Annotated in this window: 99 protein-coding genes, 4 tRNA genes, 1 rRNA gene and 1 riboswitch (1 of these 105 running past the window's edge); of the genes, 63 read left to right on the top strand and 41 right to left on the bottom strand. The window is 33.0% G+C overall.

Annotated elements, in window-relative coordinates; genetic code table 11:
* Together ACFO3N_RS21540 and ACFO3N_RS21535 are read right to left on the bottom strand one after the other, a co-directional pair.
* A 16S ribosomal RNA gene (locus ACFO3N_RS21540) occupies window positions 1-109 on the bottom strand; the annotation flags it as partial.
* A gap of 311 nt (window positions 110-420) precedes the next feature.
* A complete protein-coding gene (locus tag ACFO3N_RS21535; RefSeq protein WP_379800937.1) occupies window positions 421-609 on the bottom strand; it encodes a hypothetical protein in 189 nt (62 codons plus the stop codon).
* A gap of 669 nt (window positions 610-1,278) precedes the next feature.
* Between ACFO3N_RS21535 and thrS the strand changes: the two genes are divergently transcribed.
* The 12 genes from thrS to ACFO3N_RS21475 all read left to right on the top strand — a co-directional run bounded on the left by thrS (window position 1,279) and on the right by ACFO3N_RS21475 (window position 13,086).
* Window positions 1,279-3,225, top strand: a complete 1,947-nt coding sequence (gene thrS / locus ACFO3N_RS21530) for a threonine--tRNA ligase (protein WP_379800936.1) — start codon at window positions 1,279-1,281, stop codon at window positions 3,223-3,225.
* A 16-nt stretch (window positions 3,226-3,241) separates the two neighbouring features.
* Window positions 3,242-3,796, top strand: a complete 555-nt coding sequence (infC, locus tag ACFO3N_RS21525) for a translation initiation factor IF-3 (RefSeq protein ID WP_095931668.1) — start codon at window positions 3,242-3,244, stop codon at window positions 3,794-3,796.
* A gap of 99 nt (window positions 3,797-3,895) precedes the next feature.
* Window positions 3,896-4,093 (top strand): 50S ribosomal protein L35, encoded by a 198-nt coding sequence (gene rpmI / locus ACFO3N_RS21520; RefSeq protein WP_022827375.1) that lies wholly within the window; start codon window positions 3,896-3,898, stop codon window positions 4,091-4,093.
* 101 nt (window positions 4,094-4,194) lie between these two features.
* Window positions 4,195-4,539 carry a 50S ribosomal protein L20 gene (gene rplT, locus ACFO3N_RS21515; protein ID WP_007810721.1) on the top strand — a complete coding sequence of 115 codons (345 nt, stop codon included), beginning with the start codon at window positions 4,195-4,197 and terminating at the stop codon, window positions 4,537-4,539.
* Window positions 4,540-4,679: 140 nt separating this feature from the next.
* Window positions 4,680-5,252: a Crp/Fnr family transcriptional regulator gene (locus ACFO3N_RS21510; RefSeq protein WP_379800935.1), complete on the top strand. Its 573-nt coding sequence runs from the start codon at window positions 4,680-4,682 to the stop codon at window positions 5,250-5,252.
* A gap of 79 nt (window positions 5,253-5,331) precedes the next feature.
* The gene (locus ACFO3N_RS21505; RefSeq protein ID WP_095931670.1) at window positions 5,332-5,766 is read left to right on the top strand and encodes a carboxymuconolactone decarboxylase family protein; all 435 of its coding nucleotides are present in this window, start codon (window positions 5,332-5,334) and stop codon (window positions 5,764-5,766) included.
* A gap of 167 nt (window positions 5,767-5,933) precedes the next feature.
* Entirely contained in the window at window positions 5,934-7,658 is a 1,725-nt protein-coding gene (locus ACFO3N_RS21500) for a tetratricopeptide repeat-containing sensor histidine kinase (RefSeq protein WP_379800934.1), read from the top strand.
* A complete protein-coding gene (locus tag ACFO3N_RS21495) occupies window positions 7,658-9,442 on the top strand; it encodes an ATP-binding protein (RefSeq protein WP_379800933.1) in 1,785 nt (594 codons plus the stop codon). The genes ACFO3N_RS21500 and ACFO3N_RS21495 overlap by 1 nt, the downstream gene beginning before the upstream one ends.
* Window positions 9,443-9,469: 27 nt before the next feature.
* Window positions 9,470-11,224: an ATP-binding protein gene (locus ACFO3N_RS21490; protein WP_379800932.1), complete on the top strand. Its 1,755-nt coding sequence runs from the start codon at window positions 9,470-9,472 to the stop codon at window positions 11,222-11,224.
* An 8-nt stretch (window positions 11,225-11,232) separates the two neighbouring features.
* Window positions 11,233-11,901 carry a DNA-binding transcriptional response regulator gene (locus ACFO3N_RS21485; RefSeq protein ID WP_379800931.1) on the top strand — a complete coding sequence of 223 codons (669 nt, stop codon included), beginning with the start codon at window positions 11,233-11,235 and terminating at the stop codon, window positions 11,899-11,901.
* 145 nt (window positions 11,902-12,046) lie between these two features.
* Window positions 12,047-12,214 (top strand): hypothetical protein, encoded by a 168-nt coding sequence (locus tag ACFO3N_RS21480; protein ID WP_172426959.1) that lies wholly within the window; start codon window positions 12,047-12,049, stop codon window positions 12,212-12,214.
* A 68-nt stretch (window positions 12,215-12,282) separates the two neighbouring features.
* Window positions 12,283-13,086: an endonuclease/exonuclease/phosphatase family protein gene (locus ACFO3N_RS21475; protein WP_379800930.1), complete on the top strand. Its 804-nt coding sequence runs from the start codon at window positions 12,283-12,285 to the stop codon at window positions 13,084-13,086.
* A 1-nt stretch (window position 13,087) separates the two neighbouring features.
* On the opposite strand, the gene ACFO3N_RS21470 is transcribed toward ACFO3N_RS21475, so the two are convergent.
* From ACFO3N_RS21470 to tgt, 10 genes are all read right to left on the bottom strand, one after another.
* The gene (locus ACFO3N_RS21470) at window positions 13,088-14,347 is read right to left on the bottom strand and encodes an asparagine synthetase B (protein WP_250837190.1); all 1,260 of its coding nucleotides are present in this window, start codon (window positions 14,345-14,347) and stop codon (window positions 13,088-13,090) included.
* 350 nt (window positions 14,348-14,697) lie between these two features.
* The gene (locus ACFO3N_RS21465) at window positions 14,698-15,363 is read right to left on the bottom strand and encodes a response regulator transcription factor (RefSeq protein WP_095931678.1); all 666 of its coding nucleotides are present in this window, start codon (window positions 15,361-15,363) and stop codon (window positions 14,698-14,700) included.
* 117 nt (window positions 15,364-15,480) lie between these two features.
* Window positions 15,481-16,272: a sensor histidine kinase gene (locus ACFO3N_RS21460; RefSeq protein WP_379800929.1), complete on the bottom strand. Its 792-nt coding sequence runs from the start codon at window positions 16,270-16,272 to the stop codon at window positions 15,481-15,483.
* A 22-nt stretch (window positions 16,273-16,294) separates the two neighbouring features.
* Window positions 16,295-16,927 (bottom strand): hypothetical protein, encoded by a 633-nt coding sequence (locus tag ACFO3N_RS21455; protein ID WP_320493262.1) that lies wholly within the window; start codon window positions 16,925-16,927, stop codon window positions 16,295-16,297.
* Between the two features lie 19 nt (window positions 16,928-16,946).
* Entirely contained in the window at window positions 16,947-17,300 is a 354-nt protein-coding gene (locus ACFO3N_RS21450) for a hypothetical protein (protein WP_379800928.1), read from the bottom strand.
* 135 nt (window positions 17,301-17,435) lie between these two features.
* A complete protein-coding gene (gene dnaB, locus ACFO3N_RS21445; RefSeq protein WP_248727994.1) occupies window positions 17,436-18,980 on the bottom strand; it encodes a replicative DNA helicase in 1,545 nt (514 codons plus the stop codon).
* A gap of 140 nt (window positions 18,981-19,120) precedes the next feature.
* Window positions 19,121-20,074, bottom strand: coding sequence for an acetyl-CoA carboxylase carboxyltransferase subunit alpha (locus tag ACFO3N_RS21440; RefSeq protein ID WP_095931683.1), 954 nt, complete (start codon window positions 20,072-20,074; stop codon window positions 19,121-19,123).
* Window positions 20,075-20,186: 112 nt separating this feature from the next.
* Window positions 20,187-21,077 carry a DMT family transporter gene (locus ACFO3N_RS21435; RefSeq protein WP_095931684.1) on the bottom strand — a complete coding sequence of 297 codons (891 nt, stop codon included), beginning with the start codon at window positions 21,075-21,077 and terminating at the stop codon, window positions 20,187-20,189.
* Window positions 21,064-22,152 (bottom strand): LptF/LptG family permease, encoded by a 1,089-nt coding sequence (locus ACFO3N_RS21430; protein ID WP_379800927.1) that lies wholly within the window; start codon window positions 22,150-22,152, stop codon window positions 21,064-21,066. The genes ACFO3N_RS21435 and ACFO3N_RS21430 overlap by 14 nt, the downstream gene beginning before the upstream one ends.
* A gap of 98 nt (window positions 22,153-22,250) precedes the next feature.
* Complete coding sequence (gene tgt, locus ACFO3N_RS21425) at window positions 22,251-23,381, bottom strand: tRNA guanosine(34) transglycosylase Tgt (RefSeq protein WP_095931686.1); 1,131 nt, start codon at window positions 23,379-23,381, stop codon at window positions 22,251-22,253.
* 375 nt (window positions 23,382-23,756) lie between these two features.
* Between tgt and ACFO3N_RS21420 the strand changes: the two genes are divergently transcribed.
* The 3 genes from ACFO3N_RS21420 to ACFO3N_RS21410 all read left to right on the top strand — a co-directional run bounded on the left by ACFO3N_RS21420 (window position 23,757) and on the right by ACFO3N_RS21410 (window position 26,155).
* Complete coding sequence (locus tag ACFO3N_RS21420; protein WP_379800926.1) at window positions 23,757-24,059, top strand: hypothetical protein; 303 nt, start codon at window positions 23,757-23,759, stop codon at window positions 24,057-24,059.
* Between the two features lie 231 nt (window positions 24,060-24,290).
* A complete protein-coding gene (locus tag ACFO3N_RS21415; protein ID WP_095931688.1) occupies window positions 24,291-25,139 on the top strand; it encodes a transketolase in 849 nt (282 codons plus the stop codon).
* A 62-nt stretch (window positions 25,140-25,201) separates the two neighbouring features.
* A complete protein-coding gene (locus ACFO3N_RS21410) occupies window positions 25,202-26,155 on the top strand; it encodes a transketolase family protein (RefSeq protein WP_248728000.1) in 954 nt (317 codons plus the stop codon).
* Window positions 26,156-26,232: 77 nt separating this feature from the next.
* Here ACFO3N_RS21410 and ACFO3N_RS21405 read toward each other — a convergent pair whose 3' ends face one another.
* Both ACFO3N_RS21405 and ACFO3N_RS21400 read right to left on the bottom strand, forming a co-directional pair.
* Complete coding sequence (locus tag ACFO3N_RS21405; protein ID WP_379800925.1) at window positions 26,233-27,183, bottom strand: hypothetical protein; 951 nt, start codon at window positions 27,181-27,183, stop codon at window positions 26,233-26,235.
* Window positions 27,184-27,374: 191 nt separating this feature from the next.
* Window positions 27,375-28,568, bottom strand: a complete 1,194-nt coding sequence (locus ACFO3N_RS21400; protein ID WP_379800924.1) for an FKBP-type peptidyl-prolyl cis-trans isomerase — start codon at window positions 28,566-28,568, stop codon at window positions 27,375-27,377.
* A 79-nt stretch (window positions 28,569-28,647) separates the two neighbouring features.
* Between ACFO3N_RS21400 and ACFO3N_RS21395 the strand changes: the two genes are divergently transcribed.
* A complete protein-coding gene (locus tag ACFO3N_RS21395; RefSeq protein WP_248728003.1) occupies window positions 28,648-29,040 on the top strand; it encodes an RNA-binding S4 domain-containing protein in 393 nt (130 codons plus the stop codon).
* Between the two features lie 166 nt (window positions 29,041-29,206).
* Window positions 29,207-29,707 (top strand): phosphoribosyltransferase domain-containing protein, encoded by a 501-nt coding sequence (locus tag ACFO3N_RS21390; RefSeq protein WP_379800923.1) that lies wholly within the window; start codon window positions 29,207-29,209, stop codon window positions 29,705-29,707.
* Here ACFO3N_RS21390 and ACFO3N_RS21385 read toward each other — a convergent pair.
* On the bottom strand, window positions 29,699-30,217 hold the full coding sequence (locus ACFO3N_RS21385) for a shikimate kinase (protein ID WP_379800922.1): 519 nt from the start codon (window positions 30,215-30,217) through the stop codon (window positions 29,699-29,701). The two genes, ACFO3N_RS21390 and ACFO3N_RS21385, sit on opposite strands and share 9 nt — an antisense overlap.
* 126 nt (window positions 30,218-30,343) lie before the next feature.
* On the opposite strand from ACFO3N_RS21385, the gene ACFO3N_RS21380 reads away from it, so the two are divergent.
* The 13 genes from ACFO3N_RS21380 to ACFO3N_RS21320 all read left to right on the top strand — a co-directional run bounded on the left by ACFO3N_RS21380 (window position 30,344) and on the right by ACFO3N_RS21320 (window position 39,836).
* Window positions 30,344-30,416 (top strand) — tRNA-Lys (locus ACFO3N_RS21380).
* Window positions 30,417-30,456: 40 nt separating this feature from the next.
* Window positions 30,457-30,529: transfer RNA gene (locus ACFO3N_RS21375), tRNA-Lys, on the top strand.
* Window positions 30,530-30,573: 44 nt separating this feature from the next.
* Window positions 30,574-30,656: transfer RNA gene (locus ACFO3N_RS21370), tRNA-Leu, on the top strand.
* 132 nt (window positions 30,657-30,788) lie between these two features.
* Window positions 30,789-31,943: a DUF6438 domain-containing protein gene (locus tag ACFO3N_RS21365; protein ID WP_379800921.1), complete on the top strand. Its 1,155-nt coding sequence runs from the start codon at window positions 30,789-30,791 to the stop codon at window positions 31,941-31,943.
* 161 nt (window positions 31,944-32,104) lie between these two features.
* Window positions 32,105-32,177: transfer RNA gene (locus tag ACFO3N_RS21360), tRNA-Lys, on the top strand.
* A gap of 124 nt (window positions 32,178-32,301) precedes the next feature.
* The gene (locus ACFO3N_RS21355) at window positions 32,302-32,874 is read left to right on the top strand and encodes a hypothetical protein (protein WP_379800920.1); all 573 of its coding nucleotides are present in this window, start codon (window positions 32,302-32,304) and stop codon (window positions 32,872-32,874) included.
* A gap of 278 nt (window positions 32,875-33,152) precedes the next feature.
* The gene (locus ACFO3N_RS21350) at window positions 33,153-33,653 is read left to right on the top strand and encodes a tetratricopeptide repeat protein (protein ID WP_379800919.1); all 501 of its coding nucleotides are present in this window, start codon (window positions 33,153-33,155) and stop codon (window positions 33,651-33,653) included.
* 218 nt (window positions 33,654-33,871) lie between these two features.
* Entirely contained in the window at window positions 33,872-34,771 is a 900-nt protein-coding gene (locus tag ACFO3N_RS21345; RefSeq protein WP_095929553.1) for a MerR family transcriptional regulator, read from the top strand.
* Window positions 34,772-34,810: 39 nt separating this feature from the next.
* A complete protein-coding gene (locus ACFO3N_RS21340; RefSeq protein WP_379800918.1) occupies window positions 34,811-36,277 on the top strand; it encodes a phytoene desaturase family protein in 1,467 nt (488 codons plus the stop codon).
* Window positions 36,278-36,281: 4 nt separating this feature from the next.
* Window positions 36,282-37,121 (top strand): phytoene/squalene synthase family protein, encoded by an 840-nt coding sequence (locus ACFO3N_RS21335; protein WP_095929551.1) that lies wholly within the window; start codon window positions 36,282-36,284, stop codon window positions 37,119-37,121.
* Window positions 37,122-37,372: 251 nt separating this feature from the next.
* Window positions 37,373-37,813 (top strand): sterol desaturase family protein, encoded by a 441-nt coding sequence (locus tag ACFO3N_RS21330; RefSeq protein ID WP_379800917.1) that lies wholly within the window; start codon window positions 37,373-37,375, stop codon window positions 37,811-37,813.
* Window positions 37,814-37,876: 63 nt separating this feature from the next.
* A complete protein-coding gene (locus ACFO3N_RS21325) occupies window positions 37,877-38,365 on the top strand; it encodes an SRPBCC family protein (protein ID WP_379800916.1) in 489 nt (162 codons plus the stop codon).
* Window positions 38,366-38,540: 175 nt separating this feature from the next.
* The gene (locus ACFO3N_RS21320; RefSeq protein ID WP_379800915.1) at window positions 38,541-39,836 is read left to right on the top strand and encodes a cryptochrome/photolyase family protein; all 1,296 of its coding nucleotides are present in this window, start codon (window positions 38,541-38,543) and stop codon (window positions 39,834-39,836) included.
* A gap of 293 nt (window positions 39,837-40,129) precedes the next feature.
* On the opposite strand, the gene ACFO3N_RS21315 is transcribed toward ACFO3N_RS21320, so the two are convergent.
* Window positions 40,130-41,434: an ABC1 kinase family protein gene (locus ACFO3N_RS21315; RefSeq protein WP_379800914.1), complete on the bottom strand. Its 1,305-nt coding sequence runs from the start codon at window positions 41,432-41,434 to the stop codon at window positions 40,130-40,132.
* Window positions 41,434-42,093, bottom strand: coding sequence for a TetR family transcriptional regulator C-terminal domain-containing protein (locus ACFO3N_RS21310; RefSeq protein WP_379800913.1), 660 nt, complete (start codon window positions 42,091-42,093; stop codon window positions 41,434-41,436). The genes ACFO3N_RS21315 and ACFO3N_RS21310 overlap by 1 nt, the downstream gene beginning before the upstream one ends.
* Before the next feature lie 98 nt (window positions 42,094-42,191).
* Between ACFO3N_RS21310 and ACFO3N_RS21305 the strand changes: the two genes are divergently transcribed.
* Complete coding sequence (locus ACFO3N_RS21305) at window positions 42,192-43,103, top strand: TIGR01777 family oxidoreductase (protein ID WP_379800912.1); 912 nt, start codon at window positions 42,192-42,194, stop codon at window positions 43,101-43,103.
* A gap of 3 nt (window positions 43,104-43,106) precedes the next feature.
* Here the strand turns inward: ACFO3N_RS21305 and ACFO3N_RS21300 are convergent, their stop codons facing one another.
* The 5 genes from ACFO3N_RS21300 to ACFO3N_RS21280 all read right to left on the bottom strand — a co-directional run bounded on the left by ACFO3N_RS21300 (window position 43,107) and on the right by ACFO3N_RS21280 (window position 46,856).
* Window positions 43,107-43,673, bottom strand: coding sequence for a YceI family protein (locus ACFO3N_RS21300; RefSeq protein ID WP_248728016.1), 567 nt, complete (start codon window positions 43,671-43,673; stop codon window positions 43,107-43,109).
* Between the two features lie 234 nt (window positions 43,674-43,907).
* Window positions 43,908-44,360: a hypothetical protein gene (locus tag ACFO3N_RS21295; RefSeq protein WP_379800911.1), complete on the bottom strand. Its 453-nt coding sequence runs from the start codon at window positions 44,358-44,360 to the stop codon at window positions 43,908-43,910.
* 24 nt (window positions 44,361-44,384) lie between these two features.
* On the bottom strand, window positions 44,385-44,780 hold the full coding sequence (locus tag ACFO3N_RS21290) for a VOC family protein (protein ID WP_379800910.1): 396 nt from the start codon (window positions 44,778-44,780) through the stop codon (window positions 44,385-44,387).
* A gap of 42 nt (window positions 44,781-44,822) precedes the next feature.
* Window positions 44,823-45,371 carry an acyl-CoA thioesterase gene (locus ACFO3N_RS21285; RefSeq protein ID WP_095929541.1) on the bottom strand — a complete coding sequence of 183 codons (549 nt, stop codon included), beginning with the start codon at window positions 45,369-45,371 and terminating at the stop codon, window positions 44,823-44,825.
* A gap of 108 nt (window positions 45,372-45,479) precedes the next feature.
* A complete protein-coding gene (locus ACFO3N_RS21280; protein WP_379800909.1) occupies window positions 45,480-46,856 on the bottom strand; it encodes a DNA recombination protein RmuC in 1,377 nt (458 codons plus the stop codon).
* 183 nt (window positions 46,857-47,039) lie between these two features.
* Between ACFO3N_RS21280 and ACFO3N_RS21275 the strand changes: the two genes are divergently transcribed.
* The 5 genes from ACFO3N_RS21275 to ACFO3N_RS21255 all read left to right on the top strand — a co-directional run bounded on the left by ACFO3N_RS21275 (window position 47,040) and on the right by ACFO3N_RS21255 (window position 51,141).
* Complete coding sequence (locus ACFO3N_RS21275; RefSeq protein WP_379800908.1) at window positions 47,040-47,915, top strand: protease complex subunit PrcB family protein; 876 nt, start codon at window positions 47,040-47,042, stop codon at window positions 47,913-47,915.
* Window positions 47,916-47,922: 7 nt separating this feature from the next.
* The gene (locus tag ACFO3N_RS21270) at window positions 47,923-48,324 is read left to right on the top strand and encodes a hypothetical protein (RefSeq protein WP_379800907.1); all 402 of its coding nucleotides are present in this window, start codon (window positions 47,923-47,925) and stop codon (window positions 48,322-48,324) included.
* A gap of 87 nt (window positions 48,325-48,411) precedes the next feature.
* Window positions 48,412-48,927 carry an RNA polymerase sigma factor gene (locus ACFO3N_RS21265; protein ID WP_235831011.1) on the top strand — a complete coding sequence of 172 codons (516 nt, stop codon included), beginning with the start codon at window positions 48,412-48,414 and terminating at the stop codon, window positions 48,925-48,927.
* On the top strand, window positions 48,924-50,588 hold the full coding sequence (locus tag ACFO3N_RS21260) for a hypothetical protein (RefSeq protein WP_379800906.1): 1,665 nt from the start codon (window positions 48,924-48,926) through the stop codon (window positions 50,586-50,588). Before ACFO3N_RS21265 ends, ACFO3N_RS21260 begins: the two co-directional genes overlap by 4 nt.
* A 43-nt stretch (window positions 50,589-50,631) precedes the next feature.
* Entirely contained in the window at window positions 50,632-51,141 is a 510-nt protein-coding gene (locus tag ACFO3N_RS21255) for a MepB family protein (protein ID WP_379800905.1), read from the top strand.
* Window positions 51,142-51,189: 48 nt separating this feature from the next.
* Here ACFO3N_RS21255 and ACFO3N_RS21250 read toward each other — a convergent pair whose 3' ends face one another.
* From ACFO3N_RS21250 to ACFO3N_RS21240, 3 genes are all read right to left on the bottom strand, one after another.
* Window positions 51,190-54,636 carry a T9SS type A sorting domain-containing protein gene (locus tag ACFO3N_RS21250; protein WP_379800904.1) on the bottom strand — a complete coding sequence of 1,149 codons (3,447 nt, stop codon included), beginning with the start codon at window positions 54,634-54,636 and terminating at the stop codon, window positions 51,190-51,192.
* Window positions 54,637-54,946: 310 nt separating this feature from the next.
* Entirely contained in the window at window positions 54,947-55,699 is a 753-nt protein-coding gene (locus ACFO3N_RS21245) for an SDR family NAD(P)-dependent oxidoreductase (RefSeq protein ID WP_379800903.1), read from the bottom strand.
* A 155-nt stretch (window positions 55,700-55,854) separates the two neighbouring features.
* Complete coding sequence (locus ACFO3N_RS21240; protein ID WP_095929532.1) at window positions 55,855-56,229, bottom strand: hypothetical protein; 375 nt, start codon at window positions 56,227-56,229, stop codon at window positions 55,855-55,857.
* Between the two features lie 145 nt (window positions 56,230-56,374).
* Between ACFO3N_RS21240 and ACFO3N_RS21235 the strand changes: the two genes are divergently transcribed.
* From ACFO3N_RS21235 to ACFO3N_RS21225, 3 genes are read left to right on the top strand one after another with little or no spacing between them, the layout of a single operon-like run.
* Window positions 56,375-56,581 (top strand): hypothetical protein, encoded by a 207-nt coding sequence (locus ACFO3N_RS21235; RefSeq protein WP_379800902.1) that lies wholly within the window; start codon window positions 56,375-56,377, stop codon window positions 56,579-56,581.
* A 46-nt stretch (window positions 56,582-56,627) separates the two neighbouring features.
* Window positions 56,628-57,200 carry a pseudouridine synthase gene (locus tag ACFO3N_RS21230; protein WP_379800901.1) on the top strand — a complete coding sequence of 191 codons (573 nt, stop codon included), beginning with the start codon at window positions 56,628-56,630 and terminating at the stop codon, window positions 57,198-57,200.
* Window positions 57,201-57,253: 53 nt separating this feature from the next.
* Window positions 57,254-57,709, top strand: a complete 456-nt coding sequence (locus ACFO3N_RS21225; RefSeq protein ID WP_379800900.1) for a tRNA (cytidine(34)-2'-O)-methyltransferase — start codon at window positions 57,254-57,256, stop codon at window positions 57,707-57,709.
* 108 nt (window positions 57,710-57,817) lie between these two features.
* On the opposite strand, the gene ACFO3N_RS21220 is transcribed toward ACFO3N_RS21225, so the two are convergent.
* The 4 genes from ACFO3N_RS21220 to ACFO3N_RS21205 all read right to left on the bottom strand — a co-directional run bounded on the left by ACFO3N_RS21220 (window position 57,818) and on the right by ACFO3N_RS21205 (window position 61,399).
* Window positions 57,818-58,594, bottom strand: coding sequence for an ABC transporter ATP-binding protein (locus ACFO3N_RS21220; RefSeq protein WP_379800899.1), 777 nt, complete (start codon window positions 58,592-58,594; stop codon window positions 57,818-57,820).
* A gap of 97 nt (window positions 58,595-58,691) precedes the next feature.
* A complete protein-coding gene (locus ACFO3N_RS21215) occupies window positions 58,692-59,105 on the bottom strand; it encodes a GxxExxY protein (RefSeq protein WP_379800898.1) in 414 nt (137 codons plus the stop codon).
* Between the two features lie 124 nt (window positions 59,106-59,229).
* Window positions 59,230-60,255 (bottom strand): FecCD family ABC transporter permease, encoded by a 1,026-nt coding sequence (locus tag ACFO3N_RS21210; RefSeq protein WP_379800897.1) that lies wholly within the window; start codon window positions 60,253-60,255, stop codon window positions 59,230-59,232.
* A gap of 1 nt (window position 60,256) precedes the next feature.
* The gene (locus ACFO3N_RS21205; protein ID WP_379800896.1) at window positions 60,257-61,399 is read right to left on the bottom strand and encodes an ABC transporter substrate-binding protein; all 1,143 of its coding nucleotides are present in this window, start codon (window positions 61,397-61,399) and stop codon (window positions 60,257-60,259) included.
* A gap of 94 nt (window positions 61,400-61,493) precedes the next feature.
* Between ACFO3N_RS21205 and ACFO3N_RS21200 the strand changes: the two genes are divergently transcribed.
* The 7 genes from ACFO3N_RS21200 (at window position 61,494) to ACFO3N_RS21170 (ending at window position 69,026) form a co-directional block, all read left to right on the top strand.
* Entirely contained in the window at window positions 61,494-61,856 is a 363-nt protein-coding gene (locus ACFO3N_RS21200; RefSeq protein WP_379800895.1) for a DUF5522 domain-containing protein, read from the top strand.
* A gap of 122 nt (window positions 61,857-61,978) precedes the next feature.
* On the top strand, window positions 61,979-62,488 hold the full coding sequence (gene cobU, locus ACFO3N_RS21195) for a bifunctional adenosylcobinamide kinase/adenosylcobinamide-phosphate guanylyltransferase (RefSeq protein WP_379800894.1): 510 nt from the start codon (window positions 61,979-61,981) through the stop codon (window positions 62,486-62,488).
* 157 nt (window positions 62,489-62,645) lie between these two features.
* Window positions 62,646-64,325 carry a nicotinate-nucleotide--dimethylbenzimidazole phosphoribosyltransferase gene (gene cobT, locus ACFO3N_RS21190; protein WP_379800893.1) on the top strand — a complete coding sequence of 560 codons (1,680 nt, stop codon included), beginning with the start codon at window positions 62,646-62,648 and terminating at the stop codon, window positions 64,323-64,325.
* 179 nt (window positions 64,326-64,504) lie between these two features.
* Window positions 64,505-65,290, top strand: a complete 786-nt coding sequence (locus ACFO3N_RS21185) for an adenosylcobinamide-GDP ribazoletransferase (protein ID WP_379800892.1) — start codon at window positions 64,505-64,507, stop codon at window positions 65,288-65,290.
* On the top strand, window positions 65,275-65,808 hold the full coding sequence (gene cobC / locus ACFO3N_RS21180) for an alpha-ribazole phosphatase (RefSeq protein WP_379800891.1): 534 nt from the start codon (window positions 65,275-65,277) through the stop codon (window positions 65,806-65,808). The genes ACFO3N_RS21185 and cobC overlap by 16 nt, the downstream gene beginning before the upstream one ends.
* A 65-nt stretch (window positions 65,809-65,873) precedes the next feature.
* Window positions 65,874-66,081, top strand: a riboswitch (cobalamin riboswitch).
* 28 nt (window positions 66,082-66,109) lie between these two features.
* Window positions 66,110-67,963, top strand: a complete 1,854-nt coding sequence (locus tag ACFO3N_RS21175) for a TonB-dependent receptor plug domain-containing protein (protein WP_379800890.1) — start codon at window positions 66,110-66,112, stop codon at window positions 67,961-67,963.
* Between the two features lie 4 nt (window positions 67,964-67,967).
* Window positions 67,968-69,026, top strand: coding sequence for a DUF5074 domain-containing protein (locus ACFO3N_RS21170; protein WP_379800889.1), 1,059 nt, complete (start codon window positions 67,968-67,970; stop codon window positions 69,024-69,026).
* An 82-nt stretch (window positions 69,027-69,108) separates the two neighbouring features.
* Here the strand turns inward: ACFO3N_RS21170 and ACFO3N_RS21165 are convergent, their stop codons facing one another.
* Window positions 69,109-70,569: a S41 family peptidase gene (locus ACFO3N_RS21165; protein WP_379800888.1), complete on the bottom strand. Its 1,461-nt coding sequence runs from the start codon at window positions 70,567-70,569 to the stop codon at window positions 69,109-69,111.
* A gap of 170 nt (window positions 70,570-70,739) precedes the next feature.
* Between ACFO3N_RS21165 and ACFO3N_RS21160 the strand changes: the two genes are divergently transcribed.
* The 6 genes from ACFO3N_RS21160 (at window position 70,740) to ACFO3N_RS21135 (ending at window position 73,852) form a co-directional block, all read left to right on the top strand.
* Window positions 70,740-71,249, top strand: a complete 510-nt coding sequence (locus ACFO3N_RS21160) for an RNA polymerase sigma factor (RefSeq protein ID WP_379800887.1) — start codon at window positions 70,740-70,742, stop codon at window positions 71,247-71,249.
* Window positions 71,236-71,697 carry a hypothetical protein gene (locus ACFO3N_RS21155; protein WP_379800886.1) on the top strand — a complete coding sequence of 154 codons (462 nt, stop codon included), beginning with the start codon at window positions 71,236-71,238 and terminating at the stop codon, window positions 71,695-71,697. The genes ACFO3N_RS21160 and ACFO3N_RS21155 overlap by 14 nt, the downstream gene beginning before the upstream one ends.
* Window positions 71,698-71,715: 18 nt before the next feature.
* Complete coding sequence (locus tag ACFO3N_RS21150; protein ID WP_250837240.1) at window positions 71,716-72,291, top strand: DUF4252 domain-containing protein; 576 nt, start codon at window positions 71,716-71,718, stop codon at window positions 72,289-72,291.
* Between the two features lie 2 nt (window positions 72,292-72,293).
* A complete protein-coding gene (locus ACFO3N_RS21145; RefSeq protein WP_379800885.1) occupies window positions 72,294-72,833 on the top strand; it encodes a DUF4252 domain-containing protein in 540 nt (179 codons plus the stop codon).
* Window positions 72,834-73,019: 186 nt separating this feature from the next.
* Window positions 73,020-73,418 (top strand): inner membrane protein YiaA, encoded by a 399-nt coding sequence (yiaA, locus tag ACFO3N_RS21140; protein WP_379800884.1) that lies wholly within the window; start codon window positions 73,020-73,022, stop codon window positions 73,416-73,418.
* Between the two features lie 89 nt (window positions 73,419-73,507).
* Window positions 73,508-73,852, top strand: coding sequence for a hypothetical protein (locus tag ACFO3N_RS21135; RefSeq protein ID WP_379800883.1), 345 nt, complete (start codon window positions 73,508-73,510; stop codon window positions 73,850-73,852).
* Between the two features lie 248 nt (window positions 73,853-74,100).
* On the opposite strand, the gene carB is transcribed toward ACFO3N_RS21135, so the two are convergent.
* Window positions 74,101-76,956 carry a carbamoyl-phosphate synthase large subunit gene (gene carB, locus ACFO3N_RS21130; protein ID WP_250837244.1) on the bottom strand — a complete coding sequence of 952 codons (2,856 nt, stop codon included), beginning with the start codon at window positions 76,954-76,956 and terminating at the stop codon, window positions 74,101-74,103.
* 145 nt (window positions 76,957-77,101) lie between these two features.
* Window positions 77,102-77,263: a 50S ribosomal protein L34 gene (gene rpmH / locus ACFO3N_RS21125; protein WP_008464848.1), complete on the bottom strand. Its 162-nt coding sequence runs from the start codon at window positions 77,261-77,263 to the stop codon at window positions 77,102-77,104.
* Between the two features lie 169 nt (window positions 77,264-77,432).
* On the opposite strand from rpmH, the gene ACFO3N_RS21120 reads away from it, so the two are divergent.
* Window positions 77,433-77,948 carry a DUF2892 domain-containing protein gene (locus tag ACFO3N_RS21120; RefSeq protein WP_379800882.1) on the top strand — a complete coding sequence of 172 codons (516 nt, stop codon included), beginning with the start codon at window positions 77,433-77,435 and terminating at the stop codon, window positions 77,946-77,948.
* Between the two features lie 495 nt (window positions 77,949-78,443).
* On the opposite strand, the gene ACFO3N_RS21115 is transcribed toward ACFO3N_RS21120, so the two are convergent.
* Entirely contained in the window at window positions 78,444-79,100 is a 657-nt protein-coding gene (locus ACFO3N_RS21115) for an alpha/beta hydrolase family protein (protein ID WP_379800881.1), read from the bottom strand.
* A gap of 291 nt (window positions 79,101-79,391) precedes the next feature.
* On the opposite strand from ACFO3N_RS21115, the gene ACFO3N_RS21110 reads away from it, so the two are divergent.
* On the top strand, window positions 79,392-79,694 hold the full coding sequence (locus ACFO3N_RS21110) for a GNAT family N-acetyltransferase (RefSeq protein ID WP_250837246.1): 303 nt from the start codon (window positions 79,392-79,394) through the stop codon (window positions 79,692-79,694).
* Here ACFO3N_RS21110 and ACFO3N_RS21105 read toward each other — a convergent pair.
* The 3 genes from ACFO3N_RS21105 to ACFO3N_RS21095 all read right to left on the bottom strand — a co-directional run bounded on the left by ACFO3N_RS21105 (window position 79,691) and on the right by ACFO3N_RS21095 (window position 84,164).
* Window positions 79,691-81,121: an anion permease gene (locus ACFO3N_RS21105; protein ID WP_379800880.1), complete on the bottom strand. Its 1,431-nt coding sequence runs from the start codon at window positions 81,119-81,121 to the stop codon at window positions 79,691-79,693. The genes ACFO3N_RS21110 and ACFO3N_RS21105 overlap by 4 nt on opposite strands.
* A gap of 20 nt (window positions 81,122-81,141) precedes the next feature.
* Window positions 81,142-82,296 carry a porin gene (locus ACFO3N_RS21100; protein ID WP_379800879.1) on the bottom strand — a complete coding sequence of 385 codons (1,155 nt, stop codon included), beginning with the start codon at window positions 82,294-82,296 and terminating at the stop codon, window positions 81,142-81,144.
* Between the two features lie 233 nt (window positions 82,297-82,529).
* On the bottom strand, window positions 82,530-84,164 hold the full coding sequence (locus ACFO3N_RS21095; RefSeq protein ID WP_379800878.1) for an ABC-F family ATP-binding cassette domain-containing protein: 1,635 nt from the start codon (window positions 84,162-84,164) through the stop codon (window positions 82,530-82,532).
* Window positions 84,165-84,411: 247 nt separating this feature from the next.
* Here ACFO3N_RS21095 and ACFO3N_RS21090 point away from each other — a divergent pair, with 247 nt between their 5' ends.
* Entirely contained in the window at window positions 84,412-84,855 is a 444-nt protein-coding gene (locus tag ACFO3N_RS21090) for a PepSY-like domain-containing protein (protein ID WP_379800877.1), read from the top strand.
* A gap of 138 nt (window positions 84,856-84,993) precedes the next feature.
* On the opposite strand, the gene ACFO3N_RS21085 is transcribed toward ACFO3N_RS21090, so the two are convergent.
* Entirely contained in the window at window positions 84,994-86,169 is a 1,176-nt protein-coding gene (locus ACFO3N_RS21085) for a GlmU family protein (protein ID WP_379800876.1), read from the bottom strand.
* A gap of 160 nt (window positions 86,170-86,329) precedes the next feature.
* On the bottom strand, window positions 86,330-86,584 hold the full coding sequence (locus tag ACFO3N_RS21080) for a type B 50S ribosomal protein L31 (RefSeq protein ID WP_007804523.1): 255 nt from the start codon (window positions 86,582-86,584) through the stop codon (window positions 86,330-86,332).
* A gap of 251 nt (window positions 86,585-86,835) precedes the next feature.
* On the opposite strand from ACFO3N_RS21080, the gene ACFO3N_RS21075 reads away from it, so the two are divergent.
* The 5 genes from ACFO3N_RS21075 (at window position 86,836) to ACFO3N_RS21055 (ending at window position 93,086) form a co-directional block, all read left to right on the top strand.
* The gene (locus ACFO3N_RS21075) at window positions 86,836-87,366 is read left to right on the top strand and encodes a DUF4199 domain-containing protein (RefSeq protein ID WP_202006066.1); all 531 of its coding nucleotides are present in this window, start codon (window positions 86,836-86,838) and stop codon (window positions 87,364-87,366) included.
* A gap of 8 nt (window positions 87,367-87,374) precedes the next feature.
* Window positions 87,375-88,331: a glycosyltransferase family 2 protein gene (locus tag ACFO3N_RS21070; RefSeq protein WP_379800875.1), complete on the top strand. Its 957-nt coding sequence runs from the start codon at window positions 87,375-87,377 to the stop codon at window positions 88,329-88,331.
* A 126-nt stretch (window positions 88,332-88,457) separates the two neighbouring features.
* The gene (locus ACFO3N_RS21065) at window positions 88,458-90,185 is read left to right on the top strand and encodes a phospho-sugar mutase (protein ID WP_379800874.1); all 1,728 of its coding nucleotides are present in this window, start codon (window positions 88,458-88,460) and stop codon (window positions 90,183-90,185) included.
* 242 nt (window positions 90,186-90,427) lie between these two features.
* Window positions 90,428-92,257 carry an ABC transporter ATP-binding protein gene (locus tag ACFO3N_RS21060; protein ID WP_379800873.1) on the top strand — a complete coding sequence of 610 codons (1,830 nt, stop codon included), beginning with the start codon at window positions 90,428-90,430 and terminating at the stop codon, window positions 92,255-92,257.
* A gap of 127 nt (window positions 92,258-92,384) precedes the next feature.
* Entirely contained in the window at window positions 92,385-93,086 is a 702-nt protein-coding gene (locus tag ACFO3N_RS21055; protein WP_379800872.1) for a hypothetical protein, read from the top strand.
* 470 nt (window positions 93,087-93,556) lie between these two features.
* Here ACFO3N_RS21055 and ACFO3N_RS21050 read toward each other — a convergent pair whose 3' ends face one another.
* The 3 genes from ACFO3N_RS21050 to ACFO3N_RS21040 form a co-directional block, all read right to left on the bottom strand.
* The gene (locus ACFO3N_RS21050) at window positions 93,557-94,276 is read right to left on the bottom strand and encodes a CREC-EF hand family protein (protein WP_379800871.1); all 720 of its coding nucleotides are present in this window, start codon (window positions 94,274-94,276) and stop codon (window positions 93,557-93,559) included.
* Between the two features lie 88 nt (window positions 94,277-94,364).
* Window positions 94,365-96,830, bottom strand: coding sequence for a TonB-dependent receptor plug domain-containing protein (locus tag ACFO3N_RS21045; RefSeq protein WP_379800870.1), 2,466 nt, complete (start codon window positions 96,828-96,830; stop codon window positions 94,365-94,367).
* Between the two features lie 12 nt (window positions 96,831-96,842).
* Entirely contained in the window at window positions 96,843-98,525 is a 1,683-nt protein-coding gene (locus ACFO3N_RS21040; protein WP_379800868.1) for a M23 family metallopeptidase, read from the bottom strand.
* Window positions 98,526-98,705: 180 nt separating this feature from the next.
* On the opposite strand from ACFO3N_RS21040, the gene ACFO3N_RS21035 reads away from it, so the two are divergent.
* The 3 genes from ACFO3N_RS21035 to rny all read left to right on the top strand — a co-directional run.
* Window positions 98,706-98,996, top strand: coding sequence for a hypothetical protein (locus ACFO3N_RS21035; protein WP_379800866.1), 291 nt, complete (start codon window positions 98,706-98,708; stop codon window positions 98,994-98,996).
* A gap of 4 nt (window positions 98,997-99,000) precedes the next feature.
* Window positions 99,001-99,294 (top strand): cell division protein ZapA, encoded by a 294-nt coding sequence (locus tag ACFO3N_RS21030; protein ID WP_250837260.1) that lies wholly within the window; start codon window positions 99,001-99,003, stop codon window positions 99,292-99,294.
* A 209-nt stretch (window positions 99,295-99,503) separates the two neighbouring features.
* On the top strand, window positions 99,504-100,600 hold the 5' portion of the coding sequence (gene rny / locus ACFO3N_RS21025; protein ID WP_091497308.1) for a ribonuclease Y. Its footprint extends 463 nt past the window's final position; the window shows 1,097 of its 1,560 coding nt (coding positions 1-1,097); its start codon is at window positions 99,504-99,506; its stop codon lies off the right edge, out of view.

Genomic DNA, 100,600 nt, shown 5'->3' with positions numbered 1-100,600 from the left:
TACGCACCCGTGCGCCGGTCTCAAGGCCCGAAAGCCTCTACCCCTCGACTTGCATGTGTTAAGCCTGCCGCTAGCGTTCATCCTGAGCCAGGATCAAACTCTTCATCGTATATTTTAATATTATATAGTCGATGCTCTTCCTATCGGTTCTTTTCGAATCTTCCGATTCTACTGCTCTTATTCTTTTTGTTCTGAAATCTCTTTCAGAACGGCTGTCAATTCAATATGTCTACGAACGTGTCTTCTTTTGTTTTAGCCTGTATCTCAAAGCGGGTGCAAAACTAAAACTTCTTTTTGTTTCCTGCAAGAAAAATTTAAAGTTTTTTTTTGAGATTTTTTCAATCCCGTTTTCTCCAATTTTCCTCCCAGTCTCCCAATGAACTTTCCGTGTTTTGCGGGGTGCAAATGTAGAAAGCATTTTCAAATCTCGCAAGCTTTTTCGAATCTTTTTTTTTGAAAATTTCTTTTCGCCTGATTCTCTTTTCCTGCCAGTATTTCGATGAACGCCTTCGCTGTTGCGGGTGCAAAAGTAGAACCTTTATTTACATTTCCAACACTTTCTTTTACATTTTTCCCATCTTTTTTTGCTTTATTTCTTAACTCACTCATAACAGCCTGTTTACATTTTAAACTTTTCTGAATAATTGTGAGGTTTTTCTGCACACCTTCATTGTTTTGGCATTTTCCGCCCGTTTCGGCATTCCCTTTTTATGGAGTTTTCAGCCTTTAAGCCCCTTTTTTGAAGAGATTCCATATTTTCAAAAGGCGCTCTCTTCCCTTTTTTATCCCGAAAAGGCGCTGCGCCGCCAAGTTTTTCCTTCTCTTACTTCCAAAACCAGCCGTTTTCCCCTTTAAGCCGCCTCTGGAAAATGGTGCCCTAGCCCCGATAGAAGCGGAAATCCTTTTTATGGCGGGGTTCGCCATGAAAAGATTGAAGCGGATAGCGGGAAATAGCTCCTAAAAAAGCAATGCCTATTTTTTTTTAAAATCCCAAATTCCAAATGGCGCCGCTAAAAGGGCTTCGACTTCGCTCAGCATGACAACCTAGATTTTCCTCTTATTATATGCATAAAAAAAACAAACCCGTCTCGTTTGGAAAACTGTCAGATTTGCGATGACTTTAAAAAAGGCTTCGACTTCGCTCAACCGGACAGCGTATACTTTCTCCTTATATATAGCATAACAAAAACTATACTTATATATAATGAGTAAACTTGTACTTATATATTGTATGTATTTTTGTAATCATGTATATTTGCATTCACAAAATTATAAACAATGATCAAGATTACTTTACCCGATGGGTCAATTAGAGAGTTCGCTCAAGGCGTAACTCCAATGGAGGTCGCTAAAAACATTAGCGAAGGTTTTGCTAGAAACGTGATTTCTGCATCTTTTAATGGTACAACTATTGAAACCGAAACTCCATTAACGACCGACGGTAATCTTATTTTATATACTTGGAATGATTCGGAAGGAAAAAAAGCTTTCTGGCATTCGACTTCGCACGTAATGGCGCAAGCTCTTGAGGAATTGTACCCTGGAATTAAATTAACTCTTGGGCCTGCAATTGCTAATGGTTTCTATTATGATGTGGATTTTGAAGATCAGAAAATTTCTGAAGCTGATTTCAAAAAGATTGAAGATCGTATTCTTGAAATTGCAAGAGGAAAGTTCGATTTTAAAATGCGTCCAGTAACTAAAGCGGAAGCGTTGGAAATGTATAAAGACAATGTTTACAAGACTGAATTGATTTCAAATCTTGAAGACGGGACTATTACATTCTGCGACCACTCTACTTTTACTGATTTATGCCGCGGTGGACATATTCCAAATACTGGAATTATCAAAGCTGTGAAAATCATGAGTGTCGCTGGTGCTTACTGGAGAGGTGATGAGAAAAACAAACAGTTAACTCGTGTTTATGGAACTTCTTTCCCTAAACAAAAAGATTTAACTGAGTATCTTGAACTTCTTGAGGAAGCAAAACGTCGTGATCACCGTAAACTTGGAAAAGAGCTTGAATTATTTGCTTTTTCTCAGAAAGTTGGTCAGGGTTTACCTTTATGGTTGCCTAAAGGGGCTGCTTTAAGAGAACGTTTGGAGCAATTTTTAAAGAAAGCACAAAAGAAAGCTGGATACGAGCAAGTTGTTAGTCCGCATATTGGTCAAAAGGAACTTTATGTTACTTCTGGTCACTATGCCAAATATGGAGCTGATAGTTTTCAGCCAATTCACACACCAGCTGAAGGAGAAGAGTTTTTATTGAAACCAATGAACTGTCCTCACCACTGTGAGATTTACAATGTAAGACCTTGGTCTTATAAAGATTTACCTAAACGCTACGCTGAATTTGGTACTGTATATAGATATGAGCAATCTGGGGAATTACATGGTTTAACTCGTGTTAGAGGGTTTACTCAAGATGATGCGCATATTTTTTGTACTCCAGAGCAATTAGATGAAGAGTTCAAAAAAGTAATTGACCTTGTATTGTATGTATTTGGTTCATTAGGTTTTGAAAACTTTACTGCCCAAATTTCATTAAGAGATCAAGAAGATAGAGAAAAGTACATTGGTACTGATGAGAACTGGGAAAAGGCAGAGAATGCGATTATCAATGCAGCAAAAGACAAAGGTCTTAATACTGTTGTAGAATATGGTGAAGCTGCTTTTTATGGTCCGAAACTAGATTTCATGGTAAAAGATGCTTTGGGAAGACAATGGCAATTAGGAACAATTCAGGTAGATTACAACTTACCTGAACGTTTTGAATTGACTTACAAAGGTGCTGATAATGAATTACATCGCCCTGTCATGATTCACAGAGCTCCTTTTGGATCTATGGAACGTTTTATAGCAATTTTACTAGAGCACACAGCAGGAAATTTCCCACTTTGGCTAATGCCTGAACAAGCTATTATCTTGTCTTTGAGCGAGAAATACGAAAATTATGCTAAAAAAGTTTTAGATTTGCTAGAAAATCACGAAATTCGCGCCCTAATTGACAACCGAAATGAAACTATCGGTAAGAAAATTAGAGATGCAGAGATGCAGAAAATTCCATTTATGCTTATCGTTGGTGAGGAAGAAGAGAAAAACGGAACGATTTCTATTCGTCGTCACGGACAAGAAGGGAAAGGTAATATCACAGTTTCTATCGAAGAATTTGCTTCGATTGTAGACGAAGAAATAAAAAAGACATTAAAAGTATTTACAGTTTAACTTAAATTAGAAAGTCATAGCAATAAAAAGTAACAGAGGTTTTCAACCTCGAGTAGAGAAAAAAGATGCGCACAGAATAAACAATCTTATTCGTGTTCCTGAAGTACGTCTTGTAGGTGAAAACATTGAACCAGGGGTTTTTAAAATTGCCGATGCGTTACGTTTAGCCGACCAATTTGAATTGGATTTGGTTGAAATTTCGCCAAACGCTGAACCACCGGTTTGTAAAATCATGGACTACAAGAAATTTGTTTACGAACAAAAGAAAAGAGATAAGGCATTAAAAGCTAAATCTTCTCAGGTTGTTGTAAAGGAAATACGATTTGGTCCTCAAACTGACGAGCATGATTATGAATTTAAAAGAAAGAACGCGGAGAAATTCTTAAAAGAAGGAGCTAAATTAAAAGCTTTTGTTTTCTTCAAAGGTCGTTCTATCATTTATAAAGATCAAGGTCAAATTCTATTATTACGTCTTGCTCAAGATTTAGAGGAACATGGTAAAGTTGAAGCTATGCCTGTTTTGGAAGGAAAGAGAATGATTATGTTCATTGCTCCGAAGAAAAAGAAATAGTGTTCAGTTTTCAGTCTCAGTGTTCAGTCAAAGAACTTGAAACTTTAAACCTGAAACAAAAATATAAGTAAGTAAGAATAAATTAAAACACTAGGAAAAATGCCTAAAATGAAAACAAAATCTAGCGCTAAGAAACGTTTTAAAGTTACTGGCTCTGGAAAGATTAAAAGAAAGCATGCTTTTAAAAGTCACATCTTGACTAAAAAATCTAAAAAACGTAAATTAGCTTTGACTCACTCAGCGCTAGTTCACAAAACAGATATGAAAAGCATCAAACAACAATTAAGAATTATCTAATAATTCTTTAGGTTAAAAAAATTATTTATATAACCTTGGAGTATGGCTTTAAGTTCCTTTGATTCAATTCAGGACGCCTGCTACAAAAACACATTAAAATTATGCCAAGATCGGTAAATTCAGTTGCTAAAAGAGCAAGAAGAAAAAAAATAATGAAGCAAGCCAAAGGTTTCTTTGGAAGACGTAAAAACGTTTGGACAGTTGCTAAGAATGCAGTAGAGAAAGCAATGTGCTACGCTTACCGCGATAGAAAACAAAACAAAAGAAATTTCCGTGCTTTATGGATTCAACGTATCAACGCTGGAGCTAGATTAGAAGGAATGTCTTATTCTCAATTCATGGGGAAAGTTAAAGCTAACGGAATCGAATTGAACCGTAAAGTTCTTGCAGATTTAGCTATGAACCACCCAGAAGCTTTCAAAGCTATTCTTAATAAAGTAAAATAAACGTTTTATAAACTCAATTTAAGATTACTTACTTATTATAAAAAAACCATTCGTTTATTCGAATGGTTTTTTGTTTTTAAGGAAATTCTAATTAAGAAACCAAATAATAAATTACTTTTACTTAAGTAACTTTCAAAGTAATGCAAAATTCACTTATCCTTCATATTCAAAAATTCATTTCTCTTGAAGCTTCAGATATTGATAAATTAGAATCATGTCTAGAGCTTTCGAAAATAAAAAAGAAAGAGCAGATTTTAAAAGAAGGCCAAATTTGCAATACTATGTACTTTATTACTAAAGGCTGTATTCGGCAATATATTATCAACTCTAAAGGAGCGGAACAAACTTTGCAATTTGGCATCGAAAACTGGTGGATTACGGATTATTTAAGCTACCATAATCATATTCCTTCAAGCTTTTATTTACAGGCTGTAGAGAATTCAGAAGTTATTGCCATTGACAAAACAATTTTAGAATCACTGTTAATTGAAATACCAAATCTTGAAAGGTATTTTAGAATAGTGATGCAAAAAAGTTTTGGCGCTATGCAAATGCGTATCAAGTATTTGTTTACAATGTCGGCAGAAGAAAGATATCATCACTTTAATGACCATTTCCCAGAATTTGTTCAACGGGTTCCTCAGTATATGCTTGCCTCCTATTTAGATTTCTCTGCAGAATTTATGAGTAAAATACGAGCTGGAAAAGTCTGATTGGAATTTCTTGAAGTAGTTCAAGATTTTAAAAGCATACATTGCTGACCTTTGTAATGAACTTTTAAAACATATAAAAATGAAACCAAGAATTGTTATTCCGAATGTTGCTCCAGAAGCTTATCAAGCATTAATGAACTTAGAGAAATATATTTCTACAACTTCATTAACTCCTGTTCATAAAGAATTAATCAAAATCCGAGCTTCTCAAATTAATGGTTGTGCATTTTGTATTAATATGCATACTGCTGATGCTAGAAAGCATGGCATTTCTGAACAAAGAATTTACTTAATTAGTGCTTGGCGCGAAGCTGATTTTTACACCGAAGAAGAAAAAGCAATTTTAGCTTTAACAGAACAAGTAACCTTAATTGGCAATCACGTTTCTGATGAAGTTTACGAAAATGCAGCTAAATTATTTGATGAAAAATACCTTGCAGAAATACTTTTGGCTATCATCACAATTAACTCTTGGAATAGATTAGCAATTACTACCGGAATGCGTGCGTCATAATTTATAAAGAGAATATTTACAAGCAATTAGAACTTAAAAGCCCTTATCGATAAAGGGCTTTTTGTATTTATTTAGAAATCAGAATACAAAAAAGCGTAAATTGAAAATATTTTAAAATACCGTATTTATACTCTTTCATGATTTCTAGATTTTTTTATTTTTGGCGCATGATACCACCTAGAATACAAATAATTACTTTTTTAACAACTACTTTATTACTGCTTTTTTCTTGTGAAAAGCAAAATACAGATAACTCAAAAAAAACAAAAAGAGAGATCGAAATTCATAAGCTCATAAGCAAAGCAGACCAATTTTACAAAAATCACAACAACACTGACAGCGCATTTTTTTATTACAATAAAGCTAGAGCAGTTTGCGATCTTAAAGAAGATCTTAATAATTATGTTTCCTGCATGTATTACATGGCCGAAATTCAACAGGACCATGAGGATTTTGTGGGAAGCATTAAAACATCAATGGAAACAATTCCGTTTTTAAACCGAATAAAAAATCAAGATTACGTATGGAATATCTATAGTGTTTTAGGAAGAAATTATTATTATACTTATGACTATCCAACTGCTATATACTATTATTCTAAAGCTTTTACTTTAAATACAAGTAGAATTAACAAACTTGAAGCTAGAAATAATATCGCAGTTATTTACCTAAAGCAACAAAAGTTTGAAAAAGCATTGCCCATTTTTCTTTCGATAAGTAATGAGAAAATTGTACAGCAAAGTCCTGAAAACTACTCTAAAATATTAGATTATATAGGTTATTGCTATTATAAACTTAAGGATCCAAAAGCATTGTCTTTTTTTGAAACGAGTTTAAAAATAAAGTCAAAAGCAAATTATACCGATGGTTTGGGCAGAACTTACTACAATCTTGCCGAATACTATCAAAACGACAAAGCTGATTTAGCAATGAAATATGCGCAATTAAGCTACAAAAATCACACCTTATCGGGCAACACCGATGACCGCTTAGTTGCTTTAAAGTTTATTATAGAAAACAGTTCTGATATTGATTCAAAAAAATATGCACTTATTTATACAAAAGTGATCGATAGTATTTATGAAGTAAGGCAAAAAGCTAAAAATCAATTTGCAAAAATCAAATACGACTCTAAAAAAGAAAAAGAGGAAAACTTGAAATTAAGAGCACAGAAAATTAAAAATGAGCTCCAAATAGCAAAGCAGGAAAGCAGAAATATTGTTTCATATGTCATAATTATATTGGCCTCATGTCTGATTGTTTTTCTATATTTTTTTCTTACTGTACGAGCTAATCGCCAAAAAATTGAAGCAACTTATCAAAGCGAAATCAGAATTTCAAAAAAATTACATGATGAGCTGGCTAACGATATTTACCATACAATGGCATTTGCCGAAAACAGAAATCTTTCTTCTGAAGAAAACAGAAATCATTTATTAAAAAGTCTTGACAATATTTATTCTCGAACAAGAAATATTTCGAAGGATAATACTCCTGTTATTAGCAATCAAAATTATATAGTCTCCCTGAAAGAGATGATCTCAGGATTTGACACGCCAAATATTAATCTATTAATAAATGGTTTGAATACTATTTCTTGGGATAAAATTGATAAAAATAAAAAAACATCAATTTACCGAACTATACAAGAATTACTTGTAAACATGAAAAAACATAGTGATGCAACTCTAGCAGCGTTAACCTTTAAAGAATTGGAGAATACTATAATAATCAATTATACCGATAACGGAAAAGGAATTGATACAAACAAAATGGTTTTAAAAAATGGTTTGCATAATATTGAGAACCGAATTCATGCTGCCAAAGGTCATATTGAAATTCATTCAGATCTGGGAAAGGGTTTCAAAGTTTTAATTAAACTTCCAGTATAATGATTAAAGACCTATTTTTCTTTATTCAAAAAAAGCATCTTGTTTTTTATTTGCTAATCTTCGCGCTAATTTTAGCACTATTTTTTTCTATACGGTCTTCTGAAATAAATAAACACCGAGTAAATTATAAGAAAACGGATCATTCAGCTGAAATAAAACAAATGATGCAAAAAGCAAATGCTTTTTGGGATTTAGAAAAAAACGACAGTGCTCTTTTTTATTTCAACAAAACACAATTATTATGCGTTCCAAAAGCTGACTATGCAGATGATTACGTAGGTGCATTAAACAGTATGGTAGAAATCTTTCAGCAATATGGCAATTATTCTGAAGCAGAAACTACCCTTATAAAAGCATTCCCTTATTTAGAAAAAACTACCAATGTAAAGTATCCCGTTAATGCTTATACCTTTATGGCCTATAACTATTTGTATATGTATGACTATGAAAAGGCGCTATATTATCATAGAAAAGCATTAAAAAAGGCAATCTCAACTTTTAGAAAAGCACGGATATTATCAGAAATTGCATTTGCATATATGCACCAGGAAAAATATCAAGAGGCAATAGATCTATTAGAACCAATTTCTAGATACAGAATTGAAGATAAAATCACGCCTTCAAATACAAATATTCAACGTGCAGCTATATTGTATAATTTAGGACTTTGCTATTTACGACTCGGAGGTCATAAAGAAGATTCATTCAAATGCTTTAAAGAAAGTTTAGAATTGACTCTTACACTTAACGACGATTATGAACTAATCGGCAATTACTATGCTTTTTATTTATATTACTCGAAATACAATAATCCAGAGCTAAAAAAAATTAATGCTGAGAAAGCTTACTATTACTCAAAAAAAACAAAATCAGCAACAAATGAAATTAATATGTTAGCTCATCTACTCGAAGCGGATAATGCTGGAAATTCAAAAAAACATTGGAAAGTTTATAGTAAAAAAATTGACAGTCTCCTTATTAGCAGGAAAAAAGCAAAAAATCAATTTGCTGATATTATATATACTTCTAAGAAAGACAAAGAAGAAAATTTAGAACTTAAAAATCAAAAAGCAGAAAATGAATTAGAGCTTCAAAGGCAAAAAAATAGAAGTTTTATTTCATACATAGTGATTTCTATCAGTACTTTCGCTTTGTTTTTTATTACTTATTATATTACTCATAAAGGACGAAAGGAAAAAAACGATGCTGTTTTTGAAAGCGAAATACGTATATCAGACAAATTGCATAATGAACTAACAACAGATATCTATGATACATTAGTTTTTGCAAAAACTCACAAATTAGAAAATCTCGAAAACAAGGAAAAATTTCTTTATAACCTGACCAATATTTATTCAAAAACAAGAAATATTTCAAGAGAAAATAGTGCAATCATAGTTAATGAAGATTACGAAAAAGTCCTAAAAGAAATGATTTCAGGATATACAACTTCTAATTTAAATATTATTATAAATGGTTTAAACTCATTATCCTGGTCTAAAATTGATCGTGTAAAAAAAATAACTATTTTCCGTGTTGTTCAGGAAATTTTTGATCAGGCAAAAATTATCAGTGACGCTTCGCTGGCAAGTATCACATTTAAGAAGAATGAGAGAACTATAGTAATTACCTATGCTGACAACTCTACCAAAATTCAGGATGATGTTAATTTAAACAAGAGATTTGCTACTATCGAAAATCGCCTTAAACCAGCACGAGGAACCTTTAATGTCGCTTTGAATCCAAATCAGGGATTTAAGGTTTTTGTAAAACTTCCAATATAAATAATGCTTTAACCATAAGCTCCTCAAATGAAAATATCTGCTTTTGTTCCAATTTTAGTTTCCGTTATTTTTCTGCTGGTCATTCCGACTTCTTGCGAAAAAGAAATTCCGGCAATTATAAAAAGAACTGACAACACCGCCGAAATAAAAAGGCTGACCTTAATAGCTGACCATGATTTTGACCAAAATGAATATTTGAAGGCCTACAAAAATTACCTAACCATAATTCACCTTTCAGACCCTGAAAAAAACAGAATAGATTATGTTGACGCATTAATTTCTATAGCGCTAATTCAGCTATATGAAGGCAATTATCTGGAAAGTGAAGCTACCGCTACTAAAGTATTACCGCAACTTAAATACCTAAAAAAACCAAGGTTTGCTTGGGAAACTTACAAAATTATTTCAGAAAATTATTCTGCAACAAACGATTATGACAATGCGCTTATATATGCTAAAAAAGCATACAATCTACATGCAAGTCCGAGAAGAAAAGCAAATGCATTAGCTAATATTGCATTAGTTTACATGTATCAGGGCGATTATAAAAAAGCGATTAAAATCTATACACAACTAACCACTGCTGGTTATTATGGTAATAAGAAAAAAACAAATTCTTTAAAAGATTATGAAGCATTAGACTATGCTGTAATGAGGAACAATATAGGTATTTCTTATGCCAATTTAAATGACTCTAGAGCGCTACCCTACTACCAAGAAGCTCTTAAAATTAGACTTAAATTAAATGATAGACAGAACTTACCAGATAGTTATTCAAATCTTTCTGATTATTACTTAAGTTCAAATCCTGCTTTGGCAAAAAAATATGCCAAAACAGCTTATAAACATGCGTGCGTTGTAAATACCTATAAGCAAAAAAAGTATGCTCTGGAAACTTTAATAAGAACCAGTACAGGAAACGATATAAAAAAATATTCTAAGATTTATATCAATTTTAGAGACAGTATTAATAAAATTCGTTTAACACAAAAAAATCAATTTGCCAATATAAAATATAATTTCACCAAGGATAAAGAAGAAAACTTAGAGCTTAAAATTCAAAGAGCAGAGCATAAATTGGAAATACAAAGACAAAAGAACAGGAGTTTTATCTCTTATATTGCATTATCAATAACCATTTTCATATTCGTTTTTCTAGTTTTTTACCTGACTTTAAAAGGCAAAAGAGAGAAAAATGATGCTGTTTTTAAAAACGAAATTCGAATTTCTGATAAATTAGAAAACGACCTTGAAAAAGATATTGATGAAACTTTATCTTTTGCCAGAAATAACAACCTTGAAAACGTCAGTAATAAAGAACAATTTCTTAATTACCTAAGCCGCATTTACTCAAAAATGCGCAGTATTTCTAGAGAAAATAGCACTATACAAACCAATGAAAATTATTCAAATGGCCTAAAGGAAATGATTTCGGAATACTCCACTTCAAATTTGAATATCATAATAAATGGTTTAAACACTTTTTCGTGGTCGAAAATTGATCGTGTAAAAAAAATTATTGTTTACCGCGTTATTCAGGAAATTTTTGATTCAATGAAAACCCTGAACAATGCTTCGCTAGTAAGTCTAACCTTCAAAAAAGAAGAGAAAAATATCATCATAATGTACGCTGACAACGGCACAAATATTACCCTAAAAAAGACTATTTTAGAAAAAAGACTACAAAATGTGGAAAACCGTATTAAAACAATAAAAGGAACTCTTAATTTTGACCCATATTCAGAAAATGGTTTTAAAGTAAATTTCAAATTTCCAATATAAGAAAATATATGTTTAAAAAAGTTTTAGTTGCCGAAGATCTAGACAGTATCAGCATTGCAGTTGTTCAAGTACTTGAAGAATTACAAGTTCCCGTAATTCATCACGTGAAATATTGCGACGAAGGATTACTTAAAGTAAAAAAGGCATTGGCTGAAAAAGAACCTTACGATTTAATGATTACAGATTTATCCTTTAAATCTGATCATAGAAAAGTAACTTTAAATAGTGGCGATGAACTTGTTGAAGCTGTAAATAAAGTGCAGCCAGAACTAAAAAAAATAGTTTTTTCTATAGAAGATAAAAGCTATAGAATTAAAACTCTTTTTAATGAACTTGGCATTAATGCTTATGTAACAAAAGGAAGAAATAGTATTTCTGAATTAAGAAATGCTATAGAAAGCACATTTAATAACGAAGAAAAAGTTCTTTCTTCTGATTTGTCTTTTAATTTTAATGATAAAGCTTTAATTGAAATTGAATCTTACGATATCTCAATTTTAAAACTTTTATCTCAGGGATATATTTTAGAAAGTATTTCTAGAGAGTTCAAAGATTCATCTATAACTCCTAACGGAACAAGTAGTATAGAAAAAAGAATCAATAAGTTGAAGATTTATTTTAAAGCTAATAATAATGTGCATTTAATTGCGATTGCAAAAGATTTTGGGCTAGTATAATTTTTTATACACTTTACGGTTTCCCGTAAGGATAACACTTTTTATACTCCTAAATTTGTGATGACCTATTAACCTACCAATGAAACCAAAAAGTAAAGCGAGTATTATATTCTCTAGACTTAATACTACACAAAATAGAATCCTTATGAAAACAATGCTACTTTGCCTCTTTTTATCAATAAGCTTTGCAGTTATTTCTGAAAAAACTGGATGGCTAGAAATTGATTGGAAAATAATATTTATTCCAGCATTATTAGTTTTACAAATTATAATTATCGGGACCGCTCTAAAAAATCGATATAAAAAACATTAATTAATTTTAAGAAAGGCTTAATTATTGCTGGAAGAGAAGACTTGTATCTTAGTTCCATTAAATTTTTCATGAAAAAAACGCTCAGCCTCGTCTTATTATTATTTGTATTTATATCTTTTGCACAAACCAAAGCGGTATCATGGAATATCGAAAACTTTGGAAAATCAAAATCTGATTCTCATTTAAATTATATCGCCAAAATAATTTCTAATTATGATATAATCGCAATTCAAGAAGTTGTTGCTGGAAATGGAGGTGCTCAAACTGTTGCAAAACTTGCCGCAGTGCTTAATCAAAAAGGAAATAAATGGGATTACAGCATAAGTGATCCAACTTCTGGGAGCAGTTACAAAACGGAACGCTATGCTTTTATTTGGAAAACTAATAAAGCCAAATTGAAGACTAAGCCTTGGCTAGAAAGAAAATATAGCGTAGAAATTGACCGCGAACCCTATTTTGCCACGTTTGAAATTAATAAAAAGACAATCACTCTCGTTAATTTTCATGCTATAACGCAAAAAAAACAACCCGAAACCGAAATCAAATACTTCAAGTTTCTACCAAACGAATATCCTGATTTAAATCTCGTTTTCTTAGGCGATTTTAACTGCCCAGAAAAGCACACTGTTTTTAATCCGTTGAAAAAAAATGGGTATGCTTCTGTATTAAAAAATCAAAAAACTACTCTGAAACAGCAATGCAAAAACAATATTTGTCTTGCATCTGAATTTGACAACATCTTTTATAAAACATCGAATCTACAGGTTAGTAATTCTGGAATTATTAAATTCTACGAAGATTTTGATTCTTTACAAAATGCAAGAAAAATTTCCGATCATATTCCGATCTGGTTTGAGTTTTCTCTCAACTAATCTAGGTTTTAAGTTTCTTTTTTCTAGCAGCTGGAAATAGAACATTATTCAAAATTAATCTATATCCAGGCGAATTAGGGTGCAAATCTAAAACCGTTGGCGGATCTCCAACCTGATGTTGAAAATCTTCTGGATCATGTCCTCCAAAAAAAGTAAACATTCCCTTGCCTTTTTCTCCATGAATATATCTTGACTCGCCATTTAATTCGCATGTTCCCATAATCAAGATATTCGATTTTATTAAAGACGTATCAAAAGAAGTGGTCTGTCCCATAAAACCTTTTACTAATTGTGTATGGTTTTGACACAACATACTTGGAATCGGGTCCCATTTTGCAGAAAATTCCATTAACGTAAAATAATCCTTATCCATCACAATGCGTCTTTTTGTCGTCATGTCGATATCTGAAAACTCATAAACTTCTGGTCTTCTTTCTAAAGTAAAGTTTTTGAAGGCAAAAGAATTATTATAATTTAATTTTGACTGATAATTAGATTCGCTAGGATCCCCATCAAACATAGCTTCGCAAATATCCACCCCATCTGCTGCCAGGGCAATATCAAAACTATCTGTTGCAGAACACATCGCAAACATAAAACCGCCACCAATTACAAAATCTCTAATTTTTTTTGCAACGGCTCCTTTTTCCTGCGACACCTTTGCATATCCTAATTTTGTCGCCAAAGCTTCAGCATCTCTTTTTTGATCAATATACCAAGGTGTATTTTTGTAGGCAGCATAAAACTTCCCATATTGTCCGGTAAAATCTTCGTGGTGCAAATGAAGCCAATCGTACATTAATAACTGATCGCTTAAAACTTCTTCATCATAAATGGGAGTAAAAGGAATTTCGGCATAAGTTAAAACCAAAGTTACGGCATCATCCCAAGGTTGTTTTCCTTTTGGAGTATAAACAGCAATTTTAGGTGCTTTCTCTAAAATCACCGATTCCATATTTTGAGAAGGGCTCGAAATTTCGTTTAAAATAGAAGCCTGTTCACTATCTGAAATCACTTCAAAACTAACTCCTCTTATTTTACATTCTTTTCTAATTTCATCAGCATCAGGAAGTAAGAAAGAACCTCCACGATAATTTAAAAGCCAGCTTGCTTTATAATCCCTACTCAAACACCAGTAAGTAATTCCGTATGCTTTTAAATGATTTTGCTGCGTCGTTTCGTCCATCGGAAGTAAGATAAACGAAGCCTTTGCATTAAATGACATTAATAGTATAAAAAGGTAGAATAAACTTTTATTCATCAGAAAATTATTTTAGTAAAGATATAAAAGCCATCAGCAAAAAAGGAATACTTAGAATCTTTTCTTACTTATAAAGAATGTTAAATAAAAAGCTTGAAGGAAACTTGATTTATAAACCATAAAAAACAGGTAAAAACACCTGTAATTAGGAAGAATATTCTCTATACATTTGCTATCCCAGGTTCATAAAACTAATCGCTGTAAAAAAAATAACCAACTATGAAGTTTAATGAAAGTAATAACCAGCAAAAGGGTCTGAATATAATTCAGAAAATAGGACTATGCGTTCTAGTCATAACAATCATATTATATTATGTGCTGTCAATTCAGTTTTTGACCGCATAATTTTTCTAGATTGTTAAAACTGCCAATTCATTCTGAATAGCATAAACAACTAAGCCAGCTATATTTCGCGATTCTGTTTTAAGTAATAAATTATTTCTGTGTCCTTCTATAGTTCTTGGACTTAAAAAAAGATGTTCTGCAATTTCTGCTGTAGTTTTCTGCTGGCAAATTAATTGCAGAATTTCTATTTCGCGCGGCGAAAGGAAATTAGTTTCTAAACCGCCTCTTGCATTTTTAGGCGAAACTATGGTTTCTTGAATTGTTTTTAAAACATTTTCGTTGTAATAGAATCCTTTTTTTGCTACTTCGTTGATGGTATGAATTAAATCTTTTGGAGTTGTATTTTTTATTAAGTAAGCTACTGCTCCAACTTGAATCATATTGGCAACAAATGATTTGGTATCGTAGCTAGTCAATGCAATAATTTTAATATCGGGAAACGTTTTTCTAATAATTTTTGTGGCTTCGACTCCGTTTAAGACCGGCATCTTTAAGTCCATTATTATTATATCGGGCGTTATTTCTCTTTCGTTCAGTTGCGTAATAAGCTCGTCACCATTTGAGGCTTCAAAGAGAATATCTATATTTTCTTCTCTCTGTAGTAAAAAAGAAATTCCTTTTCTAAACAAAATTTCATCATCGACTAGAGCAATTTTAATAGAAGCATTCATCGTATTTTGGTTTTGGTCGTTTAATTTGGTTTGTCGAAATTACAAAATATGAATTAGAAAAAATCTAAATACCTTTATTTTATTGACCAAAAACCTTAATAAAACACATAATTTGCCTTAAAAAGTAAAATTTACAACAATACCTTTATTAATTTCAGAGTTAATTTCGATTGTTCCCTGCAAAAATGATATTCGGCTATCGATATTTTTCATACCTAAACCTTTTTGATTTTCGGCATTTGAACAATTAAAGCCCACGCCGTTATCTATATAATCACAAGTATTTATTCCGTCTTTATTGGCAAAAGAAATCCATATCTCTGACGCTTTTCCGTGACGAATCGAATTATTCATTAATTCCTGCAGAATCCTAAAAACATGCAAATGTCTGTCTATGTCCTTCTCATCAAAATCAATTTCATTTTTATAATACGTTTTTACTGATTTGCTCGATTCAAATTCTTCGCACAATTCTTCAATACCTGCACTTAAACCAAATTTTTCAAAAACTGGAGGTAACAAATTATGCGCAATTTTCCTAGAATTGTCTAATGCCTTTGTGGTCAAAGCAATTATGTTTTCTGTAATTTCTGCAGTTTCTGCTTCTGTAAGGTTTGGCGCTGTAAGCAAATGACTGTTTAAGGAGACAATATTTAATTTCGAACTAATATCATCATGAAGATCTTGCGCAATTCTTTTACGCTCTTCCTCTTGCGTTACAATAATAGCATGCAGCTGTTCTTTTTGATATCGAAGTATTAAATCTATTTTTTCTAATTCTTTTTGAATAATTTTCTTTCTAGAAAAATAAAAGAATATAATTAATGCAACTGCAACAATTATAAAAAACAGCGAGATATACAATATAATAGCTACTAGTTCTTTTTCAGGGATTGAATTGGGGTTCATAATCTATTTTTAATAATACAAATTAGTTTTCTAAAGACTTTTTAGAAAAACTTACCTTCCATTCATATAATATAACTAATTGATAAACTAAAAATAAAAAAGCATTTAGTTTCCATGAAAAATATTTAACCTCCAAACTTAATGTTAAGGTTAAATTTCCAATTAAATACAAAACAGTAGATCCTAACATAAAAAAGATAACCGCTATTGTTACATAATAATAAACCTTCTTTTCGGTAAGCATATTGTAGAAATGTAGTAAGCCAAAAATGACACAAAACAAAGAGGTTAATGTAATAGCAAATAAATTAAATTTTAAAAACTCATTTGGATTTGTTAGAAATTGGATGCAAAAAATTAATATTCCAACTGACAAAATACTTTTTATAAATATTTTTTGGCTCAAAATTTTTATCAACGAATTATAAAAAAGACCTAATAAAACCATTTGGCCTATAATAAAAACATTAACTAAAAATAAATTATTATAATGCAAATGATACAATAATTCCATTGACATCTGCATTAAAAATGCAAATGCTAAATAAATAACAAAAAAACCATTAGCTTTTTCCTTGCGGAAAAAGCTAATGGAATATAATACTAGATTAATTAATAAAATCAAATAACCTGAATAAATTAAAAAATCGTCCATTCTTAAAAAAGATCTTTAATTAATACGGTGGGCTTGGTCTTGTACCATCGTATACAATGTCATCAGCAGCTCCTTCGCCACCTTCTACTCCATCTCCTTTACCGTAAACATTAATCCATTTTTTAGTTTTCTCATCGTATTTGGCTCCTACAAAAAGTAATGTTTTTTCATTTTGATCATTTATTCCCAAATAAGCCCAAACAGCTTCTGTATCAAGTTCTAGCACTTTCTTCAAACTTTCTCTAGGTATTAAGAAAGCTTTTACTTTGTTTTTTGAGTCTTCGACTGATCTATCGTCGTCATATCTCTTTTCCCACTTGTCTGCAGTTGCTACAGGAATCTGAATAGGTCCTGGAAAGGTTTCTTCATTCATAATTTAAATTTGTTATTGGTTAATAATTTATAAAAAACTAATAGTTTGTAATTGGTTTAGCTAAACTACTGATTTTTATTAGACGATTAACATAAAAACATAAAAAAAGCCTTAATAATAAGGCTTTTTTAACTTTTAAAATGGAACATCGCTGTCGTCATCATCATCATTTAAATTACTTCCGAAAGCTTCGTTAGCAGATGGTAAATTTTTTGTTAGGAAAGGATTATCATCATGATTCATTTTAGAAGGCAAATCATCATAACCTCCAGTAAACTCTTCAAGGTTATCAAACTTACCTAAATGTCCTAAGAATTTAAGACGAATATTTTCAAGACCACCGTTACGGTGTTTGGCTATAATAAACTCTGCCTGACCTTGTGTCGAAGATGCTTCATCATCATCCCATTCTTCGATTTTATAATATTCAGGACGATAAATAAACGATACGATATCGGCATCCTGCTCGATCGCTCCAGATTCACGAAGATCCGAAAGAAGCGGACGTTTACTAGATCCACGGGTCTCAACGGCACGCGATAACTGAGAAAGTGCAATTACAGGAACGTTCAACTCTTTTGCCAAAGCCTTTAAGTTTCGGGAAATTGTCGAGATCTCCTGCTCACGGTTTCCTCCTCCTTTTCCGCTTCCCCCTGCAGTCATCAGCTGCAAGTAGTCAATAATAATTAACTTGATTCCGTGCTGTGAAGCCAAACGACGGCATTTTGCACGTAAATCGAATATCGAAAGCGACGGTGTATCATCAATAAATAATGGCGCTTTTTCTAAGTTTTTCACTTTAGTACTTAGCTGTTCCCATTCGTGCTTTTCTAATTTACCTGTTCTTAGTTTTTCTGAAGACAATCCTGTTTCAGAAGAAATAAGCCTTGTAATTAACTGAACCGATGCCATCTCCAGAGAGAAAATCGCTACTGCATGTCCGAACTGAATACTTACGTTTCTCGCCATCGAAAGGACGAAAGCCGTTTTACCCATCCCGGGACGAGCCGCAATAATAATTAAATCGGAAGGTTGCCATCCAGAAGTTACTTCATCTAGTTTCTCAAATCCTGTTGCCACACCACTCAAACCTTCTTTACCAGCGATTTCTTCAATACGTTTTTTCGCTTGAAGAACCAAACTCTGAGCAGTTTCAGAACTACGCTTGATATTTCCTTGTGTTACCTCATATAATTTAGATTCGGCTTTATCCAGCAAATCGAATACGTCTGTAGTTTCATCATACGATTCTTCGATAATTTCAGATGAAATACGAATTAAACTTCTTTGAATAAATTTTTGAAGAATAATACGCGAGTGAAATTCGATGTGGGCAGAAGAAGCAATTTTTTGCGTAAGCTGAATCAGGTAAAAATCACCTCCAGCCAAATCTAACTTTCCATTTTTCTTTAACTGTGTCGAAACCGTTAAAATATCAATTGGCTGCGTTTCGGTAAAAAGCTGTAAAATCGCTTCAAAAATATGTTTGTGCGCGTCTTTGTAAAAAGCATCTGGCTGTAAAATATCAATTACATCATCTACCCCTTTTTTATCAATCATCATCGCACCCAAAACAGCCTCTTCTAAGTCTATAACTTGAGGAGGAAGCTTACCTTTTTCTAGATTGATAATTGTGGTTTTGTCGACCTTAACAGGGTTTACATTTTTGAAATTTTCCATATAGCGAAAGTAGCAAAATTTAAAAAAAATCTGCTATCGAGTTATAACTAATAATTGTTTATAAATAATATTGATTTGTTCATAACCAAAAAAAAATCCGAAACCGCAGGGCTTCGGATTTTTAATCGTTAAATATGAATTTACTCTTTATACTCGCCCATATTACTGTATTTATCCATTCTCTGGGCAATTAGATCGGCTGTTGATAAGTCTTTCAATTCGTTATATCCTTTTGTAATATATTCCGCCACTGTTTTAAAAGTAGTTTCTCTGTCATAATGTGCTCCGCCTAGTGGTTCTGGAATTACATCATCAACCAGTTTTTGTTTTTTCATATCAGAAGAAGTCAATTTTAATGCTTCTGCTGCACGCTCCTTATACTCCCAGCTTTTCCATAAAATAGAAGAGCAAGATTCTGGAGAAATTACAGAATACCAAGTGTTTTCTAACATATAAACACGGTCTCCAACACCAATTCCTAACGCTCCACCTGAAGCACCTTCACCAACAATAATAGTGATGATTGGCACTTGCAAACGAACCATTTCAAAAATATTTCTAGCGATAGCTTCTCCTTGTCCTCTCTCTTCAGCTTCAAGTCCTGGATATGCACCTGGAGTATCTACCAAAGTAAGAACTGGAATTCCGAATTTCTCCGCCATTTTCATCAAACGCAAAGCTTTACGGTACCCTTCTGGATTAGCCATACCGAAATTACGGTACTGACGTGTTTTTGTATTGTAACCTTTTTGCTGTCCAACAATCATAAACGACTGACCGTTTATTTTTCCAAGACCACCAACCATTGCTTTATCATCTTTAAAGCCTCTGTCTCCATGAAGTTCTAAGAAAGTATCTCCACAGATTGCTCTAATGTAGTCTAAAGTATAAGGTCTATTTGGGTGTCTTGACAATTGTACCCTCTGCCAAGCCGTAAGGTTTTTATATATTTCTTTTTTAGTCTCTACTAATTTTTTGTTGATTTCCTTGCACGTCGGCGTTACGTCAACGTCAGATTCTTTTCCAATAATAACGCACTTTTCTAACTGTTCTTCAAGTTCTTTAATTGGAAGCTCAAAATCTAAATATTCCATGGATTTTTGAATTTTGTTTGTAAATCGAACCGCAAATATAAAAATATTATATCATTGGCGAAGTTAATTGTTATTTAAAGTATAAAAATGCAATTTAAAAATAAGTAAACTATTACAAGTTTTCTTTCTTGTTCTGATAATGTTTGAAAACACCGTTTAGAATAACTGTTATGATAATTATGACTGCTCCGATGTAAAATTCGACACTCATTTTTTCTTTTCCTCCCAAGATAAAATAAGCCAAAACTATCCCGTAAACTGGCTCTAAATTAGTCGTTAACATTACCGTATAAGGCGTTAATCGCTGCATTACTTTTACCGAAGCGGTAAAGGCATAAGCCGTACAAATTGAGGCCAAAATCAATAATAAAACCCAATTATTTAAAGACATTTCGAAAAAATCTGCTGTAAATTTCCCTTGAAATAAAAAATAAATGGTGATGAAGAAAACGCCCGCTCCAAATTCATAAAATGTAATTACTGAAGGTTCGTGATCTGAAATTAATTTTCCATTCATTAAGGTAAATAAAACCCCTAAAATGATGGCTGCCAAAGCATAATAAACTCCCGTAAGATATTTTATTTCAACTTGAAGGATCAATCCTAAACCAGCTATAATTATTAATCCAAAGAAAACCTCATACCAAAGCACCTTTCTTCCGTAAAATAAGGGTTCTAATAAAGAGGCAAAAAAAGCTCCCAAAGAAAATATCGAAAGCGTAATAGAAACGTTGGATACGTGAATTGCTTTAAAAAAGAAAATCCAGTGCAATGCGATCAATAATCCAACAAAAATCAACTTAAAAAATTCTTTTATCGGAACTTGAAAAGATTGTTTTTTAAATGCAATAAATCCGCCAAGAAAAATCATGGCAATCAACATTCTGTACCAAACCAGATTATCGGCATCAATTGTAATTAAAGCGCCTAGAATAGCTGTAAAACCCCAGATAAAAACAATTAAGTGTAGATTTAAATAACTTTTTAAATTATCGTTTCGCATTACGTAATAAGTAAACTGCTAAAATTCCGAAAACAATATTCGGAAACCAAACAGCTAATAAAGGTGAGAATGTAGATTTTTCGGCAAGTGTACCAAATATTTTATCAAAGAATACAAATGAAAACGCGATTGCAATTCCAATAGCAAGGTTCATTCCCATTCCGCCACGGCGCTTCATAGAAGAAACCGAAACCGCAATAATCGTCAAAATAAATGCTGAAACCGGAATACTGTATTTTTTATAAAGAACAACCAAATAGGTATTGATGTTTCCTGAACCTCTTTTTCTTTCTTTTTCAATAAAATCGATCAGTTTACCTAGAGTTAGCGTTTCGGCAATATAAACTACTGGAGTTAAATCTGCCAATTCAAATTTGAAGGCAACATTTTTTTCTGGAGATTTTTCAATTACGTCATTTAGTTCTCCTACGGTTCTTTTAGTATAATCGTATAAAACGTAAATCTTCTTTTTAGGATCCCATTTTATGCGGCTTGCAGTGATTTTATATGTCATCTTCTCTTTTTCAAAATGTTCTAAAGAAAAGTTGAAAGCAGTTTTTGATTCTTCGTTAAAACTGTTTACAAAAATAAAATCATGATCATTAATTTGTCTGAAAACATTGGTGTTTTCACCACGCATAAGTTCCTTTCCATTCCCTTTCAGATAGGTGTATCTAAAATTGTTATAGCCTTCACTCGCAGCAGGAACAATAAAAAATCCCATTAGCAAAACAAAAATCGAAACAATAGTTGCACCTATAATATAAGGACGCAAGAAACGTGTAAATGAAATTCCAGAACTTAAAATCGCAATAATTTCTGTATTGTTGGCCAACTTTGAAGTAAACCAAATTACCGATAAAAACAAGAATATCGGAAACAGCGAATTAATAAAATAAATTGTAAAATTGTAATAATAGAAGGCAATATCTCCAAACGGAATCTTGTTTTCAAGCATTTTATTTACCTTTTCAGAAACATCAATTACGATCCCGATTGGTGCAAATAAAAGAAGCATCACAGAAAATGTCCCGAGGTACCTTTTTAAGATGTATTTATCTATTATTGAAAGCATATAGTTTTATTGTTTCAAGTTTTTTTAGTTTCAGGTTTCAAGTTGTAGGATTTCGTCCTATAAAGAACCTGAAACCTGAAACTTGAAACTTTAAATTCTTAAAGACGCTGACTCATATTTTTAACCATCATTTCTTTCCATGGTCTAAAATCTCCGGCTAAGATATGTTTTCTTGCCTCACGAACCAACCACATATAGAAACCAAGATTATGAATGGTAGCGATTTGCTTTCCTAAATATTCGTTGGCCGCAAACAAGTGACGTAAATAGGCTTTTGTATATTCTGTATCTACAAAAGTATGCCCCATTTCATCAATTGGAGAAAAATCTGCTTCCCACTTTTTATTTTTGATATTGATTGTTCCGTTTGCTGTAAACAACATACCATTTCTGGCATTACGAGTTGGCATAACACAATCGAACATATCAATTCCTAACGCAATATTTTCTAAAATATTAATTGGAGTTCCAACCCCCATTAAATAACGAGGTTTATCTTCAGGAAGAATTTCGCAAACTACTTCAGTCATGGCATACATTTCTTCAGCTGGCTCTCCAACAGAAAGTCCGCCAATTGCATTTCCTTGCTGTCCTGCATTAGCTATATATTCTGCCGACTGGCGACGTAAATCCTTATAAGTACTTCCTTGAACAATCGGGAAAAAAGTTTGTTCGTAACCGTATTTATAAGGTACTTTTTCCAAATGATTGATACATCTGTCCAACCAACGATGTGTCATATGCATAGAACGCTGTGCATAACGGTAATCGCAAGGATAAGGCGTACATTCATCAAAAGCCATAATGATATCGGCACCAATGGTACGCTGAATTTCCATTACATTTTCTGGCGTAAAAAAGTGATAAGAACCGTCAATGTGCGACTTAAATTTTACCCCTTCTTCTTTAATTTTTCTATTTGAAGAAAGAGAATATACTTGATATCCTCCAGAATCAGTCAAAATATTACGATCCCAGTTCATGAATTTATGAAGTCCTCCGGCTTTCTCTAAAATTTCTGTCTGCGGACGCAGATACAAATGATAGGTATTTCCAAGAATAATATCCGGATTAATATCGTCTTTCAATTCACGCTGATGCACTCCTTTTACAGAAGCAACAGTACCAACTGGCATAAAAATAGGAGTTTCTATAACTCCGTGATCTGTAGTAATACTACCCGCTCTTGCTTTAGACTGCGGATCTTTTTGTAATAAATCAAACTTCATCTGTTTCTTTTTTCAGAGCGCAAAGATAGTTTAATTTCAGGGAAATATTATGAATTAGAAAAATTGTCAATTAGAAATTTAGCTAATATTTTCTTAATTTCAGATTCTTTTTTTAAGATTTGAACTTATCCTCATTTGGGCGTTCCCTAACGGTCGGGCTATCCGCTATATCTTTTGCTCAAGAACATATCATTTTAATTAAGACGAGACATTATCGCAAAAGGATGCCGCTTCTATCCCTAACGCAGACGGCTCTAAAAGAAATTTCATCGGTAAAATCGGAATGTAAAAACTGCAACAATCCTATTACTAAAGTATAACAAACTCATTTCTTTCTTTTTGTAATTTTAATATTCAACTAAAATTTTAGAAATCATGATAAACTCAGAAGATAAATTAGACGAAATCAAGGATGAACAAATTGAGAAAAACCTTGAAAACATGGATTACCCAGCAACCGAAGATATTTATAATCAAGAAGAAAGATTAGAAGATATCGATCCTCAAGATATTTCTGGAGAAAGAATAATTAACAATGACAATCACGAATGGAAACAAAACAGTGATAAAATCGGAAACGATTTGGATGTTCCAGGAGCTGAGTTAGACGACCAACAGGAAGACATTGGCTCTGAAGACGAAGAAAACAATTACTACAGCGAAGGCGACACAGAGTAAATCATAAAAAAATAAAATCTTGTTAAAAGCAAGATTTTTTTTATGCCACTAATTAAAATTGTAAAAAACACACTTGTAAAAAGTTAGAAAGCAAAACTGGCGTGATATTTTTTTACATAATGTAAAAAAAACAGTAAAATTTAACAATTGCTGTAAAACTAAAGCAAAAAATCATTTGCCTGCCCACAAAATAACGTTTACTTTTGCTTCAGTTTAACTTTTACATATAAAATGAAGCCTAACACACAACAATTAAGCGATTTAACGATCCAAGTAAGAAGAGATATTCTTAGAATGGTACATGCTGTAAACTCTGGACACCCAGGTGGTTCATTAGGTTGTACTGAATTTTTGGTAACATTATATCAAAACATAATGGACCGCAAAGAAGGTTTTGATATGGACGGAATTGGAGAAGATTTATTTTTCCTTTCAAACGGACACATTTCACCTGTCTTTTATAGCGTTCTAGCACGCAGCGGTTATTTTCCAGTTTCAGAATTAGCAACTTTCAGATTATTAGATTCTCGCTTACAAGGACACCCAACAACTCACGAAGGTTTACCTGGAGTTCGTATTGCATCTGGTTCATTAGGACAAGGTTTATCTGTAGCTTTGGGAGCAGCTCAAGCTAAAAAATTAAACAAAGACAATCATATCGTATATAGTTTACACGGAGACGGAGAATTGCAAGAAGGTCAGAACTGGGAAGCGATTATGTACGCTTCTGCTAAAAAAGTAGACAACATTATTGCAACAATCGACCTTAATGGTAAACAAATTGACGGAACAACTGATGAAGTTCTGCCAATGGGAAGTATTCGCGCTAAATTTGAAGCTTTTGACTGGGATGTTTTAGAAATCAAAGAAGGAAACAGCATTGATGCTATCATCGCTGGTTTAACTGATGCTAAATCAAGAACAGGAAAAGGAAAACCAGTTTGCATTTTATTACATACAGAAATGGGTAATGGTGTAGATTTCATGATGCACACTCATGCTTGGCATGGTAAAGCACCAAACAATGATCAATTGGCTAGTGCTTTAGCTCAAAACATTTCAACTTTAGCGGATTATTAAAAAGTGCTCAGTCTAAGCAGACAGTTTTCAGCTTAGAAACTTAGCATCTCAAAAAATAAAAAATGAAAAAATACGAAAATACAGGAAGTAAAGATACTCGTTCTGGTTTTGGAGCGGGAATGACTGAATTAGGTCAAAAAAATGAAAATGTTGTTGCATTATGTGCTGACTTAATTGGATCATTAAAATTTGATGATTTCAAGAAAAATCACCCAGAGCGTTTTTTCCAAATCGGAATCGCTGAAGCGAACATGATTGGAATCGCTGCAGGTTTAACAATTGGCGGAAAAATTCCTTTTACTGGAACTTTCGCAAACTTTTCTACAGGTAGAGTTTACGATCAAATCCGTCAATCTGTTGCTTATTCAGATAAAAATGTAAAAATCTGTGCTTCTCACGCTGGTTTAACTTTAGGAGAAGATGGAGCAACGCACCAAATCTTAGAAGATATTGGTTTAATGAAAATGTTGCCTGGAATGACTGTAATCAATACTTGCGATTACAACCAAACTAAAGCTGCAACTTTAGCATTAGCAGATCACCATGGTCCAGCTTATTTACGTTTCGGACGTCCAGTTGTACCTAACTTTACTCCTGCTGACGAGCCTTTCGTAATTGGAAAAGCAATTTTATTAAACGAAGGAACAGATGTTACAATCATTGCTACTGGACACTTAGTTTGGGAAGCTCTTATTGCTGCTGAAGCTCTTGAAGCAAAAGGAATTTCTGCTGAAGTAATTAACATCCATACTATCAAGCCTCTTGATGAAGAAGCTATTTTAAAATCTGTTGCTAAAACAAAATGTGTAGTTACTGCTGAAGAGCACAATTACCTTGGAGGTCTTGGAGAAAGTGTTTCTGGCGTATTAGCTTTAAACAATCCAACTCCACAAGAATTTGTAGCTGTTAAAGATAGTTTTGGAGAATCTGGAACTCCAGAGCAGTTAATGGAAAAATACAAATTAAACAATCAAGCAATTGTTGAAGCTGTAGAAAGAGTTATCAAAAGAAAATAATTATTAGATTTTCTTGAACATAAAAAAACCTCGGAATTTGTATTCCGAGGTTTTTTATATACTAAAATATTCCGTTTTTAGTACCAAGAAAGTTGAACTTCATGGTATGGCCCATTTCCAACATAAATTTTAAATGGTCCAGAGACATTAAAATTAGTATACCAAGCCGTTGGTGCAGTTGGCGCAGGAAGATTTGCAGGATTCCATGTCGCAATCAATGATGTCTGAGTAGCCGAAGTTGCCATCTGAAATAATGAAAATTTCCACAATACTGAATTAGAACCACTTAGACTGTAAGTGTCAATTACCCTACTATTTGAAGCTTCTTTCCATGTGCATCTCCAAGTAGAGCATGATCTATATTGCAATGTAGACCTTAAATACATTTTACTAGATTGAATTACATTGTTCAAAACAATTGTTTCATTATAAAGATCTAAAACAAGTCTAATTCTGCTTCCTGGAACATTAAAATTTTCCTCTCCAGAAACAAAGGTCTTTATCCTATTTTCATTTGGAATAACATCTCTACCTGTTGAATTTTTCACAGGAGAAGATACGCTTAACAAACTGCCATAAACTTCCAATTTTTCTTTTTCAGCAACAAGTTGTTCAGGAGTTTTGTTAATCTGATTTTTGGAAAGCAAATAAAAAGTACGCTCATTTAACCATAAAACGTTCCCATTAATTTTTACTTTTGATTCTGAATTTAAAATTGACTTTAATGCATCTGAATAGATAATTCTTGATTCAGACAAAACATCTCCTTCTATACTTGCAGAATCATCTGAAGTATTTAATAATGAAACCAACTTTTTTGAAGAAACCCAATTTTTAAGCCCGTCAGAATCTAAGCTAGCGAGATCTGAATATTCTTTAACAAAAAGTTCTTCATTTTTAAATGATAACATTTTACCATCTAAAACTGAAGCTGAATCTCCTACAGCCGAAACTTCTTGATTGACCTGATCTTCGCTACTACATGACAAAGCAGTAAGCACTAAAAACAATGCAATAATTTTTTTCATTTTTGTAAAATTTTAATATTATTCTTTCAAATCTATAACAATAAGAAATAAAATCCTTACGTGATTCCGTAAAAAGAAATAAAACCTTACAATAAAAACATAACAAGCTAAAGATCAATACTTAACACCCAAACATAAACAAAAAAGCCTCGAAATTAATATTTCGAGGCTTTTTATTTAAATACTATATTTTAGTTCTTTTGATAAGGATACGTTTTATCCAAATGAATTCTTAATCGTCCTGGCGTTGTATAATCCTCCTCAACAAACTTACGAGGATTTGTTATTGACTCTGGCTTCGTAGGATCAGTAAGCTCTCCTGTTGGCCTTCTAGGAATAGCCCACAACTCGCTTTCATCTACATTTGGAGTAGCAGGATTATCCAAAATAGGATCGTAAGGATAATATTTGCTTAATCCTGAAAAAGGAGCATCTGTAGGTTTTGTAAGTTCAAATCTTGTCGTATAACCATCTCCATCATCATCATGATCTAGAAAATCTGGAATACCATCACCATCTGTATCATCTGGGTTAGCAGGTGGATTAGGATATGTGGTTGTGTCTCTATAATCGCGAACAAAACCATCACCGTTAATATCCTCCTGATAATCAAATACACCATCTGGATTTTCTAATAAAACACCATTAGAATAACCATTATTTTCATGATCCATTCTTCTGATATCATAAAGCTTAAAGCTAAAGATTAAAGGTGCATACGCTGGAATGGTACTTGAAGAAGGTGGCGCAGCATAGTATCCTAATCCTGAAGGTATGAATAAAACACCCGCACCAAAATCTTGGTAATTTGGGGTTCCATCGTCATTATAAGTCGTTGTTCCTGTTTTAAACAGAGGAAAGATTTCACTCCATCCTTTTATAACATTACCTACATACATATCAATAATACTCTTTGGATATATAACCTGATCAAAGAAAGTAGTTGTTAAATGTTCTGGCTCTGTATCTGTCTTTTCCACACGTTTTAAATATTCTCCTCTATAAGCAGTAAAAACACCATCCGTATTCATTGGAGCAACGCCACTACCTTCTCTTAAAACCAAATAATACATTTTATAAGTTATGCCATGTATGTATGGAATTTCTCTTGAAACCAGCTTTGGATAAGTAGCACTATTTAAGTAAGACATTATTGAGGGTTGTGAAGCTGCATCGGTTATGGGCGCAATTGTTACATCCATATTGGCTGTCACAGTAATATAATTTGTCTTTAAATACTCTTCAATATCTGCATTATCAGTATTAAATTGCTCTTGATAATCCCTTAAAGGAACAACTTCTGTTTTATCATCGTCATTTTTATTACAAGAAACGATGGCAAGACCAGCAAGTAACAAAACAAAATAATATTTAAATTTATTCATTATTATCATTTTTTTAGGTGCGCAAGATACAATATTGATTTATTTTTGTAAAGAATTTAACTTGGATTTTAGAAAAATTATGAGAATAGATAAATACTTGTGGTGCGTTCGATATTACAAGACTAGAAACATGGTAACCGAAGCTTGCAAAAAGAATCAGATCACTGTAAATGGGCAAGTTGCAAAACCTTCAAAAGAAGTTTTTCCCACAGACCGAATTACATTTAGAAAAGATCAAATTACACAAATTATAACGGTTTTAGACATTCCGCAAAATCGAGTTGGAGCTAAGTTGGTAGATATTTATCAAAAAAACGAAACGCCTCCAGAAGCTTTTGCACATTTAGAGCTATTAAAATTATCTAAAGAACATTCTAGAAGAACTGGAGCAGGACGTCCGACCAAAAAAGACCGAAGAGACATTGACGATTACGGAGACGATATTTATGATGAAGAGGAAGAAATAGAATAAATCTTCAAATTTCAATCTTGAAATTCCAAATTCCAAAAAAAAGCAATCAAATTCCAGATCCTAAAAATAAACTTATCTCAAAAGTTGGAATTTGGAATTTAAAAAATTGAAAATTGGATTATCTATATTGGATTTTAAATTAATTATCTTAGCAAAAAAATACACTATGAGCAGCAATATAATCTTGACCAATCAAGAAATCGAACATAAAATAAAACGTATCGCTTATCAAATTTACGAGACTTTTGTAGACGAAGAAGAAGTTGTAATTGCCGGAATTGCTTCTAACGGATTTCTTTTTGCCGAAAAAATCGCTACGGCGCTTAGCAATATTTCAACCTTAAAAGTTTCAATCTGCGAAGTCAAAATAAACAAACAAAATCCACAACAAGCCATACAAACTTCATTAACGCCTGAAGAATACAAAAACAAAGGCTTAGTTCTAGTTGATGATGTCTTGAACTCTGGAACTACATTAATCTATGCTGTTCGTCATTTCTTAGACGTTCCGCTTAAAAAATTCAAAACAGCAGTACTTGTTGACCGAAATCATAAAAAATATCCTGTAAAGGCAGATTTCAAAGGTATTTCACTTTCAACTTCTTTATTAGAGCATGTTCAAGTTGTTTTCAATTCAGAAAACGGCGACTATGCTTCTTTAAGCTAATATATCTAAAATATCCTGAACCGTTTCTTCGACAGATTTATCATCAACCGAAACTTTATGTTTTGCCTGATTGTAGTAAAAACTTCTGTCGAATAAATGTTTCGCGATAAACTCTTTCATTTCTTCTTCATTCATATTGGCAATCAAAGGGCGTTTGCTTTTATTGTGCACCAATCTATTATATAAGGTATCAATTGATGCTTTTAAATATACAGACACTACATCGTCTCCTTTTAATAATTCATGATTATTGGCATAACATGGAGTTCCTCCTCCAAGACCAATAATAGTATTTTCTGAAGATTGCAGCAATTCGACAAACATTTCATGCTCTAATTTTCGAAAATACACTTCTCCATGCTTCTCAAAAATCTCATTTATGGATAAATTTACTCTTTCTTCAATACATTTATCTAAATCTAAGAACGGAATATTTGTAATTTTTGACAAATTTTGGGCAATTGTAGACTTTCCGCAGCCCATATAACCTAACAACACAATTTTTTTCATATTAATAAAACCTTATAAACTAAGCATTTGAGAATTTTTCCAAAAAAAAGACAAATTTATGATAAAATAGCTTGGAAACTTCAAAAAAAACTCCTTATATTTGCACCCGCATTCAAGAAATTAAATGACTCGATAGCTCAGTCGGTAGAGCACATCACTTTTAATGATGGGGTCCTGGGTTCGAGCCCCAGTCGGGTCACAAATTTTGTGATTAACAAATTAAATTTCTTGAAAGCAATGACTCGATAGCTCAGTCGGTAGAGCACATCACTTTTAATGATGGGGTCCTGGGTTCGAGCCCCAGTCGGGTCACAAAAGGTCGGGTAATTTATTTTACTCGACCTTTTTTCTTTTTAGGCCATGTGGAGAAACGGTAGACTCGCCATCTTGAGGGGGTGGTGCTCGCAAGGGCGTGAGGGTTCAAATCCCTCCATGGTCACTTAAAGCGGAAATCTTTATTAGTTAAAGATTTCCGCTTTTTTATTTCAAAACCTCTCCTTAGTTTTATCATTAAAACTATCTCAAAAATCGATTATATTTACATTAACATAACCCCAATCAAAGTAAATATATGAAGCTAACACACCTATTACCTGCCATATTATTTTTCATTCTATATTCTTGCCAAAAGAATAATGACAAAAAACTAGAAAAAGAGCTACTTGGAGAATGGATCTACATCAAAACAGATGACCTGCGAAAACCGCAAACAAATAACAACCCCAATATTCCGCCACCACCGCCTCCTCCTCCATTTGGCTCACCTAAAAGGGGATATATCTTTTTAGAAAATAATATAGCCGAAAATAAATCTGGTTATTTTAAAAGAATTGACGCTGTAGAAAGAGAAAATAGAAAGACATTCTTTTTAGGAACTAGAACGAAATATAAAATCGAAAATGATAGTATAAAAATTTTCAACCTAGGAAGTAAAACTTGGGAAAATCAAAAATTACACTCGATAATTGGAGACACATTAACAACAGAAATTGGCGATAGCATATTTGCAAAATATGCAAGGACACAATACAAAATCAATCCAACTGAGAATTATGATCAGATTATAGTTTCTTCTTCGGGTTGCTATGGCTCTTGCCCTATTTCAAACATCAGCATTGACAACAATGGCAATATCATCTATTACGGCCAAGAGTACAATACACAAAATGGACTTTTCAAATCTAAAATAACCAAAGAACAATATCAAGAAATTCAAACCAATTTTAAAAAAGCTGACATACTAAATCTCGAAGATAATTATGAAGGAAATTGGACAGACGACGAGACTGTTACTATAACATTTATAAAAAACAACAAAATCATAAAGACGATCCGTGATTACGGAATACAATCACCCACCGCCTTAGTTTGGGCATATACACCTGTTCGATATTTATACCAACATATAAAGCTGACTTCATTAAAAAAAGAAAAACTTTTATTTCCAATATGGAGAATCAGTTTCAGAAAAGGGAATCAGATTTGTGATCTAACAAAATCTGAAAGCTATTATTTATTTACAGAAATCCTTAAAGGCAAAGAAACAAACGATACTTTTGAACACAAATACTACATTGAATTCTGGAATGATCAAGACAAAAAAGAAATAATTGATACAGATGGAAGATATTTCAAATCTAAAGACAAAACTATTGACATTGGATATAACTTCTTGATTTCAAACAATTTCATTGCAAAATTCAGACTAAAAGACAAATACGATTAAAATCTATCTTCTTTTTTTATTTTATTTAAGAAGCATCTCTTTATTTCACTACAAAACAAACACTTACCTCTATAATGAAAATTTATTTCAAAATTCATTAAAAAAAAGGCTTGATAAGCTAAATAAAGTACTTATATTTGCACCCTCATTGAAGAAATGAAGACTCGATAGCTCAGTCGGTAGAGCACATCACTTTTAATGATGGGGTCCTGGGTTCGAGCCCCAGTCGGGTCACAAAAGGTCAAGTAATTATTTTACTTGGCCTTTTTTGTTTTAGAATTATTCCACTTAGAATTTATATCTACATAATCAATGATAAAATAAACTACATTAGCTTAATTGCATTAATTAAGCATCTATGAAAACCAAAGCATTACTTATTTCTACATTTTGCCTTCTTTTTTTCTCCTGCCAAGAAAAGACAAAAAGCTACAAAAAAAAAGCAACCAACATTATTACTGACAAAAACAATTCTCAATCAAACAAGGAAAAGGCAACTCTAGAAAGAGACACAATAACTATTGAATATCTTAATAAATATAATCCGTACGATTACGAAACCAAATTAAGCAATGGATACAGTTTAGAATTTAAATATTTTCAGGAAGATAAAAACAACCCCATTGAAATGTGTTTAAATTTAAAAAAAGGAGACAAAACTATCGACACATTAAACATTATGGGATATGGCTCGCCTCATAAAAATCTAGGATACATTGGCGCAGACTACAATAAATATTTCGTTTTTGTAAATTCATTTGGAAGCGGAAATCCACATGATTTCAAACTAATCGAAAAACAGAATGGCAAAATAATAAAATCAGGATTTATTGTAGACAGTTTTAAAAATCCAGAGCTTCTTTTGTATGCGAAAGGCTACGATTCTTTAATGCTATATGATCTAGAAAAGAAGAAAGACAATTTTATATAGAATCTAAATCAATCAAAAGTAATTGACTGCATGGTTAGTGAACTAAATCAGGTTGTAAAAATAAAAAAAGCCACTAAAAATTACGTTTTTATAGAAATTGAAAATCATGAAAACAAAGTAGTCAGTAAGAAATACTATCGCTAAACACCTTTTAATACAGGAAATATCAAAGCACCTTTTTTTCTAACCAATATTTAAAAAAAGAAATTTTCTCACAAGATAAAAACTTTCTTAAATTCGTTGGGAAATAATTAAATCACTAATCCCAAATTAGTTTTATGAAAAACCTACTATTAACATCACTTATTATGATGTCTTGCTCAATCTGGGCACAATCTGCAACAGGCTATTTTGACAAAGCCATGAAAAAAGCTGAAGCTGGAAACACAAAAGGCGCCATCGCCGATTACACCAAAGCTATCAGCATGAATTCTAAATTTGTTGAAGCTTATCAGAACCGTGGTGTCGCAAAATTCAAACTAAACGATTTAAAAGGCGCTCAAGCTGATTTTAGCAAGACAATCGAGTTAGACGACATGAATGCAGACGCTTTTACCGGCAGAGCCAATGTCAATTACAAACTGCAGAATTACGAAGGAACAATTGAAGATTGCACCGCTTCTCTAGGTTTAAACCCGAAAGATTATGTTGCCTACAATTTAAGAGGATTGGCCTATAACAAAATTGGCGATAAGAAAAATTGCTGTAAGGATTTTACAAAAGCAATTGAGTTAGGAAGCCAAAGCGCCGCAAAAAACAGAGCCACTTTCTGCAAATAATACTTAAAGTAAAAAAAATAAGAACAGCCTGTCAAGATTTTAATCTGATAGGCTGTTTTGTTTTTTATCAAAGTAATATATTTCTTAAGAAATAAATACCTGATTTTAGGTAAAAAATATATTATGAATACGTAAACCTCTAATTCTCTATCTTTTTAATTTAGTTTTAATGTCGAATCTAAGATTTTATTTTACATTTGTTGACTTAATCGCGAAAAATGATAAACAATATTAAAACTGTTTTCAGCATTAAAGATCTTGAGAACTTATCTGGAATAAAAGCGCATACCATACGCATCTGGGAAAAGAGATACAATATCCTTGAACCTATGCGAACTGACACCAATATTAGATTTTACAATCTTCATAACCTGCAGAAACTTTTAAACATCACGTTACTGCATGAATACGGGTATAAGATTTCTAAAATTGCAACCTATCCTGAAGAAAAAATACCACAACTGGTACGCGAAATCATTTCGAAGAAAAATTCTCAAAACTACGCCATCACTTCTTTTAAAATGGCGATGATGAACTTTGATCAAGAATTATTCTTCAATACATTCGATTGGCTTATTACCGAAAAAACATTTAAAGAAGTTTTTAAAGAACATTTTTTACCTCTTTTAAAAGAGTTAGGATTATTATGGCAGTCTGAAACAATTACTCCTGCAAATGAACATTTCATGAGTCATTTAATCAAGCAGAAAATATTGATTTACACAGAAAGCCTTCAAATTAGAAAACCAATCAAAACCGATCGAATTTTTGTTTTATCACTTCCGTTAAACGAAATTCACCAAATAGGATTGTTATACCTGCAATACGAAATTCTCGATAAAGGCTACAAAACCATTTATCTGGGAGAAAGTATGCCAATTGAAAACTTACAGGATTTAACCAAACATTTTGAGAACATTACGTTTATTTCCTTTATGACTGTTCAGCCAGACCGAAGCGTAATTAATCAATATGTAAAATCTATGGGGCAGAAATTATTGCAGAAAAACAACGAAATCTGGCTTATGGGTAAAATGGTGGAATACATTGATGAGAAAGTCCTAACAGACAGAATTCGAGTTTTTGATTCGATGGAAGAAACTATTAACATGCTTTAATTTATTTTTGTTTAAGTTTTTCTTATATTTGTTAAACAAATGAGAAAAACTATCCAAATAATAGGCTCAGGCTTCTCTTCTTTGGCAGCCGCATGTTACCTTGCACAACAGGGAAACAAAGTTACTGTCTACGAGAAAAACAGCACAATTGGCGGTCGCGCCAGACAATTTAAAGAAGACGGTTTTACTTTTGACATGGGACCAAGCTGGTATTGGATGCCAGATGTTTTTGAACGCTTTTTTCAAGACTTCAATAAAAAACCTTCTGATTACTATGAACTGATAAAATTAAATCCGGCCTATCGTGTTTATTTCGGAATGGATGATTTCATCAGCATTTACGATAATCTAGAAGAGATCAAATATACTTTTGAGACGATCGAAAAAGGAAGCGGTCAAAAACTGCAAAGCTTTATTGACCAAGCCAAAAGCAATTATGACATTGCAATCAAAGATTTGGTTTATCGTCCTGGAGTTTCTCCTCTTGAATTAATTACCAAAGAAACGGCATTAAAGCTCAATCAGTTTTTTAAAAACGTAAGCACTGATATTCGGAAAAATTTCAAGAATGAAAGATTAATTCAAATTCTCGAATTTCCAGTTTTATTTCTTGGAGCAAAACCAACTAAAACGCCTTCTTTTTATAATTTTATGAATTATGCCGATTTCGGTTTAGGGACTTGGCATCCTAAAACTGGAATGTTTGATGTCATTAGAGGAATCGAAAAATTGGCATTAGAACTTGGCGTAACCATTAAAACCAATTCGCCAATTGATAAAATAATTGTCGAAAATAAAATAGCTAAAGGAATTGTAATTAATGGCGAAATCCTTAAGGCTGATATTGTTTTGAGTGGTGCCGATTATCATCATTCGGAAATTTTACTCGAAAAAGAACACAGAATGTATTCTGAAAAATATTGGGAAAGCAGAGTTTTTGCTCCCTCTTCTCTCCTATTTTTTGTTGGCTTCAATAAAAAAATAGAAAACATTTCGCATCACGCTTTATTTTTTGATGTCGATTTCAACCAGCATGCTGCAGATATTTACGATAATCCAAAATGGCCCGATGCCCCTTTATTCTACGCCAACTTCCCATCCAAAACAGATGTGACCGCGGCGCCAAACGGAATGGAATCTGGATTTTTCTTAATTCCGTTAGCGCCCGGAATCGAAGATAACGAAGCGTTACGAGAAGAATATTTCGAAAAGATAATCGCTCGTTTTGAAGAACTTACGCAACAAAAAATAAAAAATAATATTATCTTTAAGAGATCATTTTGTAAAAATGACTTTGTAAGCGATTATAACGCCTACAAAGGAAATGCTTATGGAATGGCCAATACGCTCTTGCAAACCGCTTTTTTAAGACCAAAATTAAAAAGCAAAAAAGTCAAGAATTTATATTTTACAGGACAATTAACCGTTCCTGGGCCAGGTGTTCCGCCTGCTTTAATTTCAGGAAAACTCGCAGCTGAATTAATTCAAAAATCTTTTAGATCTTAAAAAAATGAAATCACTATTCGACGCCGTTTCTTTCAAATGCAGCAAACTGGTAACCAAAAATTACAGTACTTCATTTTCGCTAGCCGTAAAAATGCTTTCGCCAAGCATTCGAGATGCCATTTACAGTATTTACGGATTTGTTCGTTTTGCTGACGAAATCGTGGATTCATTTCACGATTATGAAAAAGAATATCTTATTGAAGATTTCGAAAAAGAATATTACAAAGCAATGCAATTGGGCATTAGTTTAAATCCGATTTTGAATTCATTTCAACAGACTGTAAAAGAATACAACATTAGCGATGATCTCGTTCAGGCTTTTCTAAAAAGCATGAAAATGGATCTTATAAAATCAAATTACCAAACACAAACCGAATACATAGATTACATTTACGGTTCTGCAGATGTTGTCGGATTAATGTGTTTGAAAGTTTTTGTATCTGGAAAAGAGCATAAATACGAACAGCTGAAAAACGAAGCTATGCGTTTAGGTTCTGCTTTTCAGAAAGTAAATTTCTTGAGAGATTTAAAAGACGATAATACGATCTTGAATCGCACTTATTTTCCTGGCGTAAATCTGAATAATTTCAACGAAGATTCGAAAAATCAAATCATCAAAGAAATCGAAGAAGATTTTAGAATTGCCTATCAAGGAATTGTAAAATTACCAATAGAAGCCAAATTTGGGGTTTATACCGCTTATGTTTATTATAAAAAACTACTTCAAAAGCTAAAACACACGCCTTACTATGAGATTGGAAATTCGAGAATTCGTGTTTCTAATTATACCAAAGCGGGGCTTTTGGCGCAGTCTTTTGTAACTTATAAATTGAAGCTGGTATAATTTCCTTCAACTTTGTAATTACGATTAAACAAACAGTTTGTCTTTCTGAGCGAAGTCGAAGAACCGCGAGAATCTCGCCAAAGATTAGATTATCGTTGCAGAGCTACTTGCGTTCCTTCGACTTCGCTCAGGATGACAAAAATGACAAAATCAGCAATTTTTAAAAACTTTTTTTTGAGTCAATATTTTATAATCCAAAGCTAAACTCAAAACCAATAAAACGATAATTTTAAAACCTCAACATTTATAAAATGATTTCTTTTTTAATCTTTTTAGGCGTTTTTCTTTTCATGGAATGTGTTACGTGGCTCACGCATAAATACATAATGCATGGGTTTATGTGGTATTTTCATGCGGATCATCATCAGCCGAAATACGAAAACACCTTTGAGCGCAACGATATTTTCTTCGTCATTTTTGCTACGCCAAGTATTATTCTATTCTACTTTGGCGTTCAAGGCGGATTTAATTATTTGTTTTTCATTGCCTGCGGAATTACACTTTACGGCATTTGCTATTTTCTAATTCACGATGTCTTGATTCATCAGCGTTTTAAATGGTTTAAAAACACCAAAAACAAATACCTCATCGGATTACGAAAAGCCCATAAAATTCACCATAAACACCTCAACAAGGAAAAAGGAGAATGTTTCGGAATGTTGTTCGTACCATTCAAATATTATAAAATGTAACATTATTTTGGGGTTCACTTTCCACTTTTGTGTATGCCCTTGTTACAAGAAAATTTTGTGATTATGAAATTATATAAGATAGTTACCGTACAGCATATAAATGCAAGTGTAGAAGATTGCTGGGATTTTTTCTCAAGTCCGAAAAACCTGCAGACCATTACTCTCGATAATATGAATTTTCAAATTCAGGATTACGATGGCAAGCGCATGTATCACGGACAAATAATTGCATACACCTTAAGACCTCTTTTCGGAATTAAAACTTCTTGGGTTACCGAAATTACTGCTTGCCAAGAAAACGAGTATTTTGTAGACATTCAGCAATTTGGACCTTATAAACTTTGGCATCACAAGCATTTCTTTGAGCCAACACCAGACGGAGGAACCAAAATGACCGACATTGTTCATTATGCTCTTCCATTCGGAATCTTAGGCCGAATCATGAATAGCTTAGTCGTAAAAAACAAACTGAAAAGTATTTTCGATTACAGATTTAATAAAATCGAAGAATTATTCAATTCAAAATCACAGTCCCAAAATGATAAAAATTAATGCTAAACAAAAAGCATTTAAATAATAAAGTCGCAGATTTTTGAATCTCGCAAAGACGCTAAGTCGCAAAGTTTTGTTTACAGAAACTTAAAAAAGAATTGCTTTGCGACTTAGCGTCTTTGCGAGCTATTCGACACCAAACAAAACTTTAAAATTACTTTAGTAAGACAAAACAATGACAAAACAAAAAGTTACTTTATTCTGGTTTAGACGTGATTTGCGTTTAGAAGACAATACCGGATTATTTCATGCTTTACAATCCAATTTTCCTGTTGTACCTCTTTTTATTTTCGATGATGATATTTTAGAACATCTTCCAAAAAATGACGCGAGAGTAACTTTCATTTACGACTCATTAGAAAAAATAAACTCAGAATTAAACTCATTTGACTCTTCCATTTTAATCAAAAAAGGAAAAACAAATGCCGTTTGGAAATCGCTTGTCGAAGAATTTGACATTCAAAATGTTTTCTTTAATAAAGACTACGAACCATTTGCCATTAAACGTGACAGTTTAATTTCATCTTTATTAAAAGAAAATAATATTGAAACGATATCTTTTAAAGATCATGTAATTTTTGAAGAAAAAGAAATAACCAAAGCAGACGGACTTCCTTATACCGTTTACACGCCTTATAAAAACAAATGGCTGGAGAAATACAATCTTTCTGGATCTGCTCCAGAATATGATTCGACGCCGCATCAATCGAATTTTTCGAAAAATAAATTCAAGTTTCCAGATTTAGCAGAAATAGGTTTTGAGAGAAGTTCTATAAATGTTCTTCCGCACAACTTAACGCAAATTGCCCATTATAAAGAAACTAGAGATTTTCCAGCTCTGGACAGCACTTCTTATCTTTCGCCACATTTACGCTTCGGAACTGTAAGCATTCGAAAATTAGTAAACTGGGCCAACCGAAAAAATCAGACTTTTTTGAGTGAATTAATCTGGAGAGAATTCTTTATTCAGATTCTATTTAGTTTTCCAAATTGCGTTAATCATAATTTTAAATCCAATTACGACGGAATTCAATGGCGAAATAACGAAGAGGATTTCAAACGCTGGTGTTCTGGAACAACAGGATATCCGATGGTCGATGCTGGAATGCGACAATTAAACGAAACAGGTTATATGCACAATCGCGTACGTATGGTTGTAGCCAGTTTTCTTTGCAAACATTTACTGATTAACTGGCAGTGGGGCGAAGCGTATTTTGCAGAAAAACTTTTAGATTTTGAATTGGCTTCAAACGTAGGAAACTGGCAATGGGCAGCAGGAACAGGCTGTGATGCTGCTCCTTATTTCAGAGTTTTTAATCCCGAAATTCAACAAAAGAAATTTGACGAAAAAGGAGAATATATTAGAAAATGGATTCCCGAGTTTGATTTTGGTTACGCAGAACCTATGGTTGATCATGCTTTTGCAAGAGATCGAGCGATTGCGACTTACAAGGCAGGGATTTTGAAGTAGTTTTTTTGTTTCAGGTTTCAGGTTTCAAGTTTATACTGGATGCTTAATTTTGTTTCACGCAGATTTTGCAGATTAGGCAGATTTATACTCATTTTTGTCATCCTGAGGAACGAAGGATCACACTAGAAACTCCGCACAGAATGTCGCCAAACTTTGTCGATTTACGAGTGTGATCCTTCGTTCCTCAGGATGACAACTAAATAAAAAAACTTTGTCAAAGTTTTAAACTTTGACAAAGTTCTATAGATAAAGTTCAGCCAACTTGAAACCTGAAACTTGAAACAATAATAAACTTAATACTTCAAATAGTCATTTACCACAATTTTAGCTTTTAAATCAAACATTAAATTGTATAAACCAAAGAAAGTACGATTCATGTAAATAAAGTGCTTAGAACCACGATTTCCGTTCATTTTTTTCAGGTTTGTATCTTCTGAGAAACGTTTTCCTAATTCGGCAATTGCATTAAAGAATTTTTCATCGGAAAAATCGAAAGTTTCGTTTTGAAAAGGTTTTGTAAAAAGCGACAATAAATCATGAAACATTTCGGTGAAATATTCCACTTCTGCGGGAGTGTCATCTTTGCGCAGAATTTCTAATTCGAATAATTTCTCATTAAAAAGCTTCTGGTCTGTAATCACATTTTTATTGATCAATTCGAAATAGGGCGTATAAAAATCTTCTGGAATTTGTTTCATACAACCAAAATCTAAAGCGATCAATTGGTTTTGATCGTTAACCAAAAAATTCCCTGGATGCGGATCTGCATGCACTTTTCGCAAAACATGAATCTGATACATGTAAAAATCCCAAAGTGCCTGTCCTAACTTATTGCCCGCTTCTTGATCTTTATTTATGGCTGTAAATTCAGAAAGATGAATTCCCGTCATCCAATCCATTGTAATAATTTTCTCTGATGAAAATTCTGGATAATAATTCGGAAAAGTAATATTTTCGATTTTACTGCAAGCCTCAACAACTTCCTGACTTTGTTGTAATTCTAACAAATAGTTGGTTTCTTCAATTAGTTTGTCTTCAACTTCTTTAAAGTATTTATCAGAATCTTTTCCTTGAAGATTAAACATTCTAATCGCAATTGGTTTTACCAAAGCCAAATCTGACGAAATACTATTGGCAACTCCAGGATATTGAATTTTAACCGCCAGTTTTTTATCGTTTTTCTTTGCCAAATGCACTTGGCCAATACTTGCCGCATTTACAGAATTCGGATTGAACTCATCGAAAATTTCGTAAGGTGTTTTTCCAAAATTGCTTTTGAACGTTTTTAAAACCAAAGGAGCAGAAAGTGGCGGAACAGAAAACTGCGATAAAGAAAATTTCTCTACATAAGCTTGAGGCAGAAAGTTCTTATCCATACTCAGCATCTGAGCTACTTTTAAGGCGCTACCTTTTAAGCTTTTTAGTCCGTCATAAATATCTTCGGCATTGTTCTCATTTAGCTTATCACGGGTTAAATCTGGGTTTACCATTTTTTCAGCATAATGCATTACATAGTTTACACCAATCTTAGCACCAGTCTGAACCAATTTTCCCGCTCGTTCAATTTTAGAAGTTGGGATATAATCAATTGTTTTCATTATCTGCTGTGTACTTTTTCTTTAAACAAAAATTTTCCAAAATCAATCAGATGATTCATTGGCGCGACATTCATTAACTCAAATGAAGCGTTAACAGACTTTTCAATAAAAATATCCGTTTTCTCAAAAGCAGGAGATTCATCTTCCATCCAGAATTTAATGGTCATCATTAATTGCAACCAAGAAGATTCTTGAATGGCTTTTTCTTGAAATTTCTGAAATCTTTCTTGTTCTAATCTGTAATCATCTGTTAAAATCTCAGCAACATAGTCTTTGAAACTATTTCGAAGTGTTGTTAACTGAACTAAATTTTTGATTGGGTTTCGATCTATTTTAAGGGATTGCAAAACATAACTTCTGTTGGCTGTCAGAATTTCGAAGAAAGTAAAATAAAAACTCAGCATTTTATTCTTCATATCATATCCCTGATATTCTTCATTCTTGTGAAGAAGATTAACTGTGTTTTCAAAAAACAATCGAAATATTTCTTTTTCTAAACCTTCTAATGTTCCGAAGAAAGTATAAAACTCAGCTTCAGTAAAATCATTTTCTTTGGCAAAATGATAAACCGATTTTGGTTTTTGACCTTTTTCTAAAACCTCTTCCATATATTTTGAAACGATATCATCTTTGGTAATTACCTTTTTTTTAGTCGCCATTTTATTAAAATTTAGAATTTGCCATAAAGGTAAACATTGTTTAAGTACCTTTACTAATCCTTAAACACGATACACTGTTAAATATATTATAAACTATTATGGCTCAAAATGTTCTATTAACAGGCGGAACTGGTTTCGTCGGGAAATATTTGACAGATGTTCTGATCGAAGCAGGTTTTTCCGTATCCATTTTGAGTCGTTCTGATAGAGAAAGTACTCCAAGAGTGACCTATTATAAATGGGATCTAAAGAAAAATTACATTGACAAAAATGCGGTTCTAAATGCCGATTACATTATTCATCTTGCTGGCGAAGGAATTGTAGAAAAAAGGTGGACTAAAAGACGCAAAAAAGCCATTATAGAAAGTCGCGTAAGACCGGTTGAAATGATCTATTCTATTTTGGAAATGAACAATAAAAAGCTGGAAGCGTTTATTTCTGCTTCAGGAATCGGAATTTATGGCGCCATTACTAGTCATAAAATCTGTACTGAAAATACCCCTCCAGCCGATGATTTCTTGGGTATTACTTGTCAGAAATGGGAAAATGCCGCCGATAAAATTGGTTCTTTAAATATTCGAACAGTCAAAATTCGAACTGGAATTGTTTTTGGAAAAAACGAAGGTTTCTTAAAAAAAATGGTTGCCACATTTAAATCTGGCTTTGGTGCTGTTTTGGGTTCTGGCAAGCAATATCTTCCTTGGATTCATATTGAAGATTTGTGCCAGATTTATTTAAAAAGCATTGAAGACACCAAACTCGAAGGTGCCTACAATGCATGTGTAACCGACAATACTACAAATTCTAGATTTTCTAAAACTATGGCCAAACTTTACGATTACAGTATCTGGATTCCTAAAGTTCCGGCATTTGTATTAAAAATTCTACTGGGACAAATGAGTGAGGCCATCTTAACAGGACAGCGTGTTTCTTCAGAAAAAATTCAGAAAACAGGTTTTGAGTTTCAATTTACAGATTTAGAAAAGACGCTTATTAATTGTATCAAGTAATTCTTATTTCAAAGTCAGCATGGTCTCATCACTACGAATAATACCCGTTAGTTCTGTATTGGCTGTTTTTGCAATTTTCGATGCTATAGGAGTTGGAATATTAATATTAAAATCGGAAACTGCGATTGGAAAATCTGAAATTATCTGAATTCCCTCTGGAACTCTTTTAATCAAAGCATTTACAATAATCTCCTTCGATTTTCCGCGTAGATTAAGTTTTCCTTTTATTTGATATTCTTTTTCTACCTCATTAATATCTTTCAAATCAAATTTTTCAATCTTGCCTTTAAACACCGCTTTAGGATAACGATTGCTTTGCATGTAATTTTCATTGAAATGCTCTTGCATTAAATCCAATTTGAAACGAAAATCTTTGATGATAACAGTACAAATAAAAGTACTTGTTTTAGGTTCTAAAAGTATAGCAACTTGTCTATTTACAGCTCTCACTTCTTCAAACAAAGGAACAGACGCCTCAAAGTTTATTGTTCCCGTATTAGTGAAAAATTTGTCTTGGGCAATGACTGAAAAGGCCGTAAAAAATAAAAATAATAAAGTAGTTGTTTTCATAATCGTCTGCATTTAAACAATTATGTCATTCAATTTATCTGGACTAAGAGAAAATAAAAAAATCAGATTCTTAATAATCTAAAAAATCGAACGGCAATACTCAGTGAAAAAATTCCGTAACCCAATAATTATACTTAAAGTTACGGAATTTATGCATGCAAAGTTTTGGTACTTATGCTAAATATTTGTGAATGTTTTTTGTTCTGAAATGAGAATCCTCAAAGGGCAAAATGTTTATACTCTTCCTTTTATTAAAGCAAAAATCACATTTGCAAAAAACAGAAGTTGAGATCCTAATAATGCACAAATCAAAATCAAGATTCCAGATTCTATTCTTTGATTAAAATTCGTGTCATTTATAACTGACAATATATCTCCAGGAACAATTTCTCTAAAAAATTTAGGCAAAATAAAAACTATAGACAAACCAATTAGGCTTATTAAAACGTGAGAAACTGTCATCCAATTTATTAAAACAAAATTTAGTTTCAGGATACCAAAATAACCCAAAGCCAATATTCCATAGAAAAAAGAAACAAGAATCATTAAGTGTTTCCAAGAGATTACAAAATAAGTAGCATGAATATTGAGAACAATAGTTTCATTCCCTTTATAAAAGCCATATAGCAGAAGAACTACTATTAATCCTAAAAACACAAAATAAGGTTTGTTCTTAATGTAATTCATTTTTTAAAAAAAGGACTTTTAAATTTAACCTTTTACTTCTGTACAGATCTCGATTAAAAATCCATTTAAATCTCTTGCGTACGCTACAACTTGTCCCCATGGTTTTTCTACAGGTTCTGAAACCATAACTGCTCCAAAAGAAGTTGCTTTTTGTAAAACTTCTGGTACATTCTCTACTATAAAACCAATTTCTATTGCAAAAGGTTTGTCTTCTAAACTACTTTCGATAAAACCATCAGGTAAATTCTTTGAAGCTAGTTTTTTTGAAGCGAATGAAAGTGTTGTTTCTCCTGTAATTAATTCGCCATAATCACCATCTGGCGAGACAAATTTTCTCGAAAAACCAAATGCATTTTCATAAAATGCAATAGATTCTTCGACATTTTCAACGTATAAAATTGTATATCCAAACTTGACCATATTTTCTAGTATTTAATGTATAACTCATAAATATAAGAAAATTTAGCTGATTTCTAATAGAACATTATATTTTTCTAGGCTTGCTAGATCTTCGATAGAATTTATATTGGCTAATTTTTCGTGTTCTTCAACTTCTTTTCGAACTTCAATATGTTTTATTGCTTTTCTAAAACGACGTACTTCTTGCAAATTAGACAGAATCAATCCTGGAACCTGAACGCTTTTTCCTTCTTTATCTTTGGCAACCATTGTAAAATAAGACGAATTACAATGTTTAATAACGCCTGTCTGAATATTTTCTGCTTCTACACGAATTCCTACTACCATAGAACTTCTTCCGACATAATTTACAGAAGCCTTCATGGTAACCAATTCTCCCACTTCAATTGGCTTAAGAAAGTTTACGGTATCTACTGAAGCGGTTACACAATAATTCCCGCTAAATTTTGATGCCGATGCAAAAGCAATTTGATCTAATAATTGCAAAATATAACCCCCGTGAATTTTTCCGCTAAAATTAGTATGCGAAGGCAACATTAATTCTGATATACTAACTTTTGATGATGAAACGGGCTTAAAATCTGTACTCATGTTTTTGTTTTTGGTATTTTTTGATTAGTTGTATTCTATATTCTATATTCTATATTCTTTTCTCTTGCTTCTTACCTCTTCCCTCTTTCCTCTTTCCTGTTTCCTAATTCAATAATTCAATAATTCATTTTCATCTGAATTGATCGCTCTTGCAATAATATTTTCTGGAAGCGCTTTTTTTGCCTTTGCTCCCATCTTCTTTAATCTTTCTACGCTCGAAATTAAGTTTCCTTTTCCGTCAACCAATTTATTCATGGCGCTTTCGTATTCTGTTTTGGTATCTTTAATTTTATTTCCAATTCGGACTAAATCAGAAACAAAACCTTCAAATTTATCATACAAAGCTCCCGCTTGTCTTGCAATCTCTAAGGCGTTTTCCTGCTGTTTTTGATTGGTCCACATGCTGTCAATTGTTCTTAAGGTTGCCAAAAGTGTACTTGGCGTTACAATTACAATATTTCGGTCAAAAGCTTTTGTGTATAAAGAAGGATCTTCGTTTAAAGCAATTGCAAAAGCAGGTTCCATCGGAATGAAAAGCAATACAAAATCTGGACTTTCCATTTGGTACAAATCGTGATAGTTTTTACTTCCCAATTGGTCAACATGTCTTTTTATAGAGATAACGTGTTCTTTAAGAAATTCTATTTTTAAAAGTTCCGATTCTTCGTTAACCCATTTTTCGTAAGCAGAAAGCGAAACTTTAGAATCCACAATCATTTTTTTACCATCTGGAAGATTAATGACAACATCTGGCAAAACGCGATTTCCTTCTGCATTGGTAAAAGTCTGCTGCACTTCGTATTCCCTTCCCTTTTCTAATCCTGATTTTTCTAAAACACGTTCTAGAACCAATTCGCCCCAATTTCCCTGCATTTTGCTATCGCCTTTTAATGCTTTGGTAAGGTTTAGAGTTTCCTTGCTCATTTGCGCGTTCATTTCGCTCAAACCAATAATCTGCTGACGAAGCGCTGCATGATAGTCGATACTTTCTTTATGAGTCTGTTCTACTTTTTGCTCAAAAACCAGAATCTTATCCTGCAAAGGCGTCAAGATATTTTTCATGTTCACGGTGTTTTGTTCTGTAAACTTTGCAGATTTTTCTTCTAGAATTTTGTTGGCAAGGTTTTCAAATTCTTTGGTGAATTTTTCCTGAAGTTCATTGATTTCACTTTTCTGCTCTTTATGGCGTTCCCATAAATTTTCAAAATCTACTTCTTTTTTAGAAAGCTGAATGGCCAAACTATCTTTTTCTGTTCGAATGTTTTCTTTCTCAACAATACTCAGCTGCAATTGTTTCTGCAAATTATTTTTTTCGTTTTCAAACTGCTCTTTCTGCATTTGCAATTGACCATTTATAGTATTTAATCTTTCCTCAGAAATAGCTTTTTCTGACTGAAATTTTGATGCAGAAAGCATCCTGCCTACGTATATGCCTACAAATAGCACAACAACAAATCCTAATAAAAACGGTATATAATCGGTCATAACTAAGTCTATTTTACGTAAAAGTACGCAATAATACGTAGTGCTTAGTTTTTAAAATAGAAATTTCACTAATTCATTCCCAATCCAAACTAAACCAACATTTTATTTAAAAAAAAATTTCACCTCAACGCAACCTTTTTTTGAAACCCTTATCTACTAAGATATAAACCTATTAAAATAATTATGAAAAAATTAATGCTTGGCTTATTTGTAGCCTTCGGATTCAGCGCCTGTTCTCTCAATGACGGAAATAACTATGTAGATTGCGGTCCAAATACAGTTGTAAATTTTACTGGTTTTCCTTTCTCTTGTAATTATACTGAAAAAACATTGCAAAATAATCCAGCAGCAATTGTTGTAGGATCTCAAGAAAAAATGAATGAATATTTTACAAAACATGCAAACAGCTGTCCAGTTGCAAGTGATCCTAATATTGATTTTACAAAAGAATATTTAGTTGGAATTTTTGCTGGTGCTAAACCAACAAGTGGTTACGAAATTGTAATTAGCTCTATTGTAGAAAACAATTGTGAAATCGTGGTGAACTATTACGAAAGAACTCCTGCTGTAGGCGAAAACGTAGCTCAAGCTCCTACATATCCAACTGATTTTGTTTTGATTCCAAAAACATCAAAAGGAATGATCTTCAATAAAACAACAGAAAATGCAGATAATATTATTATTGGAAGCTTCAATAACCAATGTTTAAGCTCAGACTGTCAAAAGTTCTATCAAATTAATGATTACAACACTTTAAAGTTCTTAAATGTTGGGGCAAAACAATATGATTTTGGACAATACAGATACACTCCAACAATCAAAAGAGGCGAATATACTCTATTATTAAAAGATGTTCCTGCAGAGATTTTAGCTTTAAAAGGACAAACTAAAACATACGGTACTCCAGATGCTGCAGATCAAGGCGGAATTTATTTTGAACTTCGTCAAGGAGCAAGCGTTACTAAGGTTTATATCGACAACAACGACACATCTGACCAAAGTGCTGAAATAAAAATTTTCAAAAAAACGATTCAAGAAAAAATTACAAGCTTAAAATAATTCAATCATGAAGAAACTCTTTTTATCTTTTATTGTCTGTTTTCTTTTTACATCAATGATTTCTGTAAATGCTTCTAGAGAAGAAGCGGCAGGGTCAATAATAAATACTTGGATTTGGGAGAAATCTATAGGAGGTTCTAACAATCCTTATGTGGCAACCCCAAAATCAATTGGATTTAACAAAAAAATCATCTTTACTCAAGATGGAAGGGTTATTACTTATAAAGACAATGTGGAAATAAGAAACAGCGCTTATGTGATAGAAAAAGGAAAAGGGTATTTTGACCAGTCGGAACATGATCTAATTACGTTTGAAGGCAAAACTTATGTAATAGAAAACCTTGACAATCAAAACCTAACAATTGTAAGCAACAGTCAAGACGGTACTCGAACTATTTTTAAAAGATAGTTTTGTAAGCTATTTAAAACTATTTTTGCAAAATCAAATTTGAACCATTTCTTGAAAGACGAGTTAGAAAAATATATCAAACTGTGCATGAAAAATGACAGGGAGGGACAACTGAAAATTTATCAGTTGTTCTCTCCTGTTTTGTATGGTATCTGTTTGAAATATATGAAGAACGAAGATGACGCGAAAGATGTTTTTCAGGAGGCCTTTGTAATTGCGTTTCAGAAAATAAGCCAATATAAATTTGAAGGAAGTTTTGAAGGCTGGCTTAAACGGATTTTTATAAACAAGCTTATCGAGACTTTAAACAAAAAGAAAAAAGAGAGTTTCTTTTTGGATGTTTTTGATCCCGATACCGATTTTGTAGAAGAAGAGGAACTAGAAGCTATTCCGATAGAACAGGAAAAACTGCTGGAGTACATTCGGGATTTACCAGATCAATATCGGACGGTTTTTAACTTGTATGTATTTGAAAAAATGAAACACAGAGAAATCGCCGAACTCTTAAAAATCTCCGAAGGGACATCAAAATCAAATTTAAATCGCGCCAAACATATATTACAAAAGCGAATTTTGAGCATAAAAAATTTTAAAACAGCATGAAGAAGCAAAAAATAGAAGATATTTTTTCATCAATGGAAGACTTTTCGAGTGTTCCGCCTCCGGAGTTATGGAGTCAGATTGAAGAAAAACTAGACAAACCTAAAAAGAAGAAGAGAGTTGTTCTTTGGTGGTCGGCTGCTGCATGCTTATTATTAGGGTTGCTTCTGCCTTCAATATTACATTTTACTGCTTCGCCTGAAAATATAAAAATCAATAATGGCGGTTTAGAAAACAGCAACAATAGTGTTGTTTTGGATAAAAAAACAAACGACAATTCTAACAACAAAAATTTAGATCGAAATAAAAATCTTGGCAAAACAACAGATTCTTTAAACCACAATTCGACAAGAAAAAATCAATTCAATACAGAATCAGGAATTCCAGTTCAAGAAACTTCTGTAGCAGAAACAAATTCTAAAAACGAGACCCATAAAAAAGATTCTAAATACAGTGCGCCAACTCCTGCCAATGTTCCGAATCAATCTGTTGCTTATCAAAACTCGGGTTTATCAGAAGAAAAAGCAATTGCAAAATCTTCTAAAAAATCTATTTTAGGAAACAACAATTCGAAAGCTTCAAATAAAGGAATTGCTGAGGAAAGAATTGCCTTTGGAAAACAGAATAAATTTAATTCGACAGCAAAAAAACAGCTTTCCAATTCTATTTTTGATGAACAGCTAACAGTTAAAAACAATAAGAATCTTGCTTTCAACAGTCAAAACTATTCTGTTAACAACAGTTCTTCAGCGAATAAGAATACTTACAAATCGAATGCTTCAGTTGCAGGAAAAAATGAAAACATCCGTACAGATAAAGCTGTTATTATAAAAGACGATGTAAAGCTTAATAATAGTTTAAGCAAAGTAGATTCTGTACAGCTAGCGGAACTTCAGAATTTAGAAAAAGGAATTTTAAGTCCAGAAAAGGAAAAAGAAGAAAAAGAGAAAAAAGACAATCTTATCAATAAAAAAGAAAGATGGGCTGTTGCCGTTTTTGCTGGTGTTGCAAGTTCTGAAAACACCAAGAACGAAAAAACATTGGGTAACGTAAACGATTCTAAACAATCCAATTCTTACGGTGTAAAAACAAAATACAGCATTAACAAAAAATGGGCTGTTGGTTCTGGTTTAAAAATTAGCGAATTAGGACAAAGCGTTGCCAATGTATCTTATGTAAGCGCCAAAAACAATGCTTTTTTTGCTCCTGCCGCTACCTATGCCGACAGTAGTCCAGTTGCGTCATCAGATGCAACAAGGCAAGAATATTTTTTTATTTCAAATAGCACAAAAGAAGCTATGAAAAATGAAAATGTCCAAACAGGTAAATTGGATCAAAACTTAAGATATGTAGAAATGCCTCTTGAGGTTTCTTATTCTATTTTTAATAAAAATAAAGCCAGCATTAATTTAAATACAGGTGGTTTTGTGGGTAAATTAATTTCTAATAATGTGAATTTGGATGGGCATTCTATAGGAGAAAACATGAATGCGAATGATTATGTTTATGGTTCTACTTTGAGTAGTACGGTTCAATATCGTGTCTATAAAAAAACCAATGTTTTTGTTGAGCCTGCTATGAATTATTATATCAATCCGTTAAACAGTCAGTCTTTCAACCAATTCCAATGGGGATTAAATTTTGGTTTGAATGTTTCTTTCTAAAAAAAATACAGTAAATTTCAAGAATACTTGAGAATTGAATTTTATGAATTTTACAACAGCTTCTGCTGATTTATCATTAAGCAAAGAAATCGTTTATGATAAGACTGAATTATTAATAACTTCTGTTGAAAAAGAAAACGAAAGCAACGAATACAGCGCTTATCGTTTTCTGCTAAACAATAAAAACATTTGCTATCGCGAGGCCAAAATAACTCCAACCAAAACGGGACAGTTTGTTACTTTATGGAAACGAAATCAATCTGGAATCATTGAACCTCTTGATTATTCTGATGCTATTGATTTTGTAATTGTCAATGTACGAAAAGAGCAGCATTGGGGACAATTTGTTTTTCCGAAGAAAACCTTGTTAGAAAAAGGTATTTTTTCTACCCAAAATAAAGAAGGAATTAGAGCGACAAGAGTTTACCCGCCTTGGGATGAAACCACAAGTAAACAAGCGCAGAAAACTCAGAAATGGCAATTGGATTATTTCTTTGACTTTTCAGATCAAAATAAAATCGATTTAGAGGAATTAAGAAAAGTATTTATATAAAAAAAGGCAGTCACTAAAATGACTGCCTTTTCTGTTCTATTAAGTTCCTTATTTCTTAATGACTTTATCTTTAAAAATTACTTTATTGTTTTCTGAAACCGTATAGAAATAAACTCCAGAAACTAGATTGCCAACTGCAACAACAGCTGTATTAACTTCAGATTCATTTTTAACGCTAATTGGATTGCCAATCGCACGGCCATTAAAATCGTATAATCTAATTTTCAAATCTCTTCCTTGCGTTGTTTTGATATCAAAATTTAAAACATCTGTTGCAGGATTTGGATATGCTTTTACGAAATATTTATTTTTTCCAAAATCAGGTGTCGAAAGCACGTCTTTTTTCAATTCGAAACGAGCAATTACTGGTCCGTGATCTGAAGTTGTTGTTGTATAATTTGCGATATCATTTCTTGGATCGTAAACTGCAATTGAGTTGGCGATATAATCTTCATTCAATTCGTTTGAAATTAAGATATGATCTAAAAATCCTTGCGAACTTAAGAAACTATATGCTCCAGCCTGACTAATACCTAATGTTAAAGCATTATAATTAGTAGTATCATCTACAAATTTCTTATAAGACGAAGCTGTATTTGCATTTCCAACCCACTGTTTAACATCATCATTAAAGTCTCCTAAAAGAATCAAATTTGCATCTGGATATTCTGCATCTAATGCATCTTTTAGATAGTCAATATCATACTTACGCTGATTGTATTTTGAAATATCAGTTCCGCTGTTTGCACGTGCGTGAAGATCAATCAAGTTAATTTCTTTTTTAACTCCGCCAACATTAGCTTCAACCTGAACCAAATAAGGAAGACGTCCTGATGAGAAAAAACTATCATCGTTTTTTTCTGGAGTATCTGTTCCTGGATAACCTGGTAAAACTACCGTGTTAAAACGAACTTGATCGTACAAATCTTTAAACAATACTTTTGTACTTTTTACAGTAGTTGTTTGGGTATTGTAAATCACAACCAATTTTTGAGGTGGAAAATAAGGATCTAAAGCTTGGAATGAGTAAGACCAAGAAGTTGAAATTGTTTTATCGAATGTTTTTCCGTTAACACTAATTTTTTGAATTAAAACATCTAGTGCCGGTTCATCTGAAACTTCTTGAACTACATAAACGTCAGCATTTAATTTGTTCATTACTTTAGCCACGTTTTCTATCTGCAACGCATCATTTGTTGGTCCAAATTCTTTACCCGTTTTATCTTTAACATCAGTTCCAAAAAACTCTAAATTATAAGACACCACATCATAAGTATCTTCCTTTAGTATAGAAGATCCTGTAAGTGAACCAATTTCTTTATTAAGAGAGGTTCCTGTAATAGTTAAAACACCAGAAATAGTTGGTTCTTTTGCTGTTGGAGCAAATCTCGCATAAACTGTTTTTCCTATTAAGGCATCTGCAGAAGAAACAATAATGCTTGATGAGAATGAGATATTATCTCCTGATAATTCATAAGAAGCAGGAGCAGCAATAGTAATATCGCTATAACCTGCTGCATTAAAAACAAAAGATTGACTAGCAGAAACTGAATTCGGGCTTACATCTGCAAAATCTAAACGTGGGTTAGAATCTACATATTTCGATTCGTCAATAATAGCAAAGTCATCAAAAGACCATTCTGCAGCATTATCAAGTCCGCCAGAAGTAGTTTCGTAAACCCAAGCCAAATACGTATGATCTGTTTTATAAGCGGCTAAATTTATAAACTCAGATTTTGCATAACTTCCTGTAGTTTCCGGAAATTTACCATTTAGTGGTGTCCATATTGCGGTATTTGGATCGCTAACTCCATCATAATTCGTTGAAACCATTAATTTTAAAGATGGTCCATCATAAAATTGACGAGAATAAAAAGATAATAATGGAATTTGAGTAAAGACATCTAAACGCAATCTTGGAGAAATTAACCAATCTTTACTAGCTCCACTGTCTGAATATCCATTCATTAAAACCGCTCCAGTTCCAGAATTAACATTACGTGATTGCGTAGTGTGAGTCCATTGGTTTATAGGTCCTGCCTCATTGTATTGTGACCATTTACTGTTTACAAAAACATTTGGATCGTCAAAATTTTGCACATAAGGATTTACTCCAAGCGCTGTTAAAGAAACTGTTTTAGTTGTACCTCCAGTTGTTTCATGAGTTATTGAACCTGTAAAGCTTCCAATTGAAGTTGGAGTAAATTTTACATAAACCGTTGGTGTCGCATTAGAATCAAAATCAGTAGGAACAAATGATAAAGATGTTGAGAATGTCGTATTATCTTTTGAAATAGTAAAACTTCCTGATGCCGTAACTACTACATTCGCAGTAAGATCAGAAGCTCCTATTTGATAGCTTTTTGTTAAAGCATCAAAATTTGGTTCAGTACCGCCTAAATTCAATACAGCAACAGATGGAGAAATCGCAGGAGGCATCACGCTCAGTGTTGTAACATCTGTTTTACTAACTGAATTTTGTAAATTATCATAAGGATCCTCAGAAATAGAGAAAACACTATAAGCAGTATTTAAATTTAATCCCGTAAAACTTTTTACATATTCCTGAGCCGGATTTGTTATATCAAAAACCCCAGATTGCAGTGCTGCGGTTCCGTTTGAATCCTGTCCTGCTTTTATTTGTGCAATTGTTGGTTCTGTACTGCCACCAGGCAATAGTACATAATATGTCTTTCCGATTTCATCTATTTTATCAATAAAATCGAAACTATCACCTAAAACATTAGTTGCCTTTGGATAGCCTGTAATATTAACTGGAGCAAAAAGATCTTTTTCAATATCTATATTATCAATTGCAAAAGATGGACGAGAACCCGCACCTGAAATTTGTCTTGAAATCCATCTAACTTGAATTTCCTCCTGATTATTACATGCTGCTGGTAAAGTTACTTTTATAGTCTGAAGATTTTGCGGTTCGGTAGTATTTCCAGTTTGCAAAACTGTATTATTAGTATAAACTGTCCCTAACAAAGATGTAAACTCTCCAGTTGTTCCAATACGATATTGCAATACCATTTCATTTATTCGGGTTGAAACTGGATTTCCAGGAAGCCCATATGGATTACGAATAGTCATTGCATCATATTTAACCCTCACATTTGTTACTCCAGAAGTTGAAAAGGCAAAACCAATAGTATAATCAACACTTCCAGTGTTTAAAAAGCCTAGTTTACCATCATAATTATAAACATTCCCCGTACCAGATGCAGCAGATGCTGGCAAATTAGATGCAACAGCTGCCAAAACTGCATTGGCTGCAGGCGCAATAGTTTTAAAATTGGCTCCTGGTTGCCCGGTAACTGTCCATCCCTGAAAACCAACAGGGTATGCTGTAGTAGTTCCGGCTACTAATTCCTCAAAATTTTGCGTGTAAGGTATTGAACGTTTATCTGGCATGTTCTGCGCACTTAGCACAAAACAATAGAAAAAAACCAAAAAAGTCATTACATGACGAAAAGAGTAATTGTTTTTCATACGTTAAAGAATAGAGTTTTTAGAGTTCAAATTTATTGTCTTTAAAATTAAGCTAATGTTACAAAACCATAAACTTAATGTTTGATCATTTATCAATATAATTCAATAAAACTTAACACAATCTTAAAGATAATAAAATAAAATCAATAAAAAACACCTAACACAAAACATTATTCAAAATAACAATCACATCAAAAACCCTCATAAACTCCCGTCTTTCCTACAAATTCAGCCTATTTTAAACAAAAAAAGCAGTAAACTTTCGCTTACTGCTTTTTTCAATTGTCTTGTTATTTACTCTAAAAAATAATTAGACAGCTGTATAACCACCATCGGCTATAATATAACTTCCTGTTGTGAAAGAAGATTTTTCAGAACTTAAAAAAGTTACCAATTCGGCAATTTCTTCTGCTGTTCCTAAACGATTCATTGCAGATTTTGCCGCAACGGCCTGCATCATTTCTTTATTTAAATTGTCTTTTAAAAGTGCTGTTTCAATATAACCTGGTCCAACAGCATTGCATCGAATATTTTTTTGCGCATATTCTACTGCTATATTCTTTGTCAACCCAACCACGGCATGTTTAGAAGCAGTGTAAGCTGGACTAAGTGGAGCCGCAACTTGCCCGTGAATTGAAGCGATGTTAACGATGCTTCCTCCTCCGTTTTTTTCCATTTGTTCCAATTGGTAGCGACAGGCATAAAAAACACCATTTAAGTTTAATCCTATTACCTTATCCCAAGCCTCAGGCTCATATTCTCCTGTTGGTTTGGCTGGTCCTCCCATTCCTGCATTATTACAAGCAATGTCTAATCGGCCATATTTAGAAACCGTCACTTCAACCATATGTTTATTATCAGCTGCGCTCGACGAATCTCCTTTTACGAAAAAAGCTTCTCCGCCCTTTTCTTTTATATTATTTACGGTTTCTTCACCGTGTTCTACATTTATATCCGATACTACTACTTTTGCTCCTTCTCGAGCGTAGGCTTCTGCAACTGCGCGTCCGATTCCTGATCCTCCGCCAGATACAAAAGCTACTTTATTTTCTAAAAGTGCCATTTTAAATATGTTTTTAAATTGATACCTCTAATTTACGAAGATCTCAACCGATACTGAAGTTTTAAAAAGAGTTTACAATAACATTAACGCGAACCGCTAATCTTATGTTATTTGATATTAAATTGACTCCAGTTTGCCTAAAATTTTGTATTGTCTTATTCCTCTTCATCCAATTTCATATTTCCACGATCTTTATGATTATCGGGATGTGAGTTTGGATATCGATTGGGCGTTATATCAGAATTGCGGTCTTTATTCTCAACCGTTTTTTTTGCCTCATCCTCTGTTTCCACTCCCCGATTTGCATTTGCATTATCAGGATTTACTTGATGAAGCGTTTCATTAATATCTTCATTTTCGTTTCGGGCTCTTTCCACAATTTTTTTATCCCCATCGGTATCGGTCACTAATTCTTTATTCAATTTGGCATCTTTTAGTTCTTTATCGTGCGAAACGTTTTTTCCTTTAGATTCATCAATATCCTTTTGCGTTCCGTTTATCTTTTTTGTTCCTAAATTATTCGTTTCCATAACAATATCATTTTTAGATTTAAATGATAATATTACGAATTCTAACTCCAAAAAAATTATGACTTATGATTGCATTTCTTTTATAATTGCCATCCGCTTTTTTATTTATTACCTTTATTGAAAGCAACTTAACAACCTTATCACTATGAATTTCTTCAAAATCAAAACCAGTTGGTCTAATGCCGAATTTATCCCAATCAAATTATGCATGGCTTCGATTTATATTATAGTCGGAAGTTATTTTCATACTTTCTTCGAAAACTATTATTCCATTTTAATAGTCCTTTTTATTGTTACCGTAATTTGGTTTGTGTACCAATGGCTGAAAAAAATGAAATCTCAAAAGCCGTAATCGGTTTTAATTTTAAGAAAGGAACTATCTTTGCAAAAAATTAAAAATGCACCAACACTTCATTCTTTTTAAACCTTACGGCTACTTAAGCCAATTTATTTATGAATTAAAAAGAAAGAAAAAGCTTTTGGGCGAATTGCATGATTTCCCCGAAGGGACAATGGCAATTGGAAGATTGGACGAAGATTCTGAAGGTTTGCTCTTATTGACAACTGATGGAATGGTAAGCGAACAAATAAGAAGCAAAAAAGTAGACAAAGAATACTACGTTCAAGTTGACGGTGTCATTACTCCCGAAGCTATCGAGCAATTGCAAAAAGGCGTCGAAATTGGTTTTGATGGCGGAAAATACAAAACAAAACCCTGCAAAGCTCTCATTGTAACTGAAATTCCTGATTTTGGTCCGAGAGCCAAAAAAATTAGAGACGAACGACATGGCCCAACTTCTTGGGCGTCCATTACAATTAATGAAGGTAAATTTCGTCAGGTTCGAAAAATGACTGCTGCAGTTGGTTTTCCAACGCTTCGTCTGGTTCGTGTTCGAATAGGAAACGTATATTTGCAAAACCTAAAAGCGGGTGAAGTTTTGGAAGTTTCCGATTTTCAATTAGATAATTAGACAATTAGATAATTCTAAAAAACTCATAACTCATAATTCATAACTCAAAAAAGATGTTAAACGTTGTTCTTGTAGAACCAGAAATACCAAATAATACTGGAAATATCGGCAGATTGTGTGTTGGTACAGAAAGCCGTCTTCATTTAATTCACCCTTTCGGATTTGTAATTAATGACAAAAACCTAAAACGTTCGGGATTGGATTATTGGGTTCATCTTGATGTTACCGAATATCAAAATGTAGAAGAATGGATTGCACAAATTCCAGATCAATCTCGTGTATTTTTAATGAGTTCGCATTCTGATAAATCCTATTTAGAAAACGAGTTTCAAGATGGTGACTGGTTGGTTTTCGGAAAAGAAAGCGTTGGTTTGAGCGCAGCATTTATGGCAAGATTCGAAAATCATTTAACGATTCCAATGTCACCGCTTATTCGCAGTTTTAATATCGCAAATTCTGTTGCTTTTGTAGTTGGTGAAGCGAAGAGGCAGATTGGACTGAAGAAATAATCTCGATTTCCTGCAAGGTTTTCAAAACCTTGTAGGTATTAATATTTTTAGTTAAGATCTAAAGTTGAGACCTACAGGTTTCGAAAACCTTGCAGGACAGCCGAAATATTAACTCACAATAAACTTCCCTTTTTCCGCATCAAAAACAATATGTTCGTCTTTGAACAAATTGCTAAAACTTCCATTCGAAATTAAATTACAAGGCTGATCCTGCACTATATTTTCCGGCGTCATGATAATCATTTCATCACTTAATTGAATGGCCAAATCGATATCATGTGTCGAAAACAGAATGCATTTTTGAGTTTCCTGAGTCAGTTTCTTTAATAATTTGAATAAAGAAACTTTATGAAGCAAGTCAAGATGTGTTGTGGGTTCATCTAGAATGATTAACGGTGTATCTTGTGCCAAAGCTCTCGCAATTAAAACTTTCTGTAATTGTCCGTCACTAATTTGGAAATGTTTTTTTGAAGCCAAATGTTCGATTTGCGTCAATTGCATTGCTTCCTGAACTTTTAGAATATCTTCGTCAGACAATTTATCAACCCAATTGGTATAAGGCTGGCGCCCCAAAGCAACTAATTCAAAAACAGAAAGATTACTTGGCGGTAGTTTTTCGGTTAAAACCAAACTAAGATTTTGTGCCAATTCTAAAGACTGATAGTCTGAAATATTTCTTTCGTTCAAATAAACATTTCCCGATAAAGGCTTCTGAATTCCGGTAATCGTTCGAAGTAAAGTTGATTTTCCAATTCCGTTTGCCCCTATCAAAGTGATTAATTTACCTGCTTCAAGATTAAGATTAAGATTCTCAGCAATAGTCGTAACTCCTTTCTTGGACTTGTATCCAATGTTTAGACTAGAAGTCGATAGAATGTTTTTCATTTTGAATTATTTTTTAAACACATAGAAACATAGATTTTCTATTTTACTGAAAGTTTATTTTAAAATTTACTTGTAAATTAACACATAGCATTTGAGCTTAGTCTTTTGGCAATATTTTAAAATATTCATTTACAAATGTCTTTTGCCCTTCTTTAAAGATGTTAAAGCAATTAAAGTTAATTAGAATACCCTTCGGTGCTTTTAAAAGCTTCATATAAGTCATTAATTGTGCTTCACATAGAGGATTCAATTCCAAGACAGCTTTCAATTCTACAACTAGGCAATTTTCAATAAACAGATCGCATTTTAAATTCGTATTTAATTCTTTATTTCTATAAACCAATGGCACATTCATTTCTGTCACAAAATTTATTTTTCGATGACTCAATTCTTCTTTCAAACATTCGTGATAAACATTTTCCAGCAATCCTCTTCCAATAGTTTTGTGGACCTCTATACATGCACCTATTACATTAAAACTTAATTCGTTTAAATATTTCTGAGTAACCATTATCTTAAGTTAAATAAGAAACAAGTTGATTTTCACAAAGTCTATGTTTATTTCAAAAAAGTGAAACGCCTTTAACCAGCTTTTAAAAACTAAGATAATACTTTATTTTTTTGTAGGTTTAAACTTAAAAATTTCTTTTTCTAACTAAAAGCCAAATGACCACCGGTGCACCAATTATAGACGTAACAGCATTTATTGGAAGTGTGACATCAAAACCTGGCATTTGCGAAACAATATCACAAAATAGCATTATTATCGAACCAAAAAATAAAGTGCTCCAAAACAAAATAGTATGATTACTAGTCTGAAAAGTCAGTTTTGCAATATGAGGAACTGCTAAACCTACAAAAGCAATTGGTCCCGCAAATGCTGTAATCGCTCCAGACAAAATACTCGTTGCAAAAATGATAACTAATCTTGCTTGCTTAAAATTCAATCCCATGCTTTTCGCATAATTTTCTCCAAGAAGCAAGGCGTTTAATGGTTTGATACTTTTGGCGCTTAAAAGCAATCCAATTCCAACACAGAAAGTTAAAATTGTAATGGTAGTCCAGGAGAGATTTCCAAGATTTCCCATTGACCAAAAAGTAAATTTCTGAAGCTGTTCTGCCGTACTAAAATAAGTTAGGACACTTACGATTGCTGTGGTAAAACTTCCGAACATTAAACCCACAATCAAGATTGCCATTGTATCTCGTAATCGCTGCGAAACAACTAAAACTAAAAAAAGAACCAAGGTGCTTCCTAAAGTAGATGCTAAAACAATTCCATAAGAAGACAATGCAATTACACTTAAAAAAGAAGGCAGAAACCCTGCTCCTAAAATGACAAAAGCCACACCAAGACTTGCACCAGAACTTAATCCTAAAACATAAGGTCCAGCAAGCGGATTTCGGAACAAAGTCTGCATCAAAAGTCCGCTTATTGAAAGTCCCGTTCCGACTAAAACTGCCGTAATCGCTTTTGGTAAACGATAATTAATGATAATATATTCCCAAGTTGATTTTGTGGCATGACCACCCGTTAAACTGGCAAAAACATCTTTTAACGGAATTGTAACCGATCCTAAACTAATGCTAGCAAAAAACATTAATAAAAGACTTAAAGCCAGAACAACAAATAAAATGGTATTTCGTTTTTTATTTGCCAATTTAATTCAGTTTTGATGCAAAAGTAAACTCGTAGCTCGCCAGTAAATCGGGATGAAAGATCTTAATGTAATCTTTCAAAACCAAATCTGGGCGGCTTGGCGCTAATTCGTAATAAACTGTTCCGCCTGTCGCTCCCACTTTTCCTTCAAAATTATAAACACTTTTGTTTTTAAAAGCATCAAATTCGGCGTAATGCGGATTTGCTTTTTGCAATTCATCCAAACTTTTAAAAGATCCAGAAGCAATCCAAACATTAGCATCTTTGGCTTTGTCCAAAACTTTTTCAAAAGACAAACCTTCGCTTCCAGTTCCTTTCAAATCAGCCCATAAATAATTAGCTTTTGCATCTTTCATAAACTCTGCTACCCAACTATTTCCTTTGGCAACATACCAAACATCTTCGTACATAGAACCGTATAGCACTTTTGAAGTTGCTGGTTTATCGCTAACTAATTTTTTTGCCTGATTGTAGCTTTCTACAATTTTATCAAACAATTCTTTTGCTTTTTCTTCCTTTCCGAATAAAGCGCCGTAAAGTTTAATCCATTCTGCTTTTCCCAGTGGAGATTGTTCCATCCAATCACCTTGAATCAAAACATTTAAACCGCTTTTCTTCAAATTATCCAGCATCGGATTATTGTTATCTACACCAAACGTAACAATCAAATCTGGGGATAATTCTATTAATTGTTCGATGTTCAGTTTTTCATTTTGTCCAACGTTTTTTACAGAACCTTTGTCAATTAATGCTCTTGTTTTTTCCGAAGAAATATAATCAGTATGTGGAAATCCGACCAATTTATTCTCAACTTCTAACATTTCTAAAAAAGGAATATTTGTAGTTGAAGTCACAACGACCGATTCTAATGGAACTTTTATAGCGGGATATTTTTTTAAACTGTCTGGAATTTGTACGTCTTTTTCAGCTAAAATGTAAGTAAATTTTCCCTTTGCATTTGGCCACGGATTACTCACATTTACAATTGAATAGCCGTCGTTTTTTACAATCGAAAGTCCAGAAGCAAATTCGATACTTTCTTTGGCTGTGGTAGATTTTACAACATCTTGCGCTTCATTTTTTTTACACCCGATTAGGATAAGTAGTACAAAAACGACTGGTAATTTATGGAAAAAATATTTCATATTTTATGTTTTGTGTAGCCACAAAGGTAAATTAATTTCTATTTTTTTTGTTTACCTTTATTCCTACAAATTTAAACAAATAGCCTTTTATTTGATGAATGCACCAAAAACAAAAATCTGCTCCAGTTGTGAAACCGCTTTTTCATGTGGAGACATTTCACCCGAAAATAAGTGCTGGTGTAATGATTATCCGCCTATTTTCAATCTTTCTGAAGGAGGCGATTGCCTTTGTCCTGCGTGCTTTAAGGAAGCTTGCGAAGATAAAATTGATGCTTATGTCGAGACCGTTACTCCAAAAAAGGCTTTTAATAATAAGGCTATGCTACTGCCCAAAAATGATAATTTAATTGAAGGAATTGACTATTATATCGAAAATGGCAATTACGTTTTTAAAGCTTGGTTTCACTTAAAAAGAGGAATTTGTTGCGGAAACAACTGCCGCCATTGCCCTTATTAAGAGTTATGAGTTATAAATTATGAGTTATGAATGAATAGCACATAATTTAATTTTAAATTGCCAAACAAAACTCATAACTCATAACTCATAACTCATAACTCATAACTTACTAATTAAAAAAAATGATTTACTTGATAACCGGCGGCGAGCGTTCTGGAAAAAGCGGGTATGCTCAGAAATTAGCTTTAGAACTTTCCGACTCTCCTTTATATGTAGCGACTGCTCGAAAATGGGATGCAGATTTTCAAAACCGAATTGACCGTCATCAGCAGGAAAGAGACGAACATTGGACTAATATTGAAAAGGAGAAATACTTAAGCGAAATTGATTTTTCTGGAAAAACGGCCTTAATTGACTGTGTAACGCTTTGGCTGACTAATTTTTTTATTGATACTAAAAACGATGTAGAGCTTAGTTTGGAAGAAGCGAAAAAAGAATTTCTTGCCATTGCGAAACATCAAAATGCCAATATCATTATTGTAACAAACGAAATCGGAATGGGCGTTCATGCAGAAACTCACATAGGGAGGAAATTTGTCGAACTTCAGGGCTGGATGAATCAATTTCTTGCCGCTAATTCCGATCAAGTTGTGCTGATGGTTTCGGGAATTCCAGTTAAAATAAAAGGTTAAATCTCAATTTAAAAATACCAAAATCCAATAAATCGAAACGAAATTCCAAGTTTTAAATTCCAAATTCCAAAGCTTATGATAAGTTTTGCAATTTGGAATTTTCTTTTTTGGTGCTTAACGCTTGGAATTTGGAATTTAAAAATTGTAATTTTATAACATGAGTAATTTAGACGATATATTAAAATCCCGCCGAGATACACGACATTTTACAGCCGATAAAGTTCCAGATGAAGTAATTGAGAAAGCTTTACAAGCTGGACATTGGGCACCTTCTGTCGGATTGACCGATGCTACAAGATATTTTCTGATTAAGTCAGACGAGGTTAAAACGTCTATTAAAAAACTTTTTTTAGACTATAATAAAAAAGCCGAAGAACTTACCGATAATCCTGAACAGAAAGAACTTTACAGATCACTAAAACTCGAAGCAATCGAAGAAGCACCAATAGGCCTTATCATTGCTTACGACCGTTCGGTTCTCAATCAGTTTACGATTGGGACAATTGGCAGTAACGAAGCCGTAAAATTCAGCTCGGTTTGTGCCGTGCAAAACATTTGGCTTTCGCTAACAGAACAAGGTTACGGAATGGGCTGGGTCTCGATTCTCAATTATTATCAGTTTAAAAAAATCCTCGATTTACCCGAAAATATAGAACCTCTGGGATATTTCTGCATCGGAAAACCAGCCACCAATTACAACAATCAACCAATGTTGCAACAATTGCATTGGAAACAAAAATCGGAAGCGCCTATTTGCACTGAAATCAAAGAAATTCATCAAATAAATGTTCCAGAATTTGACTTGAAATCAGAAAACGAAATAGAATACAAATCTGATTTCAATACACTTTTACAAGAAAAAATAGATTCAAAAACAAAACCTGTGGGTTCTTTAGGAACGTTAGAATCTTTGGCCTTTCAAATGGCAACAGTTTTTGAAACTTTAAATCCGAAAATCGTAAAACCAAATATTGTCGTTTTTGCAGCCGATCACGGAATTGCAAATCATGGCGTAAGTGATTATCCACAGGATGTTACAAGACAAATGGTCAATAATTTTCTCGATGGCGGTGCAGCAATAAACGTTTTCTGCAAACAAAACAATATTGAATTATCGATTGTAGATTCAGGTGTCAACTATGATTTTCCAACTAATGCCAAATTAATCGATGCTAAAATTGCAAAAGGAACGCAGTCTTTCCTCCATGTTGCCGCAATGAGCGAATCGGAAGTTCATTTCTGTTTTGAGAAAGGAAAATCGATTGTTGAAAATATTGCAAAATTGGGTTCAAACTGCATTGGTTTTGGCGAAATGGGAATTGGAAATACTTCAACCGCTTCTGTTTTAATGAGTCTTTTAACCGGTTTCCCTATTCAAGAATGTATCGGAAAAGGAACTGGAGTTGAAAACGAAAAACTGCTTCTAAAACAAAATTTACTCCAAAAAGCATTAGATAATTATTCCGGTCAAGCCGAATTAATCTCACAACTTTCCTATTTTGGCGGTTTTGAGATTCTTCAAATGGCTGGCGGAATACTTGCCGCTTTTGAAAATAAAATGCTAATTCTCGTTGATGGTTTCATTTGTACTGTGGCATATTTAATTGCTTCCAAAATAAATCCGAATATCAAACAAAATGCTGTTTTTTGCCATTGCTCTGCTGAAAAAGCACATTCAAAATTGCTAAATTATTTAGAAGCAAAACCTATTTTAAATCTCGATTTACGTTTGGGAGAAGGAACTGGCTGTGCTGTCGCGTTTCCTATTTTAAAATCGGCTGAAGCTTTTTTGAATGAAATGGCGAGTTTTGAAAGCGCGGGGATAAGTCGCAAATAGTTTTGTATTTCTAAAAAACAATTATGTTTCATGGTGATTTATTCTCATTTTTGTCATTTCGACGAAGGAGAAATCTCCGCAAGTAACTCCGTCCAAACAGACGCCAAGCTTTGTCGAGCTTCTCATGGAGATTTCTCCTTCGTCGAAATGACATACTAAATGGAAAACTAATTATATAAATGAAAAAAGAACTACATATTTTCTTCACCTGTTTAATGTTTTACACCAGAATTCCGTGTCCAAAAAACATTACACATCATCCAGATTATTTAAATAAAGCCACAAGGTATTTCCCATTTATTGGTTGGATTGTTGGGAGTATTTCCTTTCTGGCTTTTTATCTTTTTTCATTTTTTCTTTCAACGGAAATTGCTGTTATATTAGCAATTATTGCTTCTATCTTAACAACCGGAGCCTTTCACGAAGACGGATTTGCCGATGTTTGTGATGGTTTTGGCGGAGGCTGGACCAAAGAAAAAATCTTAATGATTATGAAGGACAGTGCTATTGGCGCTTATGGAGCGATTGGATTGGTTTTACTTTTTCTATTAAAATTCAAACTGCTTTCAGAATCTATTTTACTTTTCACTAATAACATTTTACTAATTTTCCTTTTATGCATTTCGGCTCATTCTTTAAGTCGTCTGGCAGCAATAACAATTATTTTTACACATGAATATTCTCGTGATGATGCTTCTAGCAAAAGCAAACCAATCGCTAAACAATACACTTGGAAAGAAGTTTTTGGATCATTCTTTTTTGGTTTAATTCCGTTGATTGTATTTTCTTATTTTGATTTAAAATTTCTTCTGGCTATAATTCCCGTTTTTATAACTCGATATTTTTTAGCTGGATATTTTCAGAAATGGATTGACGGTTATACAGGAGATTGTCTTGGCGCGACACAACAAGTTTGCGAAGTGGTATTTTACTTAAGCATTTTATTCTTATGGAAATTTATCTAGTTCGCCATACCGAAACCATCTGCGAAAAAGGAATCTGTTACGGACAATCAGATGTTGATATTGCAGTTCCATTTGATGAAATTTTCGGCAGAATTATTTCTGAACTTCCTTCAGAGGCAATTATCTTTTCAAGTCCGTTAAAGCGCTGTGTTATTTTAGCAAAACATATTCAGGAAAATATTAAAACCATTTCTTATCACGAAGACGAACGTTTAAAGGAAATGAATTTTGGCGATTGGGAATTGAAAAGCTGGAACGAAATTCCTTCTGAGGAACTCAACCCGTGGATGGAAGATTTTGTGAATATCAAAGTTTCAAACGGAGAATCTTTTGTTGAATTACACGAAAGAGTCGGTAATTTTTTATCTGATAACATTTCAAAAACAAATCAACCAATTGTTATTGTGGCTCACGCTGGAATCATCAGAAGTATTTTATGCCATCAGAATTCACTGCCATTAAAAGACGCTTTCAATAATAAAGTTGATTTCGGAGAAGTTATAAAAATCGATTTTTAATACTAATTATTTATAATTTTTCATGAAACATAAAAGAAATTTGAATAATCAGTATTTTTAACTTTATCTTTGCAGCAAATTAAGGTTGTGTTTTTAAATTAAAAATACATTAAAAGGGAATCAAGTAAATTCTTGAGCTGTACCCGCAACTGTAAGCTAAGTTCAAAAAAATGAATGCTTGCTGTAACTACATCACCACTGTCACGCCCCGCGTGATGGGAAGGTAAACAGCAAGACGCAAGCCAGGAGACCTGCCTTTTTAACAATTTATCGAACTCTCGGGAAAAAGAGTGAAGGAATTATGACTTTAAAACGACTTCTTGCTTTTTGTTTATTTGTAATGTGCCAGATTATTTCGGCGCAGAGTGATTCTATTACCACCTTGAAAGAAGTATTGGTTTCAGACAAAAACTTAAAAAACTATTCGGTTTCACAATCGGTTTTAAAATTAAACGATTCTGTCATTGGCAAAAACGAAGCTCTTCTAACCGATTTATTAAACTTTAATTCTACGATTTATTTTAAAGAATACGGTCGCGGAATGTTATCTACCGTAGCTTTTAGAGGAACAACTTCTTCTCAGACCGCAGTAATATGGAATGGAATTAACATTAATTCCCAAATGAATGGAAGCACCGACTTTAATACCATTTCAGGTTCTAATTATAATTCGATAAGCGTAAAAGCGGGTGGCGGAAGCGTTATTTACGGAAGTGGTGCTGTTGGAGGAACGGTGCACTTAAATAACGATTTGTTGTTTTCTAATCGTTTTGAGAATAATTTAAGACTGGATTACGGCAGTTTTAATACAATTGGGATTAATTACAAAACTTCTATTTCAAACAAAAAATGGAGTGCCCAAATCGGATTATCCAAAAACAGCTCGACAAACGATTACAAATATCTAAACCAGTACAACTGGAAAGGCGAACAGCGCTGGAACCAAAATGGCCAATATGATATTATTACGCTAAGCGCCAATGCGGGTTATAAAATTAATGCCAAAAACATTCTAAAATTATATACTCAAACCTCAAATACAGATAGAAATACTTCTTTGGTCTCTGAATCTGAAATGAAAAGTAAGTATATTAATGGTTTTAATAGAAACTTACTAGAATATGACGGTAACTTTGGGAAGTTTACTACCAATTTAAAAACTGCTTATATTTTCGAGAACTATCAATATTATGCTGATAATTCGAGTAATATTTATACGTATGGAAAAACAGAAAGCTTTATTACAAAAGCAGACTTAGGATATCAATTATTCAAATCATTGCAAGTAAACGTAATTTTGGACTATAATCGAACTAAAGGATATGGTTCTGGTTTTGGCGACAATGTAAGAGAAATAAGTTCTGCTGCTTTGCTTCTTAAACAAGATGCTTCAGTTAATTGGAAAAACGAATTTGGCATTCGAAAAGAATTCACAGACAACTACCAATCTCCTGTTCTATTTTCAGTTGGTTCTTCTTATCAGTTTGGTAAATTATATAATTTGAAATTAAATGCATCACGAAATTTCAGAATTCCAACCTTCAATGATTTGTATTGGGAAGAAGGCGGAAATCCAGACTTAAAACCCGAAAGTTCTTATCAGGCAGAAATTGGCAATGTTTTTACTTTTCAAAATTTTAATATAACACAGACCTTTTATTACATGAAAATAAAAGATTTGTTGAGATGGGTTCCTGGAACAAATGGAATTTGGATGCCACAAAATACAGACAAAGTAGATAGTTATGGAGCAGAAACATTGTTGAGTTGGAAGAAAAGTTATGGCAAAAACAACTTGACTGCAAATGCAACTTATGCTTATACAGTTTCAGAAAATGTTGAAACCAAAAAACAATTGTTTTTTGTTCCTTTTAATAAAGTTACAGCTTCTGTTGCTTACTCAAGAAAAAACATTTCTGCCTATTATCAATTTCTTTACAATGGCTTTGTCTATACACAATCTGACAACGATCCTGATAAAATTGTTGATGCCTACAATGTGTCAAATATTGGAATTGACTACGATTTTAAACTTTTGTCTTCTTTTAAAGTAGGATTCCAGGTTTTAAATCTTTGGAATACATTTTATCAAAGTTTAGAATATAGACCAATGCCAGGAAGGAATTTTAATTTGTACTTAAACCTTAAATTTTAATATAATGAAACTAACTAGATTATTTTTAGTAGCACTTAGCGTTTCGCTTTTTGTTTCTTGTTCTAATGACGATGACTCCAATGATCCAAAAGGAGTTTATGATGATGGAATTTTCATCTTAAATGAGGGAAATTTTACTGATGGAGGTTCTGTTTCTTTTGTTAGTGACGATTTAAATACTTTCACAAAAGATGTATACAGTACTGTAAATGGTTCTGATTTTATTGGAAAATATCTTCAGAATATCTTTTTTGATGGAGATAAAGCATACATCATTGCTGGCGGTTCTAATGTTATAAATGTAGTAAATCGTTATACATTTAAACTTGAAGCAAAAATTGAGACTGGATTACTTACTCCAAGATACGGTGTTGTAAAAGATGGAAAAGCTTATGTAACTAATGCTAATACTTATGCATCGAACACAAACCCAGCCGGTAATACAGATGATTTTATAGCTGTTATCAATTTAGCTACAAACAAAGTAGAATCTACAATTGCTTTAAACGCAACGGCTAACCATATTGAAGTTTACAACAATAAGCTATATGTAACTGAACCTTACAATAACGATAAATTACTTGTAGTAAATCCAGCAACAAACAAGCTTGAAACTTCTTTAGCTATTGGTTTAGGAGCAGATACAATGGAAATTAAAGATGGTGTTTTATACACTATTAGAAGCTCATACGGAGAAAGAAGTGAAATTATAAAAGTAAAATTGTCTGACAATTCTATCAGCAAAATTACTTTTCCAGAAGCTCTTGATGGAGTTAGAAACCTAGACATTTACAACAATAAAATATACTATACTCTAGAAACTGCAGTTTACGCTATGGATTACACAGCAACTTCAGCTTCTACAACTCCAATTTTCGAATACAGCTCAACTTCTGAGTACGGAAAAATGTATGGTTTTGCTGTAAAAGATGATAGAATCTTTATTGCAGATGGTGGTGATTTTGCTTCAAGCAGTAAAGCTTATATTTATAACTTAAGCGGAAGCTTATTAAAAGAATTAACTGTTGGTTTAGGTCCAAACGGATTCTACTTTAACGATTAATTTTACCTTTAGAATTAGTTTTTGTTTTTTTATGGAAAAGGCTTTCAGTGATGAAAGCCTTTTCTATTTGTTGTATGATTTTTTAAAAACTCTTTGGAGCATTTTTAAAATACATTCCGTGCCTTAATCCGTTTATAATTTTTGAATCTGTCAAATAAGGATGGTCTGGTTCAGAATCGTTAAGAACTCTTCTAGCAGAAACACCTGTAATTTTTGAAATAGCTAGATTAAGCAAAGGTTCAGACGTTTCACCTAAAACTCCATAAGTATCCAAATATTCTCTTTGCACATAAGTCGGCTGCAAACCTTGAGTATAATCTCCAAAACCTGCAGAATTTGAAATTTTAAAAACTAAAGGTTGCATTGCATATTTATGATTTGGATTAATTCCTTTTTTAGTAAATAAAGTTTCTGAATCATAAATCGTATACGATCCCACATTTTTACCTGTCGTAGTTTCTCCAATCTGCACTACATTAATATAAGGCGTTAATCCGTTAACAACCAATTCGCTGGCAGATGCTGTACTAGCCGTTGTGATAATATAAACTGTATTTAGGTTTAAGCTATTTAGCGCTTTTCCTTCAATATTATTTACAAATCTGTAATTCAAACTTTCTAAATCATCAGCAGTCATATCTTTCATCCACTTTGTATTGAACTGCGTTTTAGCAAAAATCTGATTGTCAAACTGTCCTGTAATCATACTAGAAAGTCTAATGGAAGAGGTAACAGATCCTCCTCCATTATATCGAAGATCTAAAACTAAGTCTGTTATTCCTTGTGATTTGAATTCGCCAAAAGCCTGATTCAATTTATCGTCATATCCTGGATAAAAACCATTGTACATTAAATAACCAATTTTATGGCTTCCAGAAGGAATCACTTTACTGATTAAAATAGGATTCTCTTCTAAAACAGTTTTCGTCAAGTCAACCGATTTTCCATTCAAAACATAAGTGCTTCCATTATAATCTGCCAAGTTTAGCGTATAACTATCCTTATTCAATAATAATTCTTGATAATTTGAAACCGTAAGTTTCACACCATTTACACTCGTAAATAAATCACCACGCTTAATTGCTTTATTAGAAGCATCAGAATTTGGAATAATATATCGTACAAAACCTACTACATCATTCGATCCTGAAGATACGCGACTCAATCTAAAGTCAACACCATTATTTTTTGTAACACCGCTTAACTCCTGTTCTAAAACAGTATAATCTTCAACAATCCAACTGAAACGGTCAATGGCATCACCATTAGGGTATTTACTCACGGGCTTGTTCAATAAGTCTTCAAACAAATCCTCTGGATGAGAATATCCTCTTAAAAACTGATTAAAATTGGGTTGCAAATTACGGCCATCTGCTAGATTGGGCACATCGGCCTGCCATAAGTAGACTTCATTTAGTCCTCTCCAAATAAAATTATTAATCTGCAAGTCTGCTGGAGCTGCAACATCATCCTGATCTTCACAAGACTGTAAAGAAAAGGCGAATAAAAAGAGAAAAAGAAGACTCTTTAAATTTGTTTTCATATCGTGTAGGTTATCTATATTCTAAATAAACGTAAAAATAGTATCTTTAGTTTTAGCTCTATCCTAAAAAGCAGTATTTTTTTTACATAAAAAATATTTTCTTTTTTGTTGTAACAAATATAATTGTGTCTCGTCTTGAATATATAAGCTAACGATTAACCATCAGATTAATGAACCAAGTTGTATTTATAGAATTAATAAATCCTTTTAAAGACAAAGTTTTTCGTCTGGCAAAAAGATTGCTTACTAGCACCGAAGAAGCAGAAGATGCAACTCAGGAAGTAATGGTAAAATTATGGAACAAAAAAGACATTCTGCAAAGCTATAATAGCGTAGAAGCATTGGCGATGACCATGACCAAAAATTATTGTCTCGATCAACTAAAATCTAAAAGAGCTAGCAATCTGCAAATTGTTCACAACAACTTTACCGATCGGCAGCCGCAATTGGATAAAAAACTGGAGGATCAAGACAGTTTAGAATGGGTTGAAAAAATTATAAATGAGATGCCCGAACAAATGCAATTATTAATTCAGCTACGAGATGTGGAGCAATATGAATTTGAAGAAATAGCCAAAATCGTAAATATGAACGAAACAGCAATACGAGTGGCACTTTCTAGAGCGAGAAAAAAAATTAGAGAATCAATGACAAATACACACCTTTATGGAACTAAATAAAATAGAAGATATATTAGAAAAATACTTTCAGGGAGAAACTTCTATTGCTGAAGAGAATCAATTAAAAGAATATTTCTCTTCACCAAATGTTGCGCAGCATTTGGAGCAATACAAACCTATGTTTGGCTATTTCTCTCAAGCAAAAGAACAGAAATCAACGTATGAAATTCCACTACAATCTAAAAAACGCAACGTGGCGTGGTTATCGATTGCGGCATCAGCTGTTGTTTTGCTGGGAATTGGAACCTACTTTTTTATGAGCGAGCAAAAAGAAACAACTGCAGTGGCGTCGCAAACAGAATTAGGAACCTACGATAATCCCGAAGAAGCTTTAAAAGCAACTCAAAAGGCCTTGGCTTTATTATCAAACAATGTTAATGTAGGTATTGAAAGTGTACAGTACATTAATGAATTCGAACAATCAAAAAACAAAATTTTTAAACAGTAATTAAACACAAAAATAGTCATGAAATCAACGATTCACGAATACCAAAAAAGCAATAAACTAAGTATGAGTAAAAATTTCATTATAACTTTAGTATTCGCATTAGTAAGCACAACATTCTACGCACAAGGCGCTTTTGACAAATTTGATGGTCAAGATGAAGTAACCTCAGTAATTGTAAACAAAAAAATGTTTGATTTAATGAGCAAAGTAAAAGTTGACGCCTCTGATAAAGAGACACAGCAATATATTGCTCTAATAAAAAAACTGGATTACTTAAAAGTGTTTACCACTAAAAATCCAAAAATCGAAGCAGACATGAAAGCTACTGCCGACAAATATGTAAAAACTGCCGGACTAGAAGAATTAATGCGTGTAAATGATGGTGGAAAAAATGTTAGAATAATGGTAAAATCTGGCGCTACAGATACTCAAATAAGAGAATTATTAATGTATGTGGATGGTGCAAAAAACGATGAAACTGTTTTACTATCTTTAACTGGTAATTTTGATCTAAACGAAATCTCAGTATTAACAGATAAAATGCAACTTCCTGGCGGTACAGACTTAAAAAAAGCTTCTAAAGGCAAAAAATAACAATGAGAACAAATATTTTCATCCTAGCACTTATGGCTCTTCTAACTTTAGGAAGCTGTAATTCTGAACCAACATTGCAAAAGTATTTTGTTGAAAATTCGGAGAAAAAAGATTTTATAGCATTAGATGTTTCACCAAACATCCTGAATGTCGATAAAACAAATCTATCAGCAGAACAAAACGAAGCTTTAAATTCGTTTGACAAAATGAATATTCTAGCTTTCAAAGCTGATCAAAACAATCAGGCACAGTTTGAGACAGAACGAAACAAAGTAAAAGCCATATTAAAAGATCCGAAATATCAAGAGTTAATGAAAATTGGTTCTGGCAAAGACGGTGCTTCTGTAAGTTATGTTGGAAGTGATGATAATATTAAAGAGTTTATCATTTTTGCCAATAGAAAAGAAAATGGGTTTGCAGTAGTTAGGGTTTTAGGCGAAAACATGAATCCAAACAACATTATGACTTTAATGTCTGTTTTACAGAAATCGAAAATAGATATGGAACAGTTAAAACCCTTAGAACAATTGCTTAAAAAATAATACAATCTTACTTTTTTTAAATTAAGAAAGCTCCAATATATTGGAGCTTTTTTTATAACAACTGCTAAGATTATACTTATTAATTTGTTTGCATTTTCATTTTGTCATTAATCAAATTTAATTACATTTACGAACTGAGATTACAAAAAAAACAAATCTCAAAAATCTAATTTAACCAGAATTAATATGATACAAAAAACTTCAAATGCCTTTATTGCGGCATCTTGGGTAGCTCTTGGAGCTGGAACTGTCGGTTTTATCGTTGGACTAGCAAGAGCTGAAATGTTATTAAATGAAAAAGGATACTATTTTACCGTTCTAATGTTCGGTCTTTTTGCCGTAGTTTCTTTGCAAAAAAGCGTTAGAGACAGACTTGAAAAACTTCCTGTAACAGATATTTATTATGGAATTTGTTGGTTCGGAACATTGCTTTCAATCGTTCTTTTGGTTGTTGGATTATGGAATGCAACGATTCTGCCAAGCGAAAAAGGTTTTTATGCTTTTGCATTTCTATTAGCATTGTTTGGTGCTATTTCTGTGCAAAAAAACACCAGAGACAATATGAGCTTTAACCAAAGTGAATAACGTTAATGATTTAAATGGGTTTCATTTCGTAATTATACTCGCATGAAGAATTTAGAAAAGAGAAGTCAAAATTACAAAACTTTCAAATAATGAGTAACCTGAACACAATTGCCGACAAAATAGAAGAAGTAATTTTAAAAACGATATCTTATTCTAACGAATTAAAGACAGATATCAACAACTATGCATTATTATACGATCAAAAAACAGACAACAAGTGGTATATTATTTTTTTCTTTCATGAACAAGTTTATCACGAAAACTCTATTAAAAACGGAAATTGTTATCATGTATATTTATTCCTCCAAGAAGAACTAAAACAAATAGACAATGATTTACCCTACTCTATATCTTTTGAATTAGGATCCCCTCCAAGTAACAAATTAGAGTATGAAGAATTACTAAAAAAAAGTACTGAAACTTACTGTATCTAAAGGAGAACAGAAAATCTGCTCAAAATGTGGTCATAGTTGGAATGATCATCAATTATCAGGTTTTATCAAAGAAGGAGAAACTTCACCTAAAGAAGGCTGGATGATTTGCCCTCACGCAAATTGCACTTGTTTTATTACTTGGGATTTTAAATCTAAATAATTAAATTAATTGATTCTAAAAGAAAAATGCATCAAACAAAAAAGCTCCAATTTTCATTGGAGCTTTTCTTTTATAGTAGAATCTGAGATTATTTACTCAAATACATTTTTCTTCTAGAGTACAATTCGTAGAATTGATCATCTTTTAAATCATCAATAAACAAGATACTTTCTCCTGTCGATTTCATTTCTGGCCCTAACGCTTTGTTTACGTTCGGGAATTTGCTGAAAGAGAAAACTGGTTGTTTGATTGCGTATCCTTTTAATTGTGGATTGAAATCAAAGTCAGTTACTTTATTGTGACCTAACATTACTTTTGTAGCGTAGTTTACATAAGGTTCTCCGTAAGCTTTTGCAATAAACGGAACCGTTCTTGAAGCTCTTGGGTTTGCCTCGATGATGTAAACTGTATCGTCTTTAATCGCAAACTGAATATTGATTAAACCAACCGTTTTTAAAGCTCTTGCAATTTTATGCGTATGATCTTTAATTTGCTGCATTACAAATTCTCCTAAGTTAAAAGGAGGCAATGTAGCGTTACTATCTCCAGAGTGAACTCCACAAGGCTCGATGTGCTCCATAATTCCGATGATGTAAACATTTCCATCAGCATCACAGATTGCATCAGCTTCAGCTTCGATTGCTCCCGCTAAGTAGTGATCCAGTAATAATTTGTTTCCTGGAATTGCTTTCAACAAATCGATAACGTGCTCTTCCAATTCTTTTTTGTTGATTACAATTTTCATTCCCTGACCTCCTAATACATAAGAAGGACGAATTAAAAGTGGGAAATCTAAAGTATCTGCTAATTTTGAAGCTTCATCAGCCGTTTCAGCGATTCCGAATCTTGGGAAAGGAATATGCAATTCAGTCAATAAATCTGAGAATCTTCCTCTATCTTCTGCCAAGTCAAGTGCATCAAAACTAGTTCCGATGATTTTTACTCCGTATTTAGACAATTTATCTGCTAATTTAAGAGCCGTCTGACCTCCCAGCTGCACGATTACACCTTCTGGTTTTTCGTGTTGGATAATGTCATAAATATGCTCCCAGAAAACTGGCTCGAAGTATAATTTATCAGCTGTATCAAAATCTGTAGAAACTGTTTCAGGATTACAGTTAATCATGATCGTTTCGTAACCACATTCTTTAGCTGCTAAAACTCCGTGTACACAAGAGTAATCAAATTCGATTCCCTGACCAATTCTGTTTGGTCCAGAACCAAGAACGATTACTTTCTTTTTATCTGTAAGAACACTTTCGTTATCTACATAACGCTCTCCATTTGCTTTTTCGATTTCTGCCTCAAAAGTTGAGTAATAATAAGGTGTTTTAGCTTTAAATTCAGCCGCACAAGTATCAACCAATTTGAACACACGATTGATATTCATATTCATACGTAAAGTGTGCACTTCACTTTCTAAACAACTCATCATGTGAGCGATTTGTCTATCTGCAAAACCTTTTTGTTTTGCCTCAAGCAATAATTCTTTTGGAAGATTTGAAACTTTGTAGTTTGAGATTTCTTTTTCTAAAGTATAAAGCTCTTCGTATTGCTTTAAGAACCACATGTCGATTCTTGTAATTTCGTGAATGGTACTTAATGGAATTCCCATTGCAATTGCATCGTAGATTACGAATACACGATCCCAACTTGCATAAGTTAGTTTTTCGATAATTTGTTCGTAATTTTTATATCCTTTTCCATCAGCTCCTAAACCATTTCTCTTAATCTCTAAAGATTGAGTTGCTTTGTGAAGTGCTTCTTGGAAAGAACGTCCGATTCCCATAACCTCACCTACAGATTTCATCTGAAGACCTAAAGTTCTGTCTGAACCTTCAAATTTATCGAAGTTCCAACGTGGTATTTTTACGATTACATAATCTAAAGTTGGTTCGAAAAGAGCCGAAGTCGATTTTGTAATTTGGTTTTGCAATTCATCTAAGTTGTATCCTAAAGCTAGTTTAGAAGCAATTTTTGCAATTGGGTATCCAGTTGCTTTTGATGCTAAAGCAGAAGAACGAGATACACGAGGATTGATCTCGATTGCTACGATATCTTCTTTTTCGTCTGGTGAAACTGCAAATTGCACGTTACATCCTCCCGCAAAATTTCCGATACTTCTCATCATTAAGATAGCGTAGTCACGTAATTTTTGGAAAGTCGTATCAGATAATGTCATCGCTGGCGCAACTGTAATCGAATCTCCCGTATGGATTCCCATTGGATCCATGTTTTCGATAGAACAGATAATTACAACATTGTCATTTTTATCTCTTAAAAGTTCTAACTCGTATTCTTTCCATCCCATTAACGCTTTATCAATTAAAACTTCGTGAATTGGAGAAGCTTCAAGTCCGCGAGTTAAAAGCTCATCAAAATCTTCTTTTTTGTAAACCACAGCTGCTCCAGTTCCTCCTAGTGTAAACGATGGACGAATAACAAGCGGGAAACCAAATTCTTGAGCGATTTCTTTTCCTTCAAGGTAAGAAGTAGCCGTTTTTGCAGGTGCAGTTGGCACATTAATTCTTTCTAAAAGCTGTTTAAACTGCTCTCTGTCTTCTGTAATATTAATAGCATTTACATCAACACCGATTAATCTCACTCCGAAATCTTGCCAGATTCCTTTTTCTTCAGCTTCCAAACACAAGTTTAAGGCTGTTTGTCCTCCCATTGTTGGTAAAACAGCATCAATTTGCGGATGTTCCTTAAGAATTTCAATAATCGATTTTGTCGTTAAAGGTTTCAAATAAATATGATCGGCCATAGATGGGTCGGTCATAATCGTCGCTGGATTCGAGTTAATCAAGATAACCTCAATTCCTTCTTCACGAATCGAGCGTGCAGATTGAGATCCCGCATAATCGAATTCGCAAGCTTGGCCAATAACAATAGGTCCTGAACCTATTATTAAAACTGATTTTATTGATGTGTCTTTAGGCATTTTGTATGTATTGTGTAGTTGTTTACGATTTAAAAAAACTTTTCTAGTGCACTATAAACTAGAAAGTTGAGAGATTTTTTACCGACAAGGTATAAAAAAAGGCGATACTAAAAAAGTAATCGCCTTATGTATGTTTATACAAACATTATTTTTTGTGTCTAGGCTCGCTAGAAACAGTTAATTTATGTCTTCCTTTTGCTCTTCTACGCGCTAGAACTTTTCTTCCATTCGCAGAAGCCATTCTGTCCATAAATCCGTGCTTATTTCTTCTTTTTCTTTTCGATGGTTGAAACGTTCTTTTGCTCATTGCTTTGTATCTTTAAAAATGGTATCTATTAACTCGTTTATTTGGTTTTGGATATCGTTGTTCAAAAACCGAGTGCAAATATACAAAGACTTTTTTTTCTGGCAAGTACTTTTATAAAAATATTTTTAATTCCTTTTACTATCTTTGCAATCACAAATTTACAATAATTATGTTTCACAAGAATATTAAACTTATTTTGGCCGGACTTCTTGTAGTGGCGGGCGTTTGGCAATTTACAGAAAGTAATATTGGGAATGGTATTTTCCTTATCTTATTGACTGCAATTCCAATTTTTCTTTATTTTAAAAACGAATTTATCCTTTTAGCCTTCCTTAAATTAAGAAAACAAGACTTCGAAGGTGCTAATAAATGGTTATCATATATCAAAAATCCAGAAGGAGCATTAGTAAGAAAACAGCAAGGGTACTTAAATTATTTACAAGGTATCATGCTATCTCAAACCAATATCAACCAAGCTGAGAAACATTTCAAAAAAGCAATCGAACTTGGACTATCAATGGATATGGATTTGGCTGTAGCTAAATTAAACCTTGCTGGAGTTGCAATGTCTCGCAGAAGAAAATTGGAAGCGACTAATTTATTAAACGAAGCTAAAAAATTAGACAAACAAGGTATGCTGAAAGAGCAAATCACGATGATGAAAGAACAAATGAAGAAAATCTAATTTTCTAAATTACAATATTTAAAATCCCAAATTCCAAAAAGAGTTTGGGATTTTTTATTGTAGATTGTTGAGTTTAGATTTTAGATTTTGCTCATTTTATGTCTTCCTGAGCGAAGTCGAAGGACACGCAAATTAAACAAAACACTGAATGGATTTAGCATATGATCCTTCGACTTCGCTCAGGAGGACAAGCGTGATGTTTACTTTACGCACACCTTTGTCTTTTTTCTATTTTAGATTGCTGATTTAGATCTTTCTATTTTGAAGATTTTCCATATAGTATGTCATCCCGAGGAACGAGGGATCTCCGTAAGAAACTCCCCCAAAGTAAATTACCAATCTTTGTCGAGCTACTTGCGGAGATTTCTCCCTACGATCGAAATGACAAGATTATGTACAGATGTGCTTAGATAAATCTTTGTCAAAGTTTTTAAACTTTGACAAAGATTACAAATCCTCAAAGTATTGGAATTTGGAATTTTTAAAATTGGAATTTCACTCAAGTATAATCGAAGGCAAATTCTCATTCAGCCATTTATACTTATTCAAGATCATAATATGGGTTCCTCCTTTTACTAAAATGCATTTATCAATATACTTAATCGGAAAAACATCATCTTTATCTCCGTGGATATGCACTACATTTTCGTCAATCTTATCGCGATCCCATAAGATTACACTTTCTACCGCCCATTGTAGATATCCTAAATCACGTACAGATAAAAATTTCTCGTACAATTTAATACGTTTATTGACTTTTTCGCCAAATGAAAATTTAGCCAATTTCTCAACATTCAGAATTAACTGCATCGGAATTAGTTTGTAGGCTTTTGTCCTCTTCCCTATTTTCATTCTTCTTGGAAACTCCAAATTGCTTCTTACACTCGATATAATAATAACTTTTCGTGCTTTTATATGTTTCGAAATTTCCTGAACTAGAATTCCGCCAAAAGAAACTCCTACTAAAACAGGATTTTCGTGTTTTATATTTTTACTAATTCGAAATGCATAATCTGATAAAGATTCTTTCGGATTTGGAATTTCCCATTCTAAAAGATGCATTTCAAAAGTATCTTCATCCAATTTTATTCTTTCAAAAATAGATGAACTCGCAGCCAAACCTGGCATAAAATAAACTGGAATTTTACTCATAACATTAAAATGAAATTACCATTAAGATATTTATTCTAAAAAATAAAGTTACTTTTTTTAATGTCATGATAATCAAATTTCAGACCTATTTTATGGCAATTCAAAAAAAATCCAAGTTGAAAACAAAAACTTAAAGTTTATAGCTGCAAAAAATAATTTAATATTGAAAATCAAATGATTACCTTTGCAATTCGAAATATTTCTTGAATTTAAAACTTATAAAGAATTTTCTTTCAATAAAATTTCGAGTCCCAAATTCACTATTTACCAATAACCTAACAAGAAATTACTATGGAATCTTCTGTAACTATGGAAATCAAAGACAACACTTTTGCACGCCAATTTGAAACTGTCATCCCTGAAGGAATGTTAGCAGTTGAGTATTCATTTCAAGAAAAAAAAATCTTTTTAACCAAGATCAACAAACCAGATTCATACGAGAACGAAGAAACGATCAATATGCTGCTTAAAAATATATTAGATTTAAGTTCTGAAAAAAATTACAGAGTAGTTCCTATTCACCCAAAGATTGTTTCGTTTTTCAAAAAAAACCCTAGATATAAAGAATTACTTCCTCCAGGAATTAGAATCTAAAAATATCCAATTACTCGGAGCCACAATCCTCCTATTACCATATAGATAAAGAGCATAACCAAACCCGTTATAAGCCCTTTGACCCACCAACTCTTTAGGTCAACGTAACCGCTCCCGAAAAATACAGGTGCCGGACCATGACCATAATGCGTTAAAGTTCCGTAAAGAGATCCGACAAAACCAAGCATAAATGCTAGTAATAATCCCGGAATTCCGAGCGAAACACCAACACCAAGCAAGGCTGCGTACATTGCTGCAACGTGCGCAGTTGCACTTGCAAAAAGATAATGACTAAAAAAGTATACCAATATAATAATCGGAAAAGCCATCTGCCAGCTTAATCCGCCAATTTCTGCTTTTACCAAATCACTAAACCACGCGATAAAGCCTAATTCATTAAGTGAACTGGCCATCATTACCAGAACAGAAAACCACACAATGGTATCCCAAGCACCTTTTTCGGCTTTTACATCATCCCATGTCAAAACTGAAGTTAAAAGTAAAATTACCAATCCAATAAAAGCTGTTGTTGTTGCATCAATAGAAAGCAAATCTCCTGTCATCCATAGAAAAAGCAGAATAAAAAAGGTCAGCAGCATCATCCATTCATTTCTAGTTATCGCTCCCATTTCTTTCAATTTCTGTGTTGCAATCTGCGGCGCATCTCCAGTCTTTTTTAATTCTGGAGGATAAATTTTATAAAGAACGAACGGAATTACAATAAAAGCACATAACCCTGGAACAATTGCTGCCGCCGCCCAAGACATCCAGCTAATTTTTATTCCTAAATTAAGTGCAAACTTCTGACACATCGGATTACTCGCTGTTCCTGTTAAAAACATTGAAGATGCGATCAAGTTCATATTATAACTATTCAAAGTTAAATAAGCCCCTAATTTTCTATGCGTTTCAGGTTTGTCTGGCATTGAACCAAAACTCATCGACATTGATTTCATGATGGGATAAACAATTCCTCCTCCTCTAGCCGTATTACTCGGAACAGCTGGCGCTAAAACCAAATCTGCCAATCCTAAACCATACGCGAGTCCTAAAGAACTTTTTCCGAATATTTTTATGAATAAAAAAGCAATTCTGTTTCCCAGACCTGTTTTTATAAATCCTCTTGCTATAAAAAATGAAATTCCGATCAGCCAGATTACCTTATCACCAAATCCTTTTAATGCTAATGTGATCGATTTTCCAGGATTTCCTGGAGCCAAAACCTGAGACATCGCCGTTAAAGCAATTGCAATCATACACATTGTTCCCATCGGAGCCGCTTTTAAGATAATTCCTAAAATAGTAGCTACGAAAATGGCAAACAAATGCCAAGCTTCTGTTACAACCCCTTCTGGAGCAGGAACAAACCAAATGGCAACCAAAACTGCCAACGTAATTAGGGTCTGTGGAATTTTTACTTCTTTCATAAAAACAAAGATTAAGTGAATTAAATTCTGAGCTGTAACTGAATTAAAAATAAATTATCGTTGTAGGTTGACGTATCTGGAATGCTTTTATCAAATCTGTCAATTTCAAATCCCATCTCGATACGTCCTGTATACGATTTTCCGAATTCCAAACTGACCATTGGCGTGTAAGTGGTGCGTACATTTGAATCGATTTTGTAGCTCGGATCAAAAGTTTCGTAGCGACAAGAAATTTCAAATGCCGTAAGTTTTTTATAATCTACTTGATATCTAAAATTCGGCAAAAAATAGATCCCCCGCATTTGATAATCTGCAACATTCTCTGTACGGCTAGCAACTGGCAAAGAATAATATAAATTATGATTTGTTCCTTGCTTATATTCTATCTGCAAATCAAAACTTAGCTTATCGGTTATTTTAAAATCACTGGTAATATCTGCTCCTAGTGCAAAAACATCTTCCTTAAAGACTTTCCCGAAACCTCCGTTTAACCCCAGATTAATTTTATGCTCTTTTGACAAACCAAAAACCCATCTTGAGGAATATTGTTTTCCGTTATCTTTATCCATTTCTACATTTTTCCCATTTCCATTCAAAATAGAAACTGCATAATTCACTGGAATCTTCCCAATATCAAAAGATCCTGTAGCCGATGCTCCAATTTGAAAACTTGTCCATCCATTTTTTCCAAATTCATAATACTGATTCGAAAAATCAAAAGATTTAATAATATCTACCGGAACAAGCTCCTCAAGACCAAATGCTGGACGAAATTGCCCTCCTGTTAAAGCTATATATTTATTAAAAGTATATTTCCCGTAGGCATTTTCAAGAACTTTTCCTTTTGGATCAGATTTAAAATCGGCTAAATTGACCAGAATTACAATTTCTGTAGTCTCGCTTAACTTTGTATTTAAACCCACACGCATTCTTTTTATGTCAAAAGAACTTTGAACTGCATCTCCCGTTGAATGATGCGTTCCTAAAACGTCTACATTATCTCCAAAACTCTCTAGATATCTTGCTTGAAGAAGCCCTTTTAATTGAAATTGCGGATATTTTACTTCTTCACTCTCTTTTTTATCAGCTCCTTGATTCACATCTCCTTGGGCATATAAAAAAAATGGGGTTATAAAAAAAAGGAAAAAAAATGGCGATAGTAGACTTTTACTCATAGGCTTAAATTAAATGAAACAGTAATGCTTATATAGCGATTTAAAAATCAGCGTTCTATTCTTGATCAAAAAACTTAATTACTTATAGTCAACACGAAATGAGAACACTAAAGTAACAAAAAAAGATATTTTATGTAAAAAAAATTGCATTAAAATACTGTTACGAATATTGCAACAAAGAAAAAGGGCATAAGAATAAACTTATGCCCTTTGAAAATTATATTGAAAAAATACTATTTCTCGATCTCTCTCATAGAATCCATTTTCTTATGCGCTAAGAAACCAGCCACATCTTCAAAGTGTTCTTTAACTCTTTTATTTCCGAATTCAAAGACTTTAGTCGCTAATCCGTCAAGGAAATCACGGTCGTGAGAAACCAAGATCAAAGTTCCGTCGAAATCGCGTAAAGCATCTTTAATGATGTCTTTGGTTTTCATATCTAAGTGATTCGAAGGCTCATCTAGAATTAACAAGTTAACCGGCTCCAACAATAATTTAATCATTGCCAAACGAGTTTTCTCTCCTCCAGAAAGCACTTTTACTTTTTTAGTAATATCATCACCTTGAAACATGAAAGCTCCTAAAATATTTTTGATTTGGGTTCTGATATCACCAACTGCAATGCTATCGATTGTTTCAAAAATGGTAGCATTTTCATCTAATAAAGCGGCTTGATTTTGAGCAAAATATCCTATTTGTGCATTATGCCCAATTTCTACGCTTCCAGAATCAACGCCTATTTCTTTCATAATCGCTTTAATCATTGTCGATTTTCCTTCACCATTTTTTCCAACGAAAGCTACTTTCTGACCGCGTTCAATTACAATGTTTGCATCTTTAAAAACAACATAATCACCATAAGCTTTAGACATTTCTTTTACAATAACAGGATATTGTCCAGAACGTGCTGCTGGCGGGAATTTTAATCTTAAAGCTGATGTATCTACTTCATCAACCTGAACAATTTCCAATTTTTCAAGCATTTTTACACGAGACTGAACGGCATCTGTTTTAGAGAATGTTCCTTTGAAACGGTCAATAAAAGCACGATTTTCTGCAATCATTTTTTGCTGCTCATCATATGCTTTTTGCTGGTGAATTCTACGATCTTTTCTTAATTCTAAATAATGAGTATATTTTGCCTTATAATCATAAATCCTTCCCATTGTAACCTCAATAGTACGATTGGTGATATTATCAACAAAAGCTCTATCGTGCGAGATTACCACTACAGCTTTAGCTTGGTTTAGCAAAAATTCCTCTAACCACTGAATACTTTCAATATCCATATGATTCGTTGGCTCATCTAGCAAAATCAAATCAGGCTTTCTCAATAGAATTTTAGCCAATTCGATACGCATTCTCCATCCTCCTGAAAATTCAGAAGTTTGACGTCCAAAATCTTCACGCTCAAAACCTAAACCAACCAAAATTTTCTCAACTTCAGCTTCGTAGTTTACTTCTTCAATTGCATAAAATTTTTCGCTTAAGTCAGAAACTCTTTCGATCAATTTCATGTATTCGTCACTTTCATAATCTGTACGAACTGTCAATTGCTCATTAATAGCATCGATTTCAGCTTTCATTGTAAAAATCTCACTGAAAGCTTTTGACGCTTCTTCCATAACCGTTGCACCGTCTTCGGTAAGCAAATGCTGTGGCAAGTAAGCGATTACAGCTTCTTTTGGAGCAGAAATACTTCCGGTTGACGGTTTGTTTGCACCTGCAATTATCTTTAAAAGTGTAGATTTTCCCGCACCATTTTTACCCATAAGGGCAATTTTGTCATTTTCATTAATAGCAAAAGAAACATCGCTAAAAAGTGTAGTTCCACCAAACTGAACCGAAATATCGTTAACTGTAATCATTTGTGTTTGTTAATTTGTTTAATCGGTTAATCGTTTATCTGACTACCCATTTTTTTTTCGTGCTGCAAAGATAGATTAATTAGATAATTAGGCAATTTGAAAATTAGATAATTATGAGAATGTGTTGTCTAGATAATTTACAAATTAAATAATGCCTTAACTGTAAAGAACGAAACCCCAATCGTTTTTTTTAATATTTTGAAATTTTAGTCTTAACTTGTACTATAATTTTAAAAATCAGCGAAATATGAAAACGAAATTAAAACTGACTATCTGCTTAATTACGGGATTACTATTTGCACTTTCTGCAAATGCACAAAAAACCGTAATTAAAAAAGAAGCTTTGCCAGGCAATGCACAAACATTCTTAAAAACGCATTTTGGATCTAAGAAACCGAGCTATATACTAGAAGACAAAGAAATTCTTTCTACAGAATACAAAGTGCAATTTAGCAATCAAACAGAAGTTGAATTTGACAAAAAAGGAAATTGGAAAGAAGTAGAGGCTAAAACTGGAAAAGTTCCAAAATCTATTATCCCAAAAAAAATTGCTTCTTATATAAAAGAAAATTTTCCTAAAGAAGACGTAACCAAAATAGAAATTGGCTCTTCTGGTTATGAAACAAAATTAACCAATGGTTTAGAATTAAAATTCAATTTAAAAGGGGATTTCACTAAGATTGACAAATAAGTAAAATTAGAAAATGTGTCAATTAGGAAATTAGAAAATTCTCTAAAACCTTAAAATAACAAAACCCGACAGGTTTTAAAAACCTGTCGGGTTTGCTATAATTATCTAATTATCAAATTGACTAATTATCTAATTAAATTAGTCTTTTCTCCATTTTTTAGTTTCTTCGAAAATATGCTCCATAATTGCAACTTCCGTTGCATCGAATTCTATATTTCTTCGGCTCATCACTAACCTCGCTGTTTCAAAAGCTTTTTTAGTTACGTAAGTTGTAAAACCTGCAGCGCCTCCCCAAGAAAAACTTGGAACAAAATTGCGAGGAAATCCAGACCCGAAAATATTAGCGCTTACTCCAACAACAGTTCCTGTATTAAACATCGTATTGATTCCGCATTTACTGTGATCTCCCATCATTAAACCACAAAACTGAAGTCCGGTTTTAGCAAAACCTTCAGTTTCATAGCTCCATAATTTTACTTCTTCGTAATTGTTTTTTAGGTTTGAGTTGTTAGAATCGGCTCCAATATTACACCACTCCCCTAGAACAGAATCACCTAAAAATCCTTCATGCCCTTTATTTGAATTCGCAAAAAGAACTGAGTTTTTAACTTCTCCACCTATTCTCGATCCAGGTCCAACAGTCGTTGCTCCATAAACCTTCGCCGACATTTTTACCATTGCATTTTCGCATAAAGCAAAAGGTCCGCGAATAACCGTGCCTTCCATAATTTCGGTATTTTTACCTATATATATAGGACCGTTTGAAGCGTTTAGAGTTACAAACTCTAGTTTTGCACCTTCTTCGATAAAAATATTTTCTGGAGCAATTACATTAACGCTTTTAGGAATGGGTTGCGAAGTACGATCCTCTGTCAAGTATTTAAAATCTTGACGAATCGCTGCATCGTTTTTTGAGAAAATATCCCAAGTATGCTCTATCGTAATACAATCTTCATTGTACTGAATAATTTCATAAGAATCAAAATCGACTTCTTCTTGGTTTTCGTTAGCAAAAAATGCAATTACATCTTCACCTTTAAAGATTGCTTGGTTTTCTGTTAAATTAAAAACCATCTCTGCAAGAGTATCATTTGGCAAATACGCTGCATTGATCATTACATTTTCCTCCATTTCAACCATTGGGAATTTCTCCGATAAATATTCCTCTGTTATAGTCGTGATTGTCGAACCAAGATATTTTTCCCATTTCTGGCGAATTGTCATGATTCCTACCAAAATATCAGCTACTGGACGTGTAAAAGTAAAGGGTAATAAAGCATTCCGAACGGGCCCATCGAAAAGAATGTAGTTCATAAATAATTGAGTGTTTGTTAAAATTTGATTTGGTTACCTGGCACCAAAGTTACAAATATTTTACCGGTTTAGTAAAAAACCACTTTAACGAAAAGTAATATTTAACGCATAAAAAAAGCCTTCCAAAACTGGAAGGCTTTTGTATAATGTAAAACAGCTATTATTTTTTAGCGTGTTTAGCGTATTTAGTTTTGAATTTATCAATACGTCCTGCAGTATCGATAAGTTTAGATTTACCAGTATAAAAAGGGTGAGATGTTCTAGAAATCTCCATTTTTACAACTGGATACTCAACTCCGTCAACTTCAATTGTTTCTTTTGTATCTGCAGTAGATTTAGTGATAAAAACGTCATCATTAGACATGTCTTTAAATGCAACTAATCTGTAATTTTCTGGGTGAACTCCTTTTTTCATCTTGTCTTTTTATTTATTGTTAATAGAGCATCTTCATTTTGAAGCTTTTTCATGGTTAGAAAAAGGTATAAACAAACAATACTCTTTTTTGTTTAAAAATTTAATTATTTTTGAGTGTGCAAATTTACAATTCTTTTTTAATAAACAAACAGTTAGCTTACTTTTTTTTAGTTTATTTCGAAAAGCTTTTTTTATATCCGATTATAGTGGGAATTACTATATTTGTGGATTAATTTTAAACCTATCACAATATGATTAATGAAGTTATAAAAAAGAACGGCGTTACTTACGGAATCATCTTAGGAATTATTCTGGCATTAATTACAGCAACTATCTATGCCGTAGATTTAAAATTATTTGTTTCAGGCTGGATTGGCGGTTTAACTTTTGTTATTTATGTAGTAATTGGAATCCTATTACTTACCAAAACAAAAAAAGACATCAATGGTTTTTTCTCTTTCAAAGACGCTTTTACAACCTTCTTTATAACTACAATAATTGCTCTTGCAATTTCGACTTTGTTCAGCATCCTATTATTTAATGTAATTGATCCTGAAGCAAAAACAACTATAAGCGAATTATTGGTTAAATACATGGCTGAAACATTGCAGAAATTTGGAACTCCAGCCGCTAAAATAAATGAAGCATTAGCTAAAATGAAAGAAAACAATCCTTTCTCAACTGTTGAACAATTAAAAGCTCTTATTTTCAGCATCATTGGCTATTCAATCTTAGGATTAATTTTAGCAGCATTTTTTAAAAGCAAATCTACACAAGAATAAAAATATAAATGAATTTATCTATACTTATACCGCTTCTAAACGAGGAGGAATCACTTAAAGAACTCTACACATGGATCATTAAAGTGATGCAGTCTAACAATTACTCTTATGAAATCATTTTTGTAGATGATGGTAGTACAGATAATTCTTGGCAGATTATTGAAGGTTTCTCCAACGAAAACCCAAGTGTAAAAGGGATTCGTTTCATGAAAAACTTTGGAAAATCTCAAGCTTTACATGCTGGTTTCGCAAAAGCTAAAGGTGATGTTATTATTACCATGGATGCCGACTTGCAAGACAGCCCAGACGAAATTCCTGAATTGTATGAAATGATTACAGCTCAGAAATTCGATTTGGTTTCTGGATGGAAAAAGAAACGTTATGATTCTGTTGTGGCCAAAAATCTTCCTTCAAAATTATTTAACTGGGCCGCTAGAAAAACTTCTGGCGTTGAACTAAACGATTTTAACTGCGGATTGAAAGCCTACAAAAACGTCGTGGTAAAAAACATCGAAGTTTCTGGCGAAATGCACCGCTACATTCCTGTTTTGGCTAAAAATGCTGGATTTGGAAAAATTGGCGAAAAAGTAGTCATTCACCAAGCTAGAAAGTATGGTGAAACCAAATTCGGAATGGAACGTTTTATAAACGGTTTCTTGGATTTGATTACAATTTGGTTTTTATCAAGATTCGGAAAAAGACCTATGCACCTATTTGGTGCAATGGGTTCGTTAATGTTTATCATCGGATTTTTGTCTGCAGGATACATTGGCGTTTCCAAACTATACCATATGTATACTGGAATGAAATACACTTTGGTTACCAACAATCCGTGGTTTTACATTGCTTTAACCACAATGATTCTTGGCACTCAATTATTTTTAGCAGGTTTCTTAGGTGAAATTATTCTAAGAACCAAAAGCAATGAAGCACGTTACAAAGTAGCTCGAGAGGTTAATTTTTAATTTTTTTGTCTTTATGCAGTATTTTTTTTTAAAATCCGTTTTTAAATAAGACACAAAAATATTGCATACAGCACCTTTAACCCTCTGTAAAAATCTATTTTTAAATAAATAAAAACGAAATCAAAAATGAATATAGCACCAAACATACTAAACGCGGTCAATGAATGGTTAACACCAACATTTGACCAAGAAACGCAAGCAGCAGTTAAAGAATTAATGACCACTTCTCCAAAAGAACTGGAAGAGAGTTTTTACAAAAACTTAGAATTCGGAACTGGAGGAATGCGTGGTGTTATGGGGGTTGGTGATAATAGAATCAACAAATATACGCTTGGAAAAAACACTCAGGGATTATCTGACTACCTGCACAAAGTTTTTCCAAACGAACCTTTAAAAGTAGCTATTGCTTACGATTGTCGCCATAATAGCAATACTTTAGCAAAAGTGGTGGCTGATGTTTTCTCGGCAAACGGAATTCAAGTGTATTTGTTCTCTGATTTGAGACCAACACCAGAATTATCTTTTGCACTTAAATATTTAAAATGCCAGTGTGGAATTGTTTTAACAGCTTCTCATAATCCGCCAGAATACAACGGCTACAAAGTTTACTGGCAAGATGGTGGGCAGATTGTTCCTCCACAAGACAAAGAAATTGTCAATGTAATTGAAAGTTTGGGTTACGACAAAATCAAATTCAATGCAAACGAAAGTTTGATTGAATACATTGATACCGAAATAGACAAAGCTTTTATAAAATCGTCTATTGAAAATGCAAGTTTTAATACTCCAGCTGAAGCTAAAGACAACCTTCATATTGTTTTTACTTCATTGCACGGAACTTCTATAAAATCAATTCCAGATACTTTATCGCAAGCGGGATATAAAAATGTTCATATTGTTCCTGAGCAAGCTGTTCCAGACGGAGATTTCCCTACAGTAAAATCGCCAAATCCAGAAGAACCAGAAGCTTTAACAATGGCTTTGGCTCTAGCAGACAAAACAAATTCTGACATTGTAGTGGGTACAGATCCTGACTGCGACCGATTGGGAGTTGCCGTTCGTAACAACGATGGTAAAATGATTTTATTGAACGGAAACCAGACGATGGTTTTAATGACTTCTTTCTTATTGAAACAATGGAAAAAAGCAGGTAAACTAAACGGAAAACAATTCGTGGGTTCAACAATTGTTTCTACTCCAATGATGATGGAATTGGCAACAAGCTATGGTGTTGAATGCAAAGTAGGATTGACTGGTTTTAAATGGATCGCAAAAATGATCAAAGATTTTCCTGAACTTGAATTTATCGGTGGTGGTGAAGAAAGTTTCGGATTTATGGTTGGCGATGCCGTTAGAGACAAAGATGCTGTTGCTGCTACCTTATTAATATGCGAAGTTGCCGCTCAAGCTAAAGCTGCAGGAAGCTCAGTTTATAAAGAACTTTTACAGCTTTATGTTGAAAATGGTTTCTACAAAGAATTCTTAGTTTCTTTAACTAAAAAAGGAATGGAAGGTTTACAAGAAATCAACCAAATGATGATTGATTTACGCGAAAATCCTTTAAAAGAAATCAACGGACAAAGAGTTATTATGGTTGAGGACTACCAATCGTCTATTGCTTTGAATTTATTAGACGGTTCAGAATCGACGATGGAAATTCCAAAATCGAATGTATTGATTTATTATACAGAAGACGGATCAAAAATTTGCGCTAGACCAAGTGGAACGGAACCTAAAATTAAATTCTATATCAGTGTAAATGCTGCAATTGAATCGGTTTCTGATTTTGATGAAGCAGAGAAATTCTTAGACAACAAAATACAAAATATCATTGCAGACATGCAGTTAAATTAAACCTGCATTTCTCAATTAATACAATTTTGCAAATTGCATGCAGAATTACAAGTTCGATATCTTTGAACTCTGGTTTACAATCTTGAAAGTAAATCAGAGTTTTTTTTATAAAAAAAACTAAAAAGAAATTGAAAACACCTCAATTGGATTAATTTTGTGCATTGAAAATTACATGCTCAAAATAAATACTAAAACCCAAAAGAGCTGACCCAACCAAAAGAAAATAACATCAAGAAAAATAAATGAGTAATTTCAAAAAAATAGTTCCTTTTATATATCCGTATAAAAAATACGCATTCTTAAATATCTTTTTCAATGTTTTGTATGCACTTTTCAGCACACTTTCGTTTGTGGCTTTAATTCCTATGCTTCAGGTATTATTTGAAAAAGGAAAAAGAGTAGAAATAGAGCCAGTTTACGAAGGCATTTTTAAAATAAAAGATTATGCCGAAGACTATTTGGCTTATTACATTACCACTGCACAAAAAAACCATGAACCTGGTTATGTTTTGTCGGTAATGGTTGCCATTATCATTTCGATCTTTTTACTTAAAAACTTAGCCGATTATCTGGCCATGTTTTTTATCAATTTCCTTAGAAACGGAGTATTAAAAGATATGCGAAATGCTTTGTACAAAAAAACACTAGAACTTCCTTTGGCTTTTTATTCTGAAAAAAGAAAAGGAGACGTAATTTCTAGAATTTCAGCTGACGTAAACGAGGTTCAAAACTCTTTCTTAGCCATCTTGGAGCTTATTGTAAAAGAACCTTTAACCATTATTTTTACCATAACCACGATGCTTATCATTAGTGCTAAGCTGACTTTGTTTGTTTTCATTTTTATTCCTGTTTCTGGATATATTATTTCATTGATTGGAAAACAGCTTAAAAAACAATCAACCAAAGCCCAAGAAGAGCAAGGAAGATTCCTTTCTACTATCGAAGAAACAATTGGTGGACTGAAAGTTGTAAAAGGATATAATTCTGAAAATTACTTTAATAAAGTTTTTCAAAACTCGACAGAGCGTTTTTTCACTTTATCAAATAGTATTGGAAACCGCCAAAACTTAGCTTCTCCAGCAAGTGAATTTATGGGAATTACCGTAATTGCCATTTTGCTTTGGTACGGCGGTCAGATGGTTTTGATTGACAAAACATTACAAGGCGCTGCATTTATTGCTTATATGGGATTAGCTTACAACATTCTAACTCCTGCAAAAGCAATTTCTAAAGCTTCTTATGGAGTAAAAAGAGGAAATGCCGCAGCAGAACGTGTTCTCGAAATTTTAGAGCAAGAAAACACTATTGTTTCTAAAGAAAATGCTGTTGAAAAAACAACTTTTGATGACAATATCAGTGTTCAAAATGTAAACTTTAAGTACGAAGAAGAAACAGTTTTAAAAGACTTTTCTCTTCAAATAAAAAAAGGACAAACTGTTGCTCTTGTTGGACAATCCGGAAGTGGAAAAAGTACAATTGCCAATTTATTGACTCGTTTTTACGATGTTAACGATGGTTCGATTTCTATTGACGGAATCAACATTAAAGACATGAATCTGCAATCTCTTCGAAGCTTGATGGGATTGGTAACGCAAGACAGCATTTTATTTAACGACAGTATTAAAGCAAATATCGCTTTAGGAAAATTAGACGCGACTGATGACGAAATTATCGAAGCACTTAAAATTGCGAATGCTTATGAGTTTGTAAAGGATCTTCCGCAAGGAATATACACAAACATAGGCGACAGCGGAAACAAGCTTTCGGGAGGACAAAAACAGCGTTTATCTATTGCCCGTGCCGTATTGAAAAATCCGCCGATTATGATTTTAGATGAAGCGACATCGGCTTTGGATACAGAAAGCGAAAAATTTGTTCAGATAGCATTAGAAAACATGATGCAGAACAGAACGTCGATTGTAATTGCACACCGACTTTCGACTATTCAGAAAGCAGATGTGATTGTCGTAATGCAAAAAGGAAAAATCGTTGAACAAGGAACTCACGAAGAATTAATTGCCCACAACGGAACTTACAATAAGTTAGTTACTATGCAGTCTTTCGAATCATAAGACTTTCACATAACAAATAATCTAACACAGATTAAGGAAATATTAAAACTCAGTTTAATTTCTTTAATCTGTGTTTATTTTTATAACTTTAGGATAGTTAAAGATTGAAATTTAATTCTTTCAGAAAATGTATCTTAACAACCCCAACATAAAACTGCCAGACGATCCCGATACTATAGTTTGGAAATATCTAGACCTATCCAAATTTCTTGATTTATTGCTTTCGAAGAAACTTTTTATGTCGCGTTCAGACAAGTTTGAAGATCAATATGAAGGAACTTTCAGTGAACCGACTTACGAAGAGATTAAAAAACTTGCCGCAGATAATCCTGAATTTTTAAATTACTACAAAACACATCGCGAAAAAGTAGCCATAAGCAGCTGGCACATTAACGAATATGAATCTTTTGCCATGTGGCAGATTTTCACCAAAAACAACGAAGGCTTAGCTATTCAATCTACAATTGGGAGACTGCAAAAAGCAGTAAAACCAGAAAACAATTTTGACCAGTTTATCGGTGAAGTAAATTACATCGATTATAAAAAAGAATATATTCCGTTTGATGATTTATTCTTTCCGTTTTTATTTAAAAGAAAAAGTTTTCAATACGAAAGAGAAGTCCGTATCCTGAGTGACACTTCCAAAAGTGACATCAAATTAAATGACGGCTTAAAGATCAACGTCGACATCAACCAATTAATCGAAAAAATCTACATTCACCCAAAATCTGAAAACTGGTACAAAAAACTAGTAATAGAATTGGTTGAACGTTTAGGATTCGGTTTCGAAATCGAAAAATCGGATCTTGAAAGCGATATATTGATTTAAAGATGCTAAGGTGCTGAAATACTAAGATACTAAGATTCTGAGATGCTAAGATTCTAAGTTTTTTTTGCCACAGATTAAAAGGATTAGAAAGATTTTTCCACCGTTTCTGATTTGATTATGTTCCGTAGGAACATTTCATCGGTAGAAAAAATTATATTGTTTTGGTTAATTACGTTCCGTAGGAACGTTTGATTTTTGGTGTATTTTTTTTTAAAACAATGCAACGCATCCAACGTTCCTACGGAACGTAAATTGATTTGTCATCATTTTTTTCTACCGACCAGACATTCCCACGGAATGACGGCTTGATGTATAAAAATAAAAAACGCTGTTTTCATTAATAAAAGCAATTTAAAAAAGAGAGGCTATTTCAATAAGTTGAAACAGCCTCTCTTTTTATAAATCTTTTTAATCCTTTATCTGTGGCAAGAAAAAAACTTAGAATCTTAGCATCTCAGAACCTTAGCACCTTAGATAGGCTTATAACTCTTCACTTCCCATTTTTTAGAAGTCAGATCTATATAATTGTAGTGCAACACATCATTTTTATCAAACTGACCATTTTGGTTTGTATCTTCAATGGTTCTAAAATACAAACGGTTTTTAGATTCTATCAAACTCCAATCTACTAATTCTTCTAAATCGGCTGAAACTTTTGTAAAATTTTCTCCGCTGATATCACTTAAGTACAAAGTTTTAATATCGCTTGTATCAATTTTTCCGTCTTTATTAGTATCTAAATCTGTTAATGTATAAACCATCACATTATTATGCGTTTTATCGGCAACGGTTTTCAGAAAAGTAGCTGTTAAAATTAGAACTGGTTTATCTGATAAAGGTCTGATAGAATCTGAATCTACTTTCTGAAATTTTAAATTCTGAAGATATCCTGTAATTTCATATTCACCTAAATTAGAAATTGTAAAACTTACATCATTAACACTCGAAGAACCAAATCTTGCCTTAGATCCTCTTTCAAAAACCCTTAAATCTCCAACTGGATGAATTAAATAATTGGTTCCTTCCATTTGAATTGGCAAATCGGCGATTTCAATCTGGGTTGTATCGGTTTTAGTAATGCTCACTTTATTTGAAGCACCGTAACTTACTTTTGGTTTTTGAACTTCTTCTCGGCAGCTTATGACTGTTCCGATAAGTATAAGGGCGATATATTTAAAATACTTTTTCATCTACAATGATTATATACGATTATCAAATATACTATTTTTGATTGTATTTTTTGTTTTTATTGAATTTTATAACCGATCACGAAGCAGATTAAAGCCTCGCATTAATCTTAACGTTAAAAACTCTCGAAGTCATATAATTTGGAATCGCATATTGATTTTTTGAATACACATCACGAACCCAAGTATTTGTAATCGCATTTTGATTATTAAAGAGATTAAAAATTTCTAACCCCAGAGACAATTCTTTAAAATTCTTTAGCCAGCCTGTTTTTGTGTTTTGCGTGCTAGCATCTACGAAAACCTTTGCAAAACCAATATCGGCTCTTCTATAATCATTTAATCTGTTTTGATATAAATACGGATCTGAATATGCTGGCGCACCTCCAGGCAAGCCTGTATTATAAACCAAGTTCAAATAGACTTTCACACTTGGAATGTTGGGCATATAATCCTGAAACAACATCGCAAACTTTAATCTCTGATCCGTCGGACGGGCAATATATCCTTTGTTTTCATAATTTTCTTCCGTTTTCATGTATCCAAAACTTATCCAAGATTCGGTTCCAGGAACAAATTCGCCGTTTAATCTAAAATCAAGACCTTGCGCATAGGCTTTTGCATTGTTATTGGCAACATACCGTATACGAACATTATCAATCGAATACACATTTACATCTGAAAGTGATTTATAATAAAGTTCTGTCACCCATTTAAAGGGGCGGTTCCACATTTTAAAATTATAGTCGTTACCCAAAACAACATGAATTGCTTCCTGCGCTTTTACATTTGGGTTTACAACCCCTTCCAAATCTCGAAGTTCCCTATAAAATGGCGGTTGATGGTACAATCCTCCAGAAATTCTAAAAACCATATCGCGATTCCAATCTGGTTTTATTGCAAATTGTGCACGCGGACTTACCACAAATTGTGTTTTTCCTTCTTCTATTGCTCCCGAAACATTCCATCCTTGAAAACGTGCTCCTAAATGATACCAAATCTGACTTGAACCAATTTCCGATTGTTTATTCCACTGTGCATAACCAGAAAATCTATTTATAGTATTAAAATTTGTAGCACGAATATCTTGATACGGCAAAAGCGGCCCAGCATAAGGAGTATAGGGCTGATTATTTTTTGGAAAAATAAGTAAAGGCGGATTTATAGAAAATCCGGCAGAATCGATTACCTCCCATTCTACCACTCGATCTCGAATGGATTCTCTAGTATATTTTAAACCAAACTCTAACTGGCTTTCTTTACAGTTCTGAATTCCTTTCAATTCAATATTTGCAATTAAGGCATCCAAATCGTTACGGGCATGATTTAGCTGAGAACCAATTCCGCGCGTAAAATCAACTGCCGAAGCATTTTCTGGATCTTCAGCGTTTACGCTTCCTAAACGGTATTGCGCCAAAATATCAAAATGTTCCTTTTCTGTAGTATGAAATAAAGAACCAATTAATTTTAAAGTAAGTGTAGAAGATGCTTTATAAGTAGTTTTCAGAGCCCCAAAATAAGTATCGTATTGATCTTTTTCTTGCCCGTCATAATATACTGAAAGCGCCATTGGCTGGTCTGCTGTACCAAAATTAGTTTGGCGCACCAAAGGTTCATATGAATATTTATTTTGAGAAATATTTCCTAAAAAGCTCATTTGCCACTTTTCAGAAATATCGTAATTGATATTCGTTTGAATATCGGCAAAAGTCGGTTTGTAATTCGTCTCTGTATCTTGGCTGTTTACCAAAAGGCTATTATTTCTATAACGTACTCCAGTTACCGCTGACCATTTTTTGTTTTTAGACACTAAATCAACCGCAGCACTTCCTCCTAGAAAACTAGCTTCAAAAGCAGCACCAAATTGAGTTGGCTTGCGATAAGTAATATCTAAAACAGAAGACAATTTATCTCCAAACTTGGCTTGAAATCCACCAGCAGAAAATTCAACATTCTGCACCAAATCTGTATTTGTAAAACTCAAACCTTCTTGCTGTCCAGAACGAATTAAAAACGGACGATACACTTCTACTTCATTCACATAAACTAGATTTTCATCATAATTCCCGCCTCGCACCATATATTGTGAACTTAGCTCATTGTTTGAATTAACACCCGGAAGCGTTTTCAAAATATTTTCGATTCCGGCATTTGCGCCTGGAATTTTCTTTATGGTTTCCGTATCAACAGAGGTAATCCCTTGAACTCGCTTTCTATTTCCAGAAGAAACAAAAACCTCTCCCATTTGCTCCTCCGAATTATTCATAATCGGATTAAAAACAAAAACTTCATTTGTTTTCAAACTAACAGTTAAACTCACCATTTTTAATGAAACGTGAGTAAAAATCAAAGAAACTTTTTTGTTTGAAGGAATTACAATTTCATAAAACCCATTCGAATCTGACTGAACAAAAGTATTCTGCCAAGAGACATTCACACCCGAAACAGGATGTTTCTCTGCATCTAAAATCAGCCCTTTAATATGAGCGTTTTGAGCTAATGCAATACAGCTGAAAAATAAAAAGAGAAAAGCGAATGTAAACCTATTTTGACTCAAAGATTTGGGGTTTTATTTTTTTTGACTTCTGAAAAAACGAGTTTCAAAGATAGTAGTATTTCCTACATTATCAACTACCTCAATTTTTAAAACGTTTTCTCCTTCTGCCAAATACTGATCATCAAAAGTATGAGTAATTCTTCTGGCTTTATTTTCATATTCAAACAAAACCCAACTTCCGTTTAAATATCCATTATAAGACTTAATTCCCGACAAAGCATCACCTATTGTAAAGTCAATTTTCTTTTGATCGCTAATCCATTTTCCTTCAACTGGTTTTGCAATTTTTATCACTGGCGCAATTGTATCTAGAACCAAACCATATGTACCTAATATTTTTGCTTTGGCAGTAAAAACGTCTCCTTTTCTAATGGTTCCATTATAACTTGTTCCTTTACCAATATATAGCTTGTCTCGCAATGATTCTGGATATGTATCGTCTTTTATCGTAATTGTAAAATTAGAATGCACCGGAACCGTATCGTCATGAATAAAGACTTTGTTATTTCTAACATCAAAATTCATATTAAAATCATCATAGAAAGTTCCAGCTGGAAAGAAAACCGACATATTATCTTTCTCAAAGTTGGCATCTCTGTTATACTTAATAAAATATTTTCCGTCAACCGGCACCGCTTCTACAAGTGGCGTCGCGGTATCAAACTCAATTGGAATGGTCACCGAATTCATGTTACCAAAATAATCTGAAACCTCGATTTTGTAATTTGAAGTTAAATTAGGTTCTGCTTTTACAATACCACGAAGAGAATCTGTTTTTATAATGCTTAAAGCAAAAGGCGTTTTCATAAAAAGCTTTTGCACGCGCTGTCCAGATTTTTTATAACGAGAATAATCTATCAAAGCATTGATATAACGCATTTCATCAAAAGAATAGGTATTAAATTGATAATTATAATTCTGATTTCCGTTGAAAAAAGTCGAAACATTAAAAACTCCATTTTTGTTATGCGAGACATCATCGGTATCTACCGCATTAATTCCGAAACCTATTTTTCCGTTAGTTTTTACTTTAGAAGCTAAATAAGTTCCATCTTTTTGGAGCACCATATTAACCAACAAAGGCTGTTTTGAAAGATTGACAGTACCATTATCCAAAGGATAAGCATATAAACTTGACAAAGTAGGCTTTTTGGTATCTTTTAAATTTTGATCAAAGCCAAAGAATATCGGATTGATAACAAACTCCGTTTTACTATCTCTTATTTCAAAATGAAGATGCGGACCTTCAGACGAACCTGTATTTCCAGAAAGGCCAATTATATCTCCTTTTGAAACAGGAAGTTCACCTGGTTTTGGAAACATTTCAATTTCATACGCCTTTTCTTTATAATGTGTTTTTTTTACATAATCTAAAATGGCACCCGTTGGCGTTTGCAAGTGCCCATAAACAGAAGTATAACCATTTGGATGCGTGATGTAAATACATTTTCCATTTCCGAAAGTCGAAATTTTGATTCTCGAAACATATCCATCAGCAATAGCATGCACAGTTAATCCTTCTCTCTGATTGGTTTTCAAATCAAAACCAGCATGAAAATGATTCGGTCTTAACTCTCCAAAATTACCCGAAAGTTGCATCGGAATATCTAATGGAGGACGAAAATAATCTTTAGGATATTGCGTTTGAGCAAATATAAAATTACAAATCAAAAGGGTAAAGGCAGAAAATCTCATAAGCAACATTTTTGCTAAGATAAAGAAAAATAGAACAATAAAAGCAAGAAAAAACCTATAATTTCACAATTAATTGAATTACATATATTTATCTATTTTAATGTAAAAAAATCGATAAAAAATTGCATTAATAAAAAGGAATATTAACTTTGTAGGATTAAGTAATGAATAGGATGTATAATGAGTGTAATTGCAGAAATAATTGATACTCTTGAATATAAAGCCCAAAAGCTTTTTGAGAAATCAAAAGGTTTGGAGCAAAACAATCAAGTATTACGATTAGAATTAGCCAAAGCTGCGCAAATTATCCAGAAACAATCTGAGGAAATAGAAGCTTTGAAAAAGCAAAATGAAACACTTAAAATAGCCAATTCGTTACTTGGCAGCGACAATAACAAGAGAGAGACAAAGCTTAAAATAAATTCATTAATTCGCGAAATTGATTACTGTATAGCACAACTATCAGATTAATAATATGGACGGAAAGCTTAGAATTAAAATATCAATTGCAGACCGCGTTTATCCGCTTACGGTTGAACCTAGTCAGGAAGAAGGACTTAGAAGTGCTTCTAAAAAAATTGATGCTATGATAAAGCAGTTCGAAGAAAATTACGCGGTTCGTGACAAACAAGATGTTCTAGCCATGTGTGCATTACAATTTGCATCGCAAGTAGAACAGAAACAAATTGACAACGCAATCGATGGAGAAGAGACTATCGAAAGAATTAAAAGATTAAATTCGCTTTTAGATCAATATCTCGAAAAATAAACGTTCTTTACAGAAACTAAGATACTGCCTACATTAGTTCACAATTGGTAAACTCAACACTAACAATTTAGAATGAGCAAATCGTCGCTACTATAGTATGCCCTCCATTTGGCTGGGAAACTTGAACAGTGAGTTAGCTCAAAACTTGTCTTTACGAGTTTATACAAGCAATTAATGTAGGCTTTTTTTATATATAAACCCTAACAAACATGGACATCATAACGATCATTATTGGTATTGTAGGTATTGCAGCAGGATTTGCAATAGCTAAAATTATCGAGAAAAGTAATATTTCAAACCTAATTAAAAACGCTAAAAAAGAAGCAGCTTCAATATTAAAAGACGCTAATTTGGAAGCTGAAAATATCAAAAAAGATAAAATTCTTCAAGCAAAAGAACGTTTTATCGAATTGAAATCAGAACACGAACAAGTTATTTTAGCAAGAGACAAAAAAGTTGCTGAAGTAGAAAAACGTGTACGCGATAAAGAATCTCAAGTTTCTAACGAACTTTCTAAAGCTAAAAAAGTTAACGACGACTTTGAGGCTAAAACTGCCGAATACAACAATAAAATTGAGGTTTTAGACAAAAAACAAGCTGAAGTTGACAAACTTCATAAAAGTCAATTACAGCAATTAGAAGTAATTTCTGGTCTTTCTGCTGAAGAAGCAAAAGAACAATTGGTAGAAGGTTTAAAAGCTGAAGCTAAAACGAAAGCAATGTCTCATATTCAAGAAACTATTGAAGAGGCAAAATTAACTGCACAGCAGGAAGCTAAAAAAATTATCATCAACACTATTCAAAGAGTTGGAACTGAAGAAGCGGTAGAAAACTGTGTTTCTGTTTTCAACATTGAATCTGACGATGTAAAAGGACGCATTATTGGTCGTGAAGGACGTAACATTAGAGCTCTTGAAGCTGCAACTGGAGTTGAAATCATTGTTGACGATACACCAGAAGCTATCATTCTTTCTTGTTTTGATCCTGTTCGTAGAGAAATTGCTCGTTTGTCTTTACACAAATTGGTAACTGACGGACGTATTCACCCAGCAAGAATTGAAGAAGTTGTAGCTAAGACAGCTAAACAAATTGATGACGAAATTATTGAAGTTGGAAAACGTACCGTAATCGACTTAGGAATTCACGGTTTACACCCAGAATTGATTAAAGTTGTGGGTAGAATGAAATACCGTTCTTCTTACGGACAAAACTTATTACAACACTCGAGAGAGGTTTCTAAACTTTGCGGTATCATGGCTGCAGAATTAGGATTAAACGTAAAACTAGCTAAAAGAGCTGGTTTATT

This window comes from Flavobacterium chungangensis (genome assembly GCF_042654045.1).
Lineage (GTDB): Bacteria > Bacteroidota > Bacteroidia > Flavobacteriales > Flavobacteriaceae > Flavobacterium > Flavobacterium chungangensis.
Note: the sequence above shows the minus strand (reverse complement) of the source record. Positions and strands in the feature narration are given on the sequence as shown.

Bases quoted from the DNA above. Each gene is read 5' to 3' on its own strand.
- ACFO3N_RS21350 (WP_379800919.1), top strand. From the start codon at position 33,153: ATGAAAAACCTACTATTAACATCACTTATTATGATGTCTTGCTCAATC.
- ACFO3N_RS21290 (WP_379800910.1), bottom strand. From the start codon at position 44,780: ATGGTCAAGTTTGGATATACAATTTTATACGTTGAAAATGTCGAAGAA.
- ACFO3N_RS21435 (WP_095931684.1), bottom strand. From the start codon at position 21,077: ATGCGAAACGATAATTTAAAAAGTTATTTAAATCTACACTTAATTGTT.
- ACFO3N_RS21080 (WP_007804523.1), bottom strand. From the start codon at position 86,584: ATGAAAAAAGGAGTTCACCCAGAAAATTACAGATTAGTTGCATTTAAA.
- ACFO3N_RS21340 (WP_379800918.1), top strand. From the start codon at position 34,811: ATGAGAAAAACTATCCAAATAATAGGCTCAGGCTTCTCTTCTTTGGCA.
- cobC (WP_379800891.1), top strand. From the start codon at position 65,275: ATGGAAATTTATCTAGTTCGCCATACCGAAACCATCTGCGAAAAAGGA.
- ACFO3N_RS21255 (WP_379800905.1), top strand. From the start codon at position 50,632: ATGAATTTTACAACAGCTTCTGCTGATTTATCATTAAGCAAAGAAATC.
- ACFO3N_RS21430 (WP_379800927.1), bottom strand. From the start codon at position 22,152: ATGCTTTCAATAATAGATAAATACATCTTAAAAAGGTACCTCGGGACA.
- ACFO3N_RS21155 (WP_379800886.1), top strand. From the start codon at position 71,236: ATGGAACTAAATAAAATAGAAGATATATTAGAAAAATACTTTCAGGGA.
- ACFO3N_RS21225 (WP_379800900.1), top strand. From the start codon at position 57,254: ATGTTAAACGTTGTTCTTGTAGAACCAGAAATACCAAATAATACTGGA.
- cobU (WP_379800894.1), top strand. From the start codon at position 61,979: ATGATTTACTTGATAACCGGCGGCGAGCGTTCTGGAAAAAGCGGGTAT.
- rpmI (WP_022827375.1), top strand. From the start codon at position 3,896: ATGCCTAAAATGAAAACAAAATCTAGCGCTAAGAAACGTTTTAAAGTT.
- ACFO3N_RS21110 (WP_250837246.1), top strand. From the start codon at position 79,392: ATGGAATCTTCTGTAACTATGGAAATCAAAGACAACACTTTTGCACGC.
- ACFO3N_RS21395 (WP_248728003.1), top strand. From the start codon at position 28,648: ATGAGAATAGATAAATACTTGTGGTGCGTTCGATATTACAAGACTAGA.
- ACFO3N_RS21460 (WP_379800929.1), bottom strand. From the start codon at position 16,272: ATGAACCCCAATTCAATCCCTGAAAAAGAACTAGTAGCTATTATATTG.
- ACFO3N_RS21055 (WP_379800872.1), top strand. From the start codon at position 92,385: ATGTATCTTAACAACCCCAACATAAAACTGCCAGACGATCCCGATACT.
- ACFO3N_RS21150 (WP_250837240.1), top strand. From the start codon at position 71,716: ATGAAATCAACGATTCACGAATACCAAAAAAGCAATAAACTAAGTATG.
- yiaA (WP_379800884.1), top strand. From the start codon at position 73,020: ATGATACAAAAAACTTCAAATGCCTTTATTGCGGCATCTTGGGTAGCT.
- ACFO3N_RS21305 (WP_379800912.1), top strand. From the start codon at position 42,192: ATGGCTCAAAATGTTCTATTAACAGGCGGAACTGGTTTCGTCGGGAAA.
- ACFO3N_RS21220 (WP_379800899.1), bottom strand. From the start codon at position 58,594: ATGAAAAACATTCTATCGACTTCTAGTCTAAACATTGGATACAAGTCC.
- ACFO3N_RS21495 (WP_379800933.1), top strand. From the start codon at position 7,658: ATGATTAAAGACCTATTTTTCTTTATTCAAAAAAAGCATCTTGTTTTT.
- ACFO3N_RS21035 (WP_379800866.1), top strand. From the start codon at position 98,706: ATGAGTGTAATTGCAGAAATAATTGATACTCTTGAATATAAAGCCCAA.
- ACFO3N_RS21420 (WP_379800926.1), top strand. From the start codon at position 23,757: ATGATAAACTCAGAAGATAAATTAGACGAAATCAAGGATGAACAAATT.
- cobT (WP_379800893.1), top strand. From the start codon at position 62,646: ATGAGTAATTTAGACGATATATTAAAATCCCGCCGAGATACACGACAT.
- ACFO3N_RS21115 (WP_379800881.1), bottom strand. From the start codon at position 79,100: ATGAGTAAAATTCCAGTTTATTTTATGCCAGGTTTGGCTGCGAGTTCA.
- ACFO3N_RS21480 (WP_172426959.1), top strand. From the start codon at position 12,047: ATGAAAACAATGCTACTTTGCCTCTTTTTATCAATAAGCTTTGCAGTT.
- ACFO3N_RS21355 (WP_379800920.1), top strand. From the start codon at position 32,302: ATGAAAACCAAAGCATTACTTATTTCTACATTTTGCCTTCTTTTTTTC.
- ACFO3N_RS21230 (WP_379800901.1), top strand. From the start codon at position 56,628: ATGCACCAACACTTCATTCTTTTTAAACCTTACGGCTACTTAAGCCAA.
- ACFO3N_RS21165 (WP_379800888.1), bottom strand. From the start codon at position 70,569: ATGAAAACAAATTTAAAGAGTCTTCTTTTTCTCTTTTTATTCGCCTTT.
- ACFO3N_RS21170 (WP_379800889.1), top strand. From the start codon at position 67,968: ATGAAACTAACTAGATTATTTTTAGTAGCACTTAGCGTTTCGCTTTTT.
- ACFO3N_RS21075 (WP_202006066.1), top strand. From the start codon at position 86,836: ATGATTAATGAAGTTATAAAAAAGAACGGCGTTACTTACGGAATCATC.
- ACFO3N_RS21095 (WP_379800878.1), bottom strand. From the start codon at position 84,164: ATGATTACAGTTAACGATATTTCGGTTCAGTTTGGTGGAACTACACTT.
- ACFO3N_RS21505 (WP_095931670.1), top strand. From the start codon at position 5,332: ATGAAACCAAGAATTGTTATTCCGAATGTTGCTCCAGAAGCTTATCAA.
- ACFO3N_RS21295 (WP_379800911.1), bottom strand. From the start codon at position 44,360: ATGAATTACATTAAGAACAAACCTTATTTTGTGTTTTTAGGATTAATA.
- ACFO3N_RS21145 (WP_379800885.1), top strand. From the start codon at position 72,294: ATGAGAACAAATATTTTCATCCTAGCACTTATGGCTCTTCTAACTTTA.
- ACFO3N_RS21415 (WP_095931688.1), top strand. From the start codon at position 24,291: ATGAAGCCTAACACACAACAATTAAGCGATTTAACGATCCAAGTAAGA.
- ACFO3N_RS21320 (WP_379800915.1), top strand. From the start codon at position 38,541: ATGACAAAACAAAAAGTTACTTTATTCTGGTTTAGACGTGATTTGCGT.
- ACFO3N_RS21535 (WP_379800937.1), bottom strand. From the start codon at position 609: ATGAGTGAGTTAAGAAATAAAGCAAAAAAAGATGGGAAAAATGTAAAA.
- carB (WP_250837244.1), bottom strand. From the start codon at position 76,956: ATGCCTAAAGACACATCAATAAAATCAGTTTTAATAATAGGTTCAGGA.
- ACFO3N_RS21485 (WP_379800931.1), top strand. From the start codon at position 11,233: ATGTTTAAAAAAGTTTTAGTTGCCGAAGATCTAGACAGTATCAGCATT.
- ACFO3N_RS21270 (WP_379800907.1), top strand. From the start codon at position 47,923: ATGAAGAAACTCTTTTTATCTTTTATTGTCTGTTTTCTTTTTACATCA.
- ACFO3N_RS21315 (WP_379800914.1), bottom strand. From the start codon at position 41,434: ATGAAAACAATTGATTATATCCCAACTTCTAAAATTGAACGAGCGGGA.
- ACFO3N_RS21050 (WP_379800871.1), bottom strand. From the start codon at position 94,276: ATGAAAAAGTATTTTAAATATATCGCCCTTATACTTATCGGAACAGTC.
- tgt (WP_095931686.1), bottom strand. From the start codon at position 23,381: ATGAAGTTTGATTTATTACAAAAAGATCCGCAGTCTAAAGCAAGAGCG.
- dnaB (WP_248727994.1), bottom strand. From the start codon at position 18,980: ATGGAAAATTTCAAAAATGTAAACCCTGTTAAGGTCGACAAAACCACA.
- ACFO3N_RS21160 (WP_379800887.1), top strand. From the start codon at position 70,740: ATGAACCAAGTTGTATTTATAGAATTAATAAATCCTTTTAAAGACAAA.
- ACFO3N_RS21175 (WP_379800890.1), top strand. From the start codon at position 66,110: ATGACTTTAAAACGACTTCTTGCTTTTTGTTTATTTGTAATGTGCCAG.
- ACFO3N_RS21335 (WP_095929551.1), top strand. From the start codon at position 36,282: ATGAAATCACTATTCGACGCCGTTTCTTTCAAATGCAGCAAACTGGTA.
- rplT (WP_007810721.1), top strand. From the start codon at position 4,195: ATGCCAAGATCGGTAAATTCAGTTGCTAAAAGAGCAAGAAGAAAAAAA.
- ACFO3N_RS21215 (WP_379800898.1), bottom strand. From the start codon at position 59,105: ATGGTTACTCAGAAATATTTAAACGAATTAAGTTTTAATGTAATAGGT.
- ACFO3N_RS21410 (WP_248728000.1), top strand. From the start codon at position 25,202: ATGAAAAAATACGAAAATACAGGAAGTAAAGATACTCGTTCTGGTTTT.
- thrS (WP_379800936.1), top strand. From the start codon at position 1,279: ATGATCAAGATTACTTTACCCGATGGGTCAATTAGAGAGTTCGCTCAA.
- ACFO3N_RS21240 (WP_095929532.1), bottom strand. From the start codon at position 56,229: ATGGAAACGAATAATTTAGGAACAAAAAAGATAAACGGAACGCAAAAG.
- ACFO3N_RS21440 (WP_095931683.1), bottom strand. From the start codon at position 20,074: ATGGAATATTTAGATTTTGAGCTTCCAATTAAAGAACTTGAAGAACAG.
- ACFO3N_RS21100 (WP_379800879.1), bottom strand. From the start codon at position 82,296: ATGAGTAAAAGTCTACTATCGCCATTTTTTTTCCTTTTTTTTATAACC.
- ACFO3N_RS21060 (WP_379800873.1), top strand. From the start codon at position 90,428: ATGAGTAATTTCAAAAAAATAGTTCCTTTTATATATCCGTATAAAAAA.
- ACFO3N_RS21085 (WP_379800876.1), bottom strand. From the start codon at position 86,169: ATGAACTACATTCTTTTCGATGGGCCCGTTCGGAATGCTTTATTACCC.
- ACFO3N_RS21200 (WP_379800895.1), top strand. From the start codon at position 61,494: ATGAATGCACCAAAAACAAAAATCTGCTCCAGTTGTGAAACCGCTTTT.
- rpmH (WP_008464848.1), bottom strand. From the start codon at position 77,263: ATGAGCAAAAGAACGTTTCAACCATCGAAAAGAAAAAGAAGAAATAAG.
- ACFO3N_RS21260 (WP_379800906.1), top strand. From the start codon at position 48,924: ATGAAGAAGCAAAAAATAGAAGATATTTTTTCATCAATGGAAGACTTT.
- ACFO3N_RS21405 (WP_379800925.1), bottom strand. From the start codon at position 27,183: ATGAAAAAAATTATTGCATTGTTTTTAGTGCTTACTGCTTTGTCATGT.
- ACFO3N_RS21475 (WP_379800930.1), top strand. From the start codon at position 12,283: ATGAAAAAAACGCTCAGCCTCGTCTTATTATTATTTGTATTTATATCT.
- ACFO3N_RS21070 (WP_379800875.1), top strand. From the start codon at position 87,375: ATGAATTTATCTATACTTATACCGCTTCTAAACGAGGAGGAATCACTT.
- ACFO3N_RS21385 (WP_379800922.1), bottom strand. From the start codon at position 30,217: ATGAAAAAAATTGTGTTGTTAGGTTATATGGGCTGCGGAAAGTCTACA.
- ACFO3N_RS21285 (WP_095929541.1), bottom strand. From the start codon at position 45,371: ATGAGTACAGATTTTAAGCCCGTTTCATCATCAAAAGTTAGTATATCA.
- ACFO3N_RS21205 (WP_379800896.1), bottom strand. From the start codon at position 61,399: ATGAAATATTTTTTCCATAAATTACCAGTCGTTTTTGTACTACTTATC.
- ACFO3N_RS21135 (WP_379800883.1), top strand. From the start codon at position 73,508: ATGAGTAACCTGAACACAATTGCCGACAAAATAGAAGAAGTAATTTTA.
- ACFO3N_RS21450 (WP_379800928.1), bottom strand. From the start codon at position 17,300: ATGAATGAAGAAACCTTTCCAGGACCTATTCAGATTCCTGTAGCAACT.
- ACFO3N_RS21030 (WP_250837260.1), top strand. From the start codon at position 99,001: ATGGACGGAAAGCTTAGAATTAAAATATCAATTGCAGACCGCGTTTAT.
- ACFO3N_RS21275 (WP_379800908.1), top strand. From the start codon at position 47,040: ATGAAAAAATTAATGCTTGGCTTATTTGTAGCCTTCGGATTCAGCGCC.
- ACFO3N_RS21040 (WP_379800868.1), bottom strand. From the start codon at position 98,525: ATGAGATTTTCTGCCTTTACCCTTTTGATTTGTAATTTTATATTTGCT.
- ACFO3N_RS21400 (WP_379800924.1), bottom strand. From the start codon at position 28,568: ATGAATAAATTTAAATATTATTTTGTTTTGTTACTTGCTGGTCTTGCC.
- ACFO3N_RS21120 (WP_379800882.1), top strand. From the start codon at position 77,433: ATGTTTCACAAGAATATTAAACTTATTTTGGCCGGACTTCTTGTAGTG.
- ACFO3N_RS21280 (WP_379800909.1), bottom strand. From the start codon at position 46,856: ATGACCGATTATATACCGTTTTTATTAGGATTTGTTGTTGTGCTATTT.
- ACFO3N_RS21500 (WP_379800934.1), top strand. From the start codon at position 5,934: ATGATACCACCTAGAATACAAATAATTACTTTTTTAACAACTACTTTA.
- ACFO3N_RS21265 (WP_235831011.1), top strand. From the start codon at position 48,412: ATGAAAAATGACAGGGAGGGACAACTGAAAATTTATCAGTTGTTCTCT.
- ACFO3N_RS21470 (WP_250837190.1), bottom strand. From the start codon at position 14,347: ATGAATAAAAGTTTATTCTACCTTTTTATACTATTAATGTCATTTAAT.
- ACFO3N_RS21300 (WP_248728016.1), bottom strand. From the start codon at position 43,673: ATGAAAACAACTACTTTATTATTTTTATTTTTTACGGCCTTTTCAGTC.
- ACFO3N_RS21345 (WP_095929553.1), top strand. From the start codon at position 33,872: ATGATAAACAATATTAAAACTGTTTTCAGCATTAAAGATCTTGAGAAC.
- ACFO3N_RS21325 (WP_379800916.1), top strand. From the start codon at position 37,877: ATGAAATTATATAAGATAGTTACCGTACAGCATATAAATGCAAGTGTA.
- ACFO3N_RS21510 (WP_379800935.1), top strand. From the start codon at position 4,680: ATGCAAAATTCACTTATCCTTCATATTCAAAAATTCATTTCTCTTGAA.
- ACFO3N_RS21235 (WP_379800902.1), top strand. From the start codon at position 56,375: ATGAATTTCTTCAAAATCAAAACCAGTTGGTCTAATGCCGAATTTATC.
- ACFO3N_RS21250 (WP_379800904.1), bottom strand. From the start codon at position 54,636: ATGAAAAACAATTACTCTTTTCGTCATGTAATGACTTTTTTGGTTTTT.
- ACFO3N_RS21490 (WP_379800932.1), top strand. From the start codon at position 9,470: ATGAAAATATCTGCTTTTGTTCCAATTTTAGTTTCCGTTATTTTTCTG.
- ACFO3N_RS21390 (WP_379800923.1), top strand. From the start codon at position 29,207: ATGAGCAGCAATATAATCTTGACCAATCAAGAAATCGAACATAAAATA.
- ACFO3N_RS21365 (WP_379800921.1), top strand. From the start codon at position 30,789: ATGAAGCTAACACACCTATTACCTGCCATATTATTTTTCATTCTATAT.
- ACFO3N_RS21065 (WP_379800874.1), top strand. From the start codon at position 88,458: ATGAATATAGCACCAAACATACTAAACGCGGTCAATGAATGGTTAACA.
- ACFO3N_RS21330 (WP_379800917.1), top strand. From the start codon at position 37,373: ATGATTTCTTTTTTAATCTTTTTAGGCGTTTTTCTTTTCATGGAATGT.
- ACFO3N_RS21455 (WP_320493262.1), bottom strand. From the start codon at position 16,927: ATGGACGATTTTTTAATTTATTCAGGTTATTTGATTTTATTAATTAAT.
- ACFO3N_RS21310 (WP_379800913.1), bottom strand. From the start codon at position 42,093: ATGGCGACTAAAAAAAAGGTAATTACCAAAGATGATATCGTTTCAAAA.
- ACFO3N_RS21465 (WP_095931678.1), bottom strand. From the start codon at position 15,363: ATGAATGCTTCTATTAAAATTGCTCTAGTCGATGATGAAATTTTGTTT.
- ACFO3N_RS21185 (WP_379800892.1), top strand. From the start codon at position 64,505: ATGAAAAAAGAACTACATATTTTCTTCACCTGTTTAATGTTTTACACC.
- ACFO3N_RS21105 (WP_379800880.1), bottom strand. From the start codon at position 81,121: ATGAAAGAAGTAAAAATTCCACAGACCCTAATTACGTTGGCAGTTTTG.
- ACFO3N_RS21245 (WP_379800903.1), bottom strand. From the start codon at position 55,699: ATGGCACTTTTAGAAAATAAAGTAGCTTTTGTATCTGGCGGAGGATCA.
- ACFO3N_RS21090 (WP_379800877.1), top strand. From the start codon at position 84,412: ATGAAAACGAAATTAAAACTGACTATCTGCTTAATTACGGGATTACTA.